This window comes from Leptolyngbya sp. DQ-M1 (assembly GCF_039962505.1).
GTDB lineage: Bacteria > Cyanobacteriota > Cyanobacteriia > Leptolyngbyales > Leptolyngbyaceae > Leptolyngbya.
Map to the genome: position 1 here is coordinate 628,286 of NZ_JAMPLJ010000001.1, position 115,343 is coordinate 743,628.

The 115,343-nt window shown below is 48.6% G+C and carries 91 protein-coding genes and 1 pseudogene (2 of these 92 running past the window's edge); 36 read left to right on the forward strand and 56 right to left on the reverse strand.

The features are described from left to right. Together NC981_RS03070 and NC981_RS03075 are read right to left on the reverse strand one after the other, a co-directional pair. Positions 1–371 carry the start of a methyltransferase domain-containing protein gene (locus tag NC981_RS03070; RefSeq protein WP_348241478.1) on the reverse strand. Its footprint begins 556 nt before the window's first position, so the window shows 371 of its 927 coding nt (coding positions 1–371); its start codon is at positions 369–371; its stop codon lies beyond the left edge, outside the window. Between the two features lie 193 nt (positions 372–564). Beyond that, entirely contained in the window at positions 565–1,116 is a 552-nt protein-coding gene (locus tag NC981_RS03075; RefSeq protein WP_348241479.1) for an HAD family hydrolase, read from the reverse strand. A gap of 221 nt (positions 1,117–1,337) precedes the next feature. Between NC981_RS03075 and NC981_RS03080 the strand changes: the two genes are divergently transcribed. Together NC981_RS03080 and hslO are read left to right on the forward strand one after the other, a co-directional pair. Further along, positions 1,338–2,114, forward strand: coding sequence for a PspA/IM30 family protein (locus NC981_RS03080; RefSeq protein WP_190378617.1), 777 nt, complete (start codon positions 1,338–1,340; stop codon positions 2,112–2,114). A 98-nt stretch (positions 2,115–2,212) separates the two neighbouring features. Further along, a complete protein-coding gene (hslO, locus tag NC981_RS03085; RefSeq protein ID WP_348241480.1) occupies positions 2,213–3,109 on the forward strand; it encodes an Hsp33 family molecular chaperone HslO in 897 nt (298 codons plus the stop codon). 32 nt (positions 3,110–3,141) lie between these two features. Here the strand turns inward: hslO and NC981_RS03090 are convergent, their stop codons facing one another. From NC981_RS03090 to NC981_RS03105, 4 genes are all read right to left on the reverse strand, one after another. Next, positions 3,142–3,789 (reverse strand): M23 family metallopeptidase, encoded by a 648-nt coding sequence (locus tag NC981_RS03090; RefSeq protein WP_348241481.1) that lies wholly within the window; start codon positions 3,787–3,789, stop codon positions 3,142–3,144. A 551-nt stretch (positions 3,790–4,340) separates the two neighbouring features. After that, positions 4,341–5,633: a dihydrolipoamide acetyltransferase family protein gene (locus tag NC981_RS03095; RefSeq protein ID WP_348241482.1), complete on the reverse strand. Its 1,293-nt coding sequence runs from the start codon at positions 5,631–5,633 to the stop codon at positions 4,341–4,343. A 73-nt stretch (positions 5,634–5,706) separates the two neighbouring features. Next, positions 5,707–7,773 (reverse strand): PAS domain-containing protein, encoded by a 2,067-nt coding sequence (locus NC981_RS03100; protein ID WP_348241483.1) that lies wholly within the window; start codon positions 7,771–7,773, stop codon positions 5,707–5,709. A gap of 76 nt (positions 7,774–7,849) precedes the next feature. Next, positions 7,850–9,130, reverse strand: a complete 1,281-nt coding sequence (locus NC981_RS03105; protein WP_348241484.1) for a folylpolyglutamate synthase/dihydrofolate synthase family protein — start codon at positions 9,128–9,130, stop codon at positions 7,850–7,852. A gap of 88 nt (positions 9,131–9,218) precedes the next feature. On the opposite strand from NC981_RS03105, the gene thrB reads away from it, so the two are divergent. After that, positions 9,219–10,124: a homoserine kinase gene (thrB, locus tag NC981_RS03110; protein WP_348241485.1), complete on the forward strand. Its 906-nt coding sequence runs from the start codon at positions 9,219–9,221 to the stop codon at positions 10,122–10,124. Between the two features lie 487 nt (positions 10,125–10,611). Here the strand turns inward: thrB and NC981_RS03115 are convergent, their stop codons facing one another. Genes NC981_RS03115 through NC981_RS03125 form a run of 3 tightly spaced genes read right to left on the reverse strand, consistent with a single transcriptional unit; the run spans position 10,612 to position 16,720 of the window. Then, complete coding sequence (locus NC981_RS03115; protein ID WP_348241486.1) at positions 10,612–12,804, reverse strand: response regulator; 2,193 nt, start codon at positions 12,802–12,804, stop codon at positions 10,612–10,614. 20 nt (positions 12,805–12,824) lie between these two features. Further along, positions 12,825–13,286, reverse strand: a complete 462-nt coding sequence (locus tag NC981_RS03120) for a response regulator (protein ID WP_348241487.1) — start codon at positions 13,284–13,286, stop codon at positions 12,825–12,827. Then, positions 13,277–16,720, reverse strand: a complete 3,444-nt coding sequence (locus NC981_RS03125; RefSeq protein WP_348241488.1) for a PAS domain S-box protein — start codon at positions 16,718–16,720, stop codon at positions 13,277–13,279. The genes NC981_RS03120 and NC981_RS03125 overlap by 10 nt, the downstream gene beginning before the upstream one ends. A 709-nt stretch (positions 16,721–17,429) precedes the next feature. On the opposite strand from NC981_RS03125, the gene NC981_RS03130 reads away from it, so the two are divergent. The 5 genes from NC981_RS03130 (at position 17,430) to NC981_RS03150 (ending at position 28,338) form a co-directional block, all read left to right on the forward strand. Further along, positions 17,430–17,729, forward strand: coding sequence for a helix-turn-helix transcriptional regulator (locus NC981_RS03130; RefSeq protein WP_348241489.1), 300 nt, complete (start codon positions 17,430–17,432; stop codon positions 17,727–17,729). A 32-nt stretch (positions 17,730–17,761) separates the two neighbouring features. Further along, positions 17,762–17,938, forward strand: a complete 177-nt coding sequence (locus NC981_RS03135; RefSeq protein ID WP_348241490.1) for a hypothetical protein — start codon at positions 17,762–17,764, stop codon at positions 17,936–17,938. An 8-nt stretch (positions 17,939–17,946) separates the two neighbouring features. Continuing rightward, positions 17,947–21,006 (forward strand): PAS domain S-box protein, encoded by a 3,060-nt coding sequence (locus NC981_RS03140; protein ID WP_348241491.1) that lies wholly within the window; start codon positions 17,947–17,949, stop codon positions 21,004–21,006. A gap of 69 nt (positions 21,007–21,075) precedes the next feature. After that, on the forward strand, positions 21,076–24,369 hold the full coding sequence (locus NC981_RS03145) for a PAS domain-containing protein (protein ID WP_348241492.1): 3,294 nt from the start codon (positions 21,076–21,078) through the stop codon (positions 24,367–24,369). 48 nt (positions 24,370–24,417) lie between these two features. Beyond that, the gene (locus NC981_RS03150) at positions 24,418–28,338 is read left to right on the forward strand and encodes a PAS domain S-box protein (protein WP_348241493.1); all 3,921 of its coding nucleotides are present in this window, start codon (positions 24,418–24,420) and stop codon (positions 28,336–28,338) included. Between the two features lie 31 nt (positions 28,339–28,369). Here the strand turns inward: NC981_RS03150 and NC981_RS03155 are convergent, their stop codons facing one another. The 10 genes from NC981_RS03155 to NC981_RS03200 all read right to left on the reverse strand — a co-directional run bounded on the left by NC981_RS03155 (position 28,370) and on the right by NC981_RS03200 (position 41,330). Continuing rightward, on the reverse strand, positions 28,370–29,260 hold the full coding sequence (locus NC981_RS03155; protein ID WP_348241494.1) for a hypothetical protein: 891 nt from the start codon (positions 29,258–29,260) through the stop codon (positions 28,370–28,372). A gap of 244 nt (positions 29,261–29,504) precedes the next feature. Beyond that, entirely contained in the window at positions 29,505–31,472 is a 1,968-nt protein-coding gene (locus tag NC981_RS03160) for a TnsD family transposase (RefSeq protein ID WP_348241495.1), read from the reverse strand. Next, positions 31,453–32,727: an ATP-binding protein gene (locus tag NC981_RS03165; RefSeq protein WP_348242033.1), complete on the reverse strand. Its 1,275-nt coding sequence runs from the start codon at positions 32,725–32,727 to the stop codon at positions 31,453–31,455. The genes NC981_RS03160 and NC981_RS03165 overlap by 20 nt, the downstream gene beginning before the upstream one ends. Positions 32,728–33,007: 280 nt before the next feature. Further along, the gene (locus tag NC981_RS03170) at positions 33,008–35,281 is read right to left on the reverse strand and encodes a Mu transposase C-terminal domain-containing protein (RefSeq protein ID WP_348241496.1); all 2,274 of its coding nucleotides are present in this window, start codon (positions 35,279–35,281) and stop codon (positions 33,008–33,010) included. Between the two features lie 77 nt (positions 35,282–35,358). Further along, positions 35,359–36,123 (reverse strand): TnsA endonuclease N-terminal domain-containing protein, encoded by a 765-nt coding sequence (locus NC981_RS03175; protein ID WP_348241497.1) that lies wholly within the window; start codon positions 36,121–36,123, stop codon positions 35,359–35,361. Positions 36,124–36,299: 176 nt separating this feature from the next. Then, complete coding sequence (glmS, locus tag NC981_RS03180) at positions 36,300–38,186, reverse strand: glutamine--fructose-6-phosphate transaminase (isomerizing) (RefSeq protein WP_348241498.1); 1,887 nt, start codon at positions 38,184–38,186, stop codon at positions 36,300–36,302. A gap of 114 nt (positions 38,187–38,300) precedes the next feature. Beyond that, positions 38,301–39,473: a hypothetical protein gene (locus NC981_RS03185; protein ID WP_348241499.1), complete on the reverse strand. Its 1,173-nt coding sequence runs from the start codon at positions 39,471–39,473 to the stop codon at positions 38,301–38,303. 7 nt (positions 39,474–39,480) lie between these two features. After that, the gene (locus NC981_RS03190) at positions 39,481–40,710 is read right to left on the reverse strand and encodes an MFS transporter (RefSeq protein ID WP_348241500.1); all 1,230 of its coding nucleotides are present in this window, start codon (positions 40,708–40,710) and stop codon (positions 39,481–39,483) included. 85 nt (positions 40,711–40,795) lie between these two features. Next, positions 40,796–41,122: a type II toxin-antitoxin system PemK/MazF family toxin gene (locus NC981_RS03195; RefSeq protein ID WP_348241501.1), complete on the reverse strand. Its 327-nt coding sequence runs from the start codon at positions 41,120–41,122 to the stop codon at positions 40,796–40,798. Beyond that, entirely contained in the window at positions 41,103–41,330 is a 228-nt protein-coding gene (locus NC981_RS03200) for a hypothetical protein (protein WP_348242034.1), read from the reverse strand. Before NC981_RS03200 ends, NC981_RS03195 begins: the two co-directional genes overlap by 20 nt. Before the next feature lie 117 nt (positions 41,331–41,447). On the opposite strand from NC981_RS03200, the gene NC981_RS03205 reads away from it, so the two are divergent. From NC981_RS03205 to NC981_RS03215, 3 genes are all read left to right on the forward strand, one after another. Next, positions 41,448–42,371, forward strand: coding sequence for a hypothetical protein (locus NC981_RS03205; protein WP_348241502.1), 924 nt, complete (start codon positions 41,448–41,450; stop codon positions 42,369–42,371). A 59-nt stretch (positions 42,372–42,430) separates the two neighbouring features. Continuing rightward, positions 42,431–47,368, forward strand: coding sequence for a caspase family protein (locus NC981_RS03210; RefSeq protein ID WP_348241503.1), 4,938 nt, complete (start codon positions 42,431–42,433; stop codon positions 47,366–47,368). A gap of 69 nt (positions 47,369–47,437) precedes the next feature. Beyond that, a complete protein-coding gene (locus NC981_RS03215) occupies positions 47,438–47,701 on the forward strand; it encodes a metal-sensitive transcriptional regulator (RefSeq protein WP_348241504.1) in 264 nt (87 codons plus the stop codon). Here NC981_RS03215 and NC981_RS03220 read toward each other — a convergent pair. The 3 genes from NC981_RS03220 to NC981_RS03230 form a co-directional block, all read right to left on the reverse strand. Further along, on the reverse strand, positions 47,694–47,933 hold the full coding sequence (locus tag NC981_RS03220; RefSeq protein ID WP_199298679.1) for a hypothetical protein: 240 nt from the start codon (positions 47,931–47,933) through the stop codon (positions 47,694–47,696). The genes NC981_RS03215 and NC981_RS03220 overlap by 8 nt on opposite strands. A gap of 97 nt (positions 47,934–48,030) precedes the next feature. After that, the gene (locus tag NC981_RS03225) at positions 48,031–50,286 is read right to left on the reverse strand and encodes a heavy metal translocating P-type ATPase (RefSeq protein WP_348241505.1); all 2,256 of its coding nucleotides are present in this window, start codon (positions 50,284–50,286) and stop codon (positions 48,031–48,033) included. A 22-nt stretch (positions 50,287–50,308) separates the two neighbouring features. Continuing rightward, a complete protein-coding gene (locus NC981_RS03230; protein ID WP_190378763.1) occupies positions 50,309–50,503 on the reverse strand; it encodes a heavy-metal-associated domain-containing protein in 195 nt (64 codons plus the stop codon). A 323-nt stretch (positions 50,504–50,826) separates the two neighbouring features. On the opposite strand from NC981_RS03230, the gene NC981_RS03235 reads away from it, so the two are divergent. Both NC981_RS03235 and NC981_RS03240 read left to right on the forward strand, forming a co-directional pair. Beyond that, positions 50,827–51,459, forward strand: a complete 633-nt coding sequence (locus NC981_RS03235) for a DUF305 domain-containing protein (protein WP_348242035.1) — start codon at positions 50,827–50,829, stop codon at positions 51,457–51,459. 179 nt (positions 51,460–51,638) lie between these two features. Further along, positions 51,639–53,684, forward strand: a complete 2,046-nt coding sequence (locus NC981_RS03240) for a S9 family peptidase (protein WP_348241506.1) — start codon at positions 51,639–51,641, stop codon at positions 53,682–53,684. A 25-nt stretch (positions 53,685–53,709) separates the two neighbouring features. Here NC981_RS03240 and NC981_RS03245 read toward each other — a convergent pair whose 3' ends face one another. Beyond that, positions 53,710–54,567 carry a D-alanyl-D-alanine carboxypeptidase gene (locus NC981_RS03245; protein ID WP_348241507.1) on the reverse strand — a complete coding sequence of 286 codons (858 nt, stop codon included), beginning with the start codon at positions 54,565–54,567 and terminating at the stop codon, positions 53,710–53,712. A 251-nt stretch (positions 54,568–54,818) separates the two neighbouring features. Here NC981_RS03245 and NC981_RS03250 point away from each other — a divergent pair, with 251 nt between their 5' ends. Then, positions 54,819–55,085 (forward strand): Precorrin-3B methylase, encoded by a 267-nt coding sequence (locus NC981_RS03250; RefSeq protein WP_190378757.1) that lies wholly within the window; start codon positions 54,819–54,821, stop codon positions 55,083–55,085. Positions 55,086–55,139: 54 nt separating this feature from the next. Here the strand turns inward: NC981_RS03250 and NC981_RS03255 are convergent, their stop codons facing one another. The 3 genes from NC981_RS03255 to NC981_RS03265 all read right to left on the reverse strand — a co-directional run bounded on the left by NC981_RS03255 (position 55,140) and on the right by NC981_RS03265 (position 57,657). Next, positions 55,140–55,469, reverse strand: a complete 330-nt coding sequence (locus NC981_RS03255) for an S-layer homology domain-containing protein (RefSeq protein WP_348241508.1) — start codon at positions 55,467–55,469, stop codon at positions 55,140–55,142. Between the two features lie 111 nt (positions 55,470–55,580). Beyond that, positions 55,581–56,489 (reverse strand): alpha/beta hydrolase, encoded by a 909-nt coding sequence (locus tag NC981_RS03260; protein WP_348241509.1) that lies wholly within the window; start codon positions 56,487–56,489, stop codon positions 55,581–55,583. 70 nt (positions 56,490–56,559) lie between these two features. Continuing rightward, positions 56,560–57,657 carry an AI-2E family transporter gene (locus NC981_RS03265; RefSeq protein WP_348241510.1) on the reverse strand — a complete coding sequence of 366 codons (1,098 nt, stop codon included), beginning with the start codon at positions 57,655–57,657 and terminating at the stop codon, positions 56,560–56,562. A gap of 545 nt (positions 57,658–58,202) precedes the next feature. On the opposite strand from NC981_RS03265, the gene NC981_RS03270 reads away from it, so the two are divergent. Next, entirely contained in the window at positions 58,203–60,425 is a 2,223-nt protein-coding gene (locus tag NC981_RS03270) for a SulP family inorganic anion transporter (RefSeq protein ID WP_348241511.1), read from the forward strand. A 196-nt stretch (positions 60,426–60,621) separates the two neighbouring features. Here the strand turns inward: NC981_RS03270 and NC981_RS03275 are convergent, their stop codons facing one another. Together NC981_RS03275 and NC981_RS03280 are read right to left on the reverse strand one after the other, a co-directional pair. Continuing rightward, positions 60,622–62,082, reverse strand: a complete 1,461-nt coding sequence (locus NC981_RS03275) for a hypothetical protein (RefSeq protein WP_348241512.1) — start codon at positions 62,080–62,082, stop codon at positions 60,622–60,624. Between the two features lie 110 nt (positions 62,083–62,192). Next, positions 62,193–62,954, reverse strand: coding sequence for a hypothetical protein (locus NC981_RS03280; RefSeq protein ID WP_348241513.1), 762 nt, complete (start codon positions 62,952–62,954; stop codon positions 62,193–62,195). A gap of 235 nt (positions 62,955–63,189) precedes the next feature. Between NC981_RS03280 and NC981_RS03285 the strand changes: the two genes are divergently transcribed. The 3 genes from NC981_RS03285 to NC981_RS03295 all read left to right on the forward strand — a co-directional run bounded on the left by NC981_RS03285 (position 63,190) and on the right by NC981_RS03295 (position 68,211). Continuing rightward, positions 63,190–63,840 (forward strand): sigma-70 family RNA polymerase sigma factor, encoded by a 651-nt coding sequence (locus tag NC981_RS03285; protein WP_348241514.1) that lies wholly within the window; start codon positions 63,190–63,192, stop codon positions 63,838–63,840. A gap of 276 nt (positions 63,841–64,116) precedes the next feature. Next, complete coding sequence (locus NC981_RS03290; protein ID WP_348241515.1) at positions 64,117–65,274, forward strand: DUF1822 family protein; 1,158 nt, start codon at positions 64,117–64,119, stop codon at positions 65,272–65,274. Positions 65,275–65,370: 96 nt separating this feature from the next. After that, on the forward strand, positions 65,371–68,211 hold the full coding sequence (locus NC981_RS03295) for a pentapeptide repeat-containing protein (RefSeq protein WP_348241516.1): 2,841 nt from the start codon (positions 65,371–65,373) through the stop codon (positions 68,209–68,211). A gap of 63 nt (positions 68,212–68,274) precedes the next feature. On the opposite strand, the gene NC981_RS03300 is transcribed toward NC981_RS03295, so the two are convergent. The 3 genes from NC981_RS03300 to NC981_RS03310 form a co-directional block, all read right to left on the reverse strand. Further along, positions 68,275–68,847 (reverse strand): GNAT family N-acetyltransferase, encoded by a 573-nt coding sequence (locus tag NC981_RS03300; RefSeq protein WP_348241517.1) that lies wholly within the window; start codon positions 68,845–68,847, stop codon positions 68,275–68,277. A 47-nt stretch (positions 68,848–68,894) separates the two neighbouring features. Beyond that, on the reverse strand, positions 68,895–69,635 hold the full coding sequence (locus NC981_RS03305) for a pentapeptide repeat-containing protein (protein ID WP_348241518.1): 741 nt from the start codon (positions 69,633–69,635) through the stop codon (positions 68,895–68,897). Between the two features lie 110 nt (positions 69,636–69,745). Then, positions 69,746–70,564: an ABC transporter permease gene (locus NC981_RS03310; protein WP_348241519.1), complete on the reverse strand. Its 819-nt coding sequence runs from the start codon at positions 70,562–70,564 to the stop codon at positions 69,746–69,748. A 121-nt stretch (positions 70,565–70,685) separates the two neighbouring features. Here NC981_RS03310 and NC981_RS03315 point away from each other — a divergent pair, with 121 nt between their 5' ends. Genes NC981_RS03315 through NC981_RS03325 form a run of 3 tightly spaced genes read left to right on the forward strand, consistent with a single transcriptional unit; the run spans position 70,686 to position 72,615 of the window. Further along, positions 70,686–71,390: a hypothetical protein gene (locus tag NC981_RS03315; RefSeq protein ID WP_348241520.1), complete on the forward strand. Its 705-nt coding sequence runs from the start codon at positions 70,686–70,688 to the stop codon at positions 71,388–71,390. 32 nt (positions 71,391–71,422) lie between these two features. Further along, the gene (locus tag NC981_RS03320) at positions 71,423–72,019 is read left to right on the forward strand and encodes a DUF3172 domain-containing protein (protein WP_190378749.1); all 597 of its coding nucleotides are present in this window, start codon (positions 71,423–71,425) and stop codon (positions 72,017–72,019) included. Positions 72,020–72,021: 2 nt separating this feature from the next. Then, the gene (locus tag NC981_RS03325) at positions 72,022–72,615 is read left to right on the forward strand and encodes a Uma2 family endonuclease (protein WP_348241521.1); all 594 of its coding nucleotides are present in this window, start codon (positions 72,022–72,024) and stop codon (positions 72,613–72,615) included. 109 nt (positions 72,616–72,724) lie between these two features. Here the strand turns inward: NC981_RS03325 and sppA are convergent, their stop codons facing one another. Next, positions 72,725–74,527, reverse strand: coding sequence for a signal peptide peptidase SppA (sppA, locus tag NC981_RS03330; RefSeq protein ID WP_348241522.1), 1,803 nt, complete (start codon positions 74,525–74,527; stop codon positions 72,725–72,727). A gap of 158 nt (positions 74,528–74,685) precedes the next feature. Here sppA and NC981_RS03335 point away from each other — a divergent pair, with 158 nt between their 5' ends. After that, positions 74,686–77,064 (forward strand): endonuclease MutS2, encoded by a 2,379-nt coding sequence (locus tag NC981_RS03335; RefSeq protein WP_348241523.1) that lies wholly within the window; start codon positions 74,686–74,688, stop codon positions 77,062–77,064. Between the two features lie 663 nt (positions 77,065–77,727). Further along, positions 77,728–82,107, forward strand: a complete 4,380-nt coding sequence (locus tag NC981_RS03340) for a PA14 domain-containing protein (RefSeq protein WP_348241524.1) — start codon at positions 77,728–77,730, stop codon at positions 82,105–82,107. A 141-nt stretch (positions 82,108–82,248) separates the two neighbouring features. On the opposite strand, the gene ilvN is transcribed toward NC981_RS03340, so the two are convergent. Next, positions 82,249–82,767, reverse strand: a complete 519-nt coding sequence (ilvN, locus tag NC981_RS03345) for an acetolactate synthase small subunit (protein ID WP_190378744.1) — start codon at positions 82,765–82,767, stop codon at positions 82,249–82,251. A gap of 238 nt (positions 82,768–83,005) precedes the next feature. On the opposite strand from ilvN, the gene NC981_RS03350 reads away from it, so the two are divergent. The 4 genes from NC981_RS03350 (at position 83,006) to NC981_RS03365 (ending at position 90,939) form a co-directional block, all read left to right on the forward strand. Next, on the forward strand, positions 83,006–83,383 hold the full coding sequence (locus NC981_RS03350; protein ID WP_190378743.1) for a BON domain-containing protein: 378 nt from the start codon (positions 83,006–83,008) through the stop codon (positions 83,381–83,383). Between the two features lie 203 nt (positions 83,384–83,586). Next, a complete protein-coding gene (locus NC981_RS03355) occupies positions 83,587–84,504 on the forward strand; it encodes a histone deacetylase (RefSeq protein ID WP_348241525.1) in 918 nt (305 codons plus the stop codon). Positions 84,505–84,589: 85 nt separating this feature from the next. Beyond that, on the forward strand, positions 84,590–85,453 hold the full coding sequence (locus NC981_RS03360; protein ID WP_348241526.1) for a M48 family metallopeptidase: 864 nt from the start codon (positions 84,590–84,592) through the stop codon (positions 85,451–85,453). A gap of 107 nt (positions 85,454–85,560) precedes the next feature. Then, positions 85,561–90,939, forward strand: a complete 5,379-nt coding sequence (locus tag NC981_RS03365) for an ATP-binding sensor histidine kinase (RefSeq protein WP_348241527.1) — start codon at positions 85,561–85,563, stop codon at positions 90,937–90,939. A gap of 59 nt (positions 90,940–90,998) precedes the next feature. On the opposite strand, the gene NC981_RS03370 is transcribed toward NC981_RS03365, so the two are convergent. After that, on the reverse strand, positions 90,999–92,201 hold the full coding sequence (locus NC981_RS03370) for a hypothetical protein (RefSeq protein WP_348241528.1): 1,203 nt from the start codon (positions 92,199–92,201) through the stop codon (positions 90,999–91,001). 328 nt (positions 92,202–92,529) lie between these two features. Here NC981_RS03370 and NC981_RS03375 point away from each other — a divergent pair, with 328 nt between their 5' ends. Further along, entirely contained in the window at positions 92,530–95,094 is a 2,565-nt protein-coding gene (locus NC981_RS03375) for a M1 family metallopeptidase (RefSeq protein ID WP_348241529.1), read from the forward strand. Between the two features lie 44 nt (positions 95,095–95,138). Here the strand turns inward: NC981_RS03375 and NC981_RS03380 are convergent, their stop codons facing one another. Further along, complete coding sequence (locus NC981_RS03380; protein WP_348241530.1) at positions 95,139–96,233, reverse strand: hypothetical protein; 1,095 nt, start codon at positions 96,231–96,233, stop codon at positions 95,139–95,141. Positions 96,234–96,325: 92 nt separating this feature from the next. Next, entirely contained in the window at positions 96,326–99,679 is a 3,354-nt protein-coding gene (locus NC981_RS03385) for a response regulator (protein ID WP_348241531.1), read from the reverse strand. Positions 99,680–100,019: 340 nt separating this feature from the next. Between NC981_RS03385 and nrdR the strand changes: the two genes are divergently transcribed. Together nrdR and NC981_RS03395 are read left to right on the forward strand one after the other, a co-directional pair. Beyond that, a complete protein-coding gene (nrdR, locus tag NC981_RS03390) occupies positions 100,020–100,529 on the forward strand; it encodes a transcriptional regulator NrdR (protein ID WP_190378735.1) in 510 nt (169 codons plus the stop codon). Between the two features lie 104 nt (positions 100,530–100,633). Continuing rightward, positions 100,634–102,067, forward strand: a complete 1,434-nt coding sequence (locus NC981_RS03395; protein WP_348241532.1) for a hypothetical protein — start codon at positions 100,634–100,636, stop codon at positions 102,065–102,067. On the opposite strand, the gene NC981_RS03400 is transcribed toward NC981_RS03395, so the two are convergent. Further along, positions 102,047–102,415: a hypothetical protein gene (locus tag NC981_RS03400; RefSeq protein ID WP_348241533.1), complete on the reverse strand. Its 369-nt coding sequence runs from the start codon at positions 102,413–102,415 to the stop codon at positions 102,047–102,049. The two genes, NC981_RS03395 and NC981_RS03400, sit on opposite strands and share 21 nt — an antisense overlap. Before the next feature lie 186 nt (positions 102,416–102,601). Here NC981_RS03400 and NC981_RS03405 point away from each other — a divergent pair, with 186 nt between their 5' ends. After that, entirely contained in the window at positions 102,602–103,141 is a 540-nt protein-coding gene (locus tag NC981_RS03405) for an orange carotenoid protein N-terminal domain-containing protein (RefSeq protein ID WP_348241534.1), read from the forward strand. Between the two features lie 154 nt (positions 103,142–103,295). On the opposite strand, the gene bchI is transcribed toward NC981_RS03405, so the two are convergent. Then, complete coding sequence (gene bchI, locus NC981_RS03410) at positions 103,296–104,393, reverse strand: magnesium chelatase ATPase subunit I (protein WP_190378731.1); 1,098 nt, start codon at positions 104,391–104,393, stop codon at positions 103,296–103,298. A 99-nt stretch (positions 104,394–104,492) separates the two neighbouring features. Here bchI and dapB point away from each other — a divergent pair, with 99 nt between their 5' ends. Then, a complete protein-coding gene (gene dapB, locus NC981_RS03415) occupies positions 104,493–105,314 on the forward strand; it encodes a 4-hydroxy-tetrahydrodipicolinate reductase (RefSeq protein WP_348241535.1) in 822 nt (273 codons plus the stop codon). Between the two features lies 1 nt (position 105,315). Here the strand turns inward: dapB and NC981_RS03420 are convergent, their stop codons facing one another. The 4 genes from NC981_RS03420 to NC981_RS03435 all read right to left on the reverse strand — a co-directional run bounded on the left by NC981_RS03420 (position 105,316) and on the right by NC981_RS03435 (position 108,498). Continuing rightward, complete coding sequence (locus NC981_RS03420) at positions 105,316–105,765, reverse strand: hypothetical protein (protein WP_348241536.1); 450 nt, start codon at positions 105,763–105,765, stop codon at positions 105,316–105,318. Between the two features lie 61 nt (positions 105,766–105,826). Further along, positions 105,827–107,131: a DUF58 domain-containing protein gene (locus NC981_RS03425; protein WP_348241537.1), complete on the reverse strand. Its 1,305-nt coding sequence runs from the start codon at positions 107,129–107,131 to the stop codon at positions 105,827–105,829. A gap of 2 nt (positions 107,132–107,133) precedes the next feature. Then, positions 107,134–108,084, reverse strand: a complete 951-nt coding sequence (locus tag NC981_RS03430; RefSeq protein ID WP_348241538.1) for a MoxR family ATPase — start codon at positions 108,082–108,084, stop codon at positions 107,134–107,136. 231 nt (positions 108,085–108,315) lie between these two features. Continuing rightward, positions 108,316–108,498: a hypothetical protein gene (locus NC981_RS03435; protein ID WP_348241539.1), complete on the reverse strand. Its 183-nt coding sequence runs from the start codon at positions 108,496–108,498 to the stop codon at positions 108,316–108,318. A gap of 53 nt (positions 108,499–108,551) precedes the next feature. On the opposite strand from NC981_RS03435, the gene NC981_RS03440 reads away from it, so the two are divergent. From NC981_RS03440 to NC981_RS03455, 4 genes are all read left to right on the forward strand, one after another. Continuing rightward, positions 108,552–108,749 (forward strand): DNA-binding protein, encoded by a 198-nt coding sequence (locus NC981_RS03440; RefSeq protein WP_348241540.1) that lies wholly within the window; start codon positions 108,552–108,554, stop codon positions 108,747–108,749. Continuing rightward, positions 108,749–109,132: a type II toxin-antitoxin system death-on-curing family toxin gene (locus NC981_RS03445; protein WP_348241541.1), complete on the forward strand. Its 384-nt coding sequence runs from the start codon at positions 108,749–108,751 to the stop codon at positions 109,130–109,132. Before NC981_RS03440 ends, NC981_RS03445 begins: the two co-directional genes overlap by 1 nt. Before the next feature lie 124 nt (positions 109,133–109,256). After that, on the forward strand, positions 109,257–109,595 hold the full coding sequence (locus NC981_RS03450) for a hypothetical protein (protein ID WP_348241542.1): 339 nt from the start codon (positions 109,257–109,259) through the stop codon (positions 109,593–109,595). Beyond that, positions 109,543–109,809 carry a hypothetical protein gene (locus NC981_RS03455; RefSeq protein ID WP_348241543.1) on the forward strand — a complete coding sequence of 89 codons (267 nt, stop codon included), beginning with the start codon at positions 109,543–109,545 and terminating at the stop codon, positions 109,807–109,809. The genes NC981_RS03450 and NC981_RS03455 overlap by 53 nt, the downstream gene beginning before the upstream one ends. 77 nt (positions 109,810–109,886) lie before the next feature. Here the strand turns inward: NC981_RS03455 and NC981_RS03460 are convergent, their stop codons facing one another. From NC981_RS03460 to rpsC, 14 genes and pseudogenes are all read right to left on the reverse strand, one after another. Continuing rightward, positions 109,887–110,255 (reverse strand): hypothetical protein, encoded by a 369-nt coding sequence (locus tag NC981_RS03460; protein WP_348241544.1) that lies wholly within the window; start codon positions 110,253–110,255, stop codon positions 109,887–109,889. A 60-nt stretch (positions 110,256–110,315) separates the two neighbouring features. Further along, positions 110,316–110,559 (reverse strand): annotated as a pseudogene (locus tag NC981_RS03465) (hypothetical protein). Positions 110,560–110,659: 100 nt separating this feature from the next. Then, positions 110,660–111,103: a 50S ribosomal protein L15 gene (gene rplO, locus NC981_RS03470; protein WP_348241545.1), complete on the reverse strand. Its 444-nt coding sequence runs from the start codon at positions 111,101–111,103 to the stop codon at positions 110,660–110,662. Between the two features lie 13 nt (positions 111,104–111,116). Further along, complete coding sequence (gene rpsE / locus NC981_RS03475) at positions 111,117–111,644, reverse strand: 30S ribosomal protein S5 (protein ID WP_190378723.1); 528 nt, start codon at positions 111,642–111,644, stop codon at positions 111,117–111,119. A gap of 12 nt (positions 111,645–111,656) precedes the next feature. Beyond that, the gene (gene rplR / locus NC981_RS03480; RefSeq protein ID WP_348241546.1) at positions 111,657–112,022 is read right to left on the reverse strand and encodes a 50S ribosomal protein L18; all 366 of its coding nucleotides are present in this window, start codon (positions 112,020–112,022) and stop codon (positions 111,657–111,659) included. A gap of 3 nt (positions 112,023–112,025) precedes the next feature. Beyond that, positions 112,026–112,574, reverse strand: a complete 549-nt coding sequence (rplF, locus tag NC981_RS03485) for a 50S ribosomal protein L6 (protein WP_348241547.1) — start codon at positions 112,572–112,574, stop codon at positions 112,026–112,028. A gap of 19 nt (positions 112,575–112,593) precedes the next feature. Then, positions 112,594–112,995, reverse strand: a complete 402-nt coding sequence (rpsH, locus tag NC981_RS03490; RefSeq protein ID WP_190378720.1) for a 30S ribosomal protein S8 — start codon at positions 112,993–112,995, stop codon at positions 112,594–112,596. 24 nt (positions 112,996–113,019) lie between these two features. Further along, positions 113,020–113,565: a 50S ribosomal protein L5 gene (gene rplE, locus NC981_RS03495; RefSeq protein WP_190378719.1), complete on the reverse strand. Its 546-nt coding sequence runs from the start codon at positions 113,563–113,565 to the stop codon at positions 113,020–113,022. A gap of 49 nt (positions 113,566–113,614) precedes the next feature. Next, positions 113,615–113,965 carry a 50S ribosomal protein L24 gene (gene rplX / locus NC981_RS03500; RefSeq protein ID WP_199298678.1) on the reverse strand — a complete coding sequence of 117 codons (351 nt, stop codon included), beginning with the start codon at positions 113,963–113,965 and terminating at the stop codon, positions 113,615–113,617. Then, a complete protein-coding gene (gene rplN / locus NC981_RS03505) occupies positions 113,966–114,331 on the reverse strand; it encodes a 50S ribosomal protein L14 (RefSeq protein ID WP_058997474.1) in 366 nt (121 codons plus the stop codon). It lies immediately after the preceding gene. Positions 114,332–114,348: 17 nt separating this feature from the next. Then, on the reverse strand, positions 114,349–114,594 hold the full coding sequence (rpsQ, locus tag NC981_RS03510; RefSeq protein ID WP_190378718.1) for a 30S ribosomal protein S17: 246 nt from the start codon (positions 114,592–114,594) through the stop codon (positions 114,349–114,351). Positions 114,595–114,599: 5 nt separating this feature from the next. Next, positions 114,600–114,806 carry a 50S ribosomal protein L29 gene (gene rpmC, locus NC981_RS03515; protein ID WP_190378717.1) on the reverse strand — a complete coding sequence of 69 codons (207 nt, stop codon included), beginning with the start codon at positions 114,804–114,806 and terminating at the stop codon, positions 114,600–114,602. A gap of 3 nt (positions 114,807–114,809) precedes the next feature. Next, on the reverse strand, positions 114,810–115,238 hold the full coding sequence (gene rplP, locus NC981_RS03520; protein WP_026148407.1) for a 50S ribosomal protein L16: 429 nt from the start codon (positions 115,236–115,238) through the stop codon (positions 114,810–114,812). Between the two features lie 90 nt (positions 115,239–115,328). Further along, positions 115,329–115,343 carry the end of a 30S ribosomal protein S3 gene (gene rpsC / locus NC981_RS03525; RefSeq protein ID WP_348241548.1) on the reverse strand. It continues 738 nt past the right edge of the window, so only the last 15 of its 753 coding nucleotides appear in the window; its start codon lies off the right edge, out of view; its stop codon occupies positions 115,329–115,331.

Here is a 115,343-nt window from a genome sequence, read left to right on the forward strand (position 1 = left end):
ACTTGTCCAGGACTGATCGTAATTCCCGTCACATCAAAGGCATAGTCCCTTGCCAAAATCCGGCTACTTCCCCCAATTCCACAGCCTACATCTAAAACGGTTGTCCCGGCAGGAAGCTTGTCTAGTCCACCCCAGCACACCATTTCATGCACAAAGTCTGATTTTGCTGTGAGAAAGTTTTTAGACCGAGGCGGAGAGCCGTAATGACCGAGGTGGATATGTTCTCCCCAGTAGAACTCTAGAATGCCGTCTTGAGTCCATTCATCATAAGCGGTTGCAACCGAATCGCCCGATTGATACCGACGCGGATTTAGTAGATAGATCAGTGCCAAGACGATCGACACCATCAACAAAAGCCAGACGATATTCATAAAACCATTGAGCAGAACTCTTTTATGATAAAAGCTTCTCTGCCCAAGATGAAGAAATGCTAATCTAGCAAAATCAGCCGGAAATTCAGTAATGATGCAACCGAACACACCCGGCGAGCGAGATATCAATCGACAATTTAGAGATTTAAACCGCCGAGTTGAGCGCATGGAGTACGCACAAATGCGGAGCAAACTAGATTGATTGAACAATCACTTCTGCGGCTTCGGCTAAGTTAGCAACCTTAAAATGAGGAGTCCGCGATTCATTCAGAATCCACTCCGTCTCATTGCCGTTGTCGATCAAAATCGTCCGACATCCCGCACTTCGACCGGCTTCCACATCATTCAAAATATCGCCAATCATCCACGATCGCGCTAAATCAATCTGATGTTCCTGTGCCGCCTTGAGCAACATTCCAGCACGGGGTTTACGACACTCACACTCAAGGCGATATTCGGCGATCGTGCCCTGTGGATGATGTGGACAGTAATAAAATCCATCTAACTCAATCGGGTTCACTAATTCCTGTAATCGCTGCTCAACGCCGATCAAGGCAGACTCAGGAAAATAACCCCGCGCTACTCCCGATTGATTCGAGACCACAATCAATTTGAATCCACGATCGCGCAAAAGCCTCAACGCCGATCGTGCAAACTCAGCTAACTGAATCTTACTTGGTTCCACATTGTAAGGAATATCCGGAATCAGCGTTCCGTCTTTGTCAAGAAAAATAGCGGGAAACATACGATCGACGACTCCAAAAAAATTCTGCGAAATCTACCGATTTTCGCCTGAAGTTTTTAAACTAAAGGAGGCTGTCCGATTTGCATATCTGACGAGGCTCCGACCCTACTTTACGGGATCATTGAGCTAAACCCTACGCAAGTGCTGCAACATCAGCGGTGTGAGCTAACGTATAAAGCAACGGCAACTTCAACTCTAAGAAACGCCAGAAGGAAAGAACTATGGGATTATTTGACCGCATCAGCCGCGTTGTCCGCTCCAACGTGAATGACATGGTGAGCAAGGCAGAAGATCCAGAGAAGATTCTGGAGCAAGCTGTCCAAGATATGCAGGAAGATTTGGTGCAGCTTCGTCAAGCCGTCGCGCAGGCGATCGCCTCGCAAAAACGCACCCAGCAACAATATAATCAAGCTCAAACGGAATCGAACAATTGGCAACAACGGGCACAACTCGCCCTGCAAAAAGGCGACGAAAATCTTGCCCGCGAAGCCCTCACCCGCAGAAAAACTCATACTGAAACTGCGACCGCGCTCAAAACTCAACTCGATACCCAATCTAGTCAGGTTGATACCCTCAAGCGCAGCCTCATCGCCCTCGAAGGCAAGATCTCAGAAGCCAAGACCAAAAAAGATATGCTCAAAGCCCGCGCCAGCGCAGCCAAGGCTCAAGAGCAACTGCAAGGGATGGTTAACAACATGGGAACCAGCACCGCAATGGCAGCATTCGAGCGGATGGAAGACAAGGTGCTGCAACTCGAAGCACGATCGCAAGCCGCAGGTGAACTGGCTGGAGCCGACCTTGAAGCGCAATTCCGGGCGCTTGAGTCTGGTGATGTTGACCTCGAACTCGAAGCAATGAAGCAGCAAATGCTAGCAGGTTCACAGCCAGCGCAGCAATCGCTACCCGGAACGGCAGCCCCTCAGACCACGCAAGCCCCGAAAGATACAGCGATCGATTCTGAGTTAGAGGATCTCAAAAAGCAGTTAGACAATCTCTAGGTGGGGAGTGGGGAGAGTTCCTCCCCGCTTCATCCCGTTATTAATAAGAAATCGTTACAATCAAAGAAAGTCTCTAGATTGAAACGAAAAGGTTTTTCATGGCTGACCAGTTAATTCGAGCAACTGCCGCAGAGGGTGGAATCCGGGCAGTCGGGGTGATTACCACCCGCCTCAGCGAAGAAGCAAGACAGCGCCACAAATTATCGTATGTTGCGACCGCTGCACTCGGCAGAGCAATGTCGGCAGGATTGTTGCTGGCATCGAGCATGAAGCGATCGGAGTCACGAGTGAATATCCGCATTCGCGGCAATGGCCCCATGGGCGGATTGATGGTCGATGCAGGCACAGATGGAACAGTTCGCGGGTATGTGGACAATCCAGAGGTCGAATTGCCAGCCAACGCGAAGGGAAAATTAGATGTCGGCGGCGCAGTCGGTAACGATGGATATGTGTATGTTGTACGAGATGTCGGCTATGGTTATCCCTACTCCAGCACCGTAGAACTCGTTTCAGGCGAAATTGGCGACGATATTACTCACTATCTGGCATCGTCAGAGCAAACCCCTTCTGCCTTGTTTCTGGGAGTTTTCGTTGATCCGAGTGGTGTACAGGCGGCAGGGGGATTATTAATTCAAATTCTCCCGAAAGCCGCAGAAAATCCTGAACTTGTCGCGCTGCTAGAGTCGAGACTGTCCACGCTGCAAGGATTTACGCCTTTGCTGCAAGCGGGTAAAACTCTGCCGATGATATTCGAGGAATTGCTAGGGGATATGGGCTTGCAGCTCTTTTCCGACACGCAGTTGGTACGATTTCATTGCGGCTGTTCGGTCGATCGCGTCCTGGGAGCGCTCAAACTGCTGGGCGAAGCCGAACTGCGTGACATGATTGAAACCGATCAAGGTGCAGAAGCAACCTGTCATTTCTGCGGCGAAGTCTACAAAGCAAACATCGACCAACTAGAACAGTTGATCGATGAGTTAAAAGAAGCAAACTAAATTCAGCAAAAAAATCAGCTACAAAAGATCAACTACTCTGGGCGGCTCGATACGGGCTGTCCAGTTCTTTGCTCAGCATACATTGCCCGGAGAACAAGCGCGGGATCAACCCATTGGCTTGAGTATTTCAGTCCCCAGTGCAAGTGCGGGCCTGTCGTGCGTCCGGTCATGCCGATTCGTCCAATGCGCTGTCCTGCTGTCACCGTCTGACCTTCATAGATTTGGACATCGCCCGATCGAATAAACTTGCCTTGACCGTTACGCCCTGCTGATCCTTGCATATGGCAGTAAATATGCTCCCAGTCACCCGATCGGATTACAACCGATGTACCACAGGCGCTACCGTCTGAAACTTCAACGACTTTTCCTGTCCACCAGTTACGAATGTAGCTGCCTTCCGGGGCTGCCATGTCTAAACCACGATGAAACTCGCGGTTGTAGGAGCCGTCCGGCGACAGCCGATAGCCGAAAGGTGAGGTGTAGCCTTGAAAGTTTTCTACAGGGAAAGATGCGCCCTGCCAGCTACTTCCAGTTGCGATTAAATTGGTCTCGAATGCTAAGAGTCCTTGTTGACCCCAAGATAAAGCGATCGCTGCTAAAAATCCGAGACTGATGACGATGCAAAACCGTTTCAGCGTGAACCGCGATCGGGTGATTAATGACCTCCATACTTGCCTCATTCATTTCTCCTTGTGTGTGAAGAGCGCGGGCAGATGCAAACCAACAGACATCACACCGCAGAGCGTTGCGCTTTGGCGATGGAGCCAGCCAAGGGTAATTTAATCACAAAAAATCTTCATTACCCCCGTAATTTCCTGTAAACCTGTTTGAATCTTTTCCGTTTTATTACGGTTGCCTTACAAAAACTTCATTTTTCTCTGCATTGCTGCATGGAAAACAACTCAATAGAGTTTGTCTACCGCGAATTTTTTGAATAATTCTATAAGCTGCAAAATTAACCTGCGTTGTTCACGGACTGATTGTCTCGTACCAAATTGATCTTTAATCCCTACAGATCTTTCTTTGCCCCCTAAATCCCCCAAAATGGGGGATTTAGGGGGCAAAGAAAGATTGAATTCTCAAAGTCCCCCATTTTGGGGGATTTAGGGGGCAAAGAATCTGTAGCATTAACAAATTGGTTGGGTATCGGCTGCGATCGCTCCGATTTTGTCCCAAGCAAAAACCTCCAGGCTCTCAAAGAGCCTGGAGGTTTGACCAACGATCGAGGGTTCTACAACGTCAAGGATTGAGCATCGGTTTCAATCAGTTTTGCTAAATCGCGCAGAAATGCTGCGGCATCAGCACCGTAAATAATTCGGTGATCGCAAGTAATGTTGACTTGCATTTGCCGACGAACGCCCAGCATTCCATCATCGGTGGCGACGACATTGGCGCGGGAAGCTCCGATCGCCAGAATTGATCCCTGCCCCGGCGGCAAAATTGCATCGAATGTATCGACTCCAAACATCCCTAAGTTTGAGATGGTGAAGGTTCCAGAGCTATATTCGTCAGGTTGGAGTTGTTTGGCGCGGGCACGATCGACCAAATCTTTCCAACTGCGAGACAGCGAGTAGAGATCCTGCTGATTTGCATTCTTCAATACCGGTGTGATTAATCCGCCATCTTCCATGGCAACAGCAACAGCGATATTAATCGAACCATTAAAGTGAATACCATTTTCAACGTAGCTTGCATATAGCAGCGGATGTTTTTGCAGCGTTACAGCAACCGCTTTCGCCAGTAGAGCAGTCATCGTTACGCCTTTCGATTTCACCTGCTTGTAAAGCTTGTCAAGTGCATCTGTCGTAATGGTGTAACCGGCGCGGAAGACTGGAACTTCCAAACTTGCCATCATATTTCGTACAACGGCACCTTGCAGCGTCGTCATCGGCTGGACTTGCCCGGGCTGTGCAGGTGTTGGAGCGGGTGCGGGACGAGGTGCAGGAGCGACTGCGGCAACCGGAGCAGGAGCAGAAATCGTAGGAGCTGGAGCAGCGGGTTTTGCAACAGTTGCTGCGGGTGTTGGAGTTTTTCCAGCAGCAGATTCGACATCTTCCGCGACAATGCGACCGTGAGGCCCAGAACCCGCGATCGTCGCTAGATCAACTTTGAGATCCTTGGCAAGTTTGCGGGCGCGGGGAGAGGCGATCGTTCTACCGTTTTTGGCGGCGGTGCTGCTGCCGTTGGTCGAAGCGGCAATAGCAACAGGTGCGGGCGCAGGCGCAGGCTCAGCAGCCGGAGCGGAAACTGAGGCGGCTTGCTGTTTGGCAAGTTCGATTTCGGCTTCGGTTTCAGCAAGCAGCGCGATCGCGCTGCCAACGGGCGCGGATTCACCTGCTTGAGTGACGATCGTGGCGAGATAGCCTTCGTAAAACGACTCGACATCCATGTCGGCTTTGTCCGATTCCACCACCACGACGGTTTCGCCTTTTTCAACTTTGTCGCCCGGAGATTTGACCCAGGACACGATTTTTCCTTCGGTCATCGTGGAACTGAGAGCGGGCATGAAAATTTCGTGGATCATGGCGGTTAATCAGGGATAGGTCTAATCACAAGCAGTGCAGATCAGATTGTACCGAATATTGGTCGGGACACCGCTATTTCTGCACGGCTGCCCGGATTACCCTGAACAGTTCCGCAGGTTCGATCGGCTTAGTGACGTGCGCCTGAAATCCAGCCGCGAGGGCCGCTTGACGATCTTCTTCCCGCGCATAGGCAGTCACGGCGATCGCTCGAATCGATCGACCTTCTGCCCGGAGTTGCCGAATCAGTTGAAATCCATCGACATCGGGCATTCCCAGGTCGCTAATTAAAAGATCGGGCTGAAACTTTGCTAGCTTCGCTTGTGCTTCTTTGGCGGAACTGGTAGCCGTGACGATCGCACCTTGTTGCTCTAGCAAAAAGGCAAGCAGTTCGCGGGCATCGGCTTCATCATCGACAATCAGCAGCGATAGCCCGGTTAACTGCTCATCGGGGGTGTGATCCAGTGGGGCGATCGCAGAGTTTACAGGAGTATTCAATAACGGTAGCTCCACAATGAAGGTTGCGCCTTGATTTTCGCCCCTACTTTCGACGCGGATTTGACCCTGATGACGCTCGACAATATGACGCACGATCGCAAGACCCAATCCTAAACCGCCAAATTGCCGAGTGATGCTGCTATCGGCTTGGCGAAATTGCTCGAAGACGTGCGGTAAAAATTCGGGTGCGATGCCTTTTCCGGTGTCCTGAACCCTAATGTCGATCGTAGAGTCGGTGGCGCATAGCTCGATCGTAATGGTGCCGCGGTCGGGGGTGAATTTTACGGCATTCGAGAGCAGGTTCCAGACGACTTGTTGAAGTCGATTAAAGTCGCCGGAAACATAAGTGAGGTTGGCGTTGACGCGGGTTTGTATCTGAATATTTTTGGCTTGAGCAGAAAGGCGAACGGTTTCGATCGCCGATTCGATCACCGTGACTAAATTGACAGGTGTGATTTTCAGCGCCAATTTCCCACGCAGAATTCTGGACACATCAAGCAGATCTTCGATCAGTTGGGATTGCAGCTTGGCGTTGCGCTCGATCGTTTCAAGGGCTTGCTGAGTTTGAGCTTCTCCCATTTTTCGGGTTCTGAGCAGTCTGATCCAGCCCAAGATCGGATTGAGGGGCGATCGCAGTTCGTGTGAGACGACGGCGAGAAATTCGTCTTTGGTACGGTTGGCTTTTTCTTGTTCAAGTCGGGCGGCGCGTTCTCGTTCTAAGGCGCTGTCTCGCTCTTCGATGAGTAATTTCTGATCGTGAATATCGGTGCAAGAGCCAAACCATCTGACGATATCGCCGTCTGAATCGTGCAGGGGGAGCGCCTGTCCGAGATGCCAGCGATATTCTCCAGTTTTGGCGCATCGGAGGCGATATTCGACGTTATAAGGCTGTCCCGTTTTGAGGCATTCTTGCCAGGTTACAGCCGCTTTCTTAGCATCTTCCGGGTGAAGGCAGGTTTGCCAGCCCTCGCCGTCAGTTTCTCCCGGCTTTGTTCCGGTGTAATCATACCAGCGTTGATTAAAGTAATCATGATAGCCATTGCCTTGTGTGATCCAAAACATTTGCGGCATTGTGTCCGCCAGCGTTTTATAGATCAACTGACTTTCTTCTAACGCTTCTTCTGTGCGTTTTAGTTTTGTGACATCCGTTTGTGATCCGGTGACTCGAATTGCACGTCCAGTTTCATCCCAAGTTGCCTGACCCCGATCAAGCACCCAAATGATCGTTCCGTCTGGCTGTACGATCCGATATTCTTCGCTGTACTGTCCTGATCCCTGAGCAACATAGTGCCGAAATCCGTCTAAAACGCGATCGCGCTCGTCTGGATGTGTAGATTCGTACCAAGTAGTAACAGTATCTGCGATGGTGGCATCGGGGGCAATTCCGCGCAGTTGTTTCCAGCGATCGGAGACGTACCAGCGATCACGTACAACATCCCAGTCCCAAAATCCGTCCTGACTGCCTTGAACAAATCGCTTAAATCGCGCTTCACTTTCTTGTAGAGCAGCTTCTGTTTGGTGAAGGCGCTCCAGGATTTGGGAATTAGTTGGCTTTACTTTAGAAGCTTCTGCACGGCTCTCACCCTCGGAATTAGGGCGCATTTCATAGAAATCATCGGTTTGAGAGCAAGAATCGTCCATCATGAGCAGACCAAGAATGGAGAAAATACCCGCATGGGGGCATTTTGATTAACCTAACACTCCGGATATCCAGAAACTTCTATCCAAAGATGGAGGCGATATTTCTTTGTTGTTTGAAAAAGTCACCTATTAAATAGAGTGAGCCACAGAATACGACTAACTCAGCGTGGGCGATCGCGCTGTCTAGGGCAGTAGCGACATCTGGATAAATTTGACAATGTTCTAAACCGGGACAAATTTCTTGGGCAAGATTGGCGAGTTCCGTGGGATCAGCCGAACTATGACCCGGAACGGGAACTAGAAAGAGGGAGTCTTGCGATCGTAAGAGTGCTTTGAAGATATCAGCATGATCTTTTGTGGATAACATTCCCATGACCCAGTGGGTTGAACAGTGGTTTGAGCTTTGTTTAAGTTGATCAACGTATTGTCTCAATGCTTCGGCACTCGCTGGATTATGTGCGCCATCAATTAGGATTTTATGCTCTTTCCACTCATACCACTGTAACCGCCCTGCCCATTTTGTGTTTCTAATTCCATTGACGATCGCACTATCAGAAATATTCCAGTTTTGCTGCCGGAGCAATTGAATCACAGCGATCACTAAGGCTGAATTGTGCAATTGAATGTCACCTTGGAGCGGCAATTGATATTTGAGTGTGCCTTGATGCGCCCAACCGTCGATCAGCTTTGAGGGTTCGGGGTAAACTGCGGGACAATTGAGATCAGCAATTCGACGATCGATCACCGATGCCGCTTCATCGGGTAGCTGTCCGATCACGGCAGGACATTCAGGTTTAAGAATTCCAGCTTTTTCACCTGCAATGCTCGATAACGTAAATCCCAATCGTTGCCAGTGTTCTCGACTAATCGAAACAATCACGCTGACTAAGGGATGCTCAATCACATTGGTGGCATCTAATCGTCCGCCTAAGCCGACTTCGATGATCGCAATGTCTACCTTTTGTTCAGCAAAATAGAGCCACATTGCCGCCGTGATCACTTCAAACTGAGTCGGAGAACAAGCCGGATCAATTTTCGACTGCACCTTCAGCAACGTTTGATAGAGTGCTGTGGGATCGATCTGTTGATTGTTAATACAAATTCGCTCTGTCCAATCGATTAAGTGCGGCGAAGTGTAGCGACCCGTTTTATAGCCTGCTTCGGTCAGAATGGTTGAGAGATAAGCACAGACCGAACCTTTTCCATTGCTGCCTGCCACATGAACGACAGGAACTTGCGCTTGAGGGTTTCCCAAGTCTGTTAACAGCTTTAGACTCGCCTCTAAGCCAAGATGCACCCCGAAGCGCTCGTAGGATTGTAGCAACGCTTCTATTTTGTCGATCGGTTCCGAGTGGGTCATAGCCAAGATTCAAAATGCTTCTCTATTAAATCATTGTGATCGCTTACCCCTACAATAAAGGACTGAATTCTTAGTGCGATCGCTGCTCATGTCTAATATTACTGTCCGTGTTCCTGCGACTACTGCCAATCTCGGTGCTGGGTTCGATTGTCTTGGAGCGGCGTTAACGCTCTACAACGAATTCCAATTTTCCCGCATCGATTCTGGATTGAGAATTACCGCAACGGGAGCAGAAGCGAAGCGGGTTTCGCTGGGTTCGAGTAATTTGGTGTATCAGGCATTTGCAAAGCTTTACGATCGCATCAATCAACCCGTTCCAGCCGTCCAGCTCGATATCAAAATGGAGGTACCGTTAGCGCGGGGATTGGGCAGTTCGGCAACTGCGATCGTCGGCGGATTAGTCGGAGCAAACGAACTCGCAGGATCACCGTTATCACAGCTTGAACTTGCAGAGTTCGCGACCGAGATCGAGGGACATCCGGATAATGTGGTGCCTGCGTTAATTGGGGGCTGTCGATTAGCGGCATCAGGCATCGATCGCGCTTGGGAAATTTGTGACTTAGCGTGGCATTCGAGCATTGTACCGATCGTAGCCATTCCCGATTTTGAACTATCAACTGCCGAAGCTCGTAGTGTTTTACCTGCAACTTATAGCCGCGCTGATGCGATTTTTAATGCGTCTCACTTGGGGCTACTAATTCGGGGCTTAGAGACCGGAAACGCAGATTGGTTAAAAGCAGCATTGCAGGATAGAATTCACCAACCTTATCGGGAAAAACTGATTAAAGGATACGACGCAGTGAGAACAGCGGCGATCGGTGCTGGCGCTTATGGCATGGTGATTAGTGGAGCTGGATCGACGGTGTTGGCGTTGGCGCATCAGGAAAAAGCTGAAGCAGTCAATGCAGCGATGGAGAAAGCTTGGATCGGATTAGAAGTTGGAGTGCAAGTAAAAAGTTTAGCGATCGATGTTCAAGGTACGAGTGTAACTTAACTATCCTGTTTGAGTGTGAAAGAGTGGGGAGTAGGGAGTTAAAAAGAACAATACCCCACTCCTTCTTATGTCAACGTAACTGTAAGTTGAAAATAAACTTGTACACTGAACTATCTCAAAAGGCAAATAGTTAGATTCATTCTTCTGATCCGCTAGAAATTAAAGTTGTACACTGCTTTAGATTAGTTGCAGAAGCTCCTGAAAATAAAGTTGTACACTATCGACTCCTATTACGAGCATGAAGATAGGTGAGAATTGAATGGCGAAGTTTAGAGGGGTGACAGCGAGCCTATATTTAAGAGCACAAAAATGCTGAGAATTTGTGCAGGATAGGGGTTAAGCAATCTTTAATCTGCAAGGCATTTATGTTCTAGTGATTGATAGGAATTAATGGGAGCAATTGCACAAGTCTTGCCCAAGAGCAAAAAGAAAGACTCCTATAAGCCTGTCATCCCATCAACTGGTGATTATTTAGAGATGGAAAGATTCAAATTCTTCTGCTTGAGAACAATACTTCGGTTGCTGTTTGACTGACCAAATCTGCAACTAACAGAATAAGCCGAGTTGGATCAATTGGTTTCGCAAGATGAGCCTGAAAGCCTGCTAAGAGTGCAGCCTGACGATCCTCTTCTCTGGCATATGCAGTGACCGCGATCGCAGGAATACGACAAGCGTTCTTCAGCATTGCGGACATATGCTCCCCTTGCTCTACGTGCAGCGAGCGTACCCGTCGTAAGAGAGTATATCCATCCTCACCGGGCATCCCAATATCACTAATTAGCAGGTCAAATGAGTTTCCAGAACTGGTTAAGATTGAAATTCCTTCACTCGCTGATGCCGCCGCGACAACCTCCGCACCACATTCTTCTAGAATCGAGAGCAATAAGAAGCGAGCATCCAAATCATCATCAATGATCAAAATCCGTTGCCCGGTTAAGCGAGCGGCACAGTGAAATGGATCAATCATGGCAATTTCAGAAGCGTTAGTCCGGGTTCGTCCCAGATCCGGTTTTGGAGCCAGCAGCGGCAGCCTTACAGTGAAGGTTGCGCCTCTACCTTCACCTGCACTATCCGCAAAAACCTGCCCCTCATGCAAATCAACGAGATGGCGCACGATGGCTAACCCTAAACCCAAACCGCCATGCGTCCGGGTAATTGAACTATCTGCTTGGCGAAAGCGATCGAAGACATAGGGAAGAAATTCAGGTTTTATCCCCTGTCCGGTGTCAGATACTGTAATTTGGGCATCGAAAGCGAGAGCAGATTGCCCATCCGCGTCTGCGCCAGCTTTTTCTAGCTTGACCTCAACCCGTCCTCCCTTTGGTGTAAATTTCACAGCATTGCTCATGAGATTCCAAATGACTTGCTGCAAACGTTCCGCATCGCCCGAAACTTTCCCGATTTGAGGATCTAGAGCTAGGTGCAATTGGATGTTTTTTGCCTCAGCCGTTGGTCGCACCGTGTCGATCGCAGCTTCAACAACAGGCAATAGTTCCAGAGGACGGAGGGTGAGACGAAGTTTGCCTTGAAGAACACGCGATACATCGAGCAAATCTTCAACCAGTCTTGCTTGAGCTTTGGCATTCCGTTCCACGGTTTCTAGAGCGCGAGTCGTTGTTGCTCCATCAAACTGACGACTTCGCAGCAAACTCAACCAACCAATAATCGCGTTCAGGGGCGACCGCAATTCGTGGGAGAGCATCGCTAGAAATTCATCCTTAATTCGATTGGCTTCTTGGGATTTCTGATAAAGGTGAGCATTGTCGATCGCAAGCGCAGCGCGATTGGCTAAATCTTGCAAAAACGTTTGATCATCGATCGTATAGGATTTATCAGGTGTCTCTCGAATCAAACTGAGGCTGCCGATGCTCCGGTTTCGGACTCGGAGTGGCACAATCATGAGGCTATGGACTATAAATTGCTCTAGGTAGGAGGCTTCCGTTTGTGTCGAAACCTGTAGTTCTGCATTAGTCGTCGTGGACAGAAACAAAGGTTGCTGAGTTTGGAGTACCTGAGCTGACAGCCCTTCGTAAATCCGTTGTGGGAAAGCGCTGGCAGCCTGCTGTACTCGCGCCACCAGTTCAGGATTACGATGATAGACTGCCCGAATCTGAAGCCACTGTTCATCATCAGAAACAAGTTTCAGAATGCAAGCATCCCCAATTAATTCTCCAATGGTGCAGCACACCGTATTGAGTAGAGTTTGAAAATCCAAAATCGCTTCGGAAAAGCTGCGAGAAGTTTCTGATAGCGTCTGTAAGCGATTTGCATAATTGATCAGTCTTTCTTCTGCATCTTTGCGAGCAGCCCGTTCCTCCGCTTCTTTCAAAGCACGCTTTACCGAAGGAATCAGCCGTTCTAGTCGTTGTTTCAGGACATAATCGGTTGCACCGCTTTTCAGCATTTCTACTGCCACTTCTTCTCCGAGCGTCCCGGAAACAAAAATGAAGGGTATAGCCGGACACTGTTCCTGGACAATTTCAAGAGCAGACGATCCATCGAAGCTAGGGAGTGAATAGTCTGCCAGAATCAGATCGAACACCTGCTGGTCAAGGGCTGTTATAAAATCGTTGCGAGTTTGAGCTAATTTAAGGTCAAATTCCAATCCTCCTTCTAGCAAAACTGCTTGAATGAGATCGGCATCGATCGCGCTATCTTCAAGTAATAAAAAACGGAGCATAAATATATGTAATCCTAACGTCAAGATGCAGGACGGGCAGGGGGAAGGGATCCAGGCGGCGGTTGATTCACCACTGCCCAAAACAACCCTAGTTCCTTAATCGCTTCGACAAATTCATGGAAGTCTACAGGTTTAACGACATAAGCATTGCTACCAAGGTTATAGCTACTAACCAAATCTTTTTCTTCTCGTGAAGAAGTCAAAATGACTACAGGCACAGCTTTCAACTCTGGGTCAGCTTTTAACTTGCTCAGCACTTCTAGTCCATCGACTTTGGGCAATTTCAAATCCAGGAGCACTACGCCCGGAAGCCCTTCACTGCGTAAGCGATAAATCCCACGCCGATACAAATAATCTAAAGCCTCTTCTCCATCTCGTGTAACGATGACTTCGTTCGCTAAACAATGTTCTGCAAGGGCTGCCAGAATTAATTCAATATCTCTAGCACTATCTTCTACCAATAAAATTCGCTTTAGTTCCATGTCGCCTCCTTCGTTGGGGTGTTGGGCAAGGAGAAGTAAAAGGCAGCACCGCGATCGAGTTCTCCTTCTGCCCAAACCTTTCCACCATGACGGTGAATAATGCGCTGCACATTGGCTAGCCCAATGCCTGTTCCTTCAAATTGTTCATTAGTATGCAGCCGTTGAAACACGCCAAAAAGTTTATGTACATACTGCATATCAAAGCCTACCCCATTATCATGCACAGAGACGATGGTCTCATTCTCAGTGCGGGTACTCCTGATTTGAATGATTGCTTCAGTCCGAGTGCGGGTATATTTCACAGCATTTTCTAATAGGTTGCGTAACACTAAGCGCATCATTGAAGGATCAGCCTGAACAACAGGCAAAGATTCAACGTGCCAATCAATGATCCTGTCCTCTAAATCTTGCTCCATCTCTCGCCGCACTTCCTGCAACAACTGATTGAGATCTAGTGTTGTCAGTCGCATTTCGGTTCGTCCCATGCGAGAGAATGCCAGCAAATCATCCACCATCCTGCCAGCTTCTTTCGTGGTGTCAGTAATGGTTCTTAAATAACGCTGGCTGGTTTCATCTAAAGCAGTGGAAGTCCCTATCCGTCGTTGCAGCAGATCGACAAAGCCATTGATATGCCGCAAGGGTGCGCGTAAATCGTGGGATACCGAATAAGAAAACGCTTCCAGTTCTTTATTCATTGCTTGTAATTGTTGGGTACGTTTCTTGACGCGATACTCTAGTTCTTCGTTCAGGCGGCGGATTTGTTCTTCTGCCTGTTTACGATCGTGAATATCAATACAAGAACCGATGTAGCCCAAAAATTCTCCATCCGGCGTAAATCGCGGGACACCGTGATCAAGCACCCAACGATATTCCCCATCAAACCGTCGCAAACGGTACTCCATTTTGAATTCCCGACGCGCATCAAACGAACCTGTGTAAATTTCTAGGCAATATCGAAAATCGTCTCTGTGTACTCCCTCTGCCCAACCGTTACCCAACTCTTGCTCGATCGTCCGTCCCGTAAAATCTAGCCAAGGTTTATTGAAGTAGGTGCAGAGCTTATCAGTACCCGACATCCAGATTAAGACAGGAGCGGTATCTGCCAAGTGACGAAAGCGGGCTTCGCTCTCCCGCAACGCCTGCTGCTGAATTTGTAAATTTTCTGCCAGGGTTTCTGCCTGCCGCCGTGCCAGTACCTGATCGGTGACTTCAAACGCAAAGGTCATGATGCCTTCAGGCTTACCATCAATACCTTGCATCGGTTGGTACACGAAATTGAAAAATCCTTCCTCTAAGGTGCCGTTACCCAGTCGATCCCATTCGGCTGCCACTTCTTTACCGATAAAGGGTTCCCCCGTCTCCAACACCTGATCAAGCAATTCAAAAAAGCCCTGTCTTTCCAGGTCAGGAAAGGCTTCGCGCACCGGATGACCCATTAACTCTCGTCCATCCACTAATTGGCTATAGAGCGGATTGGCAAACTCAAACACATGGTCTGCTCCGCGTTGGATACAGATATGGGCAGGAGCTTGCATCAATAGGGCATATAAATAACTGCGCTGAAGCTCTGCCTCGGCTCTGGCTTTCTGTTCCCGTTCCAGCAGTTGCGCCCGTTCGATCTCTTTTTGCTTACGATCGGTAATATCAAGCACAAAGCAAACACCTCGATCGGTAAACCCTTGCAGCAACGCACCCCCAATCAAAACGGGCAAACGGCTCCCATCTTGACAGAGATATTCTTTCTCATAAGGAACACAGACACCACGATCGAGAATCTCTGCTAAAGCGTGTTCGTCTAAAGAACGGTATTCCGATGGAGTCATTTTATCCCAGCGCACGGCTCCCCGTGCTAAATCGTCGCGAGTGTAGCCGACCATCTGAAGAAAGGCATCGTTGGCATCGGTAAATAATCCATCAGCGCTCCAGAACAGAATGCCCATCATATTCGACTCAAAAACGGCGCGAAACCGAGCCTCGCTTTCTCTCAAAGCCGCCTCTGCTCGAATCCTTTCTGTGATGTCACGCGATACTCCTACTAACTCAGTCACGTTCCCCTGAGTGTCAAAAACCGGAGTTTTGATCGTATGGAAGTAGTGGATCTCTCCGTCTGCTCGCCGGTTTGGCTCTTCTAGAACTTCGATGGGCTCTCCGGTCGTAAACACTTTCAGGTCATCTTGCAAATATTGTTGAGTGAAATCCAGTTCGTTAAAGGGGACATCGGTAATACCGCGCAGTTCCTCAACCGTCATTTCGTAGTAATCACAGGCTGCTTTGTTTGCGTAGACCACTACGGAACCGGGAGCCTTGCAAAATACCATATCTTGAACTGAGTTGAGAATTTGGGCGTAGCGGTATTCGCTTTCTGCTAGCGCTTGTTCAGCCCGCTTTTGTTCGGTCACATCGATCGACATTCCCGCCATTAGCTGTTGTCCAGCAGCATTTTGCAATGGAAATTTGAATGAGAGATAGTACCGATCTCCATTCTCATGGGGAGCAATCTCCGTGACTTGCAGCGTTTTGCCCTCAGTCAATACCTGCAAATCATTTTGTCGCCATTGTTGTGCTACTTCAGCAGGGAATAGATCAAAATCAGTTTTACCAACCCATTCGTTCAGCAATCGTCCAAACGTTTGCTCAATTAATGGATTGACGTAAAGATAACGTCCCGCTTCGTCCTTAATATAAGCTGTCGCTGGGCTATGCTGCATAAAATTCTGAAACAGCGCTTGGCTTTCTCGTAAGGCAGCTTCTGCTTGCTTGCGTTCGGTGATATCCCGAGAAACCCCCACAACTGCCTCAACCGTGCTTTCTGAGGTCTGCAAAGGCGTGAAAATATACTCGTAATATCGAATGCCATCAGGAGTTGCAAAATTGGTTTCTTCCTTCAGGGGCTGCCCGGTTTGCATCACTTGCTCTCGCTGGGCATCTACTCGCTCCATGAGTTTGGCTGGCAATCCTAACTCGCGCCAAGTTTTCCCTACGATTTCATCCGGTTGAAATCCCAAAACCTGAGCGCCTCCTTGGCTCACATAGGAATAGCGACCCAAGCGATCGAACACATAAATGTGATCGGTCGATGCCGCCAGAATGCGATTCAAGACATCAAACTGTTCTTGCACCTGTTGATACAGGATTTCTATCCGCCGTTTAGTACGTAACTCGGAGCCGAGAAAACTAATCAACCCTGTGACGAGTACAAAAGCTCCAAGTTGTGCAACGCTGCTTAAGGCAGTCGGCAGCGCCTCAATTGGGGCAAGCAAAAAGACTTGAATGGCTAACACCGATAAGCAGATCGCGCTCAGTCCCGCCCTCATTCCACCCGACCAAGCACTAATCGCTACTGCTGCATAGAAAAAGGGAAGCAACGTAGGATAGAGCAGCGATCGTAGCAGCAAGGTGAGCAGGAGCGCTAACCCAACTGCAAGAAATGGCACAGTATGATTTCTTAGCCAGAGAGAGTTTTTTAGCCCCATGACTTATGACGATTGGCGGAACATTGCGTTTTTCAAACTACCATATGGGAGAAGTTTTTTTTTTTACATTCCCCTTAAGATGGATTTAAGAATTAAAGGCGCTTCCTGGCATCAAGGCATCTATAGAACGCATTTGGGCTCTTTTGCTGTGTTCTCAAGGCTGGTATTCCCTGAATTCTATGTTCCTTGTAGTTTTTGCATCATGATTTTCTTCCTGAATCCATCACTGCTTAAAGCGGCTCTGTTCGAAAGCAGCTTGATCAGATAGCAAAACACAGCAACCGTCTGAATTCTACTTTGAAATCAAGTTATTCCCCAACAACTCTAGTACAGATCAAAGCATAGTAGTTGCTCTTGAATCTGTGCAGCTTGAAGTTGTCTGCTCTCTGAGCAGCCTCCTAACTATTAGGACTGCTCGTGCTTAGCTGACATCCTCCTAATATGCAGAAGCGCAGAAGCATAGTTTGGAAAACTTAAAAGCAATATTAAGTCATCAACCTACAGGTAGGTTAAATCGAAAACACGAACAAAAACAGAAGTTACCCGGATTCCAGTTTAATCAAGCGGTAACCTCTTCTACCTTAAGGTAGAAAACGAGTCCTACTAAATCAGTAGATAATCTGCCTGTAACGTTCGTTATACCCATTTTCCGTTAAACCCGTTTATAGATATGAAAGCCACTGTTCACACGGTTCTGCTACCAAAGACTCCTATGCTGGAGCAGCCTAACGTTAGTCGCTTGATTCGAGAACTGCGACAACTAACCGCGCTAACACAGGAAGAGCTTGGTAGAGTCTTGGGTGTTGCCTACGGCACGATTAATCGATGGGAAAACGGACGAATGCAGCCGTCTACCCTAGCTCTCAAACAAATCTACGCCGTTCTCAACGAGATCAACCAATCTGCAACTGGGGAGATACGTGAACGGAGTCAGCAGCTTTTAGACCATTACTTTGCCCCTGAACTCTAATGATGGTGCAAATTACGTAGCGAATCTCTAAATTGTGTCAGTCGTGGATCGCCTTGACCGCTTATGCGGGAGAAATTGATCAGCAACAAGTCCTACAAGCAGGATTTCAACGGCATATGACCAAGCCAGTTGAGCAAGAAGAACTTGTAAGGGCAGTTAGCACTTTTTACAACTCTGAAGAAACCGCAGCATTAGTAAACCGGGGGTGAGAACAGCGATGAGCAGTTTAGAGGGAACAAGTCTGGCAATGGGTGAGAAAAGCATTTGGGAATGCCTTTCTGATGGCATCGCTGTTCTTGATCAGGAGTGGCGTTTAACCGACCTGAATCGCCAACAAACTGAATGGTTTGGAGTCCGAAAAGAAGATACAGTCGGCAAAATTATTTGGGATATTTGTCCTGAATGGGCAACCCTTGAAATTCAGCAACAATTTCAGCGATCGAGGACAGAGCAAATCCCTGTTCAACTAGAGTATTTTTGCTCGAAGTGGCAACGCTGGTTTGAATTGCGAATTTGCCCGTGTGACACACATACGACGATTCTGACGATCGAAATTACTCAACGAAAGCAAAAAGAAGCCGCCCTGCGAGAGAGTGAATTGCGGTTTCAAGCCTTTATGAACCATAATCCTGCGGCATCCTGGATTGCGGATCAATCAGGACGATTGCTCTACTTAAATCCCACCTACTTCAAACTCTTTTCCTGCCCTGAAGATGCAGTCGGAAAACACATCTCGGAAATCTTTCCGGCGGAAATAGCTGAACAATTCTTACAGAATAATCAGCGCGTGTTTGAAACTGGAGCGGCGATTGAGATGATTGAGCGTGCTCCTCGCCTTGACGGAAGTACTGGAGACTATCTGGTATACAAGTTTCTGATCAATCATCAGATTGAAGAAAAACTACTGGGTGGGGTTGCTGTCGATATTTCTGAGCAGAAACGCATTGAAGCCGCACTTCAAGAGCGTGAGCAGCATCTGAAAATTGCCCTTCGTACGGCAAAGCTCGGCTCCTGGCAGCATGACTTGATGACCAATGTCCTCACCTGCTCTGATCAGTGCAAAGCGAACTTTGGGCTACCTGCGGATGCTGAATTTACTCATGAAACCTTATTTGCTGCACTGCACCCAGAGGATCGTGATCGTGTTCAAGCCGCAATCCGGAGATCGATCGAGGAGCGCACGGATTATGAGGTTGAAGAACGATGTTTCTACCCAGACGGGAGTTTACATTGGCTCATTGCACGAGGCGGTTTGATTTACGATGACAACGGCAATCCAATTCGCCTGGTTGGGGTCACGCTCGATATTACGGAACGCAAAAACTATGAGGAAGCACTTCGAGCCAGTGCAGAGCGGCTGAGTCTCGCCCTGACCGCTGCCAAGATGGGAGACTGGAGTTGGGATACATCAACCGATCGCGTTACTTTCTCTCAGCAGGCGTGCAAAATCTTCGACGTTCAACCTAGCGCAAATCTAACCTGGACACAGTTGCGACAACGGCTGCACGAAGAAGACCAGGAAAAAGCAAGAATTGCTGTCGAACAGGCAATCAGGGAACACAATGACTATGACATTGAGTACCGAGTAACTATTGCTGATGGAACACAGCGATGGATCGCTGCCAAAGGACGTGCTCAATATGATACTTCAGGGCTTCTTGGAATGCTGGGCGTTGTGCAGGATATTACTGCGCGTAAACGGGCAGAACAAGAACGTGAACAACTCTTAGCTCGCGAACAGGCAACCAATCAGACGCTGCAAATGTTTATTGAACATACTCCGGCTGCGGTTGCTATGCTCGATCGACAGATGCACTATATCTCTGCAAGCCGCCGCTGGATGCAAGAATACGCCCCAGACTACACGAATTTGGAAGGGCTTTCTCACTATGAAGTGATGCCTGATATTCCCAATCAATGGCGGCAGGTGCATCTACGCTGTCTTGCGGGAGCAGCCGAACGGTGTGAAGAAGATTACTACCCCCGTCACGATAACTCTGGCATTTGGTTGCATTGGGAAATTCTGCCCTGGTACGTCCGTGAAAACGAAATTGGTGGCATCATCATTTTTGCTGAAAATATTACAGAGCGAAAACAAGCGGAACAAGAGCGAGAACGATTACTGGCACGCGAAAAAATAGCACGAGAACAAGCGGAAACAGCGAATCGCCTGAAAGATGAATTTCTCGCCGTCTTGTCCCACGAGCTTCGATCGCCCTTGAATCCCATTCTCGGTTGGGCAAAGCTATTGAAAACTGGCAATCTGGATGCAACTAGAACCGTCCAGGCGATTACGACGATCGAGCGCAATGCCAAGCTGCAATCGGAACTCATTGAAGATTTACTGGATGTTTCCCGAATTCTGCAAGGAAAACTGAGTCTGAGCGTGAATCCAATTCCCTTAGCATCGACGATCCGAGCCGCGATCGAGACGGTGCAACTCGCCGCCGAAGCGAAATCGATCACGATCAAGGCGAATCTAGAGACTGAAGTTGGGCACGTTTTGGGCGATTCAACTCGCCTCCAGCAAGTCGTTTGGAATTTGCTGTCCAACGCAGTGAAGTTCACGCCCACAGGCGGTCGAGTCGAGGTGATACTAGCAGCGGCAAACAATCATGCTGAAATTACTGTTCGCGATAACGGTAAAGGTATTCCTGCTCATTTCCTACCCTACGTATTTGATTATTTTCGCCAGGAGGATGGAGCAAGCACCCGGAAATTTGGCGGCTTGGGCTTGGGACTGGCGATCGTGCGTCATCTCGTGGAGTTACATGGCGGTCAAGTCAAAGCAGAAAGCCCCGGCGAAGGACAAGGGGCAACGTTTACCGTGATGCTTCCCCTAATGCCAACATCCCCTTCAACCTCAGAGGAGACCGTACCGATGAGCGATACGGATTTGCAAGGTGTCCAAGTTCTGGTGGTTGATGATGAAGTTGATAACTTGGAACTCGTTCAATTTATCTTAGAAGAGGCAGGAGCAACGGTAATTTCCGTATCTCGGGCAACCGAGGCGCTAGAGAGGGTCCGGCAATCAAACCCACACTTGATTGTTGCCGATATTGGGATGCCTGAAGTAGATGGTTATACTCTGATACAGTGCGTTCGAGAATTGCCCCCTGAACAGGGTGGAGAAATTCCAGCGATTGCACTGACGGCTTATGCCGGTGATGTGAATCAATGGCAAGCCTTAGCGGCTGGGTTTCAGTGGCATCTTTCCAAGCCAGTTAATCCAGAGGCATTAGTGCAAGCGATCGCTGAGTTAGTGCATCAGACTTGATTAATACAACAAGAATGTTTTTTACACTTTTCTCTTTTATCGCTCACTCTCCTGAAGCTCCCTGTCCCAATGAACAACCCTAGCACTCCTACGAATCCGTATCTTGACGAGATCAACGCACTTCGCCAACGCCTGCGAGATCTGGAGCAGTCTCACAGCCAATGTCAGCAGAAACTTCAGCAACTCCAGCAGCAACTTAGCCAAGAAAGAATAGAGCGAAAGCAAACTGAAGCGGCACTCCGGGGGAGTGAAGAACATTTAAGAGCGGCGAATGAACGCTTTCAACTCGCAGCAAAGGCAGTCAATTGCTTGATTTATGACTGGGATATTGAACTGGATCGAGTCGAGCGAACCGATGGATTAACCCGAATTTTAGGTCATTCCCTAGAAGAAGCGGAGCCAACTGGAGCTTGGTGGCGCGATCGCATTCATCCAGATGATTTACTACCCATTCAAGAGCGAGCATCCGTTGCGTTGACAAAGGATGATTACTTTACCTCTGAATATCGAATTCTCAACAAGTCGAATCAGTATGTTTATGTTCTAGATCAGTGTTTGGTCGTAGAGCGAGATGCTGACGGTAACCCCACACGCCTTATTGGTAGCACAACTGACATTAGCGATCGTAAACGCGCTGAGTTACAGCTTCAGGAAAGCCAACGGTTCATTCAGCAGATTGCCGATGCAATACCGGGAACGCTCTATGTTTATGACGTGCTGGAGCAGCGCAATGTCTATGTCAATCGTCAAATTGGGGAACTGCTAGGCTATACACCCGAACAAATTCAGATATTTGGCGATCAGCTCTTTTCCCAACTGATGCATCCTGAAGATTTTGCGAACCTTGGAAGCCAGATCGAACGGCTGAATCGGGTACAAGATGGTGAGGTTGTTGATCATGAGTACCGGATGCGCCATGCGAACGGTGAGTGGCGTTGGCTGTGGAGCCGTAACACGGTTTCGACTCGGTTGCCAGATGGACGAGCCTATCAGGTTGTGGGTACAGTTCACGATATTACCGATCGCAAACAGGTTGAAGACGAATTACGAGAGAGTGAACAGATGTTCCGTGCGGTCGTTGAGAATACACCGGATATTATCGTTCGCTACGATCGTGACCTCCGCTATCTCTACATCAACCCCAGCATTGAGCGGGCATTAGGAATCCTACCAGAACAGTTCATCGGCAAAACAGGCGTTGAACTGGGATTTACAGACGAGCGATCGCAATTCTGGTACGCCACTCTACAGCAGGTCTTTGAAACGGGACAGAGTTCCTCGATTAAATATGAGTTTCCCAATATCAATGGCGAAATGCGGTTGTATCAGGCTCGCTTTGTGCCTGAATTAGTCCAAGGAGCGCAGATCACAACAGTGCTTGCCGTAGCCACTGACGTAACGGACTACAAGCGGGCAGAAGCAGCCCTGCGCCAGAGCGAAGAACGGTTGCGATTGGCAACGGAAGGCGCTCAGATGGGCACGTGGGATGTAGACCTGAATACCGGAAAAGCTATCTGGTCAGAACACCACTTTACGATGATGGGCTATGAGCCTGTTGCAACTGGGGAAGCAAGCGAGGAGATGTGGAGCGATCGCATTCATCCAGATGACCTGGAGCGAGTGATTCAGGCATGGCAGCAGGCACGGCAAGATCGCACGCTCTATGAGGCTGAGTATCGGGTAATTCGAGCAGATAACGGGCAGATCGCTTGGTTAGCTGGGCTAGGAAACTTTACTTACGATCAAGCGGGACGGGCAGTTCGCTCGATCGGAGTTCTTTTTGACATCACGAATCGCAAGCAGGCAGAAGAATCCTTATGCCAGAGCGAAGAACGGCTGCGTTTAGCATTATTAGTGGGTCAATCAGGGATTTGGGATTGGGATATTGCGAATAATCACATCACGTGGTCGGAACAAATTTATCACTTTCATGGCTTAGCGCCCGAAACCTTTAGCGGCAAAGTCGAGGATTTTGCTGAACTAATTCATCCTGAGGATCAGGCAAAAGTGTCAGAAGCTATCCAGCAGGCTCTAAAGGATCGATCAGGCTATGAAATTGAACTTCGGGCTGTCCATCCCACTGGTGAAATTCGCTGGCTCTCTACTAAAGGAGGCGTGATTTTTGACCAACAAGGCAGTCCAGTGCGAATGCTAGGCGCGACCATTGATGTGACAGAGCGCAAAGCCATAGAGGTAGAACGTGAACAACTACTGAGGCGAGAACAGATTGCCCGTGAGCAGGCAGAAGCCGCGAACCGCATTAAAGATGAATTCCTCGCAGTGCTGTCTCATGAATTAAGAACCCCCCTCAATCCGATTTTAGGTTGGACACGGCTTTTACGTACCCGCCCCTTTGAGCCACAAGCTGCCGATCGCGCTCTAGAAACAATCGAGCGCAATGCCAAACTTCAGGCTCAACTAATTGAAGACTTGCTCGATGTCTCTCGGATTCTGCAAGGCAAACTGAGATTGAATTCTTTTCCTGGGAACTTAGTGACTACGATCGAAGCCGCCCTCGAAACAGTGCAATTATCCGCTGAAGCAAAAGGCATTCAAATTCAGACAATTTTGAACTCGAAGGTTGGGCAAGTTAACGGCGATGCCAATCGTCTACAACAAGTCGTGTGGAATTTGCTCTCGAATGCGATCAAGTTCACACCGTCTGGTGGTCGTATCGAAGTTCGACTCACGCGGGTCGAAGCCTACGCTCAGATTCAGGTTAGCGACAACGGGCAGGGGATTCGCCCAGATTTCTTGCCTCATGTGTTTGAGTATTTTCGTCAGGCGGATAGCAGCACGACTCGCCGATTTGGCGGATTAGGATTAGGACTTGCGATCGTCCGTCACCTTGTTGAATTACATGGGGGTACAGTCCAAGCAGAAAGTCCAGGGGAAGGGCTAGGTGCAACTTTTACGGTGAGACTCCCGCTGATGTCTACTCAATCCATAGTGGATGAAGAGATTCAACCCTTGGAATCTAACAACCTTAACGGGCTTCAGATTCTGGTTGTGGATGACGACGTGGATACTCGTGAGTTTGTTGCCTTTGTCCTAGAGCAAGCAGGCGCGAGGGTTATAATAACCGCTTCAGCAACTGCAGCATTGGCAACATTAATGCAGTCTCAACCCAATCTCTTACTCAGTGATATTGGAATGCCAGACACCGATGGGTATATGCTGATTCGTCAGATTCGAGCCTTGTCGCCAGAGCAGGGCGGATCTATCCCAGCGATCGCGCTCACTGCTTTTGCCGGAGAAATGAATCAGCAACAAGCTCTAGCCGCCGGGTTTCAAAAACATCTCTCAAAACCAGTTGAACCGGATCATCTCATTTCAGCGATCGCTAGCTTAGTCGTTCGTTGATTAGGCGTTTGTTAAATAATTTCTTGTATTGAATCGATAGAAGCACTCATGGAACTCAACTTGGCTAATCTAAACGGTGATCTTCCCCAGCCTCTGGCATCATTAGCACAGATGCCATTTCAGATGGCTGAGGCACAATTTGCTGTTGTTGTGGAGAACATGATAGAGGCATTTTTTGTGCTGGACTCAATGGGGTGCTGCACCTATCTCAACCGCAAAGCAGAACAGATATTGGGAGTTGAACGCTCCCACCTGCTCGGTAAAGCGGTGTGGGATGTTTTTCGAGTTGATGCCCTTTCTCCACTCTATCAGCACTTCCACCAGGCGATGGTCGAGCAACAGGCTGTTGAATTTGAAGCATTTTATGCGGTGTTGAATCGTTGGTTTGCAGTACGTCTCCTGCCTGCTACGGGAAATGTTTTTGCTTATTTCCAGGACATTACTGAACGCAAGGGAATCGAAGTGACCTTGCGAAAGGAACAGATTGAAGAGGCTTTACGGGAAAGGGAAGCTCAATTAACTAGCATTTTTCAGACGATTCCAGATGGAATTGTCATTCTTGACCAGCTGGGACAGATTGTTAGTGCCAATCCCACCGCAGAACAGATTTTAAGACTCACTCGTAGTAACCTGACTGAACGGACGTACAATGACCCGTCTTGGTCAATTACAACGGTAGATGGACAACCCTTTCCCGAAGAAGATTTGCCGTTTGTGCAGGTGATGCAAACCGGGAAGCCGATTTATCAAGTTGAACACGCGGTCGCTCATTCCGATGGCACGAAAATTATCTTATCGATCAACGCTTCTCCATTGCTCAATGCAGACGGAAGCATAACCAATGTAATTGCTGCCATCAGCGACATTACAGAGCGTAAGCAAGCAGATGCGATTCTGCGAGAATCAGAAGAACGCTATCGTTCGGTGATTGAAACAGCAGCCGAAGGAATCGTGTTTCAGCACAGGGACGGTAGGATCACGACCTGCAATGCCAGCGCTGAAAGAATCTTAGGGCTAACTGCCGATCAAATGATGGGGCGTTCCTCCCTTGATCCGCGCTGGTGTGCGATCTATGAAGATGGTTCTCCGTTTCCAGGGGAACTGCATCCAGCGATGATCACGCTGCGAACTGGAGAGCCTCAGTCTAACGTAATCATGGGAATTCGCAAGCCCGATGGCACACTGACCTGGATTTCGATCAATACCCGTCCGCTATTTCAAGCCAATGATGCAACTCCTTATGCAGTGGTTTGTTCCTTTTTCGATATCACCGATCGCAAAGAAGCTGAGGCAGAGCGTCTGATTTCGGAGATTGCTCTACAACAAATGCCTGACGCAATTCTATTAACTGACTTAGAGGGAAAGATTCAACGCTGGCTTGGGAATGCGGAGCAGGTTTTTGGCTATACGGCTGCGGAGGCGGTTGGTCAGCCTGTCAATTTCATTCACCGCCCCGATGTTAAAGCGGCGATGACCGCTCAAATTATTCAGTCGATTCAAGAAACTGGCGAATTTCATGGTGAAATTCCCTGTTTGCGAAAGGATGGCTCAGAAGTCCCGATCGAAACCACAGCCAAAACGGTGTATGACAAAGCAGGGAATCCTCTGTTTCTCATTGGAATTAATAAGGACATTACAGAACGCAAGCAAATAGAAATCGAACGAGTTCAGTTGTTGCGGCGGCAGATACAGGAGCAAACTGCCCGTTTAGAGGCAGAAGCAGATTTGCGGCGATCGACCTTTCTCGCGGAAGCCAGCACACTCCTGGCATCATCGCTAGATTATGAACAAACGCTACAGAGTGTCGCACGCCTAGCTGTTCCTTGTTTCGCAGATTGGTGCGGTGTTGATTTATTAAATCATGACGGTTCTATTAGCCGCGTCGCGGTTGCTCATGCTGATCCTGATAAGGTTAAGTTTGCATGGGAGGTAGCACAGCGCTTTCCGAGGCACTTAGAAGATGGATATGGTATCTCTCAAGTGATGAAAACTGGGCAAAGTGAAATTGCGATTGAGATTACGGATGAGCAACTTGCAGCGAGTGTCCCAATTCCTGACTATTTGAAAATCATACGAGAATTAGGCTTGAAGTCTTGCATTATAACGCCGTTGCAAGCTCGTGGACGAGTGCTTGGCAGCCTTTCCTTTGTTTTTGCCGAATCAAATCGCCAGTACAGCATGGAAGATCTGGATCTAGCTAAAGATTTAGCGCGTCGTGCAGCGATCGCCATTGATAATGCTCGTCTTTATCACATGGCTCAGCAGGCAAAGCAAGACGCGCTCTCAGCCGCCGATCGTATTGCCCGTCTACAAGGGGTGACAGCCGCACTTTCAGAATCTCTCATACCCGAACAAGTGATAGAGGTTATCGTCGAACAGAGTATGGCAGTCCTAAAAGCAGCGGCGGCACTGGTAGTTCTAGTGAGTAAGGATAGGACAGAACTTGAGATTGTGAAATCGATCGGCTATCAAGCAGACTTAGTAAAGTCTTGGCGCAAGTTTTCGATCAACACAGATGTTCCCCTAGCAGAAGCCATCCGAACCGCGCAGCCAGTTTGGGTAGAAACGTTGTTAGAGCGCATTGCTCGCTATCCCCATCTAGCTGAGATTTACAGTCGGTATGATTTTCAATCCTGGATGGCACTTCCTTTGGTGGTTGAAGGCAAGTCAATCGGCGGAATGTTAATAAGCTTTAACGAGTTCAAGCACCTGAGCCAGGAGGATCGTGAGTTTATTCTCGCCCTCAGTCGTCAGTGTGCCCAAGCCGTTTCCCGCGCCCAGTTGTATGAGGCAGAACGCACCTCAAGAGCCGAAGCAGAACAAGCAAACCGGGTGAAAGATGAGTTTTTAGCCGTGCTCTCTCACGAACTACGATCGCCCCTTAATCCGATTTTGGGCTGGACAAGAATTCTACGAGCCGGACAGCTAAAAACTGATAAGGTTGATCAAGCATTAGCAACCATTGAACGTAACGCCAAGCTTCAGGCACAGCTAATTGAAGACTTGCTAGATATCTCTCGGATGTTACGGGGAAAACTCAGTTTCAACATTGTGCCAGTCAACTTAATCACTGTCATTCACAGCGCGATCGAAACCGTACAACTTGCTGCTTCTGCCAAATCTATTCAGATTCAAACTCGGTTGCAAGAATACCCGAAATCTGTATTGGGAGATGCCAATCGATTGCAACAAGTTCTGTGGAATCTACTCTCAAATGCAATCAAATTCACACCGAATGAAGGACAAGTCATCATTCAGATGGAGGAGTTCGACCAGCACGTTTACATTCAGGTGATTGACACAGGCAGAGGAATCCATCCAGACTTTCTACCCCATGTGTTTGAATACTTCCGCCAAGCGGATAGCAGCACGACTCGTCAGTTTGGGGGATTGGGATTAGGACTTGCGATCTCGCGTCAAATTGTGGAACTGCATGGTGGAACAATTCAGGCAGACAGTCCAGGAGAAGGATTGGGAGCAACATTCACCGTTCGCTTACCCATTGCCACTGTTGCAACAGAAAGCTCTACAGCCAGAGAATCGCGAATTCAAATTGAGGATTTAACCGGGCTGCACATTCTCGTTGTGGACGATGAAGCTGACATGCGCAATTTGGCAGAATTCATCCTAGAGCAGCACGGTGCCCAGGTAACAGTTGCCAGTTCCGCAGCAGACGCATTGTTAACGCTGGCTCACTCTGTTCCTGATGTTTTACTCTCGGATATTGGCATGCCAGAAATGGATGGCTATACACTGATGCGACAGATTCGAGAACGATCTCCCGAAGCAGGAGGAGGGATACCAGCAATTGCTCTGACTGCCTATGCTGGAGAGTACGATCGTCAGCAGGCACTTTCTTCTGGATTTCAGCGGCATATTTCTAAACCTGTAGATCCGGAGAACTTAGTGAAAGCGATCGTTGAGATAGTTAACCAGAGATCGATAATCGCTAGCGATTATCTTAAATGATCGATGCGCCTTCATTGGAGACTCGGGTTACTTAATACTTGTAAATTCTGACACTGTTCAATTTAGGATGCCTTACTTCTATCTGCATAAATGGTAGAGATACAGTCTTGCGTTGAAGCAATATATCCTGCACCAGGAATCTCTCTGTGTAAATTAATTCATCGATAAACTCGACCGATCTATAACGTACACCCTGAACAACTAGGGCTGAGCACTCTGGAAATTCCATTTTGAGTGGAATTTCAACTCCCCAACTCAAAAAGTGATGATTTGCGCGATCTAGAATCCGATTGCGATAAACACTATCCCAAATTCTTCTAAATAAAGTGTCATAAAGAAGTTCTGCAATCGTTTTAACAAATGGTTTTGTAAGTGAGGAATGAGGAACCTCATCTGAGAAGTTGAGATAAAGTGTATCCTTTTCAACTTCCCACCCCGTCATGATTCGTTCTGGATAATTTGGTTCCAGTATTCCAAAAGCTAAGTGTCTACTGGGTGTCAAGCTCCGGATCAGAACAAGCACTGGAATCACCAAAACTAGCTGGTCAACTCGTAACTCGATACAAAATTCGGATAAATTCTTAGCCCCTTGAATCAAATTATGATTAGTATCCAAAGCCTCTTGAGCACTCAGTAGTATCGTCTTTGGTGCTTCAGCAAGTTTAATTTTCCGACGCTCGATCCTAAATTGTGTAAGATCTTGAAGCCATGTGTTAATTCGTCCATCTCGATAGATCCAGCCTTGGCGAGTTCGCCAAAACTCCCTCCACGGAAAGTCTATTTCCTGACACTCTCCTGATAAGCGACGAAAAATAGCAGTGGCTATCCATGAGCGATTGACTGGATCAAGACGAGGCGATCGCCTCCACCAGAAGGCAACTCCTTCTCCTGGTTGAAACGACCAATCTTTATAGATTCCCACGATGACGCTTGCTTTTGATAAGGGTTCTCTACATCGAAGCATCTAAACCGCTGGCAGGGTTCCAATAGCTGGTCCGAGACTGGTCAATGACCACTACTCTAGTCGTACCAAGAAAATAACCCTCATGAGAAATCAGCTTCTCTGAACTCTCCATCGCACGCTTCAAAACCGGTGTTGTTTGTCACTGCCGATGCACAACTTCTGTTGAAAGAAGCGCACCATCACAAGGTTACCTTTCACCCGTTTAAAAAGCCAATTGCTGGGGTAAATGCTCCCTATTGGGCTGTAACGGAATAAACTCTAAAGATTCTATCGCTTCGTCGACGGCGTTTTGTACTGTGGGCAACGCTTCTATTTCTGGTCGCAAGCCTGCTCTTCGTACTAACTGCCATCTTTGTGGACAAATCCCTTCCTGATTGTAGGATTGCACAGCCCATTGAATACGACGTAACGCAAAGGCTTCACGAGTTTCAACGAGTTCGGAAAGAGCTTGTGCAGTTACCGGAAGTTTATCGAAATGGCGCTGAATCAAAGCCAGCTGACCTAATTCTCGACCAATTGCCGCGATCGTGATTTGAGTTGGCTTGCCTGATTTATTCTGCAAATGCAAAGCAGCTTGTCTTGCCGCATCCGCCAACTCAGTATCTCGATGCTCCCAGTCAACTCGTTTAGGTGGAGGAGTTTTTTTCATTCGAGCTGGCAAATGAGCTTCTAACCATTCTCGATCGTTTCGGCGCAACCACACATAGACTTCTTGAAACTGGTCTTTCAGTGCGGTTCGTCCTGCTTCAGGATATTCTTGTCTTGCCATTAGCCACTTCTGCCGATATCTCTCTAAAGACGTTTCTGAAACATTTGGCTCCGCTGGTGGGGAGCACGCTAATGACCGATCCATTCGAGTTGTTAATCGCTTTCCTCGGCGGGGAAATTCAAGGTCTAGCGCAGCTGCATGGAGTTTAACGGTTGCAGCATCCACTCCAAGCTGACGGGCAATTCCACGCAAACTGATGGATGAGTCATTCCAGAGTATCTTGAGGTCACCTTCCCAGACTGAGCCGAATGCTCGAATCTTGGTAATTCTCAGTGTGTCTGCTTCCGATTCATCCGGTCCAGTACGGCTATAGATAAAGCCACAGGAGCAATAGAACGTACCCATTGGCTTACCGTGTTCCTTGCTAGAGACAATTTCACATTCAGTAATGACAGGTTCTCGAAAGTGATCAGCCGCTTTGTTGAGACAAAGCCAGGGTCCCTTGCCGAAAGGCTTGAATTGTTTAGGCAATCTGAAAAATGATTCAGCTGTATGCTCCAAAAATTGCATCAGGAGGAGATGTCGCAATGGATGCTGAGAACCTTTCGGCGATCGAACTAACCGAAATAGCCAATTGTGTTGGCTATCGTAGTCAAGCTGGCACTGAAGTTGGTCAAGCAGCTCAGAGGAATAACATTCGCAGAACCTGCAGAGTAGTTCACTGACTCGGACTCTACCACTGTAGGTTGCAAGGTCTCGTTCGGCTAAAAGTTCACGATAACGTTCTGCTAAAACATCCAGACCGAGAGCCAGATGCTGCTGTCTTAGCAACCAAGCAGCATCTTGAGCAATCCTTAGCAAAATATCTTGATGGGAATTCAAGAGTTGATATGAGCGAGACTTGGGAGGCTGAATACCTCGTTCTGCTGAAACAAATTCATGGCGAGTTTGGGGATTCTGAATCCGAATCTGACTATCCAGGATCCGAACCTCGTGATCCGGGCAAACCTCAATACCTGGTAACTGATGCAGCCGATGCCAGTAGTATTCACCAAATTGTTCTTTGTCTTGCTGGACACACAGAGGACAAAATCTCAGCCACTCCATCGACTGAACTGTGCTTGCCATTACTCCAGAACGCATATAGATGCTGGGTCCTCGCGCCCCTTCCATATCGCTCCAAAGCTGTCGAGCCTGCTTGGGATCAAGAAAAGGAGCATAGAAGGGATACAAGGTGTGATGATTGATTAAACGTTTAACTGTGTAGGGACTGCCAGGAGGCAGCGATGAGACAAGCGTTTTGAGATTGCTGGGTAATCCGACGGTTGCGATCGCGGCTTCATCTCCAAATAACTCCCGCATTGTATTCTTTTTGTTAGGGTATTGAACGCGATCGTGAAATCGGGCGCAAACACTGTAGAGAAGCTCGTCTGGGTAGGGATCAGGAAAGCAACCTAGCATCGGGCACCTCTTCCAACAGATACTCATTTGCAGAGCGAATCCATCCTGCTCGGTGCAGCGCATCGTAGGCAGTGAGTTGCTGCTCTTCTCGTGCTACAATTTCAGGCAAGCTTCCTTCTAGTGGATAAGGTTCCTTTCGTTTTTTACGTGGTTTAGTAGTTCTAGCAGATGAGACTTCTGATTCGACCGCAGTAGGTGAATTGAGTTGACCCTCTTCTCCAACATTAACGGATAATTGTGTTCCAGCTAATGCCTGAAACTGTTCAGCTCTATTTAGCTTGTCTTGGGCTTCTTCGAGAAATGGCTCAAGATCAATAGGATGTACGTCTTCAACAGTAGAAAGAATACGAATATCGTTCTCTTTGAGGGCTTTCAGAATAGGATTTGCCATCCGTAAACTCTCTTTAGCGGCTAGCTCAATATTTTGTTTAGTAATAATCTCTTCCTTATCTACAATTGCTCGGATTTGAGCCAACATATAAACTTTAATCGCAAAATCTGTAATTCCCTGTGTTACCTCATACAATGTGTCACTTAGAGTTGAGTTCACAGGAGAAGGCTTTTCCACATACTGATATTTCCATAAACACTTCAGAAACCAAGACCAAGTTTCGTCCTTTTTCATCCTGTCCCACATTAAATCCCCTTGACCTGTGCCTCTACGAGTTTGCCGAAACTCTCCAGAGAGAACAGACATCGCTTTGTAAGTTCCAACGAGAACTACAGGTAAGCCGATCGTATTAATCAACTGTACAAAGAAGTTGAGCATCTTACTAGAGCCACCGCTCTTTGCTTGGCTCAAATGCTGAATCTCATCAATCACCAACACACCAATAGAGTGTAGAGAGGCAACCTTTGCCATACGAGGAAGCAGCTCATCAATGGTCTTGCGACTACTAGCATAGTTTTCGTAGTAACGAGTTCCTAGTAGATCATCCACTGCTTGAAAAAAATTGAGACACAATCCCTTGATTGAGCCGTCAAATGGGCAATCTAGCTTCAACCAAACAATTTGTATAAAGTTAAAGTCGCGTTCGCGATAACGGTTATGAATAATAACTTGCGGGTAAAGGGATAGAATCGCTTCGATTGAAGTTGTTTTGCCAACGCCACTAATGCCAACAATTGTGAAGCCGGTAGCAGTTGAGCGTGGAGACCTAGGCAGTGCAGTGCCTAATGCCTCTACTCTGGCATTAAGATCACTCCAAAAACCTTGCAATGCCGGATTACGCGCCTGATATCCCACCCGAATCATCCGTGAGAACCGTTGTTCTAAATCGAGGTGAACCGGCAGGGGGGCAAAGAGTTGAAGGATAGTCTGAATGTGATGAAGACGGAGATGAGCAGGCACGCTACGATGCTTCTCGTTATACTTCGGATAGTATGCAAGACGACGCGCGGTGGCAATTTGATCCAGAATGGGGGGTAGGGCTTCAATTAAAGGATTTCCTTGGTAGTTTGGGATCTCTGGGCTGTGGTAAGTTGCCTGCTCAATCTTGCCCCGATTAACTAGAACGGATGGAATATGCTGATTATCATTCATCATCAACCTCCTCATCTCGTAATTTATCAAATATATCAATTAGCTGAGAGCGAGCATAAGTATCAGTTGCTGTAGAGCCGTCTGCTATTTTGCTCTCCAAAGCCTCTACGGGTTTGTCTAGTACCTCCTCTGGATCCGTTCTCTCAGGCTCATCTGTCGGCACAATCAGTGGAACCACTTTTGCAGATTCACCTGTTGGCTCTGCTCTCCCTAATCTCCACGCTTGAGCTTCACGCTCCATCTCACGTTCTTCCTTTCGGTTTTGCCGAATTCCCTTAATACGAGATCGTTTGCTTTGCTGACCTGTAGACTCTAATTCCTTAGAAGTTTGCTCTGTTGCCTCAGCAATAATCTGCTCCATTTGAGCATTAAAGGCAGCTTTAGACTGTTGCTTGCGGCTCTTAGCTCGTTCCTTCTCCTGCTGACGAATTTCAAGGTGGTCTGTGGTTTCATACCAGTCCTTGCCCCGAAATGTTTTATCTGCGTCTATAAGCTGGCAACGCTCCAAACGACGACCACCATCGAGCCGCAGATAAATCTCATCCAGCTTTCGCGGTTCATAGGCAATATTAATTTTCCAGAAACCTCTTTCCCGTGCCCGCACAAACCATTGTTCTCGTAATGCTAAGTCACAAGAGTAAAGTAAACCTTGAAAGCAGCGAATCCCTCGGTAAGTAACAGAAGCCTTCTCACCCGGTAAAAGATTCAACCGAAGAATCTCAGGATTCACTACTCGGAGATGTCCTACCCGGTTGCGAATTCCCCAATTCCAAAGATCAATTGGATAAGGATCAACATGATCACGAATCATAAACTCATCCATACGATACCAGTCCATCCGATGATCCTTGTTGTGATCGAGGACCGAGAGAATCATCAGTTTGCGAAACTGATGAAGATCCAAGACAGCATCTAGCCGATAGTCTGTATCCCCACGCTGACGCGGCTGATAAACAGCTCCTGGTGCCCAATGGATGAATTTGTCATTACTTAAGCGGAAGTTGCGCTCGACGATCGCTTTCCAATCGGCTCGATAAGGTGGTGTATTAGAGACACGAATATTGAGAGCATTCACGAGGTTGTCAGCATTATATCCCTCAAATTCGCCCCGATCTGCCAGAATCATCTCGGGCAAATGGTAGCAAGCCCAATCTTCCTCAGCAATCTCAATTCCGTATTCGTAACAGAACGGCACCTTATCACTAGCTGCATTCTCTAATGCCTGCATTGCGCCAACCCAACTTGGTCCCTCCAGGGTGACGCTTATACCGACAATCATGCGGCTGAATACATCAATCACGACATAGATTACAGGTCGCCCAATGATTCGAGTGCGATCAAAAGAGCTGACCAAGTAGATATCTCCAATCGTGGCATCGATTTGATAAACAGACCCAGGACCAAACGCCATCTGGGTAGAGTCACCTAGCACCTCACGGTAGCTTAAGTTATAGCGACGTTTGCCTTCACGAGCGGATAAAGCCTGGGTGGCATTCCGCTCCTTCTCATACCAGTAGCGAAATTGTCCGAAACTGGGTAATTCCTCAACAGGAGGAAGAAACGGTACAAGAGTTCCATCAGAGAGCCTGTCGTACCCCCTGTGGAAAAATTTCTCTAATGTTTTCTGATAAGCATCCTGCAATGTCCTTTTTTCATCCGTTTCATAGAAAAGCTGAATGCCACGTTTAAATTTCTCACGGACATCAGCATCAATATTCACCCCAGTCGGTATAGCCTTAACCTGAGTGAGCCTACTCGGACGCCCCCGCTTCAAGTCGCTACTTTGTCGTTCCTTACCTTTTCCCCCACAGTTGTCAAAGAGGGGCAGCAAAGCATTCTTGGTCTGCCCACCCTGCCAATAACGCCTTAAGAATTTGTAAATCGTCTTTTTTGTCCATCCTGTCTTTTCCTCATGGGCAATTAGCAGTGCGCCCCGACCACGTGAGTAAAAAATCTGTCCTGTCGAATCCTCAACAAGAGATGCAATGACCTCCCAGGCTGCATCTCGCCGTTGACGGTGTTTCTCTGGAATATCGTCCTCTGCTCGTAGAAGCGCAGCATAGGGATCGACTTCTAAAACTTGAAGCTCTCCGGCAACGATAGCGGCTTCGATCTCTTTATATTTACGAAAAACTGGCAAAGCTTTGGGGCTAATAATATCAATCGTGGCAACATCTGTACCTGATGAATCAATCCAAAGTATACGCTCAATCTGTAATTCTGTACTCCCTTGCCACTCAATTAACATATTAATAAATAGCTTCATGCTAATTCTCCACGCACTTGAGCAGCTTTTATGGGCATGGTAGCTAAAAGTACTAACCTTCGATTAGGATGAATAGGCTAATTCATATCTACTTGCCAAAATCGATTAGCGAGTAGATATCGAGCGACCGATAAACTCAAGCCAGGTGCCAATCCAAGTTGCTCATCACAAGTAGCAGCAATGTCCGCTAAAGCATCCTGAGACTGCAACACTATTGGAGTCATAACCGCAGAAATCCGTGAGATATCACTTGGAGCCAGAGATGGCAAGTCGGTGATATGTAGGAAAGGATGCAACCACTTGATATTTCCGACGATGTGGCTTGAAATGTCTCTTTCAGTCACAATTCCCCAATCAATATCTCGCCTTTGCCAGTAACATCGCTCAATTTCCAGCTTTTCCAAAACGCGTCGTGATTGCAAGTCCTTTACACACTTAATGGCTCTCGCCTGCTCAATAGTGTTAGCCTTCTGATGAACCGTGACCCGAAAGTCAGTGGTCATTACAATTGGCTCTTTAGTTCGTGGACTTGAAGGATGGGCAAAGCCACACTGCTCAGCAATCGCTAAAGTTTCCTCCAATGGCAATAGAGGAAATTGCTCGCGAATATCAAGAACAACAGGCGACCACTCTAGTACATAAAAAAAGCTGGTTTCTAACTCGCTCAACAGATGATGAGTTCTCCCCGTCTTCCATCCTTTGATTCGGCTACAAAGCCCTTGTGAAGGGACGTCTTGAATATGGAGCCAAGGATTGTACTGAGCTCCTTTCCCTTGACCCCGCCCTTCCTTCAAACGATTCTCGGTAGTTGTTGCGTTGGTATCGCGTTTGCGCTTAGCCATTCATCCTTCTCCTTAGGGAAAAGCTAGCAAACCATAAAAATCCGAAGTAAAAAAGCCATACACAGTAGTGTACAGCTTTATTTACTAGTGTACAATTTTAGCAAACAGTGTAGTACTTTATTTGCTAGTGTACAACTTTATTTTCAATCTACAACAACAATTTGCACAAGCGACTGCTATTCCACGGTGACGCTCTTTGCTAGGTTGCGTGGCTGATCAACATCTAACCCACGTCGTGCAGCAATATGATATGCCAGCAATTGCAGCGGAATCACCGTGAGAATAGGTGATAGCATTTCATCGACATGGGGAACAGGAATCAGCGTATCAAAGGTATCTGCTGCGTCTTGCTCATCCATCGGAGTCACACCGATCAATCTTGCATCTCGCGCTCGTGCTTCCTGTGCATTTGATAACACTTTCTCAAACACCAATCCAGGCATCGCGATCGTCACAACCGGAACCTTCGCATCTAATAATGCAATGGGGCCATGCTTCATTTCGCCTGCGGGATAACCTTCTGCGTGAATATAGCTAATCTCTTTGAGTTTTAAGGCTCCTTCCAGCGCGATCGGGAAATTGATGCCGCGCCCTAAGAAGATAAAGTCCTGTGTTTCAGCAAAATCGTGGGCGAGTTCTTCGATGTAGCGCTCTTGGCTTTCGAGAATGATTTCAATTTGTGCGGGGAGTTGGCGTAATCCGTTGAGCAGTTGTTCAATGGCTTCGGGCGATTTTGCTTGGCGGCGGAAGGTTAGATCGATCGCTAAAGCGTAAAACGCCATTACCTGAGCGACAAAGGTTTTGGTGGCTGCAACACCGATTTCAATGCCTGCATGAGTTTCGATGATGTTGGGAACGAGCTGACCGAGTGAGCTTTCGGGACGGTTGGTGATCCCCAGCAATCTAGCTTCTAGATCAATGCTGAGTTTGGCTCGACGATCTTTTTCCATTGCTAAGGCTGCTAAGGTGTCCGCAGTTTCACCGGACTGAGTGACTCCGATCGTTAAAGTATTCGGAGTGAGGGGTGAGGCAGAATAGCGGTATTCAGACGCATAATGCACTGAAGTTGGAACTCCGGCTAATTGTTCTAGCAAGTATTTCCCGACTAAGCCAGCGTGCCAACTGGTGCCACAAGCAATCACTTGAATCTGCTGTAGGTTGTCGAGCAATGTGTTGGGAAGACTTAGCTTCACAGGAGAGGTCGCGGTGGCGGCTGTCCAATGTGTATCGAAATAAGCTTCTAAACAAGCCCTGACCACTCCGGGTTGCTCATAAATTTCTTTGAGCATATAGTGTTTGAAGCCCTGCTTTTCCACCATTACCGGATTCACATCTAAGGTGCGAGGCTTCTTCTTCAGGCGTTGTCCTTCAAAGCTGTAGATTTCAACCCCGATCGGAGTCATTCTGGCCAATTCGCCGTTTTCGAGATTCAGCACGGCGCGAGTATAGGGAATCAAGGCGGGTGTATCGGATGCACAGTAGAATTCACCTTGACCAAAGCCGAGAACCACGGGCGCTTGCTGACGCGCAACGATTAATTCATCGGGATAGTCCGCGCAAATAACCGCGATCGCAAATGCCCCGTCTAGTTGTTTCACGACTCGCCGCACCGCTTCGAGCAGAGGAAACTCAACCGAGAATTCTGCTTTGCTCAGTTCTTCTGCAATCAAATGGGGAATGACTTCGGTATCGGTGTCTGAGCGAAATTCAGTCCCGCGACTTTTTAAGGCTTCGCGCAGTTCGCGATAGTTTTCGATAATGCCGTTTTGAATCACCGCAATCCGCATGTTCATATCCATGTGCGGGTGGGCGTTGTATTCTTCGGGTTTGCCGTGGGTTGCCCAGCGAGTGTGAGCGATTCCGGTACGGGCGGGATTGGTTTCGCCTGCAAGTTTTTCTTCGAGATTGTGGAGTTTGCCTTTTGCCCGGACACAGTGAATTTCACCGTCTAAGATTGTGGCAATTCCGGCAGAATCGTAGCCCCGATATTCTAATTTCCGAAGCCCTTCGAGTAGAATTCCACTCGCTTCTTGAGTGCCGATATACCCGACAATTCCGCACATAGCTCACTCCTTAACTGAGGGACGTTATCCCCGATAATTTAGCCTGAGTTTTGGCAAGATACCAGATAAAATTTGGACATTTCGCAATCGCTTGCAAGAGAATTTATAGAAATACTATCGTTTCAGCAGTTGCTTCACGGTTTCTAGATACTCAGGCGCGATCGTAATTCCAGAACCCGGAGTCGGATCAATGACAAAATCGCCGATCGTGTCGATTGCACGTTCGTTAATTGCATCGATCAGAAGTTCGGGCATGGTCAAATTGGCTTCGGCAATTTGCTTCAGGGTGGCATTGGGGTTGAGTTGGTGAGCGATCGCGCTCAGGGCTTCGAGTTCGGGAGGCTGTAATTGATGCAGAAAGGTTTCCCATTCGGAGGCGGGCTGGGAATTGGGATTGGGTTCGAGTTCGCGGCGGAGGGTAGAAAGTTCGAGATCGAGATGTTCTTTTTGCACGCGGCGATCGAGAATTTGCTGTTCGAGTTGACCGAGTTCACCTTGGAGCGAGGAAATTTGGGTTTGGAGATTGCCGATCGCGCCTTGGAGCGATTTTGAGCTACTTTCGACTTGTTGGCGCTTGGGTTCAGCCGAGGCAAGAAACTGATTTAGTTCAGCCCGATATTTCTCTAGTTCTTTGACTTTTGGCTGTAAGGTTGCAATTTGTGTGTCTAATTGTTGCCTCTGAGAGAGTAGCGCATTCACTTCTTTTGTAAGTTCGGCTTTTTGGCTTTGCAGTTCTGCGAGTTGTGCCTGGAATTGATTCAGTTGTGCTTGTGTTGTTTTTAGACCCAGTTCAGCCCGCTGCTTTGCGGATAGAGTGGCAGACAGTGATTTATTCAGTTCGGCTTCTTTTTGTTCGAGTTCTTGCAGCTTGGTTTGTAGCGCGTAAATTTGATTCGTGGGTGAAGCTTGCGGAGAAGTGAGATTCCAGCTTAATTCCTCTTTTTGCTGCCAAAGATTTGAACTTTGGATCTGAAGATTTCGCAGTTGAGTTTGCAGTGCATTTAAACTATTAGAAACCTGATCGCGCTCTTGAGTCATCAGAACCAGCGATTCGTAAGTTTCAGCCCGCCGCCGTTTTAGCGCCCGAATATGTCCGGTTAATTCTTCCGATCGACGATACAGCGCTTGACGATGCTGATTTTCTGTGATTGCTGCTCCGACAAGGCTTGCAAACAGCGTCACGACACTATTGATTACCGATGTCCCAAAGTTGCGTGTGATCAGCAAACTAATTGCAAAACTCACACCCAAGGCAATGAGACTCAGTAATAAACGACTTTTGAACATTGTGCGGCTACGCGGAAGGGCTGTGCCTGACCATTTTATCTAACACTTGTAAAATCAGAACCGCGATCGCAACGGTTGCCACTAAAACTAGCCAGTAGCCACTGGCGATCGTTCTGGTTTGATCGAGTGCCCAGCCGCCGATTGGCGGCCCGATAAAGTAGCCCAGCGCCCAACACTGGGAGTTCACAGCTAAATACACGCCCCGCAGCGATTCAGGCGCAATATCAACCACCAGTGATGCTGCCGAAGGCATATAGGTGACGATCGCAAATGCCAACATTACAAACGTCGCGATCGCCCACCCTAAGTGCATTTGCGCTACAGCTCCGGTTGCCCAGACCAGAGCGAATGCTGCTGCCCAAAATCCTGCTGAAATCATCAAGACCTGAGTTCGACTAAATCGGTTGAGAAACCGAGCGATCGGCAACTGTGCCAGCACTGAAAGCGTTAAATAACCCGTGTACAATGCGCTGATTGTGGTCGGTTCAAAGCCTTTGTCTGGCGTGATCCGCACAATGTTAGTTAGATATAGCGGCAAAGCACTATCGATTTGCACAATGTAGGTTGTAAACATCGTATTGACGATCGCAAAAATCATCAGTCGGCGATCGCTGAGTGCGATTTTCCAGCCGCTCCATTGAGAATGGGGGCTGATCGATCGGTTCGTCTCTTTAATCAGCCAGTAAATGACAACAAAAAACACCAGGAATGAGATGCCATCAATCACAAATAATGCGCGATACAATCCTGTTGCGCTGATCAACAATCCGCCGAGAACAACTCCAATGCCTAATCCCAGAGCATCGGACAAGCGTGTGATCGAGTAGGCTTCATTGCGCTGCTCTGGTGTGGTTAAATCTGCAACTACGGCTTCTGTCGCGGGCCAGTAGGTTCCTGTTCCCAAGCCCATTAACAAGTTACCTAGCACAAAGGTTGGGAAGTCATAGGCGATCGCCAGTGCGAAAGACGCGATCGCGCTAATCAGTGCCGACAGGAGTAGGGTTCTTCTCCGTCCCCAGAGCTTAGAATCTGCAAATGTCCCCCCCAAAGCACGACCCACCACTCCCGAAACGGCTGCGCTCCCGATCCCGATTCCTACCGAGGTTGCGGACAGCCCGACCTGGTTAACAAAGAAAATCGGTGCGTAAAATAGCGTGAACCCTGTTCCGACTTGAGACAACAATCGCCCAAATGCGAGTAACCAAACTTGGTGCTGAAGACGCGGCAAAAATCCCATGAAGCCCAAACTCTTTCAATACTGCTGTTCAGTGTAGTGGAGAAACCTGGGGCTTCACTCAATTCTGGTTGGGGTTCTTGTCCCCCTAAAATTGCAGCTTAATTTGTGAATCCCACACGGTTTTAACCAGGGCTGCATCACCTTCTGAGATCCTTCCCAGTTTGCTGAATAACAGGATGCTTTCTAAACAATCTAGGCGCGACAGCCGCACAGTGGACGCAACACGCAGTCCACTACTTGCCCAATCGCTCAACATCACATCAGTTTGAGTTCTAGGTTGAGCAGAAGTGACCACTGCAACGATCGCATCTCTGCCGTCGAGCCAAAGAACCAAAACGGGTCGTTTTTTGGAAGCTGTACCATCTGTGAAGGAAATGTCAGCAACCCAAAATTCACCGGGTTGGATAGTCATCGTAAAGCCCTTCATCTTCTGGAGCGTAACCCCTGAGAAAAGCGCGATGATCCCGAATCGACTCAAGCGAAGCCGAATCGGATAGCGGTGTGACCGTGATTAACCATTTCCCAGTCCCGATGCTGCTAATGATCTCATCCGGGAGAGCCAACTTTTCCCCCTCCTGAAGTTCGATCGTGTAAGACAAGTTCACCCGTTTGCTGTTCATCGTTTGAGAAGGCGCAGCTTTCGTTTTCATTGTATCGCGGGTTGAAACGATTTAAGGCTGCATAAACCCCGATCGCCGTCCCTATTCCTCAGATGTAATCGTATAGAGGAAAGACTGATGAACGCTCGTACACTGTTGAACTTGGCTTTAACGATCGCGGTTTCTGCTCCCGTCGCGCTTCCGGTTTCGGCTCAGGTCGTCGTTTCTAACACAGCCTCTATCTCTAGCTCGCAGTCCGGTACAATCATTCCTCAAACGGCAGGAGTCGTGATTAAGCTTCCCGGTGCAGTGAATGTTGATGTGGGACAGAAACAAGACTATCCCTTAACCGTCCCGTTGGCACAACCGCTGATGGATCTGCAAGGAAACGAAGTAGTTCCGGCTGATACGCCCGTCTCGATCAAATTAAAGCCAGAAAATGGTGGAGCGCGAATTGTAGCAGAAGCGATCGTCGTTCGCGGTCAGATTGTCCCGATTCAAGCGACCACGGCGGTGATTCCGGGCAATACGATCGAGCAAGTCAGCGGTGCAGAGCGTGCCCGCGAAAATAGCGGCGTTTTTGGCAATCTTTTGGGGTCTGTTATGGGTGCAACTGCTCCGAGTAGCCGCTCTACTGATATGTTTGAGCGTGGAGGAATGATTGGAGGCGCGATCGGGATTCTCAGTGGGATGTCTTCTCCCAAAAATGTTCGGGTTGTGCAGTTGCCTGCTGCTAGTGTCTATGTGCTGTCGCTGCAAGCTCCGATCGCGTTGCCGATGGGTGCAGTTGCTCCGAATGCTTCACCCACAAACCCACCGCAAGCACCCTCACAACAAACCCAGCCACAATTCAACTTCCGAAACAGCGCCGAATACAACCAAGGCATCGAAGCCTTAATTAAAGCATTCAAGCAAGGACAACTGCCGAAAGCCGAAGCCCGTCAGACGATCGTTGCAGCCGACCAATACGCAGAAACAATGGCTCCAAAACTTTACCCATTAGCAGGCTTACGTCGCCAAGTGGGGCAACTGTTCGATTATACTTACGCCATTGATCGTTAATTCATTCAGTGCTGTAGCGCTCCGCTTCAGCAGCATTCTATCCCTGTTAAAAGACTGTTATGCCCCGCGCTCTCAATCGTTCTAGCGTCCTAGAAACGGGACAAGCTAAACTCTGGATCTTGCTGATTGGTGTGAATCGCTACAGAGATCCGCAGCTTCCCTCACTGCAATATTCCGCGATCGATTGTCAGGGTCTTTCTGAAGCGCTGATCGATGCAACTCAAAGCTTTCCGCAGCGATCGATGCAAATCCGCCATGATTTTGGTGTGCCAGCGACCCTGAGCCAAGTCCGCGACAGCTTAAAGGAGATTGTGCGATCGGCGCAAGCGGCAGATACTATTCTGGTGTATTTTTCAGGTCACGGAGTATTAGAGACGACGACTCAACAGCCAATTCTTTGTTTAACCGATACTCAGAAAGCAGATTTGCTCAACACTGGGCTGAGTGTTGCTGAGCTTTTGGAACAGTTCAGTCAGTGTCAAGCAAAACAGCAGATCGTCTGGTTAGATGCTTGTCATAGTGGCGGAATGACGCTGAGAGGCACATTGCCGAATCCGACTCAGCAATTAGTGCGGGTATTGGGGCGACAAGCTTCGGAGAGTCAGGGCTTCTACGCATTGCTGTCATGCGATCAAGCGCAGCAGTCGTGGGAGTTTCCGGAGTTAGGGCATGGGGTGTTTACCTATTTTCTGATGCAGGGACTCCGGGGAGCCGCAGCCGATGCCACTGGAACGATCGATGCCGATGGTTTATACAAGTATGTGTATCATCAAACGCTTCAGTACATTGATAAAAGCAATCAACAACTCCGGCTGATCAATCAGCAAAAACGAGGACGTGGTGAGACGCAGCTTCAGCCTGAGTATCCGCTGCAAACGCCAAAACGAGTTGTAGAAGGCTTTGGACAGTTTGTGATTGGTGCAAAATCGAGCACGATCGCACCTCCCTCTCGTCAAGCGATCGTCATTGATGCTTTTCCCAATCACAGTCTAACTCTGCAATTGAGTAAGCTGCTCAGCGCTGGATTCGAGTTGGCTTATCAGTCTGATGATTGGGAAACGATGCGATCGAGCATTCAAACCAAGCTACAAACTCCCGAAGCAACGACGGTTTTACTGTATCTCCGGGCTAGAGTGGGGACTACGGCTGAAGGCGAACCTTGTTTAATCCTGGGAACAGAGCGCGTTTCGCGATCGTGGCTGCGTCAAACCCTGCGCCACAGCGCGGCGGCTCAGCAGATTGTGATTCTGGATTGTCCGAATGCAGGTGATTTACCCGATTGGATCGAAGAGTTGCAGCGAGAGCAGGGACAATGCTTGATTGCGGCGGCGGCTCGGACTGATCCTGAACTATTGACGCGATCGCTGGTTGAGACTTTGAATGCTGCCGATCGTCACTCTGGCTATCCGGTTGCAGCATGGATTACTCAGCTTCAACTAGCATTAGCAGGACAAACGACGCTATCGGTTTGGCTATCGGGAACGCAGGGTGTGATCGAAGTGTTTCCGAGCCAGCAGGCGAATCGCAGTTCAGATATTAGTGTCTGTCCTTATCGGGGGTTGCAGCCGTTTACAGAGCATGATGCCGAGTTCTTTTATGGACGATCGACTTTAATTCAACAGCTTTTACAGGCAGTTCAGCAGCAATCTTGTTTAGCAGTGGTCGGTGCATCGGGGAGCGGGAAGTCTTCGATCGTGCAAGCTGGATTGATGGCACAGTTAAGACAAGGGCAGCATGTCCCCGGTAGTGAACACTGGTGGCTGGGGCGAATGTGTCCGGGCGATCGCCCGTTTGATGCGCTGGTTAAATGTTTAGCTGAGCCAGAGGAACAAGAGCAAGTCGAGGGACTGTTGTATCAAGGAGTAGAAGGCTTGGTGCAATGGTTTAGAACTCGTGCTGAACCGATGGTTATGCTGGTGATTGATCAGTTCGAGGAACTGTTCACGCTGTGTTCGGAACCGGTTCGGCAAGACTTTCTCAATATTGTTTTGGAAACACTGGAGCACACCCGCGATCGCTTCAAATTAGTGCTGACGTTGAGGGCAGATTTTGTCGCAGCAGGCTTAGAAATACCTCAACTTGCGACGATTTTACAGCGATCGAGCATTCTGATTCCTCCTTGTCTCAGCGATGAAGAGTACCGTCAGGTGATTGTGCGTCCTGCGGAACAAGTGGGATTAACCGTAGAACCGGGACTGGTCGAAGTGCTGCTGCAAGAACTCGATCGGACTCCGGGAGACTTGCCGATTTTAGAGTTTGTGCTGGAGCAGCTTTGGCAGCATCGGCAACAAGGAACACTCACGCTAGAGGCTTATCAATCTGAGATTGGCGGCTTGCAGGGTGCATTAGAGCATAAAGCTCAATCCGCTTACAACCAACTTGACCCAGAGGAGCAGCACTGTGCTCGATGGATTTTCCTGTCGCTCACGCAGCTAGGAGAAGGCGTTGAAGATACGCGGCGGAGGGTGTTGAAGTCAGAGTTATCCGTTGCAAAGTATCCTCAAGCTGTGGTCGATCGGACTTTACAATCGCTGAGTGCTGCAAAACTGATTGTGATCAACACCGAAGACGTGCCAACCAGTCGGGGCACTGAGCTATCAGGGATTGAGCCGTCAGAGTTTGAGCCTTCTGTCACCATTGAAGTTGCCCACGAAATTCTGATTCGCCATTGGTCAACCTTGCGCTGGTGGCTGGATGAGAACCGCAATCGATTGAGAGTGCAGCGACCGATCGAGCAAGCCGCGATCGACTGGAAAAAGAGCAATCGTCCTCCAGATTTATTGTTGCGAGGAATGCGGCTGGCAGAAGCAGAAGAACTTTATGTTAAGTACACTGATGAACTAACTCAAGATACTCAAGTCTTTATTGAAGCCAGTTTAGAAGCGCGTCAGAGCGAGAAAATTGCGCTCAAACGGCGGCTCAAACGCGCTCAGCAAGCGATCGCAGCCATTGCAAGCTTAGCAGTTGCCGCACTTGGATTAGGAGGATTGGCACTGTGGAATCAGCGAAATGCTCAGATCCGCTCGCTCCAAGCACTGTCTGCCTCATCTGAAGCATTGCTGAACTCAAATCAGCAGCTAGAAGCACTAACCGCAGCGATCAAAGCAGGACAACAGCTAAAACAGCTCGATCGATTCGTCCCGGTAGAGGTGCGAACTAATACGATTGCAACCTTACAGCAGGCAATCTCTCAAACGCAAGAATCGAATCGGCTCACAGGTCACGCTCAGCAAGTGAATGATGTGCAGATGAGTTCTGATGGTCAGCTAATTGTCACTGTGAGCAACGACAACTTAGTAAAACTATGGTCGCGTGAAGGTCAATTGATCAAAGATTTAGTGGGACACAGCGATCGTGTTTTAGCAGTAGCCTTTAGCCCCGATCAGCAGCAACTTGCCACTGCCAGCGCAGATAAAACTATCAAACTGTGGAATCGTGATGGGACACTGATACAGACCTTGACTGGACATCAAAACTGGGTGACATCGGTGCGGTTTAGCTCGAATGGTCGATCGCTGATTTCAGGCAGTCGAGACGGCACAATAAAGCTATGGCAACTCGATCAGATGAGAGCCGTTCAGACCTTTCGGGGACATAGAGGATGGGTCAACAGCGTGACATTTGGGCAAAACGATCGTCAGATCCTATCCGGTGGCGAAGATGGAACGGTGAGGTTTTGGCAAGTGGGTAGAGCGGCTGCGCTCAGAAGCCTTAGAGTTCACAACGATCGCGTTACCAGTGTGATGATGGCTCCGAATGGTCGATCGTTTCTCACCAGTGGGGACAATGTAGCAAAGCTTTGGACATTGAACGGTAAAGAAATTACAACCCTAGAAGGACATCGCGATCAAGTCAACACTGCAAGCTATAGTCCAGATGGAGGCACGATCGCGACAGGTTCAATCGATCGCACCATTCGGCTTTGGAATTTGGAGGGCGCATTGCTTCAAACCCTTCAAGGGCATGAAGCCGCAGTTATGCACGTTAGCTTTAGTCCTGCGGGAACTCAGCTTCTCAGTGCGAGTGCTGATAAAACGGCGCGAATTTGGCAGATGGATTTACCCATTCGACTGGATACAGGTCTATCGGCAATGACCACAAGCTTAGACGGAAGAATTACCGCGATCGCGGCTCCTGACCACACCATTCTCTTGCAAAACAACAAAGACTTTCTCAGCTTAAAAGGTCACACTGCACCGATTACTCAGATTCAAATCAGTCCTGATAATACATTGCTCATTTCTGGTAGTGCAGATAAAACAATTCGACTGTGGAATCTCAGTACCGGAGAACTGATTAGAACCATCTCAGGACACAACGATCGAGTCACAGCATTAAGTTTTAGTCCTGATCAAGAAACCTTCGCATCGGCAAGTGCAGATCGAACGATTAAGATTTGGACGCTTCAAGGCGGCATCCGCACCATTCTGCAAGGTCATACCGACGAAGTGACGAGCCTAAGTTACAGTTCTGATGGGCGCTTGGCTTCTGGCAGCGTTGATAATACCGTGCGGCTGTGGGATGTCGATCGCAGAACTTCCACGATTCTTGGCAAACATAACTTAGCAGTAGCCGCGATCGCCTTTAGTCCCAATGGAAAAACTTTAGCTTCTGCAAGTTGGGACAATACGATTAAGCTCTGGGCAGTTGATGAAGCTAGATTCCGACAAACTTTGATCGGACACAATGGCGGAGTGACATCCCTGAGCTTTAATCAGGATGGTTCAGTGTTAGCTTCTGGCAGTGATGATACGACGATCAAGCTTTGGAACAGTGAAACCGGAGAACTGATTAAAACCTTAGTCGGCACGAACGATCGAGTTGCTAGTGTTGCCTTTCAGTCTGACAAACTTTTGAGTACCAGCGATCGTTTAGGCTTGACCCGATGGAACCTCAATTTGGATAGCTTATTGATCCGAAGCTGCGATCGAGTGCGATCGTACCTACGGTCAGACTCTACCAAAGACAATCGTTCCTTGAACTGTAACAACAACTAATATCCTAGTTTCTTTCTCATGTAGAAATTGTAGAATCAAAGCATCCTGATCCCCCAGGGGGGCATAATCATGGCACATGCTCACACGCAACAAGTTCTGAATCGGCTGGCTCGAATTAAAGGACACGTTGAGGCAATTTCCAAGATGGTCGAGAGCGATCGTCCCTGTTCCGATGTGGTTACACAAGTAGTTGCCGTTCGATCCGCATTGAATAAAGTGGCGCAAATTATTCTGCTCGACCATGTGGAACATTGCCTAATCGAAGCGTCTGAAACCGGGGAATTTGAGGGAGAACTCAACAATTTTCGTAAGGCATTGGACTTGCTTATTTAGTTGTTGCCTTACGAGGTCTTGGCTTACTGAGCAAGAACCACCACAGTTCTAGACCGATTAATCCGAGTCCGCCGAGCGTGACGATCGCTTTGTTAGCAAAAGGTTGCTCGATGCGATGAAATTGTCCTTCCTGAGCAGTTTGAGGCGAGTGCATCGTCTCAGCCATCACAGCAGATGAACCTCCCATCACTAGCTCTAAACTTGCAATCCCACTGATGATCAGCTTTTTCATCGTTTGCCACCTCTTACAATATTGCTCCTGAAAGCGTTCCAATCAAAAATCCAAACCCAGCTAATGTTGCAAAAAATATGACTTGCTTAACCATGAATCACCTCATCTTGGGCTGAAAGTTACGCAGTCGGAGCGCATTCGTCACAACTGACACTGAACTAAATGCCATTGCTGCTCCAGCAATAATCGGGCTCAGCAACCAACCAAAAATTGGGTACAGAATGCCTGCGGCGATCGGGATGCCTGCAACGTTGTAGATAAAAGCAAAGAACAGATTCTGCCGAATATTGCGAATGGTTGCATGACTAAGCTGAATGGCAGTCACAATGCCTTGTAAATCACCCGAAATCAGCGTAATATCACTAGCTGCGATCGCAACATCGGTTCCCGTGCCGATCGCCATTCCTACATCCGCTTGTGCCAATGCAGGCGCATCGTTGATCCCATCTCCCACCATTGCAACGATTTTTCCTTCACGCTGAAGGGCTTCCACGATCGCGGCTTTTTGCTCCGGTCGAACTTCTGCAAACACTCGCTTAATGTTCACTTCCCGCGCAATCACATCAGCAGTACGGCGATTGTCTCCGGTCAACATTACGACTTCTAGCCCTAACTTTTGCAAGGCTCGAACGGCAGCAACCGAGGACGGTTTAACTGCATCAGCAATTGCCATAATTGCTGATGCTTTACCATCTACTGCAATCCAAATGACTGTTTTACCGAGCGATTCAAGCTGATCCCACTGTTGCTTAAGTGTTCTAGTATCAATGTTTAACTCAGACAGCCAACGATGCGTACCAATCTGAACCAGTTGGTCAGAGACATAACCTTGAACACCACTTCCTGCAATGGCTTCAAATTCCTGTGAATTGGTTAACTCGACTCCTTGAGCTTGGGCATAGTGTACTACCGCTTCCGCTAACGGATGTTCAGAGTTGCGCTCGATCGAAGCTGCAAGCCGCAGTAAATTTAACTCATTATGATCAGCAGTGCCTTGGACAGTCACATAATCTGTGACGGTTGGCTTTCCTTGAGTAATAGTTCCGGTTTTATCAAGCACGATCGTTTGTAGTTTGTGCGCCAGTTCTAAACTCTCGGCTCCTTTGATTAAAATGCCATTTTCTGCACCTTTACCTGTGCCAACCATGATTGATGTAGGAGTCGCTAATCCCAAGGCACAAGGACAGGCAATGATCAACACTCCAACTGTCGTGATTAATGCCATCGTCACATTGCCCATGACGTTGTACCAGAGGATAAAGGTTGCGATCGCGATCGCAATCACCGCAGGCACAAACCAACCCGTGACTTGATCTGCCAACCGTTGAATCGGTGCTTTTGAGCCTTGTGCTTGCTGCACCAGTTTAACAATTTGAGCTAGAACGGTATCTTTGCCGACTCGTGTTGCTCGAAATTTGAAGCTCCCTGTTTTGTTTAAGGTCGCTCCAATTACTTCATCTCCGACTTGTTTTGTGACAGGCAAGCTTTCACCTGTAACCATTGCTTCATCGATCGCCGATCGACCTTCCAGAATTTCCCCATCCACCGGAATCTTTTCACCCGGACGAACGAGAATCACGTCACCTACTACGACCTCTGCGATCGGTAAGTCAATTTCTCTCCCTTGCCGAATCACTCGCGCTGTTCTGGCTTGCAGCCCGATTAACTTCCGAATTGCTTCTGAGGTTTGTCCCCTCGCTTGATTCTCTAACAATCGACCGAGTAAGAGCAGCGCAATAATGACTGTTGTAGCTTCAAAATAAACATCAGGATTGAGACCTTGAGCCGTAAACCACTGCGGGAGGAAAGTAGGAAACAAAGAATACAGATAAGCTGCTCCGGTGCCGATCGCAACTAAAGTATCCATCGTCGCAGTATGCCGCTTCAAAGCTTTCCAAGCATTGATAAAGAAGGATGCACCACACCAAAACAGCACCGGAGTTGTCAACACCAACTGAAGCAAAGGATGGTGCAGCCACATCGGGATTAAGGGAATCGAGAGTCCCGTCATCATTGGAAGTGAACCGATCACCAGCACCGCCGCGATCGTGCCCGCCGTCCAAACTTTGCGCTGGAGTTTGTGGTGTTGAGTTTGGCGCTCTTGCCGCTCGATATCGTCTTCACCCGCAAGCACATCTTCTTGCATCGGTTGAGCCGAATATCCTGCGGCATCAACTGCTTGCTGAATATCAGCCACAGTTGTTTTATGCGAATCAAACGCGATCGTTGCTTGCTCTGCGCCAAAGTTGACGTTACACTCCTTCACTCCTTCAAGCGATCGGATCGCACCTTCAATATTCCTCGCACAGGCGGCACAACTCATGCCGTGCAGCTTTAATGTGGTGGTTTCCATTGTGCATATCTAAGGAAAAGGACTAAGCAACGGTGTAACCCGCATCAGTGATAGCCTGTTTAATCGACGCTTCTGAAGCTTGCGTTTCGATGCTGACAAGTTTTGTTTTGGGATCAGCCGTCACGCTTGCATTCGGGTCGATCGACTTAATCGCGGTGGTAATCGTATCGCTACAGGCGGAACACGCCATATTCGGAACAGTCAATTGAAGAGACATCAGCCAAACTCCTAAAACCAGAAACTGAATGCTTACATCATCATTCTGAAATCTCCAGTTGACTGGAGAGTCAAGTAATCTTTTTAGGTTCTGTCTTTAGTCAGAGGCAAGGTTGTCGCATATGAACGGCATCCTACACAATTTTCAGCTTTAACCATTGACTCTCCAGTGAACTGGAGAATCCACAATAAAAGTGTTCCAGTGCTGTCTTTTTTTTATTAACAATGAAATCCCTGTTTAAACCTAGAGCCTTAGACGACTCTCCCAAACCAGCGACAATCCAGCTAACCGTTGGCATCATTGCGAGGGCTTCGCTGCCTCTCATGCTTGCTACTCTCGCTGCCTGCTCCACCACAACGACGCAGAATTCCTCGCCGGCTTCCAACCCAATGCCGGGGATGGATCACAGCACTATGAATCATGGCAGCACGGGCAACATGATGCACAACATGGATTTAGGTGCAGCAGACGACAATTACGATCTGCGGTTCATTGATGCAATGCGAATTCACCATCGCGGCGCGATCGAGATGGCAAAACAAGCCGAACAAAAATCGCAGCGATCGGAGATTAAAACTCTAGCCCGCAATATCGTCATCACGCAGAACCGTGAAGAAAATGAATTGCTGGCGAAGTGGCGAAACCAATGGTATCCAAAGGCCGCTCAGGAACTTGTGATGTATGGAGGCAAAGAAAAATCAACCATACCGATGTCAGTCGAATATCGCCAAATGATGTCGATGCAGCAGGACTTGGGGACAGCCGACGCTCAGTTCGATTTGCGCTTTATCAATGCAATGATTCCGCATCATGAAGGTGCGATCGCAATGGCAAAAGATGCTCTCCAAAAGTCGAAGCGTCCTGAGATTAAGCAGCTAGCGCAAGAAATTGCAACCTCTCAGCAAACTGAGGTCGATCAAATGAAACAGTGGCGTAAAGCTTGGTATAACCAGTAATCTTTTGCAATCTCGCTCGATCGCAGCAACCGATTGGGCGACTCGATGCTGACGGCGATTTGAGTCAGTAGAGCCTTGTATGACGAAGCTTCTGTCGCTCCACAAAATGCTACCTTTTGGGGAGTGACAGAAGCTCGGATTAAGTGCTTGACTGATCTTGCTCTTCAACGATTTGCGTTATGTCAGATTCAGTCACTCCCCCGATCGCACCCAAACGTCCCTATGTGCATCAACTCCACGGCGATGAGCGCATTGATGACTATTTTTGGTTGCGGGAGCGCGACAATCCTGAAGTCATCGCCTATCTTGAAGCTGAAAATGCTTACACTGAGGCAATAATGCAGCATACAGAATCGCTGCAAGCAGATCTCTACGACGAGATGCTATCACGCATTCAGGAAGATGATTTGTCTGTACCTTATCGTCGAGGCGAGTTTTATTACTACACCCGCACTGAAACCGGAAAAGCTTATCCCATCCACTGTCGCAAATATCAAAGTTTGGATGCACCAGAAGAAGTGCTACTGGATCAAAATCAGCTAGCTGAAGGCACAGAATACTTTAGCTTAGGTGTGCTTGAAGTTAGCCCAAATCAGCAGCTATTAGCTTATGCGACTGACACAACAGGAGCCGAGCGCTATACCCTGTTTTTCCTTGATCTAACCACTCGTCACCTGTATCCTGAATCAATCCCTGACACCGCTTCGTTTGCTTGGGGTAATGATAATCAAACTGTGTTTTATGCTCAGATTGATCCAGCAAATCGCCCTTATAAATTGTTTCGCCACTGTTTAGGAAGTGAAATCGACACTGATCAACTGTTGTTTCATGAAGCTGATAATGCTTATTTTCTGGGAATTGATAAAACTCGGAGTGAAGCTTATCTGCTACTCGGTTTGGGCAGCAATATCACCTCAGAAGTTCATTATCTCGATGCGAACAATCCAAACGGGGACTTCCGGGTAATTCGTCCGCGTCAAGTTGGCATCGAGTACGAAGTTGAACATCATACGGATGCGTTTTACATTCTGACTAACGAAAACGCTCTGAACTTCAAGCTGATGAAAGCGCCCGTCAGTGATCCGAGTGTGGAACATTGGGAAACGGTGATCGAGCATCGCGAAAATATCTTTTTAATGGGTGTTAGTGCCTTTATGGATCATTTAGTGATCTACGATCGCGAAGCTGGACTACCCAACATTCGGGTTCGTAAGTTCTCCACACAGGAAGAACATACAATCACGTTTCCAGAACCTACCTACGAAGTGTCAGAATCGATCAATCCAGACTTCAATACAAAAACGCTGCGGTTTGGCTACACCTCATTGGTTACACCGTCTTCGATTTTTGATTATGACCTCGATGCCCAAACTCGCGAACTCAAGAAAGAAACGCCCGTTTTGGGAGGGTACGATCGCGCAAACTATCGAAGTCAACGCCTCGAAGCGATCGCGCCCGATGGCACTGCTGTTCCGGTGTCGATCGTCTACAAAGCAGGCATTGAACGGACAGGCAAAAATCCCTTGCTGATGACGGGTTATGGTTCCTATGGATTTAGCTATCCTGACTCTTTCTCTTCGGCTCGGTTAGCGCTGCTTGATCGTGGGGTTGTGTTAGCGATCGCACATATTCGGGGCGGCTCCGAACTCGGACGCAAGTGGTACGAAGACGGCAAATTCTTACATAAACAAAATACCTTCAGCGATTTTATTGCTTGTGCAGAGATGCTGATCAAAGCAGGCTGGACAGATGCCGAACATTTAGCAATTTCTGGAGGAAGCGCAGGCGGATTGTTAATGGGGGCGGTGATCAATCAGCGTCCAGAATTGTTCAAAGCCGCGATCGCGCAAGTTCCCTTTGTAGATGTTGTCACCACAATTCTAGATACTTCATTGCCTTTGTCTGCAACGGAATGGGAAGAATGGGGCAATCCGAATAATCCGGAGTTTTACTTCTACATGAAAGGCTATTCGCCTTATGATAATGTCGAAGCGAGAGCCTATCCTGCCTTGCTGATTACCGCAGGTTTAAATGATCCGCGTGTGTCCTATTGGGAACCTGCAAAGTGGACAGCAAGACTGAGAGCATTGAAAACAGATACTAACGTCTTGCTGTTAAAGACTAACATGGGGGCTGGACATGGCGGCGCATCTGGGCGATACGACCGCTTAAAGGAAGTTGCTTTTGAGTATGCTTTCCTGTTGGATCAGTGGAAGCTTGCTTAAAGCAGCTTCAATTGCTCTCAAGCAATTAGCAGCGATCGACCTTAGCAGTTTGCACCACGATTTGATCGATCGCTTGCGCTAACGCTTGCCCAGACTGTCCCGGTTGATTCACCACGATGCTAAACGCGATCGTGCCATAGTTGGGATTGTCTAAATATCCAGACAGCGCTCTTACGCCGCGTAGGGTTCCCGTTTTACCATAAAGATTGCCTTGAACGGGCGTATTGCGGAATCGGCTTCGCAATGTTCCATTCACTCCGGCAATCGCTAGCGATCGGTAAAACAATTCGCTCTGACGATCGCTGAACATTGCTTCTAACACAGACACCAGTGCAGCGGGTGTCGCTCGATTACTGCGAGAGAGTCCCGAACCATCCACCTGTGCATAACTATTCGCTTGAACACCCAAGGCTTCGAGCGCCGACCGGATCGCCGGTTGACCTCCAATTCGACGACGCAGCGCATCCGCTTTATAGTTATCGCTGTAACGGTTCACGGCAATCAGCCAGTTCTTTACAGTTGGGAGCGATCGCGGCTTTTGATCTGCAACTTGCAGGGCGGCAGCAGTGGTCAGAAGCTTGACGTTTGATGCGGGGATCAGGGCACGATTAGAATTGCGTTGATAAAGGATTGTCGAGGTTTCGATCGGTTTAATCAGAATGCCCCATTGTGCAGTGCGAAATTTGGGCTGTTGAACAATGCGATCGATTTTCGACGCTAAATCGCTGCGGCAAAACCTGGATTCAGAAACGATCGATTGAGGGGTTTGGGCAACAGTCGCTGCTGGTCGGCTCCAGAACCCGACGCTAATACCGACAACAACGGCGGTGCTTTTTAGGACGGTGTAAGCTCGGTTGGGGGCTGTCTTGTCGGCTTTTTTCATCTTGCTTATCGTAGATCGTACTTAGGTCTTCTGTAGTAGAATCCTCATCCACCGTGAAGCAATATATCATACGAACTGAAATTGACAGCATTTTCTGTTTTGCCGGACACCGAGGGAAAAATCACGCTACAGCATGGCTCTGAAGCGATCGCAATTGGGTATTGATCTCATACTATTTGACGAATGTGGCAGACCAGCGATTCATCGCATCCGCGAGGTTAGTTAGAATAAAGTGAGATTGAGATTAACGCATGGCAAAGCAAGACGAACCGCTAACCGGAGCGGCGCTAATCAAGGAAGTCTGTCGGCGGATTCGAGTGGCTCGTAGCTACTGGGATGCTCACAACAATGCGGCCTGTCGCGGAGAACGAGAAAAAGCACTCGCTCTCTACAATACGCTGACTAAAGAACAGAAAGACCAAATCCCGGAAGCCCTACGAGTTTGGCTAAGATATCGCAGCGAAAAATATTTTGGCGCACATCGAACTGCCCCAAAGTCAAAGCGAAAATCGAAGTAATCTTACAGCTAACAAAGCTGTAAGATTCGAGAGCTTAGAGGAATAAAACTAGATTTACTTCGACGAGGCAGGTGGATTTGAGAGCGTATCGACACGATCGCTTGTTTGGCGCAATTGTTCGTTTAACTCCCTTTGCCGTTGAAGCAGACGTTCAAACTCCGCTCTTGTGGCAAACTCTTCCCGATTGAAGCGAATCGACTGATCTACTTGCTGCAAACACGCATTCAGTCCTGCCGCAAATTCATTCCGTGTGATCGGACGCTCCCCTTGATAGGTACGGTCTGGATAGCCAAGGAGACAACTGGAAGCGGGCGATGGTCGAACCGGCGTGGGAAGCGATTGTGCGATCGCTCTCATGCCAGAAAAAAGAAGAGTTGTAATCAAAGGGGTTGTAATAGTGAGATACCAGAGTTTCATAGACGAAGAGAATTTTGATGGACGGATTTAATCAACGAATTCTTACTTCTTTATTCTACTGATGACTCTCTTAAACGATCAGTTTCCGACTTGATGCACAAACCTTGATAGATGGGCTGCAACTGCCTCAGATTGATCAAAATGCGGCACATGACCCGCCTTTTCAATCCAAATCAATTCGCTGTTTGAAATCGCTTCCTGAAATCGGGTTGCATCCTTTGTGCCTAGCACATCATCCGAGGTTCCCCAAAGGATTAGAGTCGGATGTTGGATCTTCCCAAGTTGAGTGTCTAAGTTAGTATAACCTCCACTTTGGCTAAAAGAGACGATCGCTTCCTTCCATCCGGGCATAGCTTGATGCAGCAGTGAACAGCGAAGCGCATCAATCAGCGTTAAATCCATTCCTGGGATTGCTAATGCAGCACTTAGAGCAGCTTGTTTGCGGAAGTGTAGCCAATCTGCTCCGAATTCCAGCACGGAGCGGGGCATCCACTGCCCGATCGGGAAATCGCCAGAAAACCCAACGCTATCAATCAACACGAGAGATTGCACCCAGTTCGGATGATGCAGCGCAAAATCGATCGCCACTGCACCCCCCAATGATGCACCCACTAAAATCACAGGTTGAGCAATCCAAGTTTGAACCAGGCTCAACAGATGCTTCCGGATAGTCTGAGGACAGATAGAAATGGTTAGAATCGCGCTTGTAAACCCAAATCCAATCAGATCGATCGTCCAGGTGGAATATTGAGCCGCAAGATGCGGGAACAATCGTCGGAACTCTAGTAGTGAACTATCAAATCCGGGAAGCAAAACGATCGGGGTTGTTGATTGCTCACACGCTGCATAAACATAAGCCGTTGCAATCTCTATTGTTTCTGACTCTAGTGAAGTTTGAATTGATCGACGCTGGAGTTGTTGCAGCAGAGCGATCGCATCCGCATCCTCGATCGCACTCGCTGACGCAGGCAAAAACTCAGGTAGCATCCCTTAATCCTCCACAGGCAAGCCTGATAACGCGCCACTTCTTTAAGATACTCAGCGATCGCAAGCACAATCAGCTATGTATTTCTGAAGGGACAGGAGCAGCAGGAAGAGCGTCAGACGAGGAGACAGAACTCGGAAATCCCTGAAGGATATCTTTCAGACAGCTTGCGATCGGCACCGCTATTATGACTCCAATCAATCCACCTAGCTTCGCTCCAACCAGTAAGGCAAGCAATATCCAAAATGGTCTTAGCCCAACCAGCTTTCCCATCAAGCGGGGTGTAATCAATTGATCAATCGCTTGATTCGTCACGATCGACGATCCGAGTAGCCAAAGCCCTAAACCTGGATCATCGGCTGCGATGAGCAATGCACTGATGAAGCTTGCCAGCGTAGCACCAAAGGGAAAAATCGATAATGTGCCGATGAACAATCCGAGCAGCAATGGAAACGGGATTCTGAGGATCAAGAAAACGACCGTCAGTGCAACAATAGACACGATCGCCATAATTGCCTGTCCGGTGAAATAGTCCTCAAAGTGCTGCTGGAGCGAGCGCTGAATTTGCGCAATTTTTTGACTCGGTAATCGTTGAGCAATTCCGTTCCAAAGTTGCGATCCGTCAAATAAAAGATAGACGGTGAAAATTCCTGTTAAGGCTAAGTTAGACGCACTGCCCAACGCACTAAAGATTAGATTAACGGCATTATTTCCGAGCGTGTGTATGCGATCGGGTAAGCCATCAGTAAACTGAGCTGTCCACTGATTGAGCCGAATTGGAATATGATGCTGCATTGCCCAATCTTGCAGAATCTGAAGCTTTAGCTGAGTGGATTGTATCCGAGTCGGCAATGCGCTGATGAATTCGCCAAGTTCTTCAGACGATTGAGGCAGGATGGTAATACTTGCGCCGATGAGCAAGCCAAAGAACATGACCACCACACTGGTAACCGCATACTTGCGATCGAGTCCCCATTTCTGAATTAGTTGTACCGGATAATTGAGAAGAAACGCCAGTAATGCTGCTGAAACAAGAATTGAAACCAGAGGTTGAGCCAAGTGAACCGCTTTGAAGAGTAGCCATACGTTGAGGGCTACGATCGGTACGAGTAATCCAGCCAGTATCCACTGAGTTAATTGAGCCGGAAAGCGGTTAAACAAGCTAAACATAGACATTTCTACTTTTATGGTTTTTCCCTGAGATTGAATGTGGTGATACAGAGCAAGCCGCATCTACTCGACACTGAATCAATGCAGTAAGAACTATGACCCTTGATCAAGGGCAGAACATCTCAAGATTAATAGCGTTTAGACAATAAACATCTTTCGACAGAGGTGACTTAATTCATTCTGCTAATCCTTCCGCACCTGCACTAACCCCGCCTAGACGGTCACTATATTAGAGCGTTAGAGCAGGTATAAATCTGAACTGAGGTAATGCCGAATTAAACATAGAACACAACAGACCACACTCAAAGTTCCCGCAGAATGGGATTTAGGGGGCGAGGATCTGTCGCGTCCACAAATCAACTTGGTATAGCACAGCACTTCAACAGTCAATTATGTGCCCTGTCTTATGCCAAAAGACTGATTGTAAATTGCTTCAACTTACTTCTGAGGCAGGAAATTTGGCGTTTGATTCCCTAAAGTTGAATGGAGTTCTATACGATAAGCACATCCAGACATTATTTTTCTATATTCATCTTCTAATTACAGTGACTCTTATCGCAAAGTCTAACTTAGGGACAAGCCCGATCGTCTCCAATAGCATTGCAGGCGCAATTATGGGTCTGCTCACCGTCACGAGTGCCGTATCGTTTGGCGCTCTGATTTTCTCAGGCGATCTCGCACCGTTTATGCCCTTTGGAATCGGGCTGTTGCTCTTTAGCTCGGTCATTATTAGTACGGTTGTGACTGCGCTCAGTTCATACCCTGCGATCGTGGCCACGATCGCAGAAGTCACGGTTCCGATCTTCAGCTTGATTGCGAAGCAAATTGTGGCAGCAATGCCGGATGCTCCGATCGAGCAAAAGCTAATGACCGTTGTTGCCACCTTTGCGGTGAATAGCCTGATCACAGGCATCATTTTCCTGGGATTGGGTTGGTTTCGCTTGGGAAGTTTCGTGCGATACATTCCCTATCCGGTGGTGGGAGGCTTTCTGGCAGGCATTGGAGCATTGTTGTTTGTGGCAGCGTTTCAGTCGGTTTCAGGGCTGGATTTACAGCCTTTTTCGCTGGCTGCTTTCTTTCAGGTGAATGTTTTACTGCAATGGCTTCCGGCTGCCTTATTTGCGGCGGCAATGTTTGTGTTACCCCAACGAATTAATAGTAGTTTCGTTTATCCAGGTATTATTCTTGGCTCGATCGCGCTGTTTTACGCTGCTCTAGCGCTCACCGGAACTTCGATCGCGGATGCCAGCCAACGGGGTTGGATTTTAGGCAGTGTTCCCGCAGGTGGACTGTATCACTTTGCCAGTCTTGCCGCAGTCCAGCAAGCAAATTGGAGCGTGATTGCTCAGCAAATTCCAACCTTAGCCGCGCTCTGGCTGATCTCCGCGATCGCATTGTTGCTTCATTCTAATGGTGTTGAGCTTGTGGCTTCCCGCGATCTCGATCTGAATCAGGAATTGAAAGCATCGGGAGTGGCGTTCTTAGTTGCAGGGATTGGTGGTGGAGTCGGTGGATTTGCCAGCGCTGGAGAGAATGCGTTGTCCTACCAAGTGGGGGCGCGAGGGCGATTGGTGGGTTGGATTATTGCAGCCCTTTGCCTCGCAATGATGCTGGGTGGAGCACCCTTGTTATCGCTATTCCCGAAATTCATTCTGATTGGGATGCCCCTGTTGATTACAGTTGAGTTTTTCAATGAATGGCTCTACGAAGCTTGGTTTAAGTTTGCGCGTGCCGATTATGCCATCATTGTGCTGATTGTGATTGTGACGACGACCATTGGCTTTTTGCAAGCGATCGCCGTCGGGCTAGGGGCGGCGATCGTGTTGTTTGTAATTAACTACAGCCGGCTCACTGTGGTTCGACGCATCAGCACAGGAACCTATCATCACAGCAATGTCCTCCGCACGTCTGAAGAGTTGGAAATCCTAGAAGAACAAGGTGAGCAAGCTTACATTGTGGAATTGCAGGGCTTGATCTTTTTTGGAACGGCAAATAAATTGCTCAATCAAGTCCGCGATCGCATTAACAATCATGAGTTACCGCCTGTTCATTATGTGATCCTCGATTTTCGGCTGGTGAGTGGGCTAGATGCCTCAGCCGTTCTTAGCTTTGCCAAACTGAAGCAGGTAGCGCATCAGAAGCAGGTTCACTTGATTTACACCCATCTGTCTTCTGCGGCGCATCAGCGATTAGAGCAGGGCGATTGTTTAGATCATGAAGTTTGCCATCTCTTTGATGACTTAGATCGAGGATTGGAATGGTATGAGCAACAAATTTTGCAGCAATATCAATCGCTGACCGAAGAGGAGTTTCAGTCTCCTGATGCCGCACTCGCCGCTTGTCTAAAGGCTGATTTTCCTGATCCGCGTCAGGTCGATCGCTTGATGAAGTGTCTAGAGGTTTGTCAGGTTGCCGAAGATGAATATCTATTCCATCAGGGCGATCCGTTTGATGGACTCTACTTTGTGGCATCGGGACAAGTGAGTGTTGTTTTGAAATTGAGCAATGGTCAAAACAAACGGATTCGTACCTACACGATCGGCAACACGATCGGAGAAATGGGGCTGTATCGCCGGACAGTCCGCATGGCATCGGTGGTTGCAGACAAACCCAGCACGCTATATTTTCTATCGACAGAATCGTTCGAGCAGCTTGAAAACACCGATCCGATGCTGGCAGCGAGCATTCATCGATTTATTGTTGGGTTGTTGGCTGAACGTCTTCAGCATCGCGAGAAAGAAATCAATCAGCTATTGGACTCGTTTTGAGTCGTCTATCGCTTTCAAAACTCACCGCTTTGTCGGTCGATCGAATTGTAGTAATGCAATTCGCAATACTTCGGACAGTTTTTGAGAGACTCCACAGAAAAGCGACTCGTCGCTTCAGGTGCTGATCAACTTTGATCGTAATGAAGCTGTCGTGAGAGCTGAGTTTTAAAGCGTTAGGTATTCTCGCCAGCCTGCGCTAGTCACCCTCAACAGTATAGGTAAAACGTCCGTTGCGAATGCCTGTTGTCCATCCAATTAAGGTATGAGGCGGATTTGTTGGACGAGGTGTTGAGAATGCTGAAGGTGGCAGTGCGGGAACCATTTGAACCAGTGCCCCCCGGAGGGCACCAGCAACCTCTGGCTGATTGAGAAACTCAGGCACCCTAGTATTGATCGCCGCTTCAATCCGCTCTCTGACATTTTCAAAATTGCCAATGAAACTGCCTACCACATCCCCATCGAGTCGGGCATCAAATCGAGTTGATTTCAGAGTCAGCCGAGCAAGACCACAGAGATCATAGTTAATGCCTAAAGTCAGGGTTAATTTAGCATTGCGAATGTCCCAGTTGCCCCGAATTGCCGTATCTACAGTGATTTTCCCACCTGGAGCAAAACCCATTTCTAGAACGATCGCGTCGGGGGTGAGCCGGAGTTGTAAATCATTGGAATTGAGATTGCTGATCCAAACGGCATGACGTGCTCCCAGAATTCCAGGAACCATGACTCCTCCCAACTCCTGAGTAGAGTTGTTCAATCCTGCATTTTGCAAGAATCGAGAGGGTGTAATTCTCAACTCCATGTCATTGGTTCCGCGCTTGCGATCGAGGGTGAATCGCGTTCCTCGCAAGGCAACGGCGTTAATCGAATTAATCTCGCGATCGCCTAAACCAACGGTGCTAACGGTTCGACGCAATTGTCCTTCCCACAGCGTTTTGTCGGTATTCAGCGCATAAAGCTGCTCTACGCTTTTGGCAGCAATTTGCTCGGCTGCAACGGGACGATCAATGCGCCGCCATGCCGGATCGCAGCCTGCTCCAGAATTGAGCCAAAGGGTTCGATCCGTATTTAGAGCAAAAACGCGAGAGATTCGAGCCAAACTATCTCCAGCTCCAGCAATGGCGATCGCACTTTGGGGAAGTCCAATGCGTCGCTGGGATTGTAACGTTAGTGCCGATCTAGTTAGTGCAGTTCCATCAGGAGACGCAAATAGGGCGAAATAGTCAGACAAACTCACACGACCCGCATCTATAGAGGCTCCACTGACAGCAAATGGAGCAGCGCTTGGGGTGCGATCGCGAAAATTTCCAGCATATACCCAACGGGGAGCAGCATCCGTTCCATCATTCCGAAAGACCCGACTGTTTTTGACAAGATGCAGCTTGTTACCGGCACAGAGAAGGTTTGTTATGGCACTGGCATCGGTTGGAGTGTCTGTATTGATGCGTTGCCAGCCTGATCCACGTTCACTACTGCGATTTGCTAAGACACGACCCTCTCGGTGTAGCACATACATCATTCCATTTGGACAGGCTGCAATTTTTTGTGCTGTGTTAGGCAGCGCATTAATACGAGTCCAGGAAACGGCTTCGATCGCAGGAGAAACAGCAAGGGTAGAAATGAGGGTTGGAAGAACAATGACTAGGGGTTTAATGTTCATAGCTGTATTGATGGTTTGATTGCAGTTGTGAAAGACAAAAATGGGCATTGCAGAAAATAGGATGAGGGCATTCTGCAATGCCCAAAGATGCAACCCAGGGCTAATAAGAATTAGCGCAGCACCCCATAGTCAACTGACCAATTAACGGGGTCATCCAGGTTATTATCTCGGAAGTTGATTGCCACTTGGTTATTCTGTAAATCAACTTTGAAATCGCGCAGATGATGGTCGTCCCTGGTGAACTCAAAGCTGAAGCCCTGAATAACGGCTCGACCCGGCAATCGGGCGACTCTGGCAGAACCATCCGTCGGGCGACGAATGGTTTGCTCACTGGCTAGATTGGCGCGAGGTACGATCGCATACTGAACGCTCCAAACATATGGGTCGGTTGGTGTTTTATCTCCGAAAGAGACTTCCAGTTCATCCTCAATTCGCTTAATGGCAACCTTCTTGATCTGATGATCGCCATCTTTGAATTGGAAGGAAAATCCAGTTAGGACAAAGGTGTTTTGAGAGCCACAAGGAATAGGCAGCCTGACTCGGCAGGTTCCACCATTGCAGGTTCGGTTATCCAGAGCAAACACCGATCGAGCACCTGCTCCCAAATCATTTTCAACCTGGAGTGAAACTTGATAGGGATCATTGCCATCATTGTCGATAAATCCCACTGTTGTTCGGAGATCATTCGGCAATGCCGTAATTCCCTTAATATGGTGATCTCCATTCTCAAAATTAAAGCTAAAGCTGTTTAATCCGGATGGAACTGCGACTCCACGAGACAAACTCCGAATTCCCGTTAAGCCGCGTCCAGAGATCGGAATAATTGCTGTTAATGCAGGTGCAGTGCTCAGCATTAACAGTCCTACAGTCATGAGTGCAGACACGCTTCTTTTCATACTTCCTCCGCAGATTGATCATTCAACTGTTGTTGTTACTTCTGATCAACGGGTGAGCGGAAAGAATTATTCCGAAATTTGGTAAGACAGTTTTGTTGCTTCTGAAAAGAATCACTCTCAAGAACATTTTTTCTCCAATCGGAGTCTGCTACTACGTCTACCTATTTGTTGTCTTCCGAATCGCCTCCATCATCAGGAAGGACCGTTTTCTATGGCTTTACAACTGGCTTTAGAGCCGCATCTCCATGAATCTCGTTTGATTGCTTCAGACTTTACTCAGCGCCTTGAGAGAATTGCCCGCAAGTACACTCGCGGAAGCACGATCGTCTGGGAAGATGCAGCCCAATCGGCTCAAATGAAAGTATTACAAGCAGTTAGAAGTGGCAAATTTAGACAGGGTGGCGCTGATGAATTTGATCGCTGGGCACTCACTGTCGCACGGTTTGAGATCATTGATTTAGTTCGCAAGGAAAAGCATCGTCATTGTGCCAGCTTAGATGCAGTGATTCCAGGAACAGATTTAGCCCTGTCTGAAACGATCGCGGCTAAGTTCGATGCTCTGGATAGCTTGGAGCAAACTGACCTGGTGCTACAGGCGATCGCAGCCATTCAAGAACTGGATCAACGGCTTCCTCAGCGGGGTTATATGACACTCTGGCAGGGACAGGTGCAAGGAAAAACGCAAACTCAACTGGCGATCGCATTAGGCGTGAGTCAGGGGGAAGTCTCGAAGCGCTGGAAAGAGATGGTGAGTCAAGTTTCTGAGCGGTTAGGAATTCTGCGCCCTGAAGCGATTCAGCAGGAACATCAGGCGATTGGTAAACGCAGAGGCAAGCAGCGTCGATCGACCGCACAATGGTAAAGATTCGTTAGTTTTGGAATAGAGACAGGCGATCGCTCGTTAATTAAAATCAGAAACCTATCAGCCCACTTGCCTAGACTTGTAGAGTTAGCCATGTATGTAGACCCAAAATCCAGATTAACTAAGCAAGACAATTTTGCTCTCCGGCTACCACAACCGGGTGAGATCTGGGAGGTTAGTCGATCGATACAATCTCCCCTAAAATTGTCGCGATCGGAACAGTGGTTCTCTGAACCCGCACAGAACTTTTTACAGGGGACTGACCCTCGCTACGTCATGATTGTGACTGATGCAGAGTCAGACCTAGAGGAACCGTGGCAGCCGATTTCTGTTATGGTGTTCTCGCTGGAGATTCAGTTTCTGAGCGTGACCGATATCTTCATTCCAATCGAAATTTCTGGATTAAATTGCGATGTGCTGGCAGAAACCTGGCACATTCGAGAAATGCTAGCTTGCAATTTATTGAATCCTGTTGGACGGCGTTTGTCGCGGCAGGTATATGACTGGTTACTTACGATCGATGACTTCCACGCGGGAGCCGCAAAGGATTTCCCATCTCAAGACATTCAAGCATCAGGACTAAAGATTGGTCAGCAATCCGCAGCAGCCGACGCCGCACTGGACGCATTCCATCGGCGAGAGGAAGCCTGGAGCGATGTTTTAACTGTCCCGATCGCTGCTTATCGGGTCTATCTGAAGGGGATTCAGCAAACAGAGCAGGTGTTACAGTCTGCGATCGCGGTGGAACGCGAGACGGCTGCTCAGCACCGTATCAATCTGAGCCAATGGTTTAACGGATTGATGGAAACGGGATGGCAAATGGTTTCTAACTGGATGGAAGCTGCGCCTACAACGGCGATCGCGACTCGTAGTAGTGATCTTAACGAGAATTCCTCCGCAGAACCCAATAACATTGCTGCACTGATTCATCAGCTTCAGTGCGAAACGGATGAGTTCCAACGCCGGCGAATTGCGAAACAACTTGGCGAGAGTGGAACAGGTCACGCTGGAGCGATTCAAGCACTAATCAACTTACTGCGAGAGACGCGAGATGACGAGACGCTTTGGGCGACTGTCGAGAGCTTGTGGAAGCTTGATCCAGGGAACCCTTCTGCTGGAGTTCGACAGGTTAAATTAATTGATTTGGGTATGCAAATTGCCAGCCAAGCCGTTGCTCTAGCAGTCGCACTGGTTCGCAAGGAAAATCAACAGGTGGGAGTGTTGCTTCAGGTTTATCCCCCTGAGAATGAACCCTATCTGCCTGCAAATCTCAAGCTGGTGCTACTCAACGCAAGTGGACAGGCTCTACGGGAGGTAGTCGCCCGACAATCAGATGTTTATATTCAACTAAAATTTAGCGGTGAACCACGAGAAGCGTTTAGCGTCAGAGTTGAGTTAGGAGCCGCTAGCATTACGGAGAATTTTGTCATTTAGCTTTCTGATTGAATAGTAGCCATCAGGGTAATATCGCTACTGGTTTATTGCCTCCATGATCAAAATGGGTATTGACGATCGCTGGTATAGGTCTCTATGTCATCTACTACACAGCTCAACTTCTCCGGAAAGAATCTTCAAGGGCGCTCATTCCGAGGACAAACTCTCATAGGTGCCGATTTTAGCAATGCAGATATTCGCGGAACTGACTTTACAGATGCCATTCTGGTTGATGCAAACTTCAATCATGCGAAAGCTGGGTTAACTGTTCGCCATCGCTTTTTCTGGATGGCGATCGTAGTGTTACTATCGCTCCTGTTAGGATTTGCGACAGTATTTGGGCTGGTGTTCTCAGGCTACTTACTTTTTCCCTTTTCACTGACTCCACGTCATTCACCTAACATATTGGCTGCGGGCATTGTCCTGATTCTATTTACACTTTTTGTTTTCAGTATTGTTAGGCGGGGGCTACAAACTGCACTGAGCATTCTCTTTCTTATGGGAATTCTTTTGGGAGCCGTGTTAGGGGGCTTAACTGGAACAATCGCTGGCGTTGCATCGGGCATTGTTGCTGTGACCATAACAGTCATATTAGCAACAGCAGCAACGATCGCAATGGTTATCCTGATGACTCTCGCAATCACCATTGCTCAAAAGTTGGCAGCCCTATTGTTCATTGCTGGAACAATCATGGGATCACTCATCGGTGCAACTGCTGGAGTCAGCATCGGAGCAACGGTTGTCACGGTCATTGCCAGGACTGCGACCATTCCATCAACCAGAATTGGCGCGATCGCAGGTGCCCAGCTTGCCGCCGCAACAGGTACCACTCTTGGAATTGCGATTGCAGCTTGGATTGCCCATCGAGTTTTGATAGGCGACTCACGATTCACCTGGGTCAAGACGTTGATCACTAAGATCACTATGCTAGGAGGTACGAGTTTTCGTAACGCAGATCTGACAAATGCAACATTTGCCTACGCAATTCTCAAAAGCACAGACTTGAGTAACAGTACGCTCACCCGTACCAACTTTCATAACAGCAGAGGTATTGATCAAGCCAGAACCGATCAAACAATTCTCAGCCATGCTGCTGTGCAGGCATTAGTGGTAACGCACCGAGGCGCTCAACAGTCCTATGTAGGACAGAATCTCAAGGGGGCAAATCTGATCGGAGCAGACCTCAGAGGTGCAGACTTGACCGATGCAGACTTAAATGGAGCAACACTAGAAGAAGCCTGGTTAGAAGAGGCAAACTTAACAAAGACACAGGCGATCGGGGCAAACTTTCAGGGAGCGCATCTCACGGGAGCGTGTATTGAAGCCTGGAATATTGATAGTGCAACACAGCTTCAGGGTGTGATTTGCGATTACATTTATCTTCGGAATTCTCAACAAGAGCGCCGTCCCAGCAGTGGCAGCTTCGCACCGGGAGATTTTACCGAGTTGTTCGAGGAAGTGATCCAAACGATCGATTTACTCTTTCGCAATGGTATTGACCAAAGGGCGTTCAACTATTCTCTGCATCAGCTTCAAATTGAGAATGAAGGCATGGCTCTCGCAGTTCGCAGTTTGGAAAGGAAAAGTAATGGAGTCGTGGTGGTTCGAGTCGATGTTCCAGCAGAGAGTAATAAAACACAACTCCATGCAGGTTTTCTCCATCATTACGATCTGGCAGTACGTGCGATCGAAGAAAAATACCAAGCCCAGCTTCAGGCAAAAGATGAACAAATCATTCTTTACCAGCAACAACAAGCCGATTGGAAAGCAGTGTTAGCAATGCTCGCTAACCAGAAGCAAATCGCAAATCAGCAAACTCCAAAGGCAGAACAGCAAAAACATCGTAAATGGGTTTGCCTTCATATCGGCGTCGGTAATTTGTGTACAGGTTTTCCGGTCACCCTTCAAATTGGAAATGAGATGCAATCTCGCCTCATGCAATATACAAAGGGCTGGCTTGCCGCTGCACCAGAATTATCGACCCTTTATGAACAATGGCAATCTGCCTATCGCAAATGTCTTAAAGCAAACTTTCGGCTGGATATTCCAGATACCCAGATCACGAATATCAGTCATCATGATTTCTTCCTAGAATGCAATCAAGCTGCCTCACACCTGGAAAAGCAGCTGAATGATTGGCTAAATGACCCAGACTTTCGACCGATTAAAGACCGAATGCTGGAGCAGTTAGCTCCATCTGATTCGATTCGGATTCTCCTTCAAACGGATAATCCTCAATTGCGACGGCTGCCCTTTCAACTTTGGGATTTTTGCGATCGCTATCCTCTTGCGGAAATTGCTCTCAGTGCTCCCGACTATGAGCAGACAGCCTCATTGCGCCCCCCCAACCCCAAAGCTAAAATTCTGGCAATTTTAGGAGACAGTACCGGAATTGATTTACAGAGCGACCAAGCTGTCTTGGCTCAACTGCCCAATGCAGACGTAACGTTTTTGGTAGAACCGCAACGTCAGGAATTAAACGACCAGCTGTGGAAACAATCGTGGGATATGCTCTTTTTTGCAGGTCATAGTTTCAGTCAATCCGATACAGCGGGAGGATACATCCGCATCAATCCTCACGAAAGCCTAACGATCGCTCAACTCAAACACGCATTGAGACAAGCGATCGCCCAAGGATTAAAGTTAGCAATGTTTAATTCCTGTGATGGGTTTGGGTTAGCACACCAATTATCCGACTTACACATTCCACAAACCATTGTGATGCGAGAACCTGTACCCGATCGGGTAGCCCAAGAGTTTTTGAAGAACTTTTTGATGGGTTTCTCACAAGGGAAGTCACTGTATCAAGCTGTACGGGAGTCTAGGGAGAAGTTACAAGGGCTTGAAGACCATTTTCCTTGTGCGACCTGGTTACCTGTTATCTTCCAGAATCCTGCGGAACCTCCTCTGAATTGGCATGATCTTCAGAAGGTTTAACCTGAGTAATTCATTTCTTGGACACGAAGAAGAAACTCTATAGGGTCAGTGTGTAAGCGGGTCTTAGGTTGGAGATCGATCAAAAGAGTCTGTAGGCGTTCCTTGATGAAATACCATTTGCCACCCCGACGAATCCAGTCGCCAGATCGACGATCGGTTCGTGTGACGGAACAACTCTCCCGACGGATTTATATGGGCTGACCGATAGGTAAGTAACACAATCGAATCTGCAAGCTCGTGTACAGTAAAGTCTTGGGCATGAATCTGCGGTGCTTCCGTCTCTAACGGCAACATCGCCAGTGTATCATCGCGACTATATGAAGCTCCCGATCGACCAAATTCTCTAAAATCAGGAGCAAGTAACTGTGCGAGACGTTCTCGATCACCCCGGCACTGCGGCTGATGAAGCTCACACTCCAATTCGCGCAGTGTGGACAGCAATGATGTTGCAGGATTAACCCATTTCATGAGTGTCCCCCAGATTCCATGTTTGAAAAAGCGATCGCCAATTTGCGTAAATCCTACTTTTTGGTAAAACCCCATTGCTGCCTCAGCAGCATTAACCGTGACTTCATTAAAAGGATGGGCACATTGAAGGAAAAGCTCTCTACCGATAAAGTTAGAGCGATCGCCCACCTCGATTAAATCTCATCCCAACTAAGAATCCTTGCGCTCTTACGGCGTTATCGCTGTTTAATATTGTCCGAAGTATTGATTAGAGATCTTTGAAGAAAGGCAGTTTCTAAATTCGCGCCAATCAGATTCGCACGGGTGAGATTTGCGCCGTGTAAGTGTGCCTCACGCAGATTTGAAAACGATAAAGTCGCACCTTCCAAATTTGCGCCGTTTAGCTTTGCTGCCCGAAGATTAATCCCACTTAAATCAATCCCTCGCAGATCGACTCCATTGAGAAACGCCTCCGCCAGATTTGCTTCGCTCAAGAACGCATTTTGGAGCATTGCACCGCTCAGTTTCGCGCCTTGCAGATTTGCCCAGTTGAGGTTTGCGCCCTGGAGATTGGCACTGCGGAGATTTGTGTTAAGCAGTTTTGCCCCACAAAGATTGGCATGTTCTAACACTGCACCGCGTAAATTGGCGTGACTCAAATCGGCACCACTGAGGCGCGATCGCGAAAAATCCGACCTCACCAGAAATGCGCCGTTGAGGTGCGCTTTGGTGAAATCTGTCTCGATCAGATTCCCTTCATTCAGCTTGACAAAGCGAAGATCTGCCCAATTCAGAAATGCACCCCGCAGATTTGCTTTCATCAGGAACGCTCGATTCAAATTTGCACCTGTTAGATTGGCATTGCTGAGATTAATATCGACGAGTGTGACATTGCTCAGATCGGCATTGCTCAAATCAACCCCAGAGAAATCTCGATCGCCCCATTCGTACCGCCGTAGTAGCTCCTGAACTTCCATGATTCAGCCCCTCCTATGCTCACAGTCTAAGCGTTGCTGCAAGGGTTATAGAGCGTTCGTTCTAGATTGAGCATCGAAAGTAATGGAGTGAAATACAGCGATATGAAAGTTTAATCTTGCAGGTGTGAGAACTGATACGCCCCGATCGCCGAAAGTCCGATCGCCATCACCAGCAAAACCGGAATCACAAACCAGGGAAATTGCGCGATCGGTAAATAGGCTGCCGCTCTTAAGCCTAAACTTGTATAGGTTAGCGGTAATAGATAAACGATCGCTTTTAACGCTGCGGGTAATGTTGCCGCATCGAAAAATGTTCCACCCAGAAACGACATCGGCACAATCACGAAGTTGTTATAAATGCCAACACCTTCTAGTGACTTCACATTCAAGCCCACAATCACACCCAGTCCTGCAAATACAGCACAGTTCAAAGCCAGAACCAGCAAAAACAATGGGTTCAGAAAGCTCCAAACTTTGCCTGTAAATAGGATTGCCACTAGAATCACTGATCCAGCCGTCAGTAGGCCGCGCACAATTCCCGCTAGCACCTTACCCAGATGCACCGCCAACGGATGCACCGGAACCAGCAAAATTTCCTCAAACGTCTTTGTGAACAAGCGATCGCCGCAAATCGAAAAGGTCGTGCCGCCAAAACTAATCACCATCGACGAAAGCGCCACCATTCCCGGCAAAATAAACTGCAAATAGTTATCTCCTGCGCTCGGTTTGGTTACGCTGTCGAGCGAACTACCCAATCCCAGCCCAAATGCCAAAATATAAATTAACGGCGACACCAAGCCCGAAGCCGCAATCTGAACCAGCCGCACCCGCAGATCCAGCCAATCCCCCCAAAATACCGTTAGGCTATCTTGCCACAACGTAGGTAGCGAAGAAGTAGACAGCGAAGAACGACGCAGAGAAGAACGCATATATAGAAAACTTTACAATGCTAATTATTGTGACATCAACGACGCACTCTAATCTCTACCCCGATGGCAAGATCGCGATCAAATTCGCCACAATAAACTAATAAAGTCTGGAGATCTTGCGGTGAGTTTACTGCTGGTTTTTCTATTTATGGGTCTAATCGCATATCTATATTTGCAGTACCAGAATTATCAGATTCGGACGATCCGCAATAGTGATGTCGTGATTGTCAAAGGAGCCGAAGACCGCTACCCGAACTTGCCGTTGGGAAACTTTGCTGTGCCACATCGGTTTCGCGCTCCCGATCGCGTTCAAGTCGTGTTTCCCACCATCACCGACGCAGGCGATGTCGAATATATTTACTCCTGGCACAGCTTAAGCTCGGTTACCCCCGTCATCCTGTCGCGCACCGATCGTCAAAACAAAATCCGCGTCATGGCAGAACTCGCGCCGATTATGAAAGAGCATTTGAAACTGGAATTCGATACGATCGCGCTCGAAAAGCAGTTTGAGAAGATTAACAAAATTGCGAAATTAGTTGCGGTTTCTGATTTTTATTCGTCGCAGTTAGAAATCTACGAAAAAGCGATCGATGAAACTAATAAGCTCATTAAGAAAGTCGATGAACTCAGCGAAGTCTACGTCCGCATCGTGCGAGAAACCTTAATTGGAACAAGAATTGCAGACTTCAATCCAGACCTACTGCTCGATCTGCACGTTCCTCTCGATGCCCAATACGAGCGCGTCAAAGCAGAATATCAATTCATGAAAGACACCACCCAAGCGTATTATGACCTCCTGAAAGAAAGCCAAGGCTTGAGCCGCTAGAATAGAATCCAACCCTTCTCAATTTCTCACTTATGAAGCGCAGACCCCGCAACAATTCCTACAACGATCGCTACAACGACTACGATCGAGACGATGAATATCTGCCCCCCGAACCCAAGCGAGGAAAACCTGTGAACAATAACAATCCTTCATGGTTTAACGCCACCGTAATTGCGGTGCTTGCAGGCATTTTCGTCTTAGGGATTGGTGTCGGAATTGCCTTCAGCGCTGCGACTCCAACCAACCCAACTAGCGTAGTCACAAACCTTCAAATCGACCAGCAAGCCCCCAACCCCGAAATCTGTATCCAAAACGGAGCCAGCGCGATGGCGGTGAGTACCCGCCTTTATGTAACGCTCAATCCCTTCAAGGTCTTTGTGGCACAAGCGGGAATGGAACCTGCCTGCATCATCAGACGCGCCAACTGGTCAGTGCTAGAACAGCGCAAACTGCTGACTGCCGAGCAAAGCCGTGAATGTCGTCAGAAGATGAATACCTTTGGCTACATCGGCAATCTCGACAACAAAGATAAAGTGACGATCGATTGCGTCTACCAGAGCGATAACGCTAAGAACCTCTTTTTAGGTGGCGCTTCCACCCCGACCCTCGGTAACGACGATCAGTTCTAACCATGACGCAAACCCCGCTAAAAATCACAACACCGGATCAGCACATTGTTGTGCCTGGAACGTGGGAGCAGTTCAAATCCATCCAAAAGGGATTTGAACACTCACGCGGGGTTCGTCTGTTTTATTACGACGGAACGATCGAGCTAATCATGCCTGGACGCGATCACGAAATTTTTGGACATATCATCGGCTGTTTGGTCACACTCTTTCTGGCACAGAAGGGGATCTTTTTTCAGCCGACAGGGGCGATGACCCAAGAGCAAGAAGGAACCGCATCCGCTCAAGCCGATCAATCTTACTGTTTAGGGCGCGTTAAGCCGATTCCTGATTTATCGATTGAAGTGGTCTTCACGAGCGGTGGCGCAAACAAGCTCAAACGCTATCAGGCGCTTGGTGTCGCAGAAGTTTGGTTCTGGCAAGATGGGGTACTGCGCTTTTATCACCTTGGCACGGATGGCTATGAGCGGTGCGATCGTAGTCAGTTTGAGGAACTCGCAGATCTTGATATTGACTTGTTGAGGCGCTGTATTTTGATGGCTGAAACGGACGCGGGTGAAGCAGTTCGGGTCTTTCAGCAAGCAATGCGCGATCGCTAATCCCCCAATGATGGACGTGAATATGACTCTGAATAAGAGTCGTCAAAGTGCTAGGTGCGCTGCGGAGTGGGGGCGGCGATCGCGTTTCCTTAGCAGATCCAGTAGAGCCTCATCGAATCGACAAATCAAACGGCATCCGTAGATAGATGTCATGCGGATCGTTCAGCGATTTTAGGCTCTCTAACTGCGTCTGAAGTTTCTTCGCCTCGCTCGTGAGTGGATCGATCGCAGGTTCATTCACCATCGCTCCCGTCAGCGTTTCGATCAAGCGTTCTTCAAACGATCGGGGTTTTGGGTATTCGTCAATTTGCCAATCGTTCCCCAGTTTTGCGCGTTCTGCCGCCGCTCGAATCGCATCTTCAAGTCCACCGATTTGATCGACAAGACCGATCGATTTAGCCTGATTGCCTGACCAGACCCGACCTTGAGCAATCTCCGCAACTTTGGATTTCTCTAGCTTGCGCGACTTCGCGACTTTGGTCAAAAACTGGTCATAGATGCGGTCGACTGAGGTTTGAATAATCTTTAGCTCTTCTGGTGATTTCGGGCGTGAAATCGTGCGGCTATCCGCAAAGCGAGCAGTTTTTACCACATCCCAATTAAAGCCATTTTGATTTGCAATTTGCTGAATGTTGGGCAGCCCGCCGAATACACCGATCGAGCCTGTGATCGTGGTGGGTTCTGCAAAGATTTGGCTGGCATAGGTTGAAATCCAATAGCCACCGGATGCCGCAACATTGCCCATCGACACAATCACAGGTTTTTTCTGATTGGTCAGAATGGCTTCTCGCTGAATAATTTCTGAAGCGGTCGCACTTCCGCCTGGACTATTAACTCTCAAGACAACAGCTTTCACATCATCATCAAATCGCAAATCCCGCAGTTGTTTCGCTAAACGATCGCCGCCAATTTGCCCAGCCCCCCCTTGACCATTAACGATTTGACCTTCGGCATAGACGACTGCGATTTGATTTCGGCTCGTTTTTGAGTCGCGCTTGTTTTCCGCGACTTGAGCATAGGTTTTTAAGCTCACTTGCCGAAATGATTTGGTGTCGTCATCTTGTCCCGTGAGCTTTTTCAACTCCGCAGTCATTTCATCAGCGTAGGCAACTCGATCGACCAGTTTTGCTTTCACTGCATCCTGTGGCTCAACTTGCCCAGATCGATCAGCGATCGCTTGCAGTTGCTTAGGAGCAAGGCTTCTAGATTTACCTGTAGTGCTGAGAAACTCCGTCCAAATATCTGAGAGTAATTTGCGCGTTTGTTCTCGATCGGCAGCACTTCGACGGTTTTGTAAAAAGGGTTCGACCGCAGACTTGAACTTTCCAACTCGCGTCACTTGAAATCCAATGCCAAATTTCTGTAAGGCTCTAGCAAAATAAAGTCCTTCAGAACTGAGTCCATTCAGTTCGACACTGCCGACTGGATTCACCGCGATCGTATCGGCGATCGAACCGAGATAATATTCGCGCTCTTGCCAGTCGACATCGTAAGCAAAGATCTTTTTGCCGCTTGCTTTGAAGCGCTCTAAAGCTTGGCGGACTTCCCGCAGCGTCGCGTAACCTGTGTCGCTACTTCCATTGCTACCACTGAGATAAACTCCGACAATTCGACTATCTTTGGCGGCTTCGTCGATCGAGTCGAGTACCGATCGCAAGCTCACCGTATTCGGGCGAGTTCCAGAAATTGCATCGTTTAACACTTCACGGGTGCTAGAACTTGCAGGCGCATCTGTGATCGTTTGTGCCATATCGAAGACGAGCACCGACTTATCTCGAACCGTGGGAGTTGTGTCGCGGCTTGCTAGCATCGAGAGTGAGATCAGCAGCAGCAAAAGACCACCCACACTCACGCCCAGGAAAATGAACAGCGCAAGCAATGTGGCGAGGGTCTGTTTGAGAAAGTCACGCATATCTTTAGAGAAGCATCGAAGATGTCGCCACTCTATGCTACATCTCTTTTTAAGAATCAGAAGATTACGGAATCAAGTTATCAAAGCCCCTGGAGCCGCGATCGTTCAATCAGAACCTTCTAGAATAAAGAAGTGCAGCCTTCTCTTGATTCCTAACCTTGATTCAAACTGAGACTTTAGAACTATTGGAATGGTCGCGCCTGTGTCAGCATCTGGCGACCTTTGCTTCGACAAAATTAGGAGCGATCGCGCTTCGGGCGCTCAAAATTCCGACCACTCAAGCTGAAACCGAACGTCTACTCGCTCAAACTGAAGAAGTTTACACTCTAGAATCGCAGCTCGCAAACGGATTGAGCTTCGAGGGCATTGAGGACATTGGAGATGCGCTGGAAAGAGCCGCACTCAATGGAATTCTTTCAGGCGTGGAACTGTTGTCGATCGCAACGACGCTTTCGGGTGCCAGGACGCTCAGGCGCACGATCGACAGTCAAGACGATTTTCCGATTCTGACTGAATTAGTGGCAGAACTCCGGACTTATCCAGAAATCGAGCAGGAGATTTATCGCTGCATTAATGATGATGGGAAAGTGAGCGAACGTGCCAGCCCGAAGCTCGCAGAGATTCGATCGCAACAAAAACAAGTGCGCGATCGCGTGTACGAAATGCTGCAACGAACCATGCAGCGACAAGCCAGTGCGGTTCAGGAACAAGTAATCACCCAGCGCGATGGGCGATTTGTAATTCCTGTGAAGGCAACGCACAAAGACGTGATCTCTGGCATTGTGCATGATGTGTCGATGAGTGGTGCAACGTTATATGTGGAACCGCATCCGACTGTGCCGCTCAATAATCAACTGCGTCAACTCCTGCGACAAGAACAAACCGAAGAAGAAGCGGTTCGACGCGCCTTGACAGAACAAGTTGCGATCGCCAAAGATGACCTCGAACGGTTACTCGCAATCTGTACCGCACTCGATTTAGCTGCCGCTCGATCGCGCTATAGCTATTGGCTAAAAGCAAACCCGCCGCGATTTACCAATGAGGCGATCGTATTGCGACAGTTAAGACATCCTTTGCTTGTGTGGCAGCAGCAGCAAGAACAAGGTCGATCGGTGATTCCGGTTGACTTAGTGATTCAGCCGCAAATCCGGGTGGTAGCGATTACCGGACCTAACACAGGTGGAAAAACCGTCACGCTCAAAACAATGGGCTTAGCCATGTTGATGGCGAAAGCTGGCTTGTTTGTCCCGGCGCGTGAACCTGTTGAACTACCCTGGTTCGAGCAAGTTCTAGCCGATATCGGTGACGAACAATCCCTAGAACAAAGCCTTTCTACCTTCTCCGGACACATTCGCCGCATTAGCCGCATTATCGAAGCCTTAACAGAATCTTCAAACTCACTCGTTTTACTCGATGAAGTGGGAGCCGGAACCGATCCAACCGAAGGTAGCGCACTCGCGATCGCGTTGCTGAACTACCTCGCTGACCACGCAAAGCTATCGATCGCCACCACGCACTTCGGCGAACTCAAAGCCTTGAAATACGAAGACGATCGCTTTGAAAATGCTTCGGTTGAGTTCGATGATGTCTCCCTTTCTCCGACTTATCGATTGCTCTGGGGCATTCCCGGACGATCGAACGCCTTAACGATCGCTCGGCGCTTGGGCATGAAGCCAGAGATTATTGAGTCTGCTCAAACCCAAGTCGGGGGCGCAGCCGAAGATGTCAACCAAGTGATCGCAGGACTCGAATCGCAGCGCCGCGCTCAAGAAACCAAAGCCAAAGAAGCCGCACAGCTCTTGCAGCAAGCCGAACGCTTCTACGCAGAAGTCTCAGCAAAAGCGGCAAGCCTGCGCGATCGAGAACGCGACTTACAGCAAGCTCAAGAACGCGCCGTTCAAGACGCGATTGCCCAAGCGAAAGGTGAAATCGCTAAAGTGATTCGCAATCTTCAAAAAGGCAGCGCGACGGCTCAAGAGGCTCAGCAGGCGACAGAATCGCTCAATCACTTAGCTCAGAAGCATCTGCCCTCTCGCCAGCAACCGCAAAAACCGAAACCCGGCTATCGTCCCCAAATCGGCGATCGCGTCCGCATTCCCCGCTTGGGTCAAACCGCCGAAGTGCTGGAACTTGCAGGAGACGATGAATTAGTCGTGCGGTTTGGCTTGATGAAGATGACGCTTCCGATCGGCGACATCGAATCACTCACCGGTGAAAAGGTCGCCAAACCCGAACCGAAGCCCGAACCGAAACCAAAAGCCGCTCCGCCTCCCCCGCCTGCCGCTCCTACCCCGGTCATTCGCACCGATCGCAATACCTTCGATATTCGCGGCAGTCGTGTCGCCGATGCCGAGATCGTGCTCGATAAAGCGATCTCAGAAGCGCAAACTCCGATCTGGATTATTCACGGACATGGAACGGGCAAGCTGCGGCAGGGTGTCCACGAGTTTCTCAAACGTCACCCACGGGTCGATCGCTTTGAACTCGCCGATCGCGCTGATGGCGGAAGCGGAGTCACGATCGCCTACCCGATCTAAGTAGTCAGCTTTTACTTTAAACCGGGAGTCTGTGTAATTTCTCGGTTTCTTCATGTCGATCGATTTTTCTTGATGCTTTCATCATGAAGATAAGATATGGCGGTCATAGATTAGCAAAACCAGGCATCTCAGGCGATATCGCTTCGCACTGACTACTTGTAATTCTTACAAAACAGAATATCCTCTTGAAATTTCGTTAAAGTCACGTATAAGCACTTAAGTATTTTCCGAAACAATGTTAGTTTCGAGGGGCGCAAATATCAAAACAATCCTACAAACCAGCATTTCGTGATGCACTGAGCGAGTCTAGCTTCGCCAGCAGGATTTGAGACAGCGGCACATTAGCGCCGACTCTCCCACGCGAATTGATCTCTTGTAGATCAGTTCACGCATTTTCTGTGGGTCTCACGCGCATCGAACACCATAGCCATCTAGACCTGAAATCTAGCGCTGTAGTGTTCAACATACTCGATTGACCGCTCCTGATACTCGATTGATTCATCTTGTTCTCGTCGCGACCCGCCTTATGTGTGTGTAGGTTGCAAAGCCGCTCGAATGAGTTGGCTGAATTTTACCTGCCTGAATTTAGGTAACGAGCATCGCGATCGCGCTCTCGTGCCGGGTCGGGCCCGCCAGTCCTGTCGTTTTCACGTATGAAGCGAAATGCAGAGTTCTTCTAATTCGTCAAATCTCTTAGACTTAAGTTATCCTCAATCTCCTAGTAGTTCCCCGTTCGACTCCGCCAATCTGGAAACGGCGCGATCGAGTTCGTCGAATCGCTTGGTATTCATCGATTCAGCCGTTGAAAATGCTCAGAGTCTCGCTGCCAGCGTAATCAGTGGGACACAGGTCGTATTGCTCAATGCCAACACAGACGGAATCGACCAAATCAGCGGAGTCCTCGCTGGATATCAAAACTTAGATAGTGTTCACATCCTCTCTCACGGCAGCATTAGCAGTATTGAACTCGGCAAGGCGGCTCTTGACCTCGGTACGATCTCTAGCTACAGCGACAAGCTGAGAAGTTGGTCAAATGCTCTGTCTACCGATGCAGATATCCTGCTGTACGGTTGTAATGTTGCAGATGGCAATACTTCGCTGATTACAGTTCTAAGCGAACTCACTGGGGCTGATGTTGCTGCTTCAGCAGATGCAACTGGAAGTGCAGATCGCGGTGGGAACTGGATACTTGAAACGTCCACCTCGACGATCGAGGCGGCTTTACCGTTTGATTCTAATTTACTCGCTCAGTACACAGGCATTCTTGCGGATGGTAACGGACTGCAGGGTGAGTACTTCGACAACATCGACTTCACCAATCGCATCCTGACGCGCACTGATACCACAGTGAACTTTGACTGGGGACAAGGCTCACCCGCCGCAGGCATCGGAGATGACACTTTCTCGGTACGTTGGACAGGTCAGGTGCTCGCACCTACATCTGGAACCTATCAATTCTTCACCACCACTGATGATGGAGTCCGCCTGTTTGTCAATGACCAGCTCGTAATCAACAGCTTCGTAGATCAGCCGCCGACGGAACGTACAGGGTCGATCGCCCTAGTTGCAGGACAGCGCTACGACATCCGCATGGAGTATTTCGAGAATGGCTATGATGCCTCGGCGCTCCTCGGTTGGTCAGGGCCAGGCATTACGAAGCAAATCATTCCGCAATCTCAACTGTTTAGCTCTACCACAACAACCCCCACACCTCCAACTCCTCCAACCACTGGCACCGGTAACGGTCTACTGGGCGAATACTTCGACAACATCGACTTCACCAATCGCATCCTGACGCGCACTGATACCACAGTGAACTTTGACTGGGGACAAGGCTCACCCGCGACTGGCATTGCCTCTGATACTTTCTCAGTCCGCTGGACGGGTCAGGTGCTCGCACCTACATCTGGAACCTATCAATTCTTCACCACCACTGATGATGGAGTCCGCCTGTTTGTCAACAATCAACTGGTGATCAACAGCTTTGCGGATCAGCCAGCGACAGAGCGTACAGGGTCGATCGCGCTAGTTGCAGGGCAGCGCTACGACATCCGCATGGAGTATTTCGAGAATAGCATTGCGGCTGCAGCGTTCCTCGGTTGGTCAGGGCCAGGCATTACGAAGCAAATCATTCCGCAGTCTCAACTGTTTAGCACTGCTCCCACCACTCCAACTCCTCCGCCCACCACTCCAACTCCTCCGCCCACTGGCACCGGTAATGGTCTACTGGGCGAATACTTCGACAACATCGACTTCACCAATCGCATCCTGACGCGCACTGATACCACAGTGAACTTTGACTGGGGACAAGGCTCACCCGCCGCAGGCATCGGAGATGACACTTTCTCGGTACGTTGGACAGGTCAGGTGCTCGCACCCACGTCTGGAACCTATCAATTCTTCACCACCACTGATGATGGAGTCCGCCTGTTTGTCAACAATCAACTGGTGATCAACAGCTTTGCGGATCAGTCAGTGACAGAGCGTACAGGGTCGATCGCGCTAGTTGCAGGACAGCGCTACGACATCCGCATGGAGTATTTCGAGAATCGCGGTGCGGCGGCGGCGTTCCTCGGTTGGTCAGTACCTGGCTTTACACAGCAAATCATTCCACAGTCTCAACTGTTTAGCTCTACTACTACAACCCCCACACCTCCGCCCACCACTCCAACTCCTCCGCCCACTGGCACCGGCAACGGTTTACGAGGCGAATACTTCGACAACATCGACTTCACAGCCTTCAAATTTGCTCGGACTGATGCCAACATTAACTTTAATTGGGCAGAAAGTTCACCTGATCCCAACATTGCTCCTGACACCTTCTCAGTCCGTTGGACGGGTCAAGTTCAGCCTCTTCACAACGATACATACACCTTCTTCACCACCACTGATGATGGGGTACGGCTGTCTGTGAATGGTCAACTCATTATCGACAGCTTTGCGGATCAATCCGCAACTGAGCGCACCGGCACGATCGCGCTTCAAGCCGGACAGCGCTATGACATTGTGATGGAGTATTTCGAGAACGGCTACGATGCAGTCGCACAGCTCGGCTGGTTTAGCGCCAATCAAGCCCGTCAAATCATTCCGCAATCGCAGCTTTACAGCAATGTCTTCTCGACCAATCCCGGTACACTCGTCATCGGAACGAACAGCGTCACCGTGAACGAAGATGCCGGAACCGTTTCGATCCGCATCGATCGAGTCAGCGGTAGCGATGGGGTCGCAACGGTGCGCTACACCACCGGAGAAGCGAGCGCCAGAGCGGGAACAGACTTCACTGCCACCGCAGGTCAACTCACGTTTGCAGCGGGAGAAACCAGCAAAACGGTAACCATCCCGATTCTCAATGACAACATTGAAGAAGGCAGCGAAAGTTTCGGCTTTGGGTTAGGAGAAACTTCGGGCGCAGCACTGGGGATTAACCGCACCTCGCTGATTACGATCATTGATAATGACGCGCCGACTAGCTATACATTTAGCGCGGCGGTCTTCAACGAAAACGAAAACGCGGGAACGGCAACCATCACCGTTCAGCGCAGTGGGTCTACCTCGACGGCTGGCAGCATTAGCTACGCTACCAGCAATGGGACTGCAACGGCTGGCTCAGATTACACTGCAACGGCTGGCACGCTCTCCTTTGCACCAGGTGAAACCAGTAAGACCTTCACAATCGCAATCCGCGATGATGGTGACAGCGAACGCAACGAAACCGTCAATCTCACCCTGAGCAATCCGTTCTCCGGCAGCTTGGGCACTCAGGGCACCGCAACTCTGTCGATCGCAGATAACGACTTCGGCAACGTCGATCGTCAAACCGTGATTTCAGGACTCTTGCAGCCGACCGCATTCGATTGGACACCGGGCGGTGAATATATGTTCGTCGCTCAGAAGAATGGTGTCGTCCGCGTGGCTCGCAATGGGGTGCTGCAACAAACCCCAGCCGTTGATATTTCCGATATTGTCAACAGCCCCCGCGATCGTGGCTTGCTCGGTCTTGCCGTACATCCAGAGTTCTTCAATGGCAGCCCGTATGTTTATTTGATGTACTCGTATGATCCGCCCGAAACCCGCAGATCAGGCTTTGTCCCTGAATTAGAGCGACCGGATGCAGTGGGCAACCGGACAGCACGGTTAGGACGATTTACGGCAACCATCAACAACGGAGTCGTATCGATCGATCGGCGCAGCGAAGAAGTCATCTTAGGTCGAAATAGCGTTTGGCAGTACATCAGCAATCCGGGCGATAACGGCACCAACAACTTCTTTATCCCGGAATCAGGTCGAGATGCGAATGGCAACTACGTTCAGGACTTCCTGATTATCGATAGTGAATCGCATACAGTTGGCACAGTGAGATTTGGCAATGATGGTTACTTGTATGTGAGTAACGGCGACGGTGCTTCCTACAATGATGTCGATCCACGAGCCTTCCGCAGCTTAACGCTCGACAACTTGTCCGGTAAGATTTTGCGGATTGATCCGATTACAGGAGCTGCGCCATCCTCGAATCCATTCTTTGATGGCAATGCCCAAAGTAATCGATCGAAGATCTGGCAGTATGGCTTGCGAAATCCGTTCCGCTTCACGATTAACCCGACCAATGGACAAACCTACATTGGCGATGTCGGCTGGGCGCAATGGGAGGAAGTCAACACCGGACGAGGCGGCGAGAACTTTGGCTGGGTGGCGTATGAAGGCCCTGACAGAGCAGGTGGCTATGATAGACTCCCCAGCGTTCAAGCGTTCATGGCGAATGGCGGGGGTGAGACGGTGACAAATCCGCTTTATTCGTACCGACACTATGGTGGCGGTGGTAACGCCATCAACGTTGGCGACTTCTACAACGGTAACTTGATCATCACGGACATGAGTAAGGGAACAGTCGATGCGCTGTCCTTTGATTCATCGGGTGCAGTGGTGGATCAGCGACGATTTGCTGAGTTCATGTTTGGCTTGGGACAAATCAGAACGGGTGCTGACGGTAACCTGTACTATGCAAGCTTGGTATCAGGTGAAGTCGGTCGTTGGATTCCGGTGTAGTAGTGATGTAAGTCTGCGGCAGGTCTGTCGCAGGCTTGACCTCGGTTGATCCCAGACAACAAAGCAGGGCTAGATCTCTCCAGCCCTGCTTTGTTGATTGCTCTTTTTTGTTGATTGCTTTTGTTGATTGCTCTTTCGGATTTACACTTTCGCTTCAAGCGATTTGAGAAATTCTGTATTCACGCCAGATTCGCGGCTGAGCGCGATTTTGCCAGTGCGAGCAATCTCGCGCAGCCCAAATTTTTGTAGTACCTGCACGATCGCCACTATTTTTCCGGGATCGCCAACGACCTCTAACGTGAGTGAATCTTCTGCCACATCCACCACTCGCGCCCGGAAAATTTGCGCCAGTTCGACGATTTCCGATCGCGTCGAACTGCCTGCATTCACCTTCAGCAGCATGAGTTCGCGTTCGACACAGGGAACTTCTGTGATGTCTTGAACTTTAATCACATTGATCAGCTTATAAAGCTGCTTGGTCAACTGTTCGATCACGCGATCGTCTCCCGGCACCACCATCGTGATCCGCGAAACGCCGATTTGCTCAGCCGGACCCACAGCCAGACTTTCAATATTAAATCCGCGTCGGGCGAACAATCCTGCGATCCGAGTCAGAACTCCGGCTTCATCTTCTACCAAAACCGAGAGCGTATGCTTCATTGCTGTATTCCTAGTAACATTTAGTTCCTTCTATCGTGCGACATTGGTTCGGTCTTGTCCAGCCAGAAGTCGAAGAATTTCCGAAAAAATCTGAGTTAGAAAATTTTTGTCGATACAGCAGAAATTAGTTGAATTGCGTTCTGTATTCCGCTGCAATCCTTCTCTGGAGCGATGAATATTGCAGTGGCTCGATCGTTCAATTCCACTGTGTATCGTGATATTTGGAGTCAGAATTGTTATGGGTTGGTTACAAAGACTTTTTGGCATGGAGAAGCCTCAGAATCCGGAGCAAGCGGTCAGCGGTCAGCCTGCGCCAGACGCAGCAGCTTCTGCGCCTCCAGAGGCTCAAGTCTCTCCCGGAGACACGATTCCACCAGAGCGAGTTGGTTTGAATGGCGAGTATGATCAAAGCGGTTTGGCGAAGCGGGTCGCTTTGGCGTTTGATCAAGATAGTCAGCTAGATGATATCAATACGCTTTGGGTGGCGCAGTTGGGAACGACTGTGGTGTTAAAAGGCAGTGTTCCAAGCCAGGATGTGTTGAACAAAATGGTGAGCGTTGCAAATAACGTCAATGGTGCAACGGCAGTGGATACAAACCAGGTTCAAGTGGGTTAATTGATGCGTTGAATCAAGAAGACCTCCAGCTCTCGACCGCTGGAGGTTTTTTTCATGTGGGGTGGAGCGTAGGGAGTGGGGAGCGGGGTGTCTCCTACTCCTTTTAGCGTTCACAGCTCAAACCGGATCGCTATAGAGGCTAAGCCGATCGCTCTTCTAAGATTGCTATATTAAAATCTTGCTCTCCATTTCCGATCGCGCCTATGTTCCCGGTGATCTATTCCGATGAGTTTCTGCTGCATGATACGGGCGATTTTCATCCTGAAAATGCTGGACGGTTGACTGCGATTCGGGCTGCGCTTAAATCTGCACCTTGGGCAAATCAACTCGAATGGAAATCGCCCACTCCCGTTGAAGCTCGATCGCCCCTGCCCCTAATGCAGTTGATTCACGATCGCCGCTATCTTGAGCAAGTTCGACTCTTGGCGAATCGGGGTGGCGGCTATATTGATGGCGATACGATCATCTGTCCGCGCAGTTTTGAAGTAGCGATGCTGGCGGTCAATGCTTGGATTGATGGAGTAGAAACTGCGATCGCATCTGGTGAACCCTGTTTTGTAATAGCGCGTCCACCCGGACATCACGCCGTTGCGGATGAAGGAATGGGATTTTGTTTATTTAGCAATGCTGCGATCGCCGCTTATGCTGCTTTGGCACAGGGACTAGAGCGCGTCTGTATTCTCGATTGGGATGTGCATCACGGGAATGGCACACAAGCGATCGTTGAAACCAATCCCAAAATCCGGTTTTGTTCGCTGCATGAGTCACCGCAATATCCGGGTACAGGTCATTCTTCAGAAACAGGCTTACATCAGAATGTCCTGAATTTGCCGATCGCACCCGGAAGCACGATCGAAGACTATCAACCGCTGTTTGAGCAAAAAGTGATTCCATTTCTCAGTGAGTTTCAGCCAGATCTACTGATTATCAGTGCGGGGTATGATGCAAATCATGCTGATCCATTGTCAGGAATTTCGCTGAAACCAGAGAACTACCAATTGTTTACGCAATATTGCTTGGGAGTTACCCGACGAATTGTGTTTGGCTTAGAGGGCGGATATGACTATCCCACATTAGGACGATCGGTTGTGGCAACGATCGGGGCTTGTTTGCAATCATAGAGGAACGCCCCCCTACTGTTTTGACAGGGATGACGGCGGAATCGCTATACTGAATCAGCAACAGTCTGTATTCTCACGGTGGCTTATGTCCTTTCCCAAGTCAACGCTCATCGGGCTAAAAGCCGACCAGTTCCGCCATCCCCTCGATCTCGAAGCAACGAACGCCCTGAAGCAGTTGCCAGGACTGGATCTTGCAATCCGCACATTATTAGGCCCGGTAGCAGAGCAATTCTTTTACCTAGAAAATATCGCCTCCAGCATTCTCGTGAGCGAACAGCAGTTGCCGGATCTGCACAAACTCTTGATCGAAGCCAGCCGCATTCTTGATCTCGAAGCACCTCAGCTTTACGTGCGTCAGCATCCTGTTCCCAACGCCTACACCTTCGCCATGCGGGGCAGGCAGCCGTTTATCGTGATGCACACTTCGCTAATCGAATTGCTCACGCCCGAAGAAATTCAAGCCGTGATTGCTCACGAACTCGGACATCTTAAGTGCGATCACAGTGTCTATCTGACACTCGCCAATGTATTAGTCCTCGCAGCCGGTCAGCTACCTTTCCCGATCGGCGGTGTGATTACCCAAGGCTTGCAGGCTCAAATCATGAATTGGGTACGCTGTGCCGAATTTACCTGCGATCGTGCCGCCCTGCTCGCCACTCAAAATCCAAGAATCACAATGTCAGTGATGATGAAACTTACAGGCGGATCACCCAGTTTGGTGAAGCAATTAAACCTAGATGCGTTCATCGCTCAAGCTCGTGCCTACGACGATATCAGCAAAACCGAGATGGGAGAAATGCTCAAACAACTGCAAACTGTACAGTTGTCGCACCCCGTTCCGGTTTTAAGAGCGCGAGAAATCGATCGCTGGGCAAGCTCGCAAGAATACCAGTCCTTGATTGCTGAGCGAACCAAAGAAGCAAGTAGAGGCGGATGGCGTAATTGGTAAGCCACTTCGCTCATTCTTCAATTGAAGAAATTGAAGGAGTTAAGGAGTCGTTGCTTTGGTTGAATTCGTGGGCAGTCTAAACCCATTGAGACTGAAGCAAGTGCGAAATGTTACCTGTACTTCCTGGATACCAACTGAACGAAAAGATCTACGAAAGTACAAAAACTGTCGTATATCGAGGATGCCGATCGCGCGATCAGCATCCTGTTGCTATTAAGTTTCTCAAAGGTCAGTATCCGACATCCAGAGAACTGGCAATCTTTCGCAAGCAGTTTACCCTATCGGAGCGGCTCAATTTGCCCGGAGTCGTTCGCTCTTACTGTATCGAGAGTTATGGAACTGCTTTAGCACTGGTGCTAGAGGATTTTGGTGCAGTTTCACTCAAGCAATATTACGAACACCATGCACCGAGCTTAAGCGAGTTTCTGGCGATCGCGATCCAAGTCGCACAAATTCTCGCTCAACTGCATCAACACAACATCATTCATAAAGATATTAAACCGGCAAATCTACTAATCAATCCAGAAACCAAACAAGTTAAAATTACTGACTTTAGCATTGCAACAGTTCTGCAAGCAGAAACCCAGTCTCTAATCAATCCAGCTCGCCTAGAAGGAACACTAGCTTATCTATCTCCAGAGCAAACCGGGCGAATGAATCGAGAAATCGACTATCGCACTGATTTCTATTCGCTTGGAGTCACGTTCTATCAACTTCTAACACAGCGTCTACCTTTTGAGTCGCATGATCCGTTAGAACTGGTCTATTGTCACTTAGCAAGACAGCCAATCTCACCCACTGAGCTAAATTTTGACGTGCCAGAAATGCTGTCTGCGATCGTGCTGAAGCTAATGGCAAAAACCGCAGAAGATCGATATCAAAGCGCGATTGGTCTGAAACATGATTTAGAACGCTGTCAGCAACAGTACGAACAAGACGGGAAAATCGAAGCATTTGTGTTGGCGCAGCAGGATTTATGCGATCGATTTCAGATTCCTGCAAAGCTTTATGGACGCAACCGAGAAGTTAAAACGCTGCTTGAAGCCTTCGATCGCGTTGCAGTGCCACAGAGGGCAAGCGGTGAGTTCTTGCTGGTCACGGGATATTCCGGCATTGGTAAATCTTCGCTAGTACAGGAAGTGTACAAGCCGATCGTGCAGCGGCGCGGCTATTTTATCTCCGGCAAGTTCGATCAGTTGCAGCGCAACATTCCGTATTCTGCAATCGTGGTCGCATTCCAATCGCTGATGCGGCAACTGCTCAGCGAACCTGAAACAGAATTACAGCGCTGGCGCGAACAGCTACTTGCTGCATTAGGAACACAGGCGCAAGTGATCATCGACGTGATTCCAGAACTTGAATGGATAATTGATGCTCAGCCTGCAGTTGCCGTTCTCCCGCCGACTGAAGCCCAAAATCGCTTCGATCGTCTATTTCAAAACTTTATTCAGGTCTTTTGCCAGCCTGCCCATCCGTTTGTGATTTTCCTTGACGATCTTCAGTGGGCAGACTCCGCAACTCTGCGACTGATCAGGCTAATGCTCACCAACGAGCAAACGCAGCATCTCTTTTTAATCGGAGCATACCGAGACAATGAGGTAGATGCTGCTCATCCGCTGATGATGTTGTGTACAGAACTGCAATCGGCAAACGTGAACCTCCAGTCGATCGTGCTCACTCCCCTAAACACAGAGCAGGTTGCTGAGTTGATCTCTGATACCATGCAGTGCTCGATCGATGCGGTGCAATCGCTCACTGAGTTAGTGATGCAGAAGACCGAGGGCAATCCATTTTTTATCAATGAATTACTCAAAACACTGCATCAAGAAAAGCTGCTTTCGTTTGATGTTGATCGTAGAAGTTGGCACTGGGAGATCGAGCAAATTCAGGCGATCGACTTTACCGATAACATTGTTGAATTATTAATCCGTAAGCTCAAAAAGCTACCGAATGACACTCAGCAAGTTCTTCAGCTTGCAGCCTGCATCGGTAATCAATTTGACCTGAAAACGCTTGCACTGATTCACCCAAGCTCTGAAGTAGAGCTAACTCAATTGCTGAGTCATGCAGTCGATTTTGGCATGATTGCTCCCACCTCTGCGTCTGAAATTGACCCTGCAACAACTCATCTAACCTACTTAAACTATCGGTTCTTGCACGATCGCATTCAGCAAGCGGCTTACGCTCTGATTAGCAACCCGCAAAAACAATCGGTTCATCTGCAAATTGGGCGATTGTTGTACGAAAAATCGCCTGTTGAGCGACGCAATGATCTGATTTTTGAATTAACAGAGCATTTCAACATTGGACAAGCTTTAATTACGGCTCCGCAAGAACGGCTTGAACTTGCAAACCTAAATCTACAAGCTGGGTACAAAGCAAAGCAGGCAACTGCTTACAGTGCAGCACAACAATACTTCACAAGCGCCAGAACCATCTTAGGTGATGCTTGGTCGGAGCAGTATGAGTTAATGCTGAGCTTGCATAGGGAGCAGGCGGAAGTTGAGTATCTATTAGGCAACTTTGAGGCAGCGCAAGATCTCATCGATCGTAGTCTGATCCATGTCAAATCTGCACTAGAGCAAGCAGAACTGTACAAACTTTTGATTGTTGTCTACACGCTGAAAACCCAGTATCAAGCTGCGATCGTCGCTGGGCAGAAGGCACTCGATCTCCTAGACATCGCATTTCCAGAAACTGATCTAGAAGCCGTTCTAGAAGTAGAGCTTGCCCAAGCAAAGCTACTCCTGAGTGGTAGAAGGATTTCTGAGATTCTCAACGGCAAAGAGATTAGCGTTCCAGAGCAAAAAACTGCCGCAAAGCTACTGGTTGCGCTTGGTGCGCCCACGTATTTCTCGAATCATGTCCTCTGGATGATTGTCGTGATGAAGCTGGTCAATCTCTCATTGAAGTATGGGCAGCTTCCAGAATCGACCTATGGGTATTCAGAGTATGGCTTAATTCTTGGAGCAATGCTGGGAGAATATCAATCGGGCTATGAATTTGGGCAGCTCAGCTTAAACCTCGCCGAGCGCTTCAAGGATCAAGCCGAGAAGTGCAAAGTCTGTGTTGTGATTGGTGGATCAGTGAACCATTGGGTGCGCCCTTTGAAAGAAGATGCAGTCATATTCATGAAAGGCTATCAAGCAGGACTGGAATCCGGAGAACTTCAATTTGCGGGCTATAACATTGCTCATCAGATGGTCAATTGTTTTTATCAAGGGATTGATTTAGAGAGCTTGAGCCTAAAGCTTCCTGACTATCATAAGTTTGTACAGCAGACGCAAAATCAGCTAGCTCAAGAGATGTTATCTGCTTGTCAGCTTACCATCCAGACGCTTCAGGGAAACTTGTCGGCTCTAAAGGAGAACCAGTTCTTAGAAGACTGTCGATCGCACTCCAGTTTCTCAGCCATCTGCTTTTATCAAATCTTCAAAGCACAAGTTCTCTACCTGTTCGATCGTCCAAGTGAGGCTTTAGACTGTATTCAAGCTGCGAAACCCTTGCTGCAATACATTCCAGGCTGCATCTCACTGGCTGCTTTTAATTTCTATCATTCCTTAATCTTATCTGCTCTATATCCCAAATCCGACTCCAGCACGCAAAAACAACTCTGGCAAGAACTATCGAACAATCAGCAGCAGATGAAAGTCTGGGCAGAGCATTGCCCTGAAAACTTCCTGCATCAGTATCAACTCATCGAAGCAGAAATCGCACGGCTCTCCGGCGATCGCAGCGGCGCGATCACTCTCTACGATCAAGCGCTCGCCCAAGCTACTCTCAGCGAATTCACACCCAATATCGCTTTAATCAATGAGCAAGCTGCCAAGTTTTGGATTGCAGATGGCAAAGAAAAGATTGCTCAAGCATTCTTGCTCGAAGCCTACTATCTTTATCGAGCTTGGGGAGCGACCGAGAAGCTTGTACAGTTAGAGCGCAACTATCCGCAACTCTCAAAATTCATCTACACCACTGATGCTACCCCTACCGAGCAGACCTTCTCGGCTTCCCATCTCTCTTCAAGCAGTACCGACACCTCCCAGCTTCTTGATCTCGCGACGATTCTAAAAGCTTCCGAGGTGATTTCACAAGCAATTCAGCTTGATAAACTGCTCGAAACGCTGATTCGAGTGGTGATGGAGAATGCAGGAGCGCAAATCGGAGTAATTTTGCTGCGAGATGAAGATCGCTTCGCAGATCAAGAACAGACTCGTTGGCGCGTTGTAGCGCAAGGCATCAGCGATCGCTCTGGAATTACGCTGATCCGATCGCTGCCAATCTTGCTAGAGGAAGCCGTTCCGGTTCCGCTCATTCACTATGTTGCTCGCACCCAAGAAAAGCAGTTAATTCACGATGCGACAAACGATGTAACGTTTGCAACGGATGCCTACATCCTCAAGCACCGGCCCAAATCAATTTTGTGTTTTCCTGTGCAGTATCAAAATCAGTTAATTGGCATCTTTTACCTGGAGCATCGCCAGTTAACTCATGCGTTCACGCGCGATCGCTGGAAAGTCCTATCGTTGTTGTCTACTCAAATGGCCATTGCCATTTCTAACGCCACCTTATACCAAAATCTGCAAATTGCTGAAGCACGAGAGCGCGATCGTGCGTCGCAACTCGAACAGTCCTTGATCCAACTTCAGCAGACTCAAACTCAACTCATCCAAACGGAAAAAATCTCTAGCTTGGGACAACTGGTCGCGGGAGTTGCTCATGAGGTCAATAATCCAGTTGGCTTTATCTCCGGCAATCTCAAATATGCCACTCAGTATGTCGATGAGCTGATCGGGCTAGTTCGCAAATATCAGGAAATTTACCCGAATTCTCACGCTGAGATCGCGGAGTTGATCGATCAGATGGATTTAGAATTTGTCGCCGAAGATCTGCCCAAGATGATTGATTCAATGAAGCTGGGAATTGAGCGAATTCGGGACATTATGCACTCACTCCGCAGCTATTCGCGCAGCGATAGCACCGAGAAACAGCCTGCGGATTTACACAAAGGATTAGATTCAACGCTGATGATTCTGTCGCATCGTCTGAAAGCGAGTTCCGATCGTCCCGCGATCCAAATCATCAAACAGTATGAACCCCTTCCCGAAGTACGCTGCTTTGCGGCTCAACTCAACCAAGTCTTTATGAATCTGCTGGCAAACGCGATCGATGCTTTGGAAGACTCCAGCCAAGGGAAGCAATATGCAGAGATTGAAAAAGCTCCGAATACGATTACGATCGCAACTCACATAGAAGAAAACAACGCCATCATTCGGATTTCAGACAATGGTGCAGGAATGTCGCCAGAAGTGCAGCGACATCTGTTTGAAGCCTTTTTCACCACCAAACCAGAAGGCAAAGGAACCGGATTAGGTCTTTCAATTTGTTATCAAATTGTGGTGGAAAAGCATGGTGGTTCATTGACCTTTAACTCGCAACTCGACAAAGGCACGGAGTTCAAAATCTCAATTCCGATAGCATTAAGCTAAAAACTGCACGAAAAAATGGGACAGATTTCTCCATCCCATTGCACTACCGATTCACGAATTTACTTTGCCTGATTGCGCTGTTGTCGTGCCAAATCTAGCAGCCCTCCCCAACGTTTTTGCAGTTGCTTTGAAGTACATTTGAGCATTGCAGTAATTTCTTGATCACTCGCTCCCGATCGCTTTAATTGCAGCAAGTGCTGTTCTTCATCAGACAGTCCATTGAGAAATGTCTCCCACTGATTCGGAGGCAATCCCAGATTCTGATCGAGATCGGCTCCTAACCACTCATGTACCAGTTTCCAATTGCCAGAGGTAGTGAACTTTTCAACATGGTACTTAAAACGCTGCTGGAGATAGTCCCGTTTGCGTGGAGTTAACCCTAACAGTTCATCAATCTCTGGAACTGACAGATCTTGCAGCTTCAGTGTCAGATAGTCTACACAGTCCTTTTGTCCCTGAGATTCGAGATAGCGCATCAGTTCAACGACCACACGATCGCGCAATGCCGATTCCGATAGATCAACCTTTTCTGAAACCATCTGCTCACGAATCATTTGGATCACACCAGAGCGTCCATATGCTTCGACTTCATCTGATTTTGCAGTCTCCATCGCAGTTTCGATATCAACGGCAATTTCTTGCGGTTGACGGCTTGCAAATCGCTGGGCGCGTAGAATGATTAATTGTTGATTTTGTTTCGCCGGTAAGGTAATGCGCCGTTTCGCGTACTGCTCTGTAAATGCCATATATTCTGCAAGTTCTAAGCGGGTGCGCGGCTGATAGTTTTCTGGTAGTTCGTTTTCACGACGGCAGGCTCTCAGTGCTTCGGTGTAAAAGCCTTGAAGAAAGTCTTCAATTAAGGTGTAGCGGGCTTGAAAAGTCAATTGTAAATGAGCAGGCGCGATCGGGCGGTAAACCATCGTGCTGAGATTACTATGCAGTTCGACCCGACCCCGTTGAGAACCAAGCTGATAAAACCGCACACATTTTTGAATGCGGTAGCGTCCGAGCGTCAGTTGCCAAGAATTAACCTGTCCAGAAGCTTGAATCCGATCGCTCTTGCTGCAAATGCGATCCACTTCGGTCGCGATGCGATAGGCGATTTGTGCGATCGTCGCGCCGGAAAGCTTTAGCTCAGTTTCAAGCTCTGTTTTAAGTTGCTCGGCAAGTTGATCGATGCGATCGTTCTGAGGAGTTTCATTTGGGAGGGGAGTCAGCCGGGCAGCATCAGCTTGAGGCGCTTGGGTGAACTTTGCTTTCATGAAATTGGTTTCGGTAGATACATTAGTGGCTACACGCCGTACTTATACCGCTTCGGGAAAAACAAGCGAAGCATGTGTCAGTTTTTGGAGTGGTTCGCGAATAAGACAGGAACGAGAGTTTTGTCCCTTCTGAGTGGAGCAAAGTTCCAATGATTTGTAATTCAATACGAAGCGCTTTGGACTGCCTTTGGACTGCTTTTGGATTGTAATCAGTGTACCCCCTAGCAGGGTAACACTGATTACATCGATTTGAGTGTCGATCGTGCGTGGAGTCCTCCGTTTGAGCAAACTATCGCTAAACTTAAAATCGTAGAAGCGAAAATAGACCATGCTGAGCCAATTCTCCACAGATACGGAAAATGGATACAAATCATTCGAGCTACCGGGCGCACGTCCTCACTACAATCCCGATCGTCCGGGTCAAGTAGAGCATATTTTTCTCGATCTAGTTCTCAATATTCCAAATCAAAGCTACCAGGGAACCTGCACGATTCGGCTCAATCCGATTCGCAATGGTATCGATCGCTTAACCTTAGATGCAGTGAATCTAAACATTGCATCGGTCAAAATTAATGATGTGCCCCAGCCGTTTGACTACGATGGCGAACAGCTACAAATTCACATCAAGCAACCCACAAAGAGCGGTGAAAAGATTGAGTTAGCGATCGCCTATCACGTTGAGAAACCGCAGCGAGGCATCTATTTCATCGCGCCGACTCCAGACTATCCCAATAAACCAACCCAAGTCTGGACGCAGGGCGAAGATGAAGATTCGCGCTTCTGGTTTCCCTGCTTTGACTATCCTGGACAGTTAGCGACTTCAGAAATTCGAGTCGAGATTCCGAAGCCGTTGATTGCTGTATCAAATGGTGAATTGATCGCCACAGAAGATCGCGGCGATACGCAGATTTATCACTGGCATCAAAAAGAAATTCATCCGACTTATCTAATGACGTTGGCGATCGGAGACTTTGCCGAACTGCGCGATCAATGGCACGGTAAAGCTGTAACGTACTATGTGGAGAAAGGGCGAGAAGATCAAGCCCGTCTCAGTATGGGAAAAACGCCCCGGATGATCGAGTTCTACAGTCAGAAATATGGCTATCCGTATGCGTTTCCGAAATATGCTCAGGTCTGCGTCGATGATTTTATCTTCGGCGGCATGGAAAATACTTCAACCACACTATTAACCGATCGCTGTTTGCTCGACGAACGAGCCGCGATCGACAATCGCAACACTGAATCCCTAGTTGCTCATGAACTCGCGCATCAATGGTTCGGTGATTTGGTGGTGATCAAGCATTGGTCACACGCTTGGGTGAAAGAAGGCATGGCTTCTTATGCAGAAGTGATGTGGACAGAGGAAGAGTACGGACGAGAAGAAGCGCTGTATTACTTGCTCGGTCAAGCACGACAGTATCTTGATGAGGATGCTTCCCGCTATCGTCGATCGCTCGTGACGCACGTTTACCGGGAAGCGATCGAGCTTTACGATCGTCACATCTACGAGAAAGGCTCTTGTGTTTATCACATGATGCGAGCCCAGTTAGGCGATGAGTTGTTTTATCGATCGATCGCAACTTTTCTCAATGACAATGCTCACCGCACGGTTGAAACGATTGACTTGTTACGAGCGATCGAAAAAGCCACCGGACGGAATCTCACCTTCCTGTTTGATCAATATGTCTATCGTGGTGGACATCCCGATTTCAAGATTGGCTATAGTTGGGATTCAGATAGTAACCTTGCAAAGATTACCGTTACCCAATCACAATCAGAATTGTTTGATCTGAGAATTCCGATCGGCATTAGCCTCGTGAATGAGGGCAGGGTTGATCAAAAAACTTTTACAGTTCGGGTTCACGAGAAGGAACAAAGCTTCTACTTCCCGCTAGAGAAGAAACCCGATTTCATTAGCTTTGATGTCGATAACTATCACCTCAAAACGGTTGAGCTAGAGTATCCACTCCCCGAACTCAAAGCCCAATTACAGTCCGATCCTGATCCAGTCTCACGCATCTATGCAGCGCAGGCGATCGCCAAAAAAGGTGGGCTCGAAGCAGTAAAAGCCTTATCCGACTCGTTGAAGAACGATCGCTTCTGGGGAGTCCGCGCCGAAGTTGCCGAAAATCTTGCTACGATCAAACTCGATCAAGCCGTTGAAGCCGTCATCGCAGGATTAAATGATTCAGATGCGCGAGTGAGACGAGCGATCGTCGGAAGTCTCGCGCAGATTGCGACACCGGAAAGCTATGCCGCATTAGGCGCGATCGTCGAAGCCGGCGATGCCAGCTATTATGTCGAAGCGACTGCGCTGCGAAGCTTTGGAAAAGTTGCCGCATCAGGACTCAGCAACGCATCCGAAGAACAAACCCTAAAACTGATCGATTCGGTTCTCAAACAGCGACAAGGCTGGAACGAAGTCGTCAGAGCAGGCGCGATCGGGGCTTTGAGCCAGCTTAAGACCTCAGAAGCCGCACTGAACTTAATTCTGGAGTACACACAGCCCGGAGTGCCACAACCGCTCCGTCTTGCAGCCATTCGCGCGCTTGGCACAATCTCCACCGGACAAGACAACATCAACTTAGAGCGGATTCTAGAACGGCTGAAAGCACTTTCCCGCGAAACGTTCTTCCTCACTCAAGTCGCTGTCGCCGTCGCATTAGGACAAATGGAAACGACCAAAGCGATCGGACTACTGCAATCGCTTGCTGATCAAACTCCTGATGGTCGCGTTCGTCGCATTGCCGAAGAGTCAATTCAAACCGTGCAGAAAAATGCGGGGTCTGACAAGGCAGTTAAACAACTCCGCGAGGAACTTGATCAGCTCAAAAAAGAAAATCAAGACCTCAAGAGCCGTCTCGAAAATTTGGAGGCAAAAGCAAAAGGTTAATCAAACATCACAGCTCCTGCATCTCTAAGCAGGAGCTGTGAACCTCACTGATTGATATTGAGCCGAATATTCATAATTCGGTAGGCATCTACTTGTTTAGATTCCAGATTGACATTAAACGCCAAACTTCCGTCTGCGTTTGCTTGAAGCACAAGACCGTTCACGATCGACTGAATATCCGCCCGCACTCTTGGATCATTCAGAGTCGGATTTTGCTTCAGCGTTGGGCTATCCTCTCGCACATCTGCTGCGACAACCTGGCCGTCTGAATTGATGACAAGACCCAACCGTAAATCTAGAGCATTGACCGGAAGCTTGCTTGGAAATTCCACTTTAATTTCAGGTAGAGCCGCCGATTTTAGTGCAACGGTACCTCTTGCATATTGTTCAGGTCGATAAGTATCTTCCTGAAGTGTTCCATAGACTTCACCTCGAACGCCCGTCGCGATCGATAATGACTCTCCAGATCCCGATGGCGGCGTTGGATTTCCCATTGCTGCATCTCCTGGATTTTCCGGTTTAGTGGTGTCAGGAGATTGGGATGAAGGAGGGGACGCAGAAGGGGACGACGTTCCTGGAGATGGAGCGGAAGACTGAGAATTACCACTGCCTGAATTTGTCGTCGGGTTCGGGTTGGTCGTTGATCGAGGTGAATCCGTCGAATTCTGCCTAGAAGTCGATCTCTCGGCTGGAGATTGTCCAGGCTGTAAGGATTCCACCGCTCTCCGCGTTCGACTCGGCGCTCCGGCTGACGAATTCAGCGGGGCAGGGCTAGGAGCAAGTGGATCGCGCGATCGCTCAGGTGCAGACTGACGGGCGAGACTCTGAATTGAGTTTGGTGGTTGGGCTGGCTCCGCCGGCAAAGTTTGAGGCGGCGCTGCTTTTGCTTGTGTTTGGGGTTGTGGGCTTGAAGGCACAGTTCGTTGCGGCTGCTTGAGCGGCGGCGCATTCGGATCAATTTCCACAAAATCTAAGGGAGCCTGAGCCATTCCAGCCGGAGGGCTTGCCGTTTGAGAAAAATACCAGCGCCCAATCAAAATTGCTGCAAGATGCACCACAAGCGATCCAGCTAAGAAAGACAGCCAGAGTACCGGAGAATCTTGCGCTTTCGATCGAGCCGTTAAACCAGAAAATCCCATGCCCAACTCTCACCCACACGGAAAGCAATCGAAACCACGTTCCTATCCTAGCTCTCTCGTCTACGATCGCCGCGATTTAGTTCCTGCCCTTGTTAATGGCGCATCGGGATCTGATTCGGATAGGGACTAATTGAAAAAGTAAGAACGGTTTCATCTACTCCCTTAAGCTTCAGCGGGCTTTCCTTAGTAATGTTGTCTTCATCGACATAGTCCGCAACCGCCGCAGAAATCAGGATCGACCCCGGAGCTGCCGCCTCTTGCAAACGGGCTGCAATATTCACGCTGGGCCCAATTGCCGTGTAATCCGCTCGTTCTTCACCCCCAAACATTCCCACCACTGCCGTTCCTTGATGAATGCCGCAGCGGAAACGGACGCGATCGATGCCTTGAGTTTCCCAGTGGGCATTGAGTTGATCGAGCGTCCGATACATTTGGCGAGCAGTCGCGATCGCTCGGCGAACTTGTTCATTTGGAGTCAGCTCTTCCGGCGCGCCAAAGATTGCCAGAATTGCATCGCCCATAAATTTATCAACCGTGCCGCCATTATCAAACACGCAGCTCGTCATCGCGGTCAGATATTCATTCAAAAGTTCAGCCACTCGCCGCGATCGCAGGGTATTAGAAAGCTGGGTAAATCCGACAATATCGCTGAACAACACCGTAATCATCCGGGGTTCAGGACGAAGATCAAGGGTGAGATCACCTTGAGCAGCCCGTTTCACCAGCGTTGGCGGCAAGAATCGGCTTAAAACCGACTCAGTTAGATAAGTGTTAATGCGAGAAATCCGCTGCTCGTTCTCTTTCAGCGCAAGGAGGTTTCGGACTTCAGCCAGCAACTCTCGATCGTTAAATGGCTTCGCTAAATAAGCGTCTGCTCCCCGCTCTACCCCTTGAATTCGCGTGTCTTCGTCGGCTTTAGCAGTCAGAAGAATGATCGGTGTGCCTTTGAGAGCGTCTTGCGATCGAATCATGCGAATCATATCGAGACCCGACACAATCGGCATCATCAGATCGGTCACAATTAAAGACGGATGATGCGTTCTCGCTTGCTCAAACCCTTCTGCACCATTGCGGGCAGCCCAAACTTGGTAGCCCTGTTTCCTCAGTACGCCAGAAACATAGGAGCGAAGATCCGGATTATCATCCACAACCAGAATGGTGGGTTGATGCTCATGCACGGATGGCACGATGATGTGCGGTTCAAGGTCGCAATCGTCTTGCAGTTCAACGTCTAAATCAGCAAGTTCGATCGCGGCTCGGCTCGTCTGCACATCAGACTGGGCATCAACGACCTGATCGGGCGGCAGATGATCGGCTCCCAATTTCAACTCGATCGTGAAGGTGGTTCCCTGCTCATACGCTGATTCTACGTTGATTTCTCCGTTGTGAAGTTCCACTAGTTCTTTTACCAGTGCAAGTCCCAGTCCTGTTCCTTCAAAGCTGCGATTTTCAGATCCCTCCGCCTGACGGAACCGCTCAAACAAGTGCGGCAGTTGATCCTCGCGAATCCCAATTCCCGTGTCTCGCACCCTTAAGCAGCAGTGATCCTCGATCGCCTCTAAAGCGACGGTGATGCTCTCTCCTGTGGGAGTAAACTTCATTGCATTCGAGAGCAAGTTGTACAGCACCTTGTCAAATTTTTCGAGGTCTAGATAAACCTGCGAACAAGGCTCTAACTGCGTCACCAGATGCAGTCCTTTTTTCTCACAGTACGGACGGAAGGTTTCAACAATTTGTCTGACAAACTCCGCTAAGTTACAGGGTTGAAACTTGGGCTGCATTCTTCCCGCATCTAGGCGCTGAAGATCCAAGAGTTGATTGACCAACCGCAGCAGGCGACGCGAGTTGCGGAGGGCAACCGTGGATTGTTCTAGCGAAAGACCCTGACTGGATGAAACGGCGGTTTCAAGCGGGCCAAGCATCAAGGTCAAGGGAGTCCGAAGCTCGTGTGAGATATTTTGGAAAAACTCTGTTTTGGCACGATCGAGTTGCAGCAATTTCTCGGCTTGCTGACGGGTGGTTTGGTAAAGGCGAGATTGCTGTACAGCGATCGCAGCTTGGGCGGCTACCGATTGCGCGAGTTGAATTTCTGAGGCTTGCCAGTGGCGCGATCGAGAGTTCTGCCGCAGCGAAATGCTGCCGATAATTTTGCCGTCGGTAATCAACGGAACGACAAGCAGCGCCCGCGCTGGAGTGTGGAAGTCTGAGGTGTTGAATTCACTATGCTCATTTAAGTCGCTTAGAACAACGGGTTGCTGCGTCGCAATCAGTTGTTTTAAAACGGGGTTGCCCTCAATGGGGATACTCGACTGTGGGAGAAGCGCTTCGGATGGCTTTTGGTCTTGCCAACTCGAATCATGCAGTCCCACACATTGCACAAAGGCAGCATCTTCTGTCCAGAGCGATAAGGCACAGCCATCGACCTGCAATCCCTGCCCAAGCTGTTGTGTAATCGCGGCAAAGATATCTTGAGGATCAAGGCTCGATCGTATTGCGGTCGTGATCGTGTTGATTAACGCTTCTCGTTTTGCCAGAGCGCGGACTTGTTCATAGTTGTACGCCTGCGAAAGCGCAAGTGCTGCCTGATCTGCAACCGTGTGAATGAGATCAATTTCTTCGGGTTGCCAAGTGCGACTTTTGCCGCACTCGTGGAGCGCGAGAATCGCAATCAGTTCTTGCTGGCAAATCAAGGGAACCATTAGGGTCGAGTGAATTTCTGCTGCTGCATAAGCTGCTTGGCGATCGGGAACCTCTTGAATGCGATCGCACTGCTGCACGTCAGGAATCGATTCGACCTGATAGGCTTCCCAAATCGTCGGCGCTAACTCTGGCGCAGGCGTTGCAGCTTTCCAATAGGTAAACGTCTGGTCTTGAATTTCACCATCGCGAAACGGACAGACGATCGCGCCGCTAACCTCGAAGTTTTTGCCGATCGTTTCGACGATCGTTTGTAGGATTTCGTCGTAGCTGAGAGCGCTGCGGATCGTGCTGGTAATCGCGTTGAGCAGAGATTCGCGCTGGAGAGTGCGGCGCAGTTCTTCTGTACGGGTTTTCAGCAGCGTGTGAGTGTCGATCGCGCTTTTGACGACTTCGCGCAGTTCCGTATCGCTCCACGGCTTGGTCACATACTTGAAGACCTTACCGGAGTTGATCGCCTCGACGAGATCTTCAACATCGGTGTAGCCCGTCAGGATAATTCGAATGATATCGGGATACTTTGAAACGGTGAGGCTGAGAAACTCAGTCCCACTCATCATTGGCATTCGTTGATCGGAGATAATGACCGCGATATCGCCTTCTCGATCGAGGATATCTAGTGCAGTGGGGCCGTTTTCTGCCCGCAGCACCTTGAATTCCCGGTAGAAAGTCCGGTAAAGCAGGTCGAGATTATCTGGTTCATCATCGACGACGAGCAATTTTTGCTTCTGAGTGTCACGAGATTTCATGCGCCATTTGCCAACTGAGTGTGGGACGCGCCCAATCGGGGATGTCGAAGTCACATTGCCGAAACCGCATTTGGGCTAGAACACCGCTAGTCAGGAACGGACTAACGGTGTTCGCTTTAGTAAAGTTGCCCGGAATTCAACCCGTTCTAACGGTGATGCCCGGAATTCCTGTGATCTAGATCGCTGCCTCTTGCGATCTAGATCAAGAGCAGGAGAGCGATCGAGCAACATCATCCTAAAGGCGACTTATTTACGCTGCGCTGCCTATAGCGCAAATAAAAAAATATCCAGAGTTGCTACGCTAGGGGTATGATATGTTTGATGATTATTGACAAAATCTATGCGTTGTCCTGCCTGCCAAAACTTGGAAAATCGAGTGCTAGAGTCGCGATCTGCTGAGGGGGGTCAAAGTGTGCGACGGCGGCGTGAATGTCTCAAGTGCAATCATCGGTTTACGACCTATGAGCGGGTTGAGTTCGCGCCGCTCGTGGTGGTGAAGGAGAATGGCAATCGCGAGAGCTTCGATCGTGAAAAGCTGGTGCGATCGTTGACTCGAATTTGTGAGCGAACGGCAATTAGTGCATCCCAAATTGAGATGGTAGTCAGTACGATCGAAGGATTGTTGCAGCAGCGCACAAATCGAGAGATTTTAAGTCGTGAAATCAGTGAGCTTGTGTTGCGAGAGTTGCAGCCCTTAAGCGAGGCAGCTTGTATTCGCTATGCGTCTGCATATTGTGAGTTTGAGAATATTACAGAGTTTTTAGCAACTTTATCGCGGGTGAACTCAGACCTAGAGAGTTCGACGGACTCGATCGGACTTGCGGTAGCGCGATCAAGTTCTCTGAATTGAGGTTCGGCTCAGTCTAGACAGATTAGCTAGATTGGCTTATTATAATCTGCCTTGGGGGAAATTCTTTTTTTCCATTTCGATCGCAGATTTAGCTAGTGCAGTTTATGTCTCGTTCTGCCTTTTCCAGCACAATCGAGACCGTATTGAGTCAAACGGTTGTCGCTCGTCTCCTGCTTGAAGAGTGCGAATGCTTGATTGGGTCTGGATATGGGGTCGTGTTGCAGGCGATTTCGGTTGAGACACGCACTTTTGAGTTGATGCCGATGCCAGCGTTGGTTTTGCCTTTGGTTGAATCAGTAGATGAAGCAGCAATTTCGCAGGCTTTAATAGCGCTCAAAGCGCAGCGATCAATAGAAATTTGCGGCAGAGGCTTTGGAAAGGTGGCGCTACTGCGATCGTTAGCTCATCAACCTGAATTGCAACAAGCTTATCCGCATGGAATTTTATATTTAGACCAGCTTGATCCGATCGGGGATCTGCTACAGACGATTTTTGAACAGTTTTATCGAGTTCCTTCAGAGGTGAAGCCATCAAGAGCAGAGATTCGATCAGGACTGAGCGATCGCCAAGCTTTGATTCTGTTAGATCACTCAAAGTTAACCGCCACAGACTTTGAACAACTGCAGCGCTGGCTACCTCAAAGCCGATTTGCGATCGCGTCGACTGACCGAAGGCTTGCTCAAGCAGATTTGGCAATCCAGGTTCCTGAGCCAGTTGAGATCGATTTGAGCGAACGATCTGATGCAGAAATTGCTGTTCTTGAACTGTTGGCAACCGTTGGGGTTCCGCTCAGTGCGAAGCAAATTACGGCGATCGCAAATGTTTCTCACCCAAATTTAGACAGGCTGATTGATCTAAAACTGATCGGAGTGGAGCGAGGGCGCTATCGGTTACGAATTCAACACCGAAGCTCAGAAGCTTGGATGGAAAGAGTTCTGAGCTATGTTCTCGACTGGATTCGGACTCAGCCTAATGCCATTCTGCAAGAGCGGGAGTTACTGATGCTGGCAGTACAATGGGGCGCAAATCAACGGCGATCTGTAGAAGTGATTGAAATGGTGCGATCGATTGAAAGCGAGTTTGCCATTGCGAAATTGTGGGATAGCTGGTCGAAACTGCTGCGGTGTAGTTTAGCGGCAGCATGGGCATTAGGTGATGCCGCGATCGAAGCATGGGCACTTCATCAGTTAGGAACCTTGGCGTTTTGTCAGCAGGAAGTTACCTCCGGATATGATGCGCTCAGGGACGCTTTAGCAATCAGAACCGATTTAGCCGAACAAAGCACGAACTCGGAGTGCGCTGTCAGCATTGCCTTTAGCGCTCATAATCTCAATCAAATAAAAGCGCTGATTGTTCCGGTGAAGTCTAACGCTTCCCAAAGATCCTCTCAGCGCTACTGGATTATTGGAGTCACTTGCGCGATCGCGCTTAGCTTGTCATTGGGTGTAAAACTTGTAGCGGATCAGCGATCTCCGAACCACAAACCCTGTTCCAGCCCGTCTCAAAAGGTTTGTCTGCTATTGACCCGGTTTTCCTAGCTCGATCGCTTTTTTCATCAAGTCATCATCTACATTTCCGGTTGCGCCGGAACTCTGCGTGATATCCTTCGCCATGTCGCGGTACAGGTCTGGATCGCCTGTTGGCTCTGAACTCAGCGCGTCGGGTTCAAGTTGGGTTTCGTCCGCCGAATGCACTTCAAATTGGGAGGCTGTTGCTGCTTCTGCGGCTTTTTCGCCTTCACCGGTTTGATCAATGCTGCTGGTGCTGAATTCTTGAGCGGCTTCGTAGTCAGCAGATACATCGACTTGAGGCGCAGGACGATCGCCTGCTGCGATCGATTCAGCCACCTGTTGAGCGTCCTGAGATTGAGTATTAATTTCAGACATAATAAATTCTCCTATCTTGCGTTTGCAATGTTGCTACGCTATTAAATTTCAAACTTTCCTGACACGCCCAAAAGATAGATCTGGTCGTTCATCAGAGGTTAGAGTGTGAAGTCGCTCTTGAGGAGGGCGATTTTAGATGGTAAAGCTTGATACGTCTTGAGTGATGTTATTTATGGAAAAAGTTTTATGCCTCAATCCGCAAGTCAAAACGTCGATCCGTCCGAGTATTTAGATCAGGACATTCAGGGCACGATCGCAGATTTTAACCAGTTGGGAGCCGATGATAAACTGGCGCTGCTGTACTACGTTTATGAAAAAATGGGCGACTCGGTTACGCCTGCGGCTCCAAGAGCAGCAGAACCTGAACTAGCGCCGCTTCTGTTGGGTGACGATTTTCTGAATCTATCGCATCAGGATCAGCTTCAAGTGATGCGCGATGTCGTGAATCGGGCGGATACAGAGTATTCTCGCGCTTATGGTGCGCTGAAGGAAAACAATCAGCTTCTAGTTTGGTTTGCGTGGGCAGTGGCAATGGGTGAAGCGGTTGTAGATATGCCTGCGGATTATCAAGCTTCAGAAGCGATTAGTAATTTGTTGAAGCGGTTAGAAGGGCTTGAGTTTGAGCAGCAAATTTCGCTGCTGCGGGAGTTGGCAAGCGAGATGGGATACACAGAGGTTGAACCGATTCCTTCTCAAGCAGAGACTGGAAAAACGGCAAGTTTGTAGGATCTGAAGTAAAGAAAGAGTTTCGGGTTGCCCTTCTCCCCAGCCCTTCTCCCTGGGGAGAAGGGAGCCAGAGACCTCTTGTTCCCTCTCCCTGGGGGAGAGGGTTAGGGTGAGGGCAAATCCAAAATTTACGCTTAATTTCAGCAACGCCCTTCTATTCAGCCGCAACTCCAAAGATTTGATCGAACACTTTTTCAACCTTATAGCCAGAATCGATCGATTCCATTGGGTCTTTCCGTAGACGGTGACGCAGACAAAGCGGCGCAATCCGACGAATTTCATCGACGGTTACTTCAGTCCGACCTTCTAGAGCCGCTAAGGCTTTTGCTGCCCGGTTGGTCACAATGTCGCCACGCAATCCATCGACATCGAGCTCAGCGCACATTTGCGAGATTTTCACGCGCAGATCGTAGTCGATCGCGATTGCCTTCAAGCGCTCTTGTGCTTCGACGATCTGACGCTGCAAATCGGTTTGTTGGGGCTGATATTTTTCTAGAAACGGAACTGGATCTTGATCGAATTCGGTACGCTGTTCAACAATTTGCACCCGCAGAACTGGCTCTTTTACCGTGCGGATTTCAGCGTGCATTCCGAAGCGATCGAGCAATTGCGGACGCAGTTCACCTTCTTCCGGGTTGCCCGATCCGACGAGAACAAAGCGAGCCGGATGTCGGATCGAAATGCCTTCGCGTTCAACCGTGTTCCAGCCAGAAGCAGCGGAGTCGAGCAGTACATCGACGAGGTGATCATCGAGCAGGTTGACTTCATCGACATAGAGAATGCCGCGATTTGCTTTTGCCAACAGTCCCGGTTCAAAGGCTTTCACCCCTTCGGACAGTGCCTTTTCAATGTCGATCGTGCCGCAGACGCGATCTTCAGTCGCACCCAGAGGCAAATCGACCATCATTACTTTTTTCTTAACGACAGGCACATCGATGCCTTGATCGATCGATTGCCGTACCACATCACCCATCAATTCGGGATCAGTGGGATGACTATTAAACGGATCATCGGCAACGACATCAATTTCTGGCAGTAAATCTGCTAAAGCTCGAATCGTGGTGGATTTTCCGGTGCCGCGATCGCCCATAATCATCACCCCGCCGATCTTAGGATCGATGATGTTGAGCAACAGCGCTAATTTCATTTCTTCTTGTCCAACGATCGCCGTAAAAGGAAACACAGCACGCCGCCGAGCGGAAGTAGCAGTCGATCGTCCGTTTTGTGATGTCGGTTGTGTCGTAAAGGTCACGGGATGTCCTGAAAGAGTAAAGCAGTTTTAATTCGCGTTTTCTATTGTGACACGAAGCGGGAGTGGGAGAATAGAGAAGCTGAATTAGAAGGTAAGCCGATGGCAGGTCGCATTCCAGTCGTGGTGAATGGTGCAACGGGCAAAATGGGTCGGGAAATTGTCAAAGCGGTGTCGCAGTCGCCGGATATGACGTTAATTGGGGCGCTGGCAAAAAACCCGAAGTATGTCGGTGAAGATATTGGAGAAATCGTCGGCTGTGGGGCGCTCGAAGTGCCTGTGACGAATGAGTATGAGTCAATGATGGCGATGTTGGCACAGGAGAAAGAGTTGGGCGTTGTGGTGGATGTAACGCACCCGGATGCAGTTTACAACAATGTGCGATCGGCGATCGCTTACGGAGTTCGTCCAGTGGTCGGCACAACCGGATTAAGCGCAGGTCAGATTCAGGATTTAGCCGAGTTTGCCGATAAAGCGAGTACCGGATGTTTAATTGTTCCGAACTTTTCGATCGGCGTTGTGTTGATGCAGCAAGCCGCGATTCAAGCTTCGCAATACTTCGATCACGTCGAAATTATTGAACTGCATCACAATCAGAAAGCCGATGCACCGAGCGGAACCGCAGTCCAAACCGCGCAAATGTTAGCGGAACTTGGCAAGACTTATAACGAAGCGATCGTCTCTGAAACCGAAAAAATTGCAGGAGCAAGAGGAGCACAAGCCGATGAGGGAATTCGGATTCATAGCGTTCGATTGCCCGGATTAGTTGCACATCAGGAAATTATTTTTGGGGCACAGGGACAAATTTATACGCTGCGGCATGATGCGACTGATCGCACTTGTTATATGCCGGGAGTGCTGCTCTCGATTCGCAAAGTGATCCCTCTGAAATCCTTGGTGTATGGGCTGGAGAAGATTCTTTAATCTATTTCTTCTCGACTAAGCGATCGATCTTTTGCCATTGGTTTGCGATCGCTTCTGCTCCTCTTTGGTTCTCTGGATGGCGCGTGTACCAATATGCCCAAGCAATCAACACGGGTTGAAACGGCAATCTCAGCCAGTAAAACAAAGGACTATGCGGAACGTTGTTTAATGTGATTTCACTGTGCAATGCGAGATAGATGTTGGCAGGAAAGACTGCAATAAACAAAGAAATCAGTCCCCATGCTGCTGCAACACTCAAGTAAGGAATACACAATCCAATGCCACCCAAAATCTCAAAGACTCCACTTACATAGACCGAAGTGAACGCTGGAAAGATAGGCGGTACGATTTTGGCGTACTCTTGGGGTGCAAGAAAGTGAGTGATTCCAACAATAATCAGAGCAACGGCAAAAATACCGCGTAATAGTTCTTTGTGCTTAAGAGGATTCATCGGTCGATCAGATTAACAATACTTCTGAATCTACTGTTTTGCCCGATCACCGAACTTCCCCCTAAAGCTGATTTCTGGCTTTGAGTTGGAGATATCGATCGACCAATTCATTTGTAATTTGGTTCGCGGGTGCATCCAATACCAAAACACCACGCTGCTTTAATGTACTAAATGCGATTTGACGCTGAGCTATCAGATCGAGTGCAACAGCTCTTTGATAAGTTGACGGCAAATCTTCAGTAGTCGTGTGCGCTTGCTGATCAACTTGTGGATCGCGTAGTGTCACACAAAACGGTAGATACCTTGGTGTCAATCTTCCCAATGCTGCAAGCAGTTCTGAAGACGCAGTATTATCCACAATATCGGTAATGACCACAACTAAAGCACGTCGCGCTTGTTGATTGACTAACGTTATAACTGCACCTAGATAATCTGGCTCTAAGATTTCCGGCTGAATTGGAGTTAACCGTTCAATCAAATGATTGAGATGAGCTTGTCCACGCTCTGGTGGAATCCAGGTTTGCACTTGTCGATCGAACACTCCAACGCCAACGCGATCGCCCCGATGCAGTCCTGCTAATGCGAGTGCTAAGGTGGCATTCAATCCCCAATCAAACCGCGATAATCCTTTCACTTGAGAAGTCATCAACCGACCTCGATCGAGCAAAATAATCAAAGTTTGCTCTTGTTCTGGTTCTAAGACTCTGACTAAAGGCTGTCCGCGTCGTGCCGTGGCTTTCCAATCAATAAAGCGCGGATCATCACCAGTTGCATATTCTCGGAGTTCAGAAAACTCAGTTCCAATCCCTAATCGACGAGCACGACGAATGGAGCCAGAGGATTCTAGAGTTAATCGAATGGAGAGCGATCGGAGTCCAATCAAATCGGGATAAACTGCAACTTTCTGATCCTGCGGTATCTTCCAATTGTGCCAAGCTAACCGCCACGGACTAAGCTGACGGACTTGGATTTCTTTCCAGTGATATTCTCCCCGATCAGAAGGATGCACAGTGTAGGATAGGTCTTGTTTGATGTTCGGTGCAAGCTTGGTTGATAAGGGCATTGATGACGCTGAAAATGCGATCGGATATTTGTCATAGATTCGTACTTCTGCCGATCGCGCTCCTGATTCGACGGTTAAACTTACTAAGTTATCTCGCCCGATCGACAATCGAGATGGCACTTGTCGCTGGACTTTTACCTGATTTGACTTCACCCGTGAACTATCCCAGATTGATAGTCCGAGAACAATCAGATCAAACAATAACAATGCTGCGATCGACAATGCCGCGTTAAACAAGAAGAGAACGGCAGCGATCGCGCCACCGAGTAACAACAATCCGTAAGTTCGGCGCGAAGGAATCATAGTTATCGGGGAACAGGAACTTGATTGAGAACTGTATTGATTACTGCATCCACATTCACACCATCTAATTGAGCTTCGGGACGCAGGATCAATCGATGTCGTAACAAGGGTGGTGCAACGGCTTTGATATCATCGGGAACCACATAGTTGCGACCTGCTAACCAAGCGTGGGCTTTACTGGCATTCAGCCATGCTACTGCCGATCGTGGCGATGCTCCCAGCACTAAATCAGGATGTTGACGGGTTTTTTGCACCACAGAGAGTAGGTAATCAAGAATTGACTCTTCGACGGTGAGCGATCGTACCAATTGCCGCGCCTGTAAAACCTGTTCAACTGATGCTAAAGGCTTAATTCTGTCTAGATCAAGTCGTTTTGCCTGAAATCCCGCTTGATGATTCAGCAGCATTTTCTTCTCAGCCGCCGCATCGGGATAAGCAACGATCAGCTTGAAGAGGAAGCGATCGAGCTGCGCTTCTGGTAAAGGATATGTTCCTTCAAATTCCAATGAATTCTGTGTTGCAATCACCCAAAAGAAATCAGACAGGGGCAAGCTTTCGCCATCCAGCGTCACCTGCTGTTCTTCCATCGCTTCGAGCAGCGCAGATTGGGTTTTCGGCGGCGTTCGATTGATTTCATCAGCTAACAAAATCTGAGTGAATACAGGGCCTTTTTTTAGCACAAAGCTGCGAGTATTCAAGTCAAAGATATTTGTTCCCAAGATATCCGATGGTAGGATGTCTGGCGTGAGTTGAATGCGACGAAACTCCGATCGCACCAATTGCGCCATGACTTTGACGAGCAGCGTTTTCCCTGTTCCCGGAACTCCCTCTAAAATTACGTGTCCCCCGGACAGCATCGCCACTAAAAGCTGTTGCACTAATGCAGATTGACCGACCACAATTTGATCGAGGGCTTGTCTGAGCCGAGAAAACGTTGCTTGAGGGTCGGACATAGATTGAACTGGGTAACTAGGGCAAAACCATATTAGTCCAGAATTTGAGAATCAGAGGATTCCGATGGCACAAAGCTTCGTCTCTCATCATTCGGTTTATCAGCGTCTTGATCCGCCCGTATTCGAGCGTTTGCAGAAAAGTCTCTTCGTCTGAGCTGGAGCCGATGAGGTGCTCCAGCCAATTATCAGTCGTTTTTTGCTTCAGTATTGCGACTTCTTTCTCAAGCGCGGTTAGCCGTTGTCGATCGCGGTTTCATCCAACATAGTTTTACGCTTTACCGTCAATACCAGAAATAGCTTACTGACAGAACGGCGATCGAGACCTTGAGCGTTAGCTTCGCTACAGGGATACGTTCTCGTGAATGCAGGTCTCCCTTCGATTCCGCCCAAGAAATGAGAAAATGTAGTCTTCACGAATTTATTGGAAGTAATATAGTTGCACCACAGGCACTAGAAGGATAATCGTCATGGCTTCAATTACTATTGATCTCTCAGATACCCAATTCAAGAAGTTACAAGACCTAGCAGATGTGCATGGAATTGCCCTAGAAGTTCTCTTGAAAGCGAGTTTAGAAGACTGGCTGAATTCGCAAAAGGCTGATTTTGTTGAGGCAGCCGATTATGTATTAGCAAAGAACGCTGAATTGTATCAACGTTTAGCCTAATGCGCTATCTAACGCTCTCTGAAGTATTAGAACTGCATCGCAGGATTATTGAGCAATCTGGAGGAGCAACAGGTGTTCGAGATATTGGATTGTTAGAGTCGGCAATTGCTCAATCCAGAATGACCTTTGGTGGAGACGAACTGTATCCAAGTTTGCCTGAAAAGGCGGCAGCGATCGGGTTTTCAATTATCATGAATCATCCATTCATTGATGGAAATAAGCGGACAGGTCACGCAACGACAGAAACTTTTCTGATTTTGAATGGATTAGAAATTAGTGCGTCTGTAGATGAGCAGGAGCATTTTGTACTGGCGATCGCATCCGGTGCGTTGGGGCGCGAAGAGTTTGTAGAGTGGTTGCGGCAAAATACAACCGCGAGATGAGCGATCGAGAAATTGAGCGTTAACTTTGCTACACGCTTATGTGCTCACGAATGCCTGTTCCGATCGCACCTCCTTTAATTTCACTCAACTCATCTATGCTTGAAAAGCAAGTTTCCCTAATGGTATGAGTGGTATCAATCGTGAGATTTTTCTTGACTCTAAACACACTGCAAAACGTTTACCGGGAACTGCCCAAGTGCAACGACTATTGGGACGAGGAAGAGCAGCTCACGTTTTCCATGATGAGGCAACGATGGAGCGAGTTGCTCAAGCGGTCATTGCAAGCGGAGAATTTACAGGTATCATTCGAGAATATGAGCGGTATGGACTATTGTTTTCGGAGTCGATCGGGTATCGAATTGATCCAGATGGCTCGACCATTCCCTTGTTCTACGGAGAGGTGAAGATTAATGCAGAAAACCGATATCACGTCATTCCCCGTACCGGCCCCAGTGAAGGATAATTGGCAGTTTGCTGAGGTGTGGATTGAACCGATGCTTTCTCCACCCTATATTCTTCTGCTATTAGGAGATGAGTCAGGTCGCTGTCAGATCTTTGATCCTGCAAAGGGTTATGCAGTCATTTTCAAGAGTTCCAGCTATGACGAGGCACAACATTGGTTGCTAGAAGATGAGTATGAACCGATCGAAGGTCGGCTTTCGTCTTCTGAGTTATAGCCGCGGACACGCTCCGCGTGAGTCGCTTGTTTACGTGGCGCTTTGTGCCCAGGCAGCGCATCATGGTAATCGCAGTGCTACATGATCGAACTAAAAGGCGATTCCTGAATAAGATCTACACTTGCCCAACGTACATCAGAAATAGAGAACTTATTTAATTCAGATGGTGTCCACACAGCCCACTTCTCTAATGAGGATTGTCTAAAATTCCAGCCTTGTCCCAATTCATCTACAATGTGCTGAAACGCTGCATCTGAATCTTCTTTAGGGATGAACTCTAGAAAAATCTCAATATATTGCGGGCTCTTCCAATAAGTATTGATACTTTTTCGACTCAAGCCTACACATTGTTCAAACATGCTTATGACTGATACTGCTGCTTGCTCACACAATTCTATTTGTGAGGTTTCTACAAAAACACGAACGAGAATAATCGTAGAAGGCATTGATTGTAACTCTATGTTCACTTTTAGTGCGTAATTTCACTATATACGGCCCGTCGAGTGTCATTGATTAACATTCTGCGCTGCCATCATCGTATTGATGTGGGTGAAAATTCGAGCGAGTTCTGCAGAGCGCATCCAGTTCCCCAATTTCTTCAACTGCCAGTTGATCCGCTTTCTTTTTCTCTAGCAATTCTTCCATGCGAAGCTGTAACGCATCGCTAAACTTAAACAAATTCCATTCACCAATTTTCTCAATTTGGATTTCGTGCAGAAGTGAGGATGGTTTGTTAAGAACTGCGCTCATTGCAACCTTTTCAATGCTTTAGCGTTATTCTATCCGGTCGATTAGCAAAAAAGACCCACACTAAACAGTGCAGGTCTTTTCAATTCACTAGCTTTAGAGCTTAAACAATCTCGCAAGTTCCGCCAGCCGCTTCAATCTTCGACTTCGCGCCCTCAGTAAACGCTGCTGCTTTCACAGTCAGCTTTACCGACAACTCACCATCGCCCAAAATCTTCAGCGGACCATCATCCTGAGTCACAATCCCCGCATCCATCAGCGAAGATAACGACACTTCAGAATTGGCATCCAACTCAGCCAAATCGCTCACATTGACCACCGTGAAATACTTCCGATTGATCACCGTGAAGTATTTCAACTTCGGCAAGCGACGATACAGAGGCGTTTGACCCCCTTCAAATCCCGGACGAGTCGGACGACCCGATCGAGACTTTTGACCCCGCATTCCAAAGCCACCACTCGCGCCTTGACCCGCAGAAATTCCGCGACCAATGCGACGCTTCCGCTTGGTTGAGCCTGGTTGGGGCACAGCATCTTCTAATCTCATGATCTAGTGCCTCCTAAACGCCGTAAAGTTGTTCAACCGGAATGCCGCGCTCTTGAGCGACATCCGACAGTGTGCGAAGTTCTGCTAACGCATTCACCGCAGCACGCGCATTGTTCAACGGGTTGCCTGATCCAAGCTGTTTCGCCAGAATGTTCTTCACGCCAGCGAGTTCTAGCACCGTCCGAACAGCACCCCCGGCAATTACCCCAGTACCCGGAGCCGCAGGACGCATCATCACTTTAGCGCCGCCGCCCATTGCGGTTGCAGGATGTGGAATCGAGTTAGATTTGGTCAGGGGCACATCGATCAGATGCTTTTTACCATCTGCGACACCCTTCTTCACCGCACCGATGACATCGCTGGCTTTACCCACACCGACACCGACTTGACCTTTCTCGTTTCCAACTACCACGATCGCTCTAAAGCTGAGCTTTTTACCACCCTTAACTACTTTAGTTACACGGCGGATTTGTACCACGCGCTCTTGGAATTCGGATTCCTTTTCGCGAGATTTCTTTTCTTTTCCTTTTGCCTTAGCCATTTGTGTTTGCTCCTAGAAGTTTAGACCTGCTTCACGGGCAGCATCCGCTAAGGTCTGGACGCGACCATGATATAAGTTACCTCCGCGATCGAACACCACTTGTTCGATGCCTTTGGCTTTCGCACGATCAGCAATCAACCGACCGACTTCAGCCGCAGCTGCGCAGTTTGCTCCGGATTCGATTTTTTCTTTCAGTTCCGGCTCGACGGTGGAAGCAGCCGCGATCGTGGTTTGAGCCACATCATCGATCAGTTGAACATAGATGTGCTGATTCGATTTGAACACGGCTAACCGGGGACGCTCTGGAGTGCCCGACACACGACGGCGAATCCGAGCGTGACGCAGGCGTGTAGATTCTCGACGACTTACTTTGCTCATGGCTTATTTCTTCCCTTTACCACCCGTCTTACCAACTTTGCGACGGACTGCTTCGCCCTGGTAGCGGATTCCCTTACCCTTGTAAGGTTCCGGTGGACGTACCGCCCGCACTTTCGCCGCCGTATTGCCGACGATCTCTTTATCAATTCCGGTCACAATCACGTTGGTGTTGTTTTCGACTTGGAATTGAATGCCGTCTGGCGGTTCGATCAGTACCGGATGGCTGTAGCCCATGCTGAGGTTCAGATTCTTACCTTGAACTGCAGCCCGATAGCCGACCCCTTGAATTTCTAAGCGGCGTTGAAATCCATTTGCCACTCCTTCGACCATATTGGCAACCAGAGTACGGCACAGACCATGACGTTCACGCGCCATCCGCGAATCGTTGACCCGATTCACGGTTACGGTATCGCCTTCGGTTTCGATCGTAACTCCCGCAGGCAGAACTCTTGACAGTTCTCCTTTCGGCCCCTTCACCACGACTTCTTGACCGTTAATCGCGACGGTCACTTTCGCAGGGAGGGTAATCGGACGTTTTCCAATTCGAGACATAGTTTATTCCTCCAACTGCTTACCAGACGTAGCAAAGGACTTCACCGCCAACACCCGTTTTGCGAGCTTCGCGATCGGTCATGATGCCGCTTGAAGTGGAAACGATCGCAATCCCGATGCCGCCTAAGACACGCGGCAGATCCTTACGATTCGAGTACACCCGCAAACCCGGACGGCTCACGCGCTTCAGCGCGGTGATAATCGGTTTGCGATTTTTGCCTTTGTACTTGAGACCCAAGACTAGGTTTTTCTTGGGAATTTCACCTACTTCTTCGACTGAAGCGATAAAGCCTTCAGCGACTAATACCTCAGCAATACTGCGAGTCATGCGGGTGGATGGAACTTCGGTCGTTTGGTGACGCGCTAGACTAGCGTTCCGAATGCGCGTCAGCATATCTGAAATGGTGTCGTTTGCTGCCATAGTTGCCTCTGTGATTTGACTGCGTTAGTTATCTCGGAACGGCATACCCAGTTCTTTCAGCAGGGCACGTCCTTCTTCATCAGTGTTTGCAGTCGTAATGATCGAGATGTCCATCCCGCGAATTTGATCGACGCTGTCGTACTCAATCTCGGGGAAGATCAGTTGCTCTCTCAGACCGAGGGTGTAGTTACCGCGTCCGTCAAAGCTTTTCGGGCTGATGCCGCGAAAGTCCCGAATCCGAGGCAAGGCTAGATTCATCAAACGATCCAAGAAGTTGTACATTCGATCGGCTCTCAGCGTCACCATCACCCCAACTGGCATTCCTTGACGAATTTTGAATCCGGCGATCGCTTTTTTAGCGCGAGTAACGACGGGTTTTTGACCAGTGATGATTGCGAGTTCGTTGACAGATGCTTCAAGCGCTTTCGCATTCTGTGACGCTTCGCCCAGACCCCGGTTGACGGTGATCTTGACGACTTTGGGAACTTCGTGGATGTTCTTGTAGCCAAACTGCTCGGTTAACTTGGGAACAACTTTTTCTGCGTACGAGGTCTTCAGTCTGTTGGACATAGTTTAGATTCCTCCCTGGGCTTGGTCAGGGGCTAAATGAATGCAAGGCTTAATCAATGATTTCGCCGGTTTTGACGAGTTTTCTCACTTTGCGTCCATCTTCGGTGAAGGTGTAGCAAATGCGAGATGCGACTTTTTGCTTTTCGGAATACAGCATCACGTTCGAGCTGTGGATGGGAAATTCGATCGTTTCGATCCGACCGGATTCGCCTTCTTGTTTCGGCTTGATATGTTTGGTTTTGATGTTCACGCCTCTCACAATCACTTTGCTGAGTTTAGGAAATGCGCGAACAATCTCACCAACTTTGCCCTTATCGTTTCCGGCAATCACTTGTACCGTGTCACCCGCTTTGACGTGCATTTTTAGAGCAACGGGGGACTTTTTCTTCTTCAATGCCATTTACAGCACCTCCGGCGCTAGAGAAACAATCTTGGTGAAGTTCTTTTCGCGGAGTTCACGCGCAACTGGGCCAAACACACGGGTTCCTCTAGGGTTGCCGTCTGCGTTGATAATCACGGCTGCATTGTCATCAAACCGAATGCTCATGCCACTATCGCGACGCAAGGTTTTGCGAGTGCGAACAATGACGGCTTTAACAACATCCGACTTTTTCACTGCCATGTTCGGGATTGCATCCTTCACAACAGCAACAATGACATCGCCAACTCCGGCATAGCGACGGTTGCCACCCAGTACACGAATGCACATGAGCTTCCGAGCGCCGCTGTTGTCTGCCACATTGAGATAGCTTTCCTGCTGAATCATGTCCGTCTCCTGATAGGTTAGGCTTTAGTACTCAGGATCTCAAGCACAGACCAGCGTTTGGTGCGGCTCAAGGGGCGAGTTTCCTGAATCCGGACGCGATCGCCTTGTTTGCACTTGTTTTCTTCATCATGTGCTTTGTAGCGCTTTGTCCGGACGACGATTTTTCCGTATTTTGGGTGCGCGGTGCGGTTTTCCACAGCCACGACCACCGTTTTGTCCATTTTGTCGCTGACAACTAAGCCAACTCTTTCTTTAACTGCCATTGGACTTATTCACCTTTCAACTGTCTTTCACGTTCCACCGTCAGGAGCTGCGCGAGGCGATGCTTGAGGTGTTTGAATTGATGCGGTTTTTCGAGTTGACGAGTTCCTTGCTGCATTCGGAGTTGGAATAACTCTTTCTTGACAGAAAGGATCTGATCCGAAAGTTCTTCGTCGTTTAGCGATCGAGCATCTGCAATTTTCGGAAGTGCCATGATTTATGATTCCTCCTCAACGACTTGCTGACGGGTGATGAATTTCGTTTTGATCGGGAGTTTGTACTGGGCGAGGCGCATGGCTTCACGAGCAGTTTCTTCCGGGACTCCAGCGATTTCAAACATAATCCGACCAGGCTTCACCACGGCAACCCAGTATTCGGGCGCACCTTTACCAGAACCCATCCGGGTTTCTGCGGCACGAGCGGTGACGGGCTTGTCGGGGAAAATCCGAATCCAGATTTGTCCACCCCGGCGAATGTAGCGCGTCATTGCACGACGGCTAGCTTCGATTTGGCGCGATGTGATCCAGGTTGGCTCTAGGGCTTGTAAGCCAAAGTCACCGAAGTTCAGTTGACTTCCGCGTGTCGCCAATCCTCGCATCCGACCGCGCTGTTGCTTACGGAATTTTGTTCTTCTTGGGCTTAACATTGGTCGATACCTGTATGTGGGGAGTGGGGAGGTGGGGAGTGGGGAGCGAGATGTTTCAATGTTCTCTCGTCCCCCTACTCCCTACTGTTCCTACCCTTCGTTCGA

Excerpts from the sequence above, each read along its gene's own strand:
- ilvN (WP_190378744.1), bottom strand. The coding sequence starts at position 82,767 with ATGAAGCATACGCTCTCGGTTTTGGTAGAAGATGAAGCCGGAGTTCTG.
- NC981_RS03405 (WP_348241534.1), top strand. The coding sequence starts at position 102,602 with ATGCCTCAATCCGCAAGTCAAAACGTCGATCCGTCCGAGTATTTAGAT.
- NC981_RS03195 (WP_348241501.1), bottom strand. The coding sequence starts at position 41,122 with ATGACTATCCAACCCGGTGAATTTTGGGTTGCTGACATTTCCTTCACA.
- NC981_RS03350 (WP_190378743.1), top strand. The coding sequence starts at position 83,006 with ATGGGTTGGTTACAAAGACTTTTTGGCATGGAGAAGCCTCAGAATCCG.
- rplE (WP_190378719.1), bottom strand. The coding sequence starts at position 113,565 with ATGTCCAACAGACTGAAGACCTCGTACGCAGAAAAAGTTGTTCCCAAG.
- NC981_RS03455 (WP_348241543.1), top strand. The coding sequence starts at position 109,543 with ATGCAGAAAACCGATATCACGTCATTCCCCGTACCGGCCCCAGTGAAG.
- nrdR (WP_190378735.1), top strand. The coding sequence starts at position 100,020 with ATGCGTTGTCCTGCCTGCCAAAACTTGGAAAATCGAGTGCTAGAGTCG.
- NC981_RS03200 (WP_348242034.1), bottom strand. The coding sequence starts at position 41,330 with ATGAACAGCAAACGGGTGAACTTGTCTTACACGATCGAACTTCAGGAG.
- NC981_RS03280 (WP_348241513.1), bottom strand. The coding sequence starts at position 62,954 with ATGACTGTAGGACTGTTAATGCTGAGCACTGCACCTGCATTAACAGCA.
- rplF (WP_348241547.1), bottom strand. The coding sequence starts at position 112,574 with ATGTCTCGAATTGGAAAACGTCCGATTACCCTCCCTGCGAAAGTGACC.
- rpmC (WP_190378717.1), bottom strand. The coding sequence starts at position 114,806 with ATGGCACTTCCGAAAATTGCAGATGCTCGATCGCTAAACGACGAAGAA.
- rplN (WP_058997474.1), bottom strand. The coding sequence starts at position 114,331 with ATGATTCAGCAGGAAAGCTATCTCAATGTGGCAGACAACAGCGGCGCT.
- NC981_RS03265 (WP_348241510.1), bottom strand. The coding sequence starts at position 57,657 with ATGTTTAGCTTGTTTAACCGCTTTCCGGCTCAATTAACTCAGTGGATA.
- NC981_RS03245 (WP_348241507.1), bottom strand. The coding sequence starts at position 54,567 with ATGAAAAAAGCCGACAAGACAGCCCCCAACCGAGCTTACACCGTCCTA.
- sppA (WP_348241522.1), bottom strand. The coding sequence starts at position 74,527 with ATGCGTGACTTTCTCAAACAGACCCTCGCCACATTGCTTGCGCTGTTC.
- NC981_RS03225 (WP_348241505.1), bottom strand. The coding sequence starts at position 50,286 with ATGGAAACCACCACATTAAAGCTGCACGGCATGAGTTGTGCCGCCTGT.
- NC981_RS03320 (WP_190378749.1), top strand. The coding sequence starts at position 71,423 with ATGAAGCGCAGACCCCGCAACAATTCCTACAACGATCGCTACAACGAC.
- NC981_RS03095 (WP_348241482.1), bottom strand. The coding sequence starts at position 5,633 with ATGATCCACGAAATTTTCATGCCCGCTCTCAGTTCCACGATGACCGAA.
- NC981_RS03190 (WP_348241500.1), bottom strand. The coding sequence starts at position 40,710 with ATGGGATTTTTGCCGCGTCTTCAGCACCAAGTTTGGTTACTCGCATTT.
- NC981_RS03365 (WP_348241527.1), top strand. The coding sequence starts at position 85,561 with ATGTTACCTGTACTTCCTGGATACCAACTGAACGAAAAGATCTACGAA.
- NC981_RS03215 (WP_348241504.1), top strand. The coding sequence starts at position 47,438 with ATGGCACATGCTCACACGCAACAAGTTCTGAATCGGCTGGCTCGAATT.
- thrB (WP_348241485.1), top strand. The coding sequence starts at position 9,219 with ATGTCTAATATTACTGTCCGTGTTCCTGCGACTACTGCCAATCTCGGT.
- rpsQ (WP_190378718.1), bottom strand. The coding sequence starts at position 114,594 with ATGGCAGTTAAAGAAAGAGTTGGCTTAGTTGTCAGCGACAAAATGGAC.
- rplR (WP_348241546.1), bottom strand. The coding sequence starts at position 112,022 with ATGAGCAAAGTAAGTCGTCGAGAATCTACACGCCTGCGTCACGCTCGG.
- NC981_RS03235 (WP_348242035.1), top strand. The coding sequence starts at position 50,827 with ATGCTTGCTACTCTCGCTGCCTGCTCCACCACAACGACGCAGAATTCC.
- NC981_RS03375 (WP_348241529.1), top strand. The coding sequence starts at position 92,530 with ATGCTGAGCCAATTCTCCACAGATACGGAAAATGGATACAAATCATTC.
- dapB (WP_348241535.1), top strand. The coding sequence starts at position 104,493 with ATGGCAGGTCGCATTCCAGTCGTGGTGAATGGTGCAACGGGCAAAATG.
- rpsH (WP_190378720.1), bottom strand. The coding sequence starts at position 112,995 with ATGGCAGCAAACGACACCATTTCAGATATGCTGACGCGCATTCGGAAC.
- NC981_RS03105 (WP_348241484.1), bottom strand. The coding sequence starts at position 9,130 with ATGACCCACTCGGAACCGATCGACAAAATAGAAGCGTTGCTACAATCC.
- NC981_RS03325 (WP_348241521.1), top strand. The coding sequence starts at position 72,022 with ATGACGCAAACCCCGCTAAAAATCACAACACCGGATCAGCACATTGTT.
- NC981_RS03230 (WP_190378763.1), bottom strand. The coding sequence starts at position 50,503 with ATGTCTCTTCAATTGACTGTTCCGAATATGGCGTGTTCCGCCTGTAGC.
- NC981_RS03210 (WP_348241503.1), top strand. The coding sequence starts at position 42,431 with ATGCCCCGCGCTCTCAATCGTTCTAGCGTCCTAGAAACGGGACAAGCT.
- NC981_RS03305 (WP_348241518.1), bottom strand. The coding sequence starts at position 69,635 with ATGGAAGTTCAGGAGCTACTACGGCGGTACGAATGGGGCGATCGAGAT.
- NC981_RS03295 (WP_348241516.1), top strand. The coding sequence starts at position 65,371 with ATGTCATCTACTACACAGCTCAACTTCTCCGGAAAGAATCTTCAAGGG.
- NC981_RS03160 (WP_348241495.1), bottom strand. The coding sequence starts at position 31,472 with ATGCTAGGTTGCTTTCCTGATCCCTACCCAGACGAGCTTCTCTACAGT.
- NC981_RS03395 (WP_348241532.1), top strand. The coding sequence starts at position 100,634 with ATGTCTCGTTCTGCCTTTTCCAGCACAATCGAGACCGTATTGAGTCAA.
- NC981_RS03220 (WP_199298679.1), bottom strand. The coding sequence starts at position 47,933 with ATGAAAAAGCTGATCATCAGTGGGATTGCAAGTTTAGAGCTAGTGATG.
- NC981_RS03250 (WP_190378757.1), top strand. The coding sequence starts at position 54,819 with ATGGCAAAGCAAGACGAACCGCTAACCGGAGCGGCGCTAATCAAGGAA.
- hslO (WP_348241480.1), top strand. The coding sequence starts at position 2,213 with ATGGCTGACCAGTTAATTCGAGCAACTGCCGCAGAGGGTGGAATCCGG.
- rplO (WP_348241545.1), bottom strand. The coding sequence starts at position 111,103 with ATGAGATTAGAAGATGCTGTGCCCCAACCAGGCTCAACCAAGCGGAAG.
- NC981_RS03380 (WP_348241530.1), bottom strand. The coding sequence starts at position 96,233 with ATGGGATTTTCTGGTTTAACGGCTCGATCGAAAGCGCAAGATTCTCCG.
- NC981_RS03115 (WP_348241486.1), bottom strand. The coding sequence starts at position 12,804 with ATGCTCCGTTTTTTATTACTTGAAGATAGCGCGATCGATGCCGATCTC.
- NC981_RS03090 (WP_348241481.1), bottom strand. The coding sequence starts at position 3,789 with ATGAGGCAAGTATGGAGGTCATTAATCACCCGATCGCGGTTCACGCTG.
- NC981_RS03360 (WP_348241526.1), top strand. The coding sequence starts at position 84,590 with ATGTCCTTTCCCAAGTCAACGCTCATCGGGCTAAAAGCCGACCAGTTC.
- rplP (WP_026148407.1), bottom strand. The coding sequence starts at position 115,238 with ATGTTAAGCCCAAGAAGAACAAAATTCCGTAAGCAACAGCGCGGTCGG.
- NC981_RS03170 (WP_348241496.1), bottom strand. The coding sequence starts at position 35,281 with ATGAAGCTATTTATTAATATGTTAATTGAGTGGCAAGGGAGTACAGAA.
- NC981_RS03445 (WP_348241541.1), top strand. The coding sequence starts at position 108,749 with ATGCGCTATCTAACGCTCTCTGAAGTATTAGAACTGCATCGCAGGATT.
- NC981_RS03310 (WP_348241519.1), bottom strand. The coding sequence starts at position 70,564 with ATGCGTTCTTCTCTGCGTCGTTCTTCGCTGTCTACTTCTTCGCTACCT.
- NC981_RS03450 (WP_348241542.1), top strand. The coding sequence starts at position 109,257 with ATGAGTGGTATCAATCGTGAGATTTTTCTTGACTCTAAACACACTGCA.
- NC981_RS03240 (WP_348241506.1), top strand. The coding sequence starts at position 51,639 with ATGTCAGATTCAGTCACTCCCCCGATCGCACCCAAACGTCCCTATGTG.
- NC981_RS03075 (WP_348241479.1), bottom strand. The coding sequence starts at position 1,116 with ATGTTTCCCGCTATTTTTCTTGACAAAGACGGAACGCTGATTCCGGAT.
- NC981_RS03355 (WP_348241525.1), top strand. The coding sequence starts at position 83,587 with ATGTTCCCGGTGATCTATTCCGATGAGTTTCTGCTGCATGATACGGGC.
- NC981_RS03290 (WP_348241515.1), top strand. The coding sequence starts at position 64,117 with ATGATTGTGACTGATGCAGAGTCAGACCTAGAGGAACCGTGGCAGCCG.
- NC981_RS03140 (WP_348241491.1), top strand. The coding sequence starts at position 17,947 with ATGAGCAGTTTAGAGGGAACAAGTCTGGCAATGGGTGAGAAAAGCATT.
- NC981_RS03185 (WP_348241499.1), bottom strand. The coding sequence starts at position 39,473 with ATGTTCAAAAGTCGTTTATTACTGAGTCTCATTGCCTTGGGTGTGAGT.
- NC981_RS03150 (WP_348241493.1), top strand. The coding sequence starts at position 24,418 with ATGGAACTCAACTTGGCTAATCTAAACGGTGATCTTCCCCAGCCTCTG.
- NC981_RS03165 (WP_348242033.1), bottom strand. The coding sequence starts at position 32,727 with ATGATTCGGGTGGGATATCAGGCGCGTAATCCGGCATTGCAAGGTTTT.
- NC981_RS03080 (WP_190378617.1), top strand. The coding sequence starts at position 1,338 with ATGGGATTATTTGACCGCATCAGCCGCGTTGTCCGCTCCAACGTGAAT.
- NC981_RS03285 (WP_348241514.1), top strand. The coding sequence starts at position 63,190 with ATGGCTTTACAACTGGCTTTAGAGCCGCATCTCCATGAATCTCGTTTG.
- NC981_RS03205 (WP_348241502.1), top strand. The coding sequence starts at position 41,448 with ATGAACGCTCGTACACTGTTGAACTTGGCTTTAACGATCGCGGTTTCT.
- NC981_RS03175 (WP_348241497.1), bottom strand. The coding sequence starts at position 36,123 with ATGGCTAAGCGCAAACGCGATACCAACGCAACAACTACCGAGAATCGT.
- NC981_RS03440 (WP_348241540.1), top strand. The coding sequence starts at position 108,552 with ATGGCTTCAATTACTATTGATCTCTCAGATACCCAATTCAAGAAGTTA.
- NC981_RS03370 (WP_348241528.1), bottom strand. The coding sequence starts at position 92,201 with ATGAAAGCAAAGTTCACCCAAGCGCCTCAAGCTGATGCTGCCCGGCTG.
- glmS (WP_348241498.1), bottom strand. The coding sequence starts at position 38,186 with ATGTGCGGAATTGTCGGGTATATCGGCACTCAAGAAGCGAGTGGAATT.
- NC981_RS03275 (WP_348241512.1), bottom strand. The coding sequence starts at position 62,082 with ATGAACATTAAACCCCTAGTCATTGTTCTTCCAACCCTCATTTCTACC.
- NC981_RS03425 (WP_348241537.1), bottom strand. The coding sequence starts at position 107,131 with ATGATTCCTTCGCGCCGAACTTACGGATTGTTGTTACTCGGTGGCGCG.
- NC981_RS03385 (WP_348241531.1), bottom strand. The coding sequence starts at position 99,679 with ATGAAATCTCGTGACACTCAGAAGCAAAAATTGCTCGTCGTCGATGAT.
- NC981_RS03120 (WP_348241487.1), bottom strand. The coding sequence starts at position 13,286 with ATGGAACTAAAGCGAATTTTATTGGTAGAAGATAGTGCTAGAGATATT.
- rplX (WP_199298678.1), bottom strand. The coding sequence starts at position 113,965 with ATGGCATTGAAGAAGAAAAAGTCCCCCGTTGCTCTAAAAATGCACGTC.
- rpsE (WP_190378723.1), bottom strand. The coding sequence starts at position 111,644 with ATGGCTAAGGCAAAAGGAAAAGAAAAGAAATCTCGCGAAAAGGAATCC.
- NC981_RS03340 (WP_348241524.1), top strand. The coding sequence starts at position 77,728 with ATGCAGAGTTCTTCTAATTCGTCAAATCTCTTAGACTTAAGTTATCCT.
- NC981_RS03260 (WP_348241509.1), bottom strand. The coding sequence starts at position 56,489 with ATGCTACCTGAGTTTTTGCCTGCGTCAGCGAGTGCGATCGAGGATGCG.
- NC981_RS03400 (WP_348241533.1), bottom strand. The coding sequence starts at position 102,415 with ATGTCTGAAATTAATACTCAATCTCAGGACGCTCAACAGGTGGCTGAA.
- NC981_RS03130 (WP_348241489.1), top strand. The coding sequence starts at position 17,430 with ATGAAAGCCACTGTTCACACGGTTCTGCTACCAAAGACTCCTATGCTG.
- NC981_RS03460 (WP_348241544.1), bottom strand. The coding sequence starts at position 110,255 with ATGCCTTCTACGATTATTCTCGTTCGTGTTTTTGTAGAAACCTCACAA.
- NC981_RS03430 (WP_348241538.1), bottom strand. The coding sequence starts at position 108,084 with ATGTCCGACCCTCAAGCAACGTTTTCTCGGCTCAGACAAGCCCTCGAT.
- NC981_RS03420 (WP_348241536.1), bottom strand. The coding sequence starts at position 105,765 with ATGAATCCTCTTAAGCACAAAGAACTATTACGCGGTATTTTTGCCGTT.
- NC981_RS03145 (WP_348241492.1), top strand. The coding sequence starts at position 21,076 with ATGAACAACCCTAGCACTCCTACGAATCCGTATCTTGACGAGATCAAC.
- NC981_RS03100 (WP_348241483.1), bottom strand. The coding sequence starts at position 7,773 with ATGATGGACGATTCTTGCTCTCAAACCGATGATTTCTATGAAATGCGC.